Here is a 115,343-nt window from a genome sequence, read left to right as displayed (position 1 = left end):
CGCCCGTGCGCACAGCTGAGTAGACGAACTTCTTGTTCTCGCGGGCGAGCTGTCCGGGAGCCGAGTTCCACACGAGCCGTATTTTCTCGGCGAGGGCAGCGTCGGCGTATTTGGAAAAGTCGTGCTCGTAGTCGAAGAGCAGCCGATTCTGCTGCTTTCGCGTTTCGCTGAAGCTGCCCGTATCCAAAAACGTTTGAACCACTTCTGGCATGCCGCCGACGAAGTAGTAATTGCGCAGCTGCTCTATGTAACGCTCCGAAAGGGAATCGGCCAACGCGAGATCTCCTCGTCGCAGGGTATCCAGCATGAGATTGTTGCCGGTTGCGAGGAGAAATTCGTCAAAGGACAAGGGGTAGATGAGCAGGTGGTCGACTTTCCCGACAGGGAAGGAGACGCCCCGGTGAAGGGCGACGCCCAAAAGCGACCCGGCAGCGACGAGGGCGGTTTCAGGGCTGCGCTCGGCGAACGATTTGAGGGAGGTAAGGGCCCGAGGGCATTCTTGAATCTCGTCGAACACTACGAGAGTGTTCGGGTCTTTGGCGTTAACGCCGGTGTACAAGGTGACGGCGTCGAGCAGCCTCGCCGGAGCTAACTCGCCTTCGAACTGACGCGCCATGGCCTCATCTTCGAGGAAGTTCACGTAAGCCACTGCGGCGAAGTGGGTCTGCCCGAACTCCCTGATGAGCCACGTCTTGCCCACCTGTCGTGCTCCCTGCACGAGCAGCGGTCGTCGGCGAGGGGAGTTCTTCCAGGCAATGAGGTCTTTTATGGCGAATCGCTCCACGGCAAGCTCCTTTCTGCCAACGCCAGTCATCGGTTCGAATGCCATGATAATATGTTTCAGAGCAATATTCCATCTGAAAAGTGGCACGGATACCAATTATTCCGACGTAAAAGTGGCACGGATGCCAATTATTCCGACGTAAAAGTGGCATGCTGCGGCTTCGAACTCGCTTTGGCCCTGAGGGGACGACTCTGGTTTTGCCGCCTTCGTGGAACTGCTCTTTCGCTTTAGCGTGTTGGAGTACAATGGCCCTTGCTCGCGTTGCGCACGCGACGAGGGCTTTTCTAGTCTGAGAAAGGGATGGTTCCATTGTCCGACATCACCGAGGTCGATTACATCTGGAAGAACGGCGAGCTGGTGCCGTGGGCGGAGGCGACGACCCATGTGCTGTCGCATTCGCTGCACTACGGCTCCGGCGTGTTCGAGGGCATTCGCTGCTACAAGGTGCCCGACGAGGACAAATCCTACGTGTTCCGCCTGCGCGACCATATGGAACGGCTGCATCGCAGCTGCAAGATTGCCCAGATCGAGTTGCCCTACAGCGTCGACGAGCTGATGGACGCCACGTTGGAAGTCATCCGTGCCAACAGGCTTCCGGCCTGCTATATCCGCCCATTGGTATACCGCGGCTACGGCGTCATGGGGGTAGACCCGACCGGGGCGCCCGTGGACGTCGTCATCGCCGTGTGGCCCTGGGACGCCTACCTGGGCGCCGACGCGCTGGAAAACGGCGTGGCCGTGGGCATCTCCTCGTGGCGCCAGCGCTCGAACAACGCCATTCCGCCGGCGGTGAAGGCCACGGCCTCTTACATGAACTCCATCCTCGCGAAGATGGAGGCGAAGGCCCACGGCTATGCCGAGGCCATCATGTTGAACGAGGCGGGGCTTGTCTGCGAGGGCACGGGCGAGAACTTGTTCATCGTGCGCAACGGCGTGCTTTCCACGCCGCCGCTTTCCGACGGACTTCTCGAGGGCATCACCCGCGACACGGTGCTGTGTCTGGCCGACGACCTGGAGATCCCTGCTGTGGAGGAAAGCCTCACCCGCAGCGACCTGTACATCGCCGATGAGGTGTTCATGACCGGCTCGGCCGCCGAGCTGACGCCCGTGGGTTCCGTGGACGGTCGCGTCATCGGCAAGCCCGGCGAAATCACGCGCGCGCTGCAGGATCGGTTCTTCGATTTGGCCTACGGTCGCATCGGCGAGTACGCCGACTGGCTCACGGAGGTCTAATGGCTGAGATTCGCACCCCCGATGTGGACGACCTGCTGAGCGTTCTGGCCGCCCTCGACGATCCCGATGCTATTTTCGCGCTTCTGGAAGACCTGTTCACCGTGCGCGAGATTCGCGAGACGTCCCAGCGCCTGGGCGTGGCGCGTCTTTTGGCGGCGGGGAAGTCCTATGCGGCCATCGAGGCGGAAACGGGCGCCTCGGCCACGACTATCGCCCGGGTTTCCAAGTGCCTCAGCTACGGCGCCGGCGGCTACGAGCAAGCGCTCAAAATTCTGGATGCGCGCCCGTAGCGGCTGTGCGGAGACGGGCGCTCGGTAAGGGTGATCCGACGCGCGCCGTTCGGCGACGATAGCGAAAGGGGTGTCATCTGGGCACCCCTTTTCTCACGCGCATGAATTCGGGAGAGGCTTTGCGTGCCAAAAAGAAGAGGCGGCTTGGGGGAGCCGCCTCATTGCAGGGGTTCGAGAACGGGTCGGGGAAATCTCGTTCTCGGGAAGCAGGCTTGTTGAGGGGTACCCGCTTCCAAAAGAGAGAAGAAGGAAAGGAAAGGGGAAAGGAGAAGACTTATCAGCTCTTTTCCGTTTCGCTGGTTTGCAGTATAGGGGAGGGACGGCTTTTGGGGGAGCCCTTTGGTGCTGCAGTTACCATCGCGTAAATAAGCGTGCACGGTTCCGTTAAACAGGGGCGGGGCGACCGGGCTGCTTGATACCGACGAAGGCGCGGGCTGGGTGCGCGAGAGTTGTGGAGAAAGTGTAAACCCAGGTTAACTCCCTTGTGCGAACGAATCAGTTAACCTATTATAACTTTTGTCAGCAGGGCCGAGGGAACGAAGCCCTGCAACACCTCCTCTCTTCTTGTTTTACTGGGTGGCGAAGCTTCTCCTCGTCTCGCTATCGCCACAACACGAAGCCCGCGGATCCCCCCTCCCGCGGGCCTTCGTGTTTTTCGGGCCGGATCTCCTGTTTCGCCATGGAACTGACACGAGGCGTTTGAGGGGAGGATACTTTGGTTGACTGTGTGCGAACTATGACCTTCTTCCTTTTGATTTCCTGGCGTTGACATGGGGATTTCGACTGAAACAAAGCAGTGGCATAGGGGCTACGAAGGGCTGCTGCACCCCTAATTAGTGCATGCGAGGGGTCATCATTTACTTGCAGACTCAAGAGATGGCAAAGCCGGAGCGGACGCGTTCCGGCAGAGTATCTGAGGGTCATGCTGCGCGGGTCGCCCGGCTGTCTGCCTGAAAAGCGGCCGGTCTGAGGACTGCGGCACTGAAAGAATTTTCGCAAACAAGAGCCTTCAAGGGAATGGTGATGACAATGAAATTCAGGGCTATAGGTTGGGTGGCGCTCTCCGGTCTGTTCGCGGTAAGCCTTGTGGGGTGCGCGGCCCAAAGTAGTCAGACGGCACCGGCCGGATCGGAGCAGGCGGTGGTGCAGACTGAAGAGACCCAGGGCCCAGCAGCGGGTCAGGCTGCCGTCGATGAGCAGGCCGATGCCGCCACGGCCGAGCAGGAGGCCGCGAACCCCGCCGAGTTGCAAATCGTCGATTCCGGCTGGTTCGCTGCCGACAACGGCATGGTCGATTTTGCCGTGAAGGTGCAGAACCCCAACAAAACCGTAGAGGCTATCGATCCGGTCATCGAGGTCGTGGGCAAGGACGATAGCGGCAACGTCATCTTCGACGAGACGATTGAAACTCCGGGTGTGTTGCCCGATTCCACTTACTATTATTCCTACGTGGCGGGGTCGACCGCTGATTCCTCGGCAAACTCGACCGAGGTGGTGAAGCCGGCGACCGTTGAGTTCTCCATCACGACGCCCGAGGGTTCGTGGGAGGCCACGGACCAGAAGCTGGCTGATGTGTACGCTGTGCAGGACGGGGGCGCGACCGATACTCAGTTCGGCGCCAAGGAGTTCACAGGCACGGTGACGGCGTCCGAGTCGCTGGATGGCGCCACGCAGTCGCGCGTCGACGTGGTGCTGCTTGATCAAGACGGGAAGATTGAGGGCGGTTACTTCAAGATTGTCGACACCGAGCCTGGTCAGGCGGCCGACTACGACATCTACGCCGTGGGTGCTCCTCAGTACGCGAGCTATGCCGTGTACGCCAGCCCGTGGCCCGAGGAGGACGCGGCATAGAAGCTGAGTGGTTTACTTTGGATTAGACAGAGGGCAGAAAGAAAATAAACCGAGTTCGGACTTTTCAATTTCTCGAGTCACATTAGAGTGAGCGCCAAGGATGGCCCATTGTGCCAGGCTGTCCTTGGCGTTTCAGGTTGAATTCCCAAAAGAGGAGGAGAACGCTTATGCCATACGAAAAGGGCAACGGCAAGACCGTCGTCATCGCCCTGGGCGGCAACGCCCTCGGCAACACCCCGCAGGAGCAGCTTACGCTCGTGCGGAACACCGCCAAGCACATCGTGGACATGATCGAGGACGGCGCCAACGTCGTCGTCTCCCACGGCAACGGCCCCCAGGTCGGCATGATCAACAACGCGTTCGCCTACGCGGCGGCCAACGACGACAAGACCCCGGACATGCCCTTCCCCGAGGCCGGCGCCATGTCCCAGGGCTACATCGGCTACCAGCTGTCCCAGGCCATCCTGAACGAGCTGAAGCGCCGCGACATCATGCGCTCGACGGCCTGCATCGTCACCGAGACCGTCGTCGACGAGGACGACCTCGCGTTCCAGAACCCCACCAAGCCGGTGGGCGCGTTCATGGACGAGGAGACCGCCAAGGCCAAGGCGGCGGAGATGGGCATCACCGTGAAGGAGGACGCCGGCCGCGGCTGGCGCCAGGTGGTCGCCTCCCCGATCCCCAAGCGCATCGTGGAGTTCGACGCCGTGCGCGATCTGGTGGAGGACGGCTACATCGTCGTGTCCACCGGCGGCGGCGGGGTGCCGGTGTTCGAGACCGGGGACGGCTACGTGGGCACCCCCGCGGTCATCGACAAGGACCGCTCCAGCGCGCTCATGGCCGCCGAGCTCGGCGCCGACATGCTCGTGATCCTCACCGCCGTGGAGAAGGTGTGCGTCAACTTCAACACGCCCGAGCAGCAGACCATCGACGAGATGGACGTGGCCCAGGCCGAGGAGTACATCAAGGAGGGCCAGTTCGCCCCCGGCTCCATGCTCCCGAAGGTGGAGGCCTGCATCGAGTACGTCGAGGCCTACCCCGAGGGCCGCGCCCTCATCACCTCGCTCGAGTGCGCGGCCGCCGGCCTGCGCGGCGAGACCGGCACCGTCATCACCGCCAACTAGGCAACGATCTACAAGCCAAGGGGCGGCTCCGGGATAAGGAGCCGCCCCTTTTTATGCAAGAATTTCGACTTGTTAGAGTTATGGGAGGCAGGAAAGGACCCCTTGCCGCTTGATCCAGGGAAAGCGACGGCGAAATCCAAGGTCGCTGTACGATCCTCTGCAGCCGATTCTTTCGAGCGCTCGTCCCGAACTCTAACAACTCGAAAAAACCGCTCTGCAAATGGCCGCCGATTGTCGCGGGGGATCCGGCTTCCCCGCTAGCCCTCCGCGCGCAGGAAGGCTTCGTAGCCGCGGCGGGCTTCGTAGATGTCGGCTTTGCTGGTGACTTCCCAGGGGGAGTGCATCGAAAGCACGGGCACGCCGGAGTCGATGACGTCCATGCCGTACTTCGCGGGGATGTAAGCGATGGTTCCGCCGCCGCCGGCGTCCACGCGGCCCAGCTCGGCGGTCTGGAAGCTCACGCCCGCGTCGTCCATGATGCGGCGCACGAGCGCGACGTACTCGGCCGAGGCGTCGTTGGAGCCGCTCTTGCCGCGGGAGCCGGTGTACTTGTTGAACACGAGACCGCGGCCCAGATAGGCGGAGTTCTTAGCTTCGAAGACGCTCGCGTAGGCGGGGTCGAATCCGGCGGACACGTCCGAGGACAGCATGCGCGAGCGGGTGAGGGCGCGGCGCAGGCGCAGCGGGCTGCTCTCGCCGGCGAGCGCCATGATTTCGGCGATGGTGTTTTCAAAGAACATCGAGGCCATGCCGGAGGCGCCCACGCTGCCGATCTCCTCCTTGTCCACCAGCACGCAGACAGCGGTGCGGGCGGGGATGTCGTCGCCCAAGGCCAGCTGGGCCGCAAGGGAGGTGTAGGCGCACACGCGGTCGTCCTGGCCGTAGCCGATGACCATGGAACGATCGAAGCCGAGGTCGCGGGCGCGGCCGGCGGGCACTACCTCCAGCTCGGCTGAGAGGAAGTCCTCCTCGGCGATGCCGTACTTGTCGGACAGAAGCGCCAGCACGTAGGCTTTCACGGGATCTTTGGAGGCCTTGTCGCCTTCGGCTTTCCCGGCGCCGTCGTCCGCCTCGTCGGCGCCGGTCGCGGCGAGCGGCCGGTTGCCCACGAGCACGTCCAAGTCCTCGCCTTCCACGACCTTCGAGCCCTTCTTATCCATCTGCTGGGAACCCAAGTGGGGGAGCAGGTCGGTCACGCAGAACACCGGGTCAGCCGGGTCGTCGCCGATGTTCACCTCCACCACCGCGCCGTCGGTTTTGGCCACGACGCCGTGAAGCGCCAGCGGCAACGCCGTCCACTGGTAGTTTTTGATGCCGCCGTAGTAGTGCGTGTCCAGCAGCGCGAAGTCGTTCGTCTCGTACAGCGGATTCTGCTTGATGTCGAGGCGCGGCGAGTCGATGTGCGCCCCCAGGATGTTCATGCCCTCCGAGATCGGTGCGGCCCCCACATGTACGAGAATGACGGCCTTGCCCTGGGCGCAGGCCCACAGCTTGCTGCCCGGGCCCACCGGTGTGCCGGCGGCGATGCAATCAGCCAGCGAATCGTAGCCGGCGTCCTCAGCAGCGGCGATGGCGGCCGCCGCGCACTCGCGCTCGGTCTTGTTCTCGGAGATGAAATCGATGTAGTCGACGGCCAGCGCCTCAAGCTCGTCCAGCGACGCCTCGTCGTACTTCTTCCAAGCCACTTCGCGTTCCACGTAACATCCTTTCTCTTGTGCGATCGAACACAGTATGAACCAATCTGTGGGGAAAAGTTCGGAAATTGTTACATCCTGTTTTCTCGATGCGCGGGGCGGGAGCGCCGTACTATAATGGCCCAGACATTGAGACGATGTCGCCGATACTTAAGAAAGGAAGATTCCATGAATCTGCGTGACGTTATTCCTACCGCCGAGAACTCCAGCAACTTCAACGTCGTCCCCGAGTCCATCACCGAGGTGGGCACCACCCTCGAGAACCTGAAGGCTGCCGTGTGCGGCGAGACCGGCGCGTCCGCCAAGTACGCCGCCTGCGCCGCTGCCGCCAAGGAGCAGGGTTTCGACCAGATCGCCCGCCTGTTCGAGGCCACCAGCGCCGCCGAGCAGATCCACATCGGCCTTGAGGCCGGCGTGATCGCCGAGATCGAGCCGGGCTACGAGCGCCCCGCCGCTCCCGAGGCCGAGGGCATCGCTACCGACCTGAACCTCATCGCCGGCGCCCTGGGCGAGATCTACGAGACCTCCGACATGTACCCGAGCTTCATCAAGGTCGCTCAGGAGGAGGGCAACAAGAAGGCCGAGTTCGTGTTCACCCGCGCCAAGCTCGCCGAGGCCGTGCACGCCGAGCTGTACATGGACGCCTACAACAACATCGACGCTCCCACCGACGAGGCCTACTACCTGTGCCCCATCTGCGGCCACATCCACAAGGGCGACGATTTCGAGAAGTGCCCCATCTGCTTCACCCCGGCCGACAAGTTCCGCAAGTTCTAAGTCGTCCGCACGCATAGCGCGCACCTCATGCGACCGTCCTTCGGGGCGGTCGCTTTTTTCGTGCGCATGGGTGCTTCTCGCTGTTGCCGGACGCGAGCGACGGACACGGTTTGATCGGTTGCGTCTGTGCTGCGAAGGGGAAGGTGGCCTTTGTGGCCGAGCATTTTCGCAGGGGCGGCCCTCACGCTTCTTCTGCCGGCAATGTGCGATACTGGGTGTCGTTCGGCGGCGAAAGGAGAGCGAGAACATGCGGAAGGCGAGTTTCGATACGGGGCGGGGAAAGATCGTCTACTGGGTAAGCGATGTGCCCGATGCGACGCGGCCGTGGGTGGTGTTCCTGCCGGGGCTTACGGCGGATCGTCGCCTGTTCGCGCCGCAGATCGAGCACTTCGAGGGCCGTGCCAACTGCCTGGTGTGGGACGCGCCGGCCCATGGTGAGTCGCGCCCGTTCCCGCTGGATTTCTCGCTGCCCGACTTGGCCCGTTGGTTGGGGGAGATCATGAAGGCAGAAGGCGTCAGTGCGCCTGTGCTCGTAGGTCAGTCGATGGGAGGGTACGTGGCTCAGGTGTTCGACGTGCTGTTCCCAGGGCGCGCCCGCGGCATCGTGTCGGTGGACTCCGCGCCGCTCGGTCGCGACTACTACAAGCGATGGGAGTTGGCCTGTCTGCCTTTCGTGACGCGCATGTTCTACCTGTACCCGTGGGCCACGCTTAAGAAGACGAGCACCGAAGGCAATGCCGCAACTCCCGAGGGCCGCGCCATCATGGGCTCGATCCTGGCCGGCTACGAGAAGGGGGAGTACTGCCGGCTTTCCGCCCATGGGTTCGCCATGCTGGCCGAGGTGGTGAGAAGCGATGAGTACGCCGCGCCGACCGCCCCGCTCACGCTGATCGTCGGCGAGCTCGACCGCACGGGGTTCGTCCGCAAGTACAACGAGCTGTGGTCGGAGCGTACGGGCTTGCCCGTTCGCTGGGTAGAAGGCGCCGCCCATAACTCCAACGCCGATAATCCAGCTGCCGTGAACGCCATCATCGAAGAGGCGCTCGGCGGCAACTGAGATTGCACCCAGCGGATTGCGGCGGCTTCAGGCACTCGCGGCCGCCTCGCAGCTTGCAAATGATCGGGCGCAGATGTTCGGCGCTCGCCTTGCCAGCTTCCAAACGATCGTGTGAGAGACGGCTCTGGCTGGTTTAGTTCTGCTAGAATGCTTCCGCTGAGAAAGCCATAGCGTGAAGGAGGTGAGAGGAATGTCGAAGAAGCGCAAGAAGGCGCATCCTGTGCAGGCGGTAAAGCCGAAAAGCGATGTCGTGTGGCGGCAGTCGGCTGAGGAAGCGACGCTGGCGAGCAAGCCGCGCTACAACGGGTTCGCCTGTGGGCATGGCGCCCACGGTTCGGCGAAGTACAGCCGAGCGCGGGCCAAGCAGGTCTGGCAGCGACAGATGCGACAAGAAGGAGCCTCTCGGGGCTCCTTCCCTTTTATAGAGGCCCGACGACGGGATCCCGCAGCAGCGCGGTCTCAGAGGCGGTGCTGTTTGCGCCAGGCGGCGGGGGAGCAGCCGACCTCGCGGGAGAAGGCGGTGGCGAAGGTAGTCGGGCGCGGATAGCCCACGGCGCGGCCCACCTCGGACAAAGGGAGGTCCGTGCCGGCCAGAAGCTCGCGGGCGCGCTCCATCCGCAGGTCCCGCAGCTCCTCGGCCACGCCGCGCCCGCGCTCGGCCTTGTAGGTGGCCGCCAGACGCGAGCGGCTCACGCACAGTTCGCGGGCGATGGACTCCAGTGTGAGCGGCGCATCCAAGTGGCGCTCCAGCAGCGCGCGGGCGTCGCGGGCCAGACGGGCCGCTTCGCTGCTGCCCCGAGCGGCTTCGGCCTGTCCTTCGGCCTCGGCGGTATCCATGAGGCAGGCGACGGCCTCGGCGGCAAGCGCCGTCAGGTGCAGCTCGGTCGCCGCGGCGTCGGCCGTTCGGGCGTCGAGGCGCTGCAGCATGGCGCCCACGTGGGGCGCGTTCAGGACCTGGGGCGCCGTGGCAAAGCGCTCCAGCAGGGCATCGCCGTCGGAGCGGCGGTCGAAAGCGAGCTGTTCCCAGAAGCGCGGCGTGAAGCACAGCGAGCGGGACACATAGGGGGTGCGCGGCTTCAGCCGGTAGGCGTAGGAGCCGGCATCCTGGCAGTACATGACAAGACCTGCAGGGCCGGGGGCGCTGACGGGCCGCGGCATGGTTTCCAGGCAGCTCGGCGACATGATGCCCAGGCAGAAGTAGCCGGGTCCGCAGCTCGTGAGGTCCACGGCGCCTTCCACCTCGAGGTCGAGCACGGTCATCAGGCAATCGGGGCCGATGCCCGCCATCCAGGCGCTGCCGCGGCCGCGCTCCGGCGCGAGCTGCGACACGATGCCGCTGCGCCGGGCCACCGGCTCCATCCCCAGCGTCTCAATTTGGGAGAGGAACAGGTGGTGCAGTCCCTTGTCTATGTTCGCCAACGCGCTCGCGCCCATAATCGTGCCCGTCGTTTTCCGATCCGTCCAGAGTTCTTTCCGATTCGTCCATAAGTTAGCCTTACTTAACACAAAGGCCTTAACGCAAGGTAAATTAACCGACTGAAACTTTCAAGAAGAGAACGGCGACGCGACGGAAAAGGGACGGGAGCGCCGCCTTAAGCGGAAAGGTGCGCACAGGTGGAAGGCACGATGGACGGAATCGAGGGCGCCATGCCCGAGCCCAGGAAGGCGCCGCGGCCGGCATCGGTATCTCGGGCGCGCGAGGGCGCCTCGACTCGCGGGGCGTCGGGCGGCCTGATGATGGCGGCGGCCGAGCACGACCGTCGCCGCGTGGACCCGCGGGTGGCGCTGGCGGTGCTCGTGCTGCTCAACGTGGCCGTGTTCGCATCCGGCGCGAAGGCCATCGAGCTGGCGGCCGTGGCCGGCGATGCGGCGCTCATGCTGTGGTGCCGCCGCGGACGTTTGGCCTGCGCGTGGCTTGGCGCCTACGCCGCCTTATCGCTCATTGCGCTGGCCTGCATCCTGGGCGGTCCCTTCTTCATGCCCATGGGCTCGTGTCTGGTCATGCTCGCGCGGCTGTTCCCCACGGCCATGTTCGCGGCCGCGCTCATCTCCACGACCTATTTGGGCGAGCTGGCCTGCGCTCTGCAGTCTTTCGGGCTCTCGGGGCGCATGACCGTGGCGGTGTGCGTGGGCATGCGCTTCTTCCCGACCATCGCCCGGGAGGCGAGGGCCGTGCGCGAGGCCATGCTCACCCGGGGCCTTCGCCTGACGCCGGCGGCCATCCTGCGCCATCCGGCCGGGCTGCTGGAGAACTTCATGGTGCCCTACCTGCACCGCGTGTCCATCGTGGCCGACGAGCTGGGGGACGCCGTCATGGCCCGCGGCGTGGAAACGACGCGCCGACGCGGCTCCTACCACGAGCTGCGCATCGGGGCGCTGGACGTCGTGGTGCTGGTCGCGGCCGTGGCGCTGGTCGCGGCGGCGGTGGCGGGGAAGGTGCTCCCGTGAGCGCCGCGACCCCATCGGCCGCAACGGCCGCCATCGTCCTCGAGAATGTGTCCTACACCTACCCCGGCGCGGAGCGGCCGGTGCTGCGCGGGGTCTTCCTCGAGATTCCGCGGGGCCAGTGCGTGGTGGTCACCGGCGCCTCCGGTTGCGGTAAGACCACGCTCACGCGCCTCATCAACGGCCTGGTGCCCCATGTCTATGCCGGCGAGGTGAAGGGCCGCGTGATGGTGGAGGGAACGGAGGTGGCCGCCTGGACTCCCGACGAGCTGGGCGTGCGCGTGGGTTCGGTGTTCCAGAACCCCCGCAGCCAGTTCGTGAACCTGGACGTGGCCTCCGAGATCGCCTTCGGCTGCGAGAACCTGGGCCTTCCCCGCGGCGAGATTGTGGCGCGGGTGTCCAAGGCGGCCCGGGCCTTGGGGATCGCCGATTTGCTCGATCGCGGCATCGAGGAGCTTTCCGGCGGCCAGAAGCAGGCGGTGGCCATCGCCTCGGCCTTCGCCATGGAGCCGGCGGTGTTCGTGCTGGACGAGCCGACGGCCTCCCTGGACGTGCCCTCCATGAAGCGCCTCGCCGAGGTGGTGGCGGCGCTGAAAGCGGCGGGCAAGACCGTCGTCGTGTCCGAGCACCGCCTGTGGTGGCTGGCGGACGTGGCCGATCGGGTGGTGCTCATGGAAGATGGCGCCGTTGCCGGCGACTGGACGGCCGCCGACTTCGCGGCGCTGCCGGCCGCCCGTCGCGCCGCGGCCGGCGTGCGGGCCTGGACGGTGGCGGAGATGGAAGGGGAGGGCCGCCCCGCTGCGGCGGTCCCGGCCGGCGCGGTCTCAGCCGATGCCCCCGCGCCCGAAGCGCCCCGGCTGCAGGCCGCCGGCCTGACCGTGGCCTTCCGCCGCCGGCCGCCGGTACTGGACGGCCTCGACCTCTCCCTGGAGCCCGGGCGCGTGCTCGGCATCGTCGGCCGCAACGGCGCCGGCAAGACCACGCTCTTGCGCTGCCTGGCGGGGCTTACCCGCGAGCGCGCGGGCACCGTGGCCGTGGACGGGGCGCCCGTGGCCGCCCGACGGCGCCCGGGCCTCGTGCATCTGGTCATGCAGGAGCCGGGCTACCAGCTGTTCGCCGACAGCGCCCGCGCCGAGCTGCATCGGGAAAGCGACGAGGCCGCCGACGCGATGCTGGCCGCTTTCGGCCTCGCCGCCTGCGCCGAGCGCCATCCCTTGGCCCTTTCCGGCGGCGAGCGCCAGCGCCTGGCCGTGGCCGCCGGCCTCGCCCAGGGTGCCCGGGTGCTCGTGCTCGACGAGCCCACGAGCGGCCTGGACCGCGCCAACATGGAGCGCGTCGCCGCGGTTTTGCGCCGGGCCGCCGCCGACGGCGTCGCCGTGGTCCTCGTCACCCACGACTACGAGTTCCTCTGCGCGGTCTGCGACGAGGCGGCCGAGGTGGAAGGCGGCCGCATTCAGGCCCGCTACCCCCTCGACGACGCCGGCCTCGCCCGCGTGCGCGCCCGCTTCGGCCTCTGAACCCCCCCCCCTCAAATTCCGAGCCCTTCGGCTCTCTGAACCTCACGGTAACCCATCCCCAAAGGAAAGGATTGAATCTATGGCAACGACAACGGCAAAGACGACGAGCGCAGCACCCCTGGCAGCCTCGGGGCGCCTCACGGCGAAGGACATCGTGCTTCTGGCCGTGTTCGGCGTGGTCACCTTCTTCGTCATGATGGCGGTGGCCATGGTGTGCAGCTTCAGCACCGACATGGCCTGGTGGACCCACGCCATCGGCTCCATCCCGGCCGGCATCGTGTGGACCTACCTCATGGCGCGGGTGCCCAAGCGCGGGGCGGCCTTCATCGCCGGCGCCATCATGGCCCTGCTCGGCTTCGTCATGGGCATGGCCTGGACGGGCCCGGTGGGCATCCTTGCCGGCGCGGCCCTCTGCGAGCTTGTCATGATGGCCGGCCGCCGCGCGAAGTGGACGGTGGTCGTGGGCTGGGCGGTGCTCGTGCTGTGCTGGTGGTTCGGGCAGATCTCGCTCATCCTGTTCGCCGGCGAGTCCTATGTGCAGATGGTGGTGGACATGGGCATGACGGCCGAGTACGGCCAGGGGCTCGTGAACTGGGTGTACAGCCCTGCCTTCCCGATCTGCGGCTGCGTGACGGCGCTGTGCGCCGCGCTCGGCAGCTGGCTGGGACTGCGCATCTTCCAGAAGCACTTCGCGAAGATCGCGGCCTAAGGGGAAGCGATGGCGACGGAACAGGATAAGCGGCCCCAGGGCGGCAACGCCGTGATGCAGCTGCTGCAATTCGCCGGGTCGCGGCGCTGGCTCGCCTTCGCGGGCTCGGCGCTGGCGGCGGTCAACGGCATCCTTACGGTGGTGCCGCTCGTGCTCGTGTGGTTCGTGCTGCGCGACTTCGTGGCCGTAGCGCCCCATTTCGAGGAGGCCACCGACGCCACGCTGTGGGCGTGGCTCGCCTTCGGGGCGGCCGTGCTAGGGGCGCTGTGCTACTTCGCCGGCCTCATGCTCACCCACACGGCCGCCTTCCGCGTGGCCGCCAACATGCGCAAGGCGTGCCTGGCCCATGTGGCGAAGGTGCCGCTCGGCTATTTCGACGCGAACGCCTCGGGCCGTCTGCGCCGCATCATCGACGGCTGCGCCGGGCAGACCGAGGACGTCATCGCCCACAAGATGCCCGACTTCATCGCTTCCATTACGGCACCGGTGGCCTATCTGGTGGCCATGTTCCTGTTCGACTGGGTCATGGGACTCGTGTGCCTCATCCCCGTGGCGGTGTCGCTGTTCGCCATGTGGTGGATGATGGGCCGCGACGTGCCCGAGGGCGGCCGCTACTTCATGCAACGCTACCAGGAGGCCCTAAACCGCATGTCCACGGCGGCCACCGAGTACGTGCGCGGCATTCCCGTGGTGAAGGTGTTCCAGCAGACGGTGCACTCGTTTCGGGCCTTCCACGCGGCCATCGTCGACTACCGCGACATGGCCACCAACTACGTGAACTTCTGCCGCCTGCCCCAGGTGGTGCAGCTCACAGCCATCAACGGCACCTTCGTGGTGCTCGTGCCGGCGGCCATTTTGCTGGCGGCGGGCGCGGGCGACTTCGGCCGCTTCCTCACCGACTTTTTGTTCTACGTCATCTTCTCGGCCTTCACCACCACGGTGATGAGCAAGGTGATGTACTCCTCCGAGGCGCTCATGATGGCCGAGGACTCCATGCGCCGGGTGAACGAGATTCTGGCCGTGGCGCCCATGGAAGAGGTCGCCGAAGGGGCCGCGGCGCACCCGGCGGGCACTGAGGTGGCGCTTGAGAACGTGACCTTCGCCTACCCCGGCTCGGCGCGCCCGGCCCTGCGCGACGTGAGCCTCACGGTGCCGGCTGGCGCCACGGTGGCGCTCGTCGGGCCCTCCGGCGGCGGCAAGAGCACGCTGGCGAGCTTGGTGCCGCGCTTTTGGGATCCGCAGGAGGGCGTGGTCGCGGTGGGCGGCGCCGATGTGCGGCGCATTCCCGCTGCCGAGCTCATGGACACTGTGGCCTTCGTGTTCCAAAACGATCGCCTGTTCAAGGGCACCTTGGCCGATAACATCCGCATGGGGCGCCCCGATGCCAGCGACGAGGACGTGGCCGCGGCGGCCCGGGCGGCCCAGTGCGACGACATCATCGCGAAGTTCCCCGAGGGGCTTGCCACCCGCGTGGGCGCGGACGGCGTGTACCTGTCGGGCGGGGAGTGCCAGCGCATCGCGCTCGCCCGCGCCATTTTGAAGGACGCGCCCGTGGTGGTGCTCGACGAGGCCACGGCCTTCGCCGACCCCGAGAACGAGGCCCTCATCCAGCAGGCCCTGGGGCGCCTGGCCGCCGGCAAGACGGTGCTCATGATCGCGCACCGGCTGTCCACGGTGGTGGACGCCGACCTCATCGCCGTGGTGGACGACGGCGCCATCGTGGAGCGCGGCACCCACGACGAGCTGCTGGCCCGCGGCGGCACCTACGCGCGCCTGTGGAAGAACTACTGCCAGGCCGCCCAATGGAAGATCGCGGGAGGGAGCGCCCATGCTGCGTGATCGTCTGGCCCTGACCGAGGAAGGCGCCCGCTCGCTGCGGAAAGGCGCGCTCGTCTGCGCCTTGGCCAACCTCGTGCTCATGTTCCCCGTCGGGGTGTTCTACCTTGTGACCGGCGAGTTTCTGGCCCACTGGGAAGACGGGGCGGTGCCGCTGCCGACCCTTTGGCCCTACCTGGCGCTCATCGCGGTGGTGCTGGCGGCGGTGTTCGCCACCCAGTATTGGGAGTACCACGCCACCTACAGCGTGGTGTACCAGGAGAGCGCCCGCAAGCGTATCGGCCTGGCCGAGCGGCTGCGTGTGCTGCCGCTGTCGTTTTTCGGCAAGCGCGATCTGGCCGATCTCACCACGGTGATCATGAAGGACGCCGCCGACCAGGAGCGCCTGTTCAGCCACACCATGCCCCAGGCCTTCGGCACGGGCATCTCCACGGTGATCGTCGCCGTCATGCTGCTCGTCTTCGACTGGCGGCTCGCCTGCGCGTCGCTGTGGCCGGTGCCCGTGGCTCTGCTGATCCTGCTGGCGACGAGCCGCGCCCAAACGGCGAAGACCCGGGGCAAGAACGCCGCCGCCCTGGCGCTTGCCGACGACATCCAGGAGTACTTGGAATCGAACCGCGAGGTGCGCGCCTTGAACCGCGCCGACGACTTCTTGGGCCGCCTGAACGATGACGTGGACGCCTTCGAGCGGGCGAAGCTGGCCTCAGAGCTGGTGACGGGCACGGCGGTCGTCTGCACCCAGACGCTGCTGCGCCTGGGCATCGTGACCACCATCCTCGTCGGCACGGCGCTCGTGGCCGCCGGCCAGTGCAGCCTGCTCGTGTTCTTCTGCTTCATGCTGGTGGTCACGCGTCTGTACGACCCCATCGGCCTCATTCTGCAGTCGGTGGCCGAGCTCATCGACATGACCCAGTCGCTCGCCCGCATGAAGGCCATCGAGGGCGAGCCGGCGCAGACGGGGGAGCTTACCTTCAACCCCCAGGGTCACGACATCGTGTTCGACGACGTGACCTTCGCCTACGACGACGGGGGTCCCGTGCTCAGCTCCGTGAGCTTCACGGCCCGGGAAGGGGAGGTCACTGCCCTGGTGGGGCCGTCCGGTTCCGGCAAGTCCACGGCGGCCAAGCTGGCGGCGCGCTTCTGGGATGTGGGCGAGGGCGCGGTCACCGTGGGCGGCGTGGACGTCTCCGGCATCGACCCGGAGACGCTGCTCACCGATTACACCGAGGTGTTCCAAGACGTGGTGCTGTTCAACGGCACCGTGATGGAGAACATCCGCCTCGGGCGGCGCGACGCCACCGACGAGGAGGTGCTGGCGGCGGCCCGGGCGGCCAACTGCGACGAGTTCGTGCAGAAGATGCCCCAGGGCTACGCCACGCCCATCGGCGAGAACGGCGCTCTGCTCTCCGGCGGCGAGCGCCAACGCATCTCCATCGCCCGGGCCATTCTGAAAGACGCCCCCATCGTGCTTCTGGACGAGGCCACGGCCTCGCTGGACGTGGAGAACGAGTCGGCGGTGCAGCAGGCGCTCTCCCGGTTGCTCGTGGGCAAGACGGTGCTCGTCATCGCCCACCGCATGCGCACGGTCATGGGCGCCGACCACGTGGTGGTCCTCGCCGAGGGCCGCGTCGCCGAAGACGGCACTCCCGCCGAACTGCTCGCGGCCGGCGGCCTGTTCGCCCGCATGGCCTCCCTCCAAGGCCAAGCCGCCGATTGGAAGTTGTAAGACAGGGCGTATCTGCCTTTTCCGTTCACCCTCTGCGGCATATCTGCCTCTAACAGCAAGGGCCCGCGGCGGAAGCTGCGGGCCCTTGGGGGTGAAGGCGCCCGGCGATAAGTGGGAGGGAGGTTATCGCCGGGCAGGAGTAAGCGGGATGGCTAGGCGAGGGAGGCCACGTACTCGCCGGTGAACTTGCCCTGGGTGACGGCGAAGGCGATGGATACGCCGCACAGGGCCGTGGTGTACTGAATGCCGAAGCGGCTGCCCGCTGTGTTGCCAGCGGCGAACAGGCCCGGGATGGGGCGGAAGGTCTCGCGAGCGAGCACCTGGCCGTTCTCGTCGATGGCCACGCCCGAAGTGTTGCAGAGCATGCCGCCCAAGGTCTTCTCGCCGGCATAGGCGTAGTAGGGCGGCTGGTTCACCGCGAACATGAGCGACTTCTCCTTACCGAAGTCCTCGTCGAGGCCGGTGGCGCACAGCTCGTTGTAGCGCTCGATGGACGCCACGAAGTTGTCCAGGGCCTCGCCCTCGTAGCCCAAATATCCGCCCAGGGTCTCGTAGTCGTTGGCGGCGTACACGACGGGGTTGGAATCGGGGCCGGAGCCTTCCGGGCCGCCCGCGACGGCAGCCTCCAGGATGGCGGGCAGGCCGTCCATGCCGCCGTTGGGGTAGTCGATGCCCATGTGGCAGGCGGGCTGGGCCTTGATCAGCGCCTCGTAGTTGCTGTCGAAGACGTTGGCGATCTTGCCCGCAGGCTGCAGGGCGCCGGCGTAGGCCGCCCATTCCATGAACCCAAAGCCTTCGTTGCAGTAGCGCTTGCCGTCGGCGTTGATCCACAGCGACGCGGCGGAGCCGAGCGGGTCTGCGGGGCTGTCGCAGGGGTAGTAGTAGTCGCCGCCCATGGAGGACTGGTAGGGGTCGAGCTGGCCGCCGGCCCAGTAGCACAGCTTCAGGCCGTCGCCCTCATAGCCCGAGGTGACGATCTGGCCATCCTCGCCGATCATGTTGGTGATCTGGGAGAGCAACTCCTTGGCCATCTCGGGGTTGGCGGAGTAGTCGCCGGCGCAGACGATGACGCCCTTGGCGGCGTTCACCTGCACGTAGCTGCCGTCCTCCTTCTGACCGACGGCGCCGGTGACGCGGCCGTCGTCGGCGGTGAGAAACTGGCGCGCCGGGCAGCCCCAGTAGATTTGGGCGCCGGCATCAAGGCCCACCTGCAGCAAGTTGGCGAGGATCTTCTCCTGCACGGGCATCGTGGAGGCTGTGCCGATGTAGGTGCCCAGGCCGTTCTTGAAGGTGGTGTAGGCCTCATCGGTGGGGTAGAACTGGATCTCCAGGGCGTCGCGCTCCTCGTCGGTCAGGCAATCGATGTACCAATCGAAGGCCTCGCCGCAGGTGGTGGTGAACTTGCGGGCCAGCGAGACGTTAGAGCGGTTGGCGGCGCGCAGCTGCCAGTTGTTCAGAAATTCGATGGGATCCACGCCGTCAACGCCGCGCTCTTTGAGGAATTCGGAGTTGATGTGGCCGAAGTGCCCCATGCCCATGCAAGGGTGGTTGTCCTCGGGATGGGCCTCCATGGCGATGACCTTCGCCCCGCTCTCGGCGGCGGCGCGGAAGGCGGAGCAGCCGGAGAAGCTCAGCCCGATGACGAGTACGTCGCACTCGGCGGTCTCGGCGATGTCGCCCTCGGCGATGGGCTCGGGGGCCGTGCGCCAGCTCGTGGCGGCGGTGCTGGAAGCGGTACCCGACGATGCGGTGCCGGATGCGGACGAGCCCGCGCTCTGCGACGGGGAGCAGCCGGCGAGGCCGACGGCGGCGAGACCGGCCGCGCCGAGGCCGGCCCCCTTCAGGAAGTTGCGGCGCGTGAAGCCCTGGGTGTTTTCCATGTGATTCCCTCCTTGGGTGTGAGACGGTCGAGGTGTCGATGGTTCGGGCGCCTCTTGTGCTTTTCATCTTCGGGGAACAGACGCTCGCCGCCCATACTCGAAATCAGGTAAAGCTCTAACGAAAACGGGGTATTTCCTGGTAGAGGCCTTGGCGTTTTGGAGTAATCGGGTAGAGTGTGGGTGCTGGGACGACGCCGATGAAGAGGAGGGACTTCATGATCCGTCAAAGCGAGGCCGCCCGCACCGCGGCTCAGTTCCTATCGTTCGGGTCCTTTTTCCTATCATGCCCCTTGGGGCTGTGGGACTCATGCCTGTTCGCGCAAATATCGTTTGACCGTGTCCTTGAGGTCGCCGTCGTGGACGGCCTATGCGTCGCAGGGTTCATGGCGTCCTTGGCGTTGGGGCTCGGATCCATGGCCCGCGGGACGGCGCGCGTTCCCAAGCCGCTCGCTGTGGCCGGAGCCCTGGTCTATGGAATGGGTCTCTGCCTGTATGCGGTGATTCAAGGGGCCGACGTGCCTGTCAGCGCTTTCGGCGCGGCAGTGATGGGGGCTGCCATCGGTGCGGGTCTCGCCGTTGTCGTGGTGGGTTGGTGTCGCCTGCTGGCGCGCTTCGGCCTGAGGCGCTCGTTGGTGGGCCTCGGCATCGCCTGTGGGGCAGCGGCTTTGGCAGGGCTCGGCTTCGAGATGGACGTTCTGCCCCAGCCGCTCAGCGCTTTCATGGCCTTCGCCCTGGCAGGTGCGGTAGCGCCTGCGATCGACTCGCTTCGCAGCTCTGTCGAATCGGAAGAGTCGGTAGTTGGGGATAATGCGGTGGAACAGGATGCCCCGGTGGAGCATCTGTGGGACTCGATGCGCACTATGGTCTTCAACCCCTGTCTGGGGCTGTGCCTGTTCCTCTTCGTCATGAGCGCCCGTGGATTTGTGTTCATGGGCTACGAGCACATCGGAGCCTCCTCGGTGATTGTGGCGGCGGTACTGGCCGTCGTGCTAGCCCGGTTCTGGCCCGGCTTCTCCCTGGCGACAATCTATCGGGTGCTACTGCCGGTAGCAGCGGCGATCTTCATCGTGCTGAGCAGCTTTCCCGTCGGCACCATGTCCTTCAGCTTGGGGTTCCTCGTTTCTCACAGCGTCATGGCGACTGTGGCGCTTCTGGCCTTGGCGTCGCTCGCCGCCGTTGCGCGGGCCGGCGAGTTCTCCCCGGTGGTCGTGGGGGCGGCTCTGTGCGCCATGACGAGTGTGGCAGTGCTCGTAGGTTCCAATCTCGCCCAGCTGGTTCCCCAAGATGATACGATGGGGGCGGTGCTCCTGGTCTGCGCCATGGCCTATTTCGTGTATATACTCATCTCCCCGCTTGCAGACTACTATCGGATGTTCCGAGAAACGGATGGCGCTGAAGACCTCAGGGAGAGAGCCTCCCGCGATTCGGCTCAACCGCTCGACTACGATGGGGTGTGCGCCGCACTTGCCGACAAGCGCAATCTGTCGGCCCGCGAGCGCGAGATCCTGCCCTACATCGCCCGCGGCCATCGCCCCGCCTATGTGGCCGACCTTCTCTGCATCTCCGAGCACACCGTGCGCACCCATCTGCGCAACATGTACCGCAAGCTCGGCATCAACTCCCGCGAGGAACTCATCCAGCTTGTGGAGGAAACGGCCGGCGCCCATGAGGCGTAGTCTGGCCGCCGCGCCTTCGACCGCTGCCGAAAAAATGGGGCGGGTCTGCGGCGGGTCTGGCACCAGGTCCCGTCTCGGCCTATAATGAGTCAATTACTCATTGCGGGGAGCGTGGGTTGAAACACTTGGTCGTCGTGGCACCGACGGCCGCCCGTCCCCGTTAGGGCACCGAGTGGAAGAAGGAGCGCAGCCGTGGCCTACTATTTCGATGAACCGTCCCGCACATTCAACGAGTACCTGCTGGTTCCGGGCCATACGCCGGCCGATTGCATTCCGGCGCGCGTCAGCCTGAAGACCCCGCTGGTGAAGTACCGCAAGGGCGAGGAGGAGTGCCCGCTCTCGCTTTCCGTGCCGATGGTTTCCGCCATCATGGCCGCCGTGTCCGACGACAAGATGGCCGTGGCGCTCGCCACCGAGGGCGGTCTGTCGTTCATCTACGGCAACCAATCCATCGAGGACGAGGCCGCCATGGTGGCCCGCGTGAAGGACTACAAGGCCGGCTTCGTCACCTCCGACGCAAACCTTTCCCCCGACATGACGCTCGAGCAGGTAGTGGCTCTGAAGGAGCAGTACGGCCACTCCACCATGCCCGTCACCGACGACGGAAGCGCCCACGGCAAGCTGCTCGGCATCGTGACCGAGCGCGACTACCGCCTCTCCCGCATGTCCATGGACGAGAAGGTGGCCGACTTCATGACGCCGCGCGAGAAGCTCGTGGTGGCTCCGGATGGCACCTCTCTGAAGGCCGCCAACGACATCATCTGGGATCACAAGCTGAACTCGCTGCCCATCGTGGACGCCGAGGACCATCTGGTGGCGCTCGTGTTCCGCAAGGACTACGACTCCCACAAGTCCAATCCCGACGAGCTTTTGGACGCCCACAAGCGCTACATGGTGGGCGCGGGCATCAACTCCCGCGACTACGCCGAGCGTGTGCCGGCGCTTGTCGAGGCCGGCGCCGACGTGCTGTGCATCGATAGCTCCGAGGGCTATTCCGACTGGCAGAAGATGACCATCGAATGGGTGCGCGAGCACTACGGCAACGACGTGAAGATCGGCGCGGGCAACGTGGTTGACGCCGAGGGCTTCCGCTTCCTCGCCGACGCGGGCGCCGACTTTGTGAAGATCGGCATCGGCGGCGGTTCCATCTGCATCACCCGCGAGACCAAGGGCATCGGCCGCGGCCAGGCCACCGCGACCATTGAAGTGGCGAAGGCCCGCGACGAGTACTTCCGCGAGACCGGCATCTACGTGCCCATCTGCTCCGACGGCGGCATCGTGTACGATCATCACATCTCGCTCGCATTGGCCATGGGCGCCGACTTCGTCATGCTGGGCCGCTACTTCGCCCGCTTCGACGAGAGCCCTTCGGCCAAGGTCATGGTGAACGGCACCTACATGAAGGAGTACTGGGGCGAGGGGAGTGCCCGCGCCCGCAACTGGGGCCGCTACGATTTGGGCGGCAAGAAGTCGCTGTCCTTCGAAGAGGGCGTCGATTCGTACGTGCCCTACGCCGGCAGCCTGAAGGACAACATGGCCATCACCCTGCTGAAGCTGAAGAGCACCATGTGCAACTGCGGCGCGCTCACCATTCCCGAGTTCCAAGACAAGGCGAAGCTCACGCTGGTGTCCGCCACTTCCATCGTAGAGGGCGGCGCCCACGACGTGCTGCTGAAGGACAAGGCTCCCTACGCGAGCAACACCCGCTAAACCGGCCGGGATCTTGCGCCGCTGTATGCTGTCGCGAGGATGGCGGGGGCGGTGCCGAGGGTCGCGTAAAGAGGCCGTAGCTTCCGAGGCGAGCTTTTCGAGGTTTTCGACATAATCGACCCTATCGAGGGGCTGCGGTATATTGGCAGTCCCTCGATTTTGTTTGTAGGCGATAAAAGATCAACACTATTCGATATGCCAATTGCTGAGATAAAATGATAAGTGTCGAATTCCGAAGAAAACTTGCCAGATTGACGCGGCTTCGAATGATCGGCCTGCGAGCATCGCGCCCCGGCGCCCCTAGGCGCTCAAAGCGGCGAAGAGGTTTTCCATATCCTGCTCGTAGATGCTGTCGCGCAGGTAAATGAAGCTGATGTCGTGAAAGATGCCCGCATCGGAGAGGGGGATAACGCGCAGCGTGCCCTCTTGCACCTCCCGCTGCACGGCGGCCTCGTAGACGAAGGAAATCCCAAGATCGGCCTGGACGAATATCTTGATGATATCGAGGCTTTCCACGACGAAATGATCGGCGAAGGAGGCAGGCGAGAGATTGCGCTGAGCGAGCGCGTGGACAAGCACGTTGCGGCTGCCGCTGCCCTCCTCGCGCAGAATGAGTCGTTCGCCCAAGAGGTCTTCCAGGGTGCGTGGCGTACGCGGGAAGCGATGCTCGGCTGCGCAAATGGGCACCAAGCGCTCGGACGAGAAGGGGCGTGAGGCATAGCGGGCCTTGTCGAAGAGCCCTTCCACGAAGGCGCAATCGATGGTTCCCGCGTCGAGGAGCTCCATCAGGTGCTGGGTTCCGCCCGAGCGCACGGTGATTTGGATGTCGGGTCGGGCGCCCAGACAGCGGGCGAGGGGCCGGGCCACCACGTACTCGCCGGCGGTCAGCGTCATGCCGATGCGCAGCTTGACCGTGGCGCCATGGGCCACCTCCTCGATGCGCTCGTGCAGTAGCACGTCGTCGTGGGCCATGGTCGCTAGCCCGTCGCGCAGGACACGCCCCGCCGGTGTCAGCTCCAGCTTTTTGCGATGGTAGGTGAACAGCTTCGCGCCGTACTCGCGCTCCAGGTACGTGATGTGCTGGGAGACGGCCGGCTGGGTGAGCGCCAGCTCCTCAGCGGCTCGGGTGTAGTTCAGAGTGCGGCACACGGTGAGGAATGTCTTTACGCGAAAATCCTGCATTGCGTCTCCTTCGATGGGTGCGGTGGTTCCTGGGGGCTCGGGTAGCATATCAATAAACTTCTCTAATGGCTACATAATTATATATAAGTTTTCTTTTGGTAAGAAACCGCGCATAATAAAGCCATCCTACTCCTGCGGATCGTTGCGTTATATCCGGCGATTCGTGGTCGAGACATTTCCGGCTCCAAAGGCCCCGACGAAAGGTGCTCTATGCGCGACATTATCAAGAAAGTACCCATCCCCACAGCGGGCGTGGCCTTGGGCCTGGCCGCTTTGGGCAACTTGCTTCAACCCTATGCCGAGATCGCCCACATTGCTTGCGGGGCGTTGTCTCTCTTCTTGGTGGCTATGCTCGTCGCCAAGCTGATCATGTTCCCCTCCATGCTTCGCGAGGACATGAAGAACTCCGTTTTCGCAAGTGTTTCTGCCACGTTCTTCATGACGCTGATGCAGCTGGCCGGATACTTGGCTCCCGTGGCTATCGTGCCGGCTTTCGGGCTGTGGTGCTCGGCGGTGGCGGGGCATTTCGTGCTGATGACGTGGTTTACCCTGTACTATATCCGCCGCTTCAAGCTCACCGAGGTCTTTCCTACGTACTTCATTTGCTACGTGGGCATCATCGTGGCGGCTGTAACGTCTCCCGTCTTCGGCGCCGAAGCCTTCGGCCAGGGCATTTTCTGGTTCGGCTTTGCCTGCTACCTCGTGCTGCTCGCCGTGGTGACGATGCGCTACATCAAGCATGAGATCCCCGAAGGCGCTCGCCCGCTGTTCTGCATCTATGCTGCTCCTATGGGTCTGTCGCTGGTGGGATATCTGTCGGTTATGCCTGATCCGAACCTGGTGTTCGTGGCCGTGCTCATGGGCCTCGGCCAGCTGATGCTCATCGGCGTCGTCACCCGGGTGCCGAAGTTCCTCGCCCTGCAGTTCTATCCGAGCTACGCAGCCATGACCTTCCCCTTCGTCATCTCCGCGATGGCGCTCGGCAAGGGCGTGCAGGCTCTCTACGCTGCCGGCTACTCCATTCCGGCGCTCCCGGTGATCGAGGCCCTCATCGCCGTGGAGACGCTGTTCGCCGCCGTGATGGTCGCCTACGTCTTCGTGCACTTCATGAAGTTCTTCTTCGGTACGCCGAAGGCGGCCAAGGCCCCGAAGACGCGTCCCGAGGTTCCTGCGGCTCTCACTGTCGAGGTCACCGAATAACGCTTGAACATCTATCGCCTCGCCGGCCCGACGTTCTGCTCTGGCCAACGACGGCCCCTCCTCTCCTCAGCGCCCCGGTCCTCCACTGGGGCGCTCTCCTTTTTGGAGGGGAGTCTCGTTTGTGGCGGGATTTCCCGATTTCCAGCTTGTTGAGCATGCATGAGCGTGGAAATCGGGAAATCCCGCCATATTGTGCTCCATGGGGGATGAGCTTTCAGCTTGCGGTACGCCTCGGAGCTTGCGACGCGTCTCGGGGCGTGCGGCCCTTATCTCTCGATGGCGCGGTTGATGAGGGCGCGCAGCTCGTCGATGCCGTCGCCCTTCTCCGACGACGTCACCACCATGGGCACGCCCCCCGGCAGCTTGAGCGCCTTCTTGATGGCGGCGCGCTGCTTCATCTGCTGCTGCTTCGACAGCTTATCCGCTTTGGTCAGCGCGATGGCGAAGGGAAGCTCGGCGTCCATGAGAAACTGAACCATGTTGCGGTCGAGCGCCGAGGGTTCGTGGCGGATGTCGATGAGCGACACCACGAGTGCGAAGTCGCGATCTTGATTGTAGTAGCCCTCGATGAGCTCGCTCCACCGGCCCTTTTCTGCTTTGGACACTTTCGCGTATCCGTAGCCGGGCAGATCCACGAGATCGTGGCCGTCCACATCGTAGAAGTTGATGGTGGCCGTCTTGCCCGGCGTGGACGACACCTTCGCCAGGCCCTTGCGGTACATGAGCTTGTTGAGTAGCGACGATTTGCCCACGTTCGAGCGCCCCGCGAAGGAAACCTCGGGACCTGTGGATGCTGGCAGCTGCTCCGAGGTGCCGTAAGCGGCTTTAAACGATGCGTTGTGGAAGTTCATGGGTGCTCCTTCGCGGAGGGGATCGCGGTATTTCGCTATCATGGTACTTGAATTGGACGGTCGAAGGGCGAAGGGGCGCGGAAATGACGGCAAATCATAGGAAAGATGCGCTGGAAGTGGCGCACATCACGGGCGTGCAGGGCATCCGCGCCGCCATGGCGCGCTTGGCCGATGAGGAGGCCGACGTGCCGCTGCCTGGCGCAACGCCCGAGGAGGTGCCGCTGGGGCGCCGCATCTGTTCCGTGTGTGCTGCTGACAACGACGGTTCCCGAGAAACCTGCTGGAACTGCGGCGCCTCCCTGCGCCGTGTGCGCTAACTTTTGACATAGCGGTGTGGTTCCAGAAGATCTGCAGGTTGCCGTCGGGCGGATTTTCCGACTTGTTAGATGCCCGCTGCAATAGTCAGCGAGAGCGCCGGCGTGTTTTCGCCGCAAGTTATCGCGATTCGTTAGCGGTCGCCTTCGAAAGGATCGTAGTGCGCATCGGGCATGTCTAACAAGTCGAAAAAAACGCCCGAAATCGGGTGATAGGTTTTCTGGCTCGTCCGTCTATCCCGTGAGGGGCGCGGTCGGGCGCTGGTGCCCCTTTTCCAAGAGCGCATCATGGCTATAATGGGGAAATCAACTCGCGGCCGCGGGGAATGCGCGCGGTCGAAAGCCACGTTTTCGAGGGAGTGCCATGAAAGCCTACAATCCCCATGAGATCGAGCCCCGTTTGCAGTTGGCCTGGGAAGAGGCCGGGCTGTACACGGTGCCGGAGAATTCCGATGCGCCCAAGAAGTATGTCCTGGAGATGTTCCCGTATCCCTCCGGCGACATGCACATGGGGCATGCGAGCAACTACACCTATGGCGACGTGGTGGCCCGCTACTCCAAGATGCAGGGCTTCGACGTGCTGCACCCCATGGGCTGGGACGCCTTCGGTCTGCCGGCGGAGAACGCCGCCATCAAGCATCACAGCCATCCGGCCATCTGGACCTACGAGAACATCGAGACCCAGAAGAAGAGCTTCTCCCGCATGGGCTTTTCCTACGACTGGGATCGCAAGGTGGTGGCGTGCGATCCGGAGTACTACCGCTGGGGCCAGTGGATCTTCCTGAAGTTCTGGGAGCGTGGTCTCGTGGAGCGTCGCAACTCGCCGGTGAACTGGTGTCCGAGCTGCGGCACCGTGCTCGCCAACGAGCAGGTCATCGAGGGCCGCTGCTGGCGATGCGACTCCGAGGTGGAGAAGCGCGACCTCACCCAGTGGTACTACAAGATCACCGACTACGCCCAGGAGCTGCTGGACGACCTCGACCAGCTGGAAGGCTGGCCCGAGCGCGTGAAGCAGCAGCAGGCCAACTGGATCGGCCGCTCCGAGGGCGCCAACGTGGACTTCATCCTGTGCGACCGCGACGGCAACGCGCCGGAGAATCCCACGGAAGACGACATCATCACTGTGTTCACCACGCGCGCCGACACGCTGTTCGGCTGCAGCTTCTTCCTGCTGGCGCCGGAAAGCAAGCTGCTGCACGGCCTCGTGGAAGGCACCGAATATGAGGCGCCGGTCATGGAGTTGGTGGAAGCCGCCAAGAAGGTGACCGCCGTCCAGCGAGCCCAGGGTGACCACGAGAAGCACGGCGCGTTCACGGGCCGCTACGTGGTGAACCCCATCAACGGCGAGAAGGTGCCCGTGTGGGTGGGCGACTACATCGTGGCCGACTACGGCACCGGCGCCGTCATGGCCGTGCCCTGCGGCGACCAGCGCGATTTCGAGTTCGCCCGCAAGTACGATCTGCCCATCATCCCCATCATCCTGCCCGAGGACGATCCGCTGTACCCGCAGCTCAAAGACGAGCAGGGCCGTGAAGTGACCACAGTCGACTGGCCGGAGGCCTATGCCGCCGAGGGCATCCTCGTGCAATCCGGTCCCTACACGGGCATGCGCGGCGGCAAGCACTCCGAGGGCGAAGCGGCCATCGTGGCCGCGCTGGAAGAAATGGGCCGAGGCAAGCGCACCGTGGAGTTCCGCCTGCGCGACTGGCTCATCTCCCGCCAGCGCTATTGGGGCAACCCCATCCCCGCCATCCACTGCGAGAAGTGCGGCGTGGTGCCCGTGCCCGAGGAAGATCTGCCCGTGCGCCTGCCCGAGGACATCGATCTGGCCGCCGGCGAGACGCTGGCCACCCATGCCGGGTTCGTGAACACCACCTGCCCGGTTTGCGGCGGCCCGGCCAAGCGCGAGACCGACACCATGGACACCTTCACGTGCTCCAGCTGGTACTACATGCGCTACACCGACCCGCACAACGTGCACGCCCCCTTCAATCCGGAAAAGACCAACGCCTGGATGCCCGTCGATCAGTACATCGGCGGCATCGAGCACGCCATCCTGCACCTGCTCTACAGCCGTTTCTTCACGAAGGTGCTGCGCGACTGCGGCCTGCTCGACTTCGACGAGCCCTTCACGAACCTTTTGTGCCAGGGCATGGTGCTCGACGCCCACGGCGATGTGATGAGCAAGTCGAAGGGCAACGTGGTCTCGCCCGAGGAGATGATCGCCGAATATGGCGCCGACGCCGTGCGCGCCTACATCCTGTTTTTGGGGCCGCCCGAGAAGGAGAAGCTGTGGAACGAGGACGGCCTGCCGGGCATGTACAAGTTCCTGAACCGTCTGTGGCGCCAGGTGCACGACTTGTGCGGCAAGGCCGGCGACGAAACGCTGTTCGCTCAGAAGCCGGCCGACGAGGCCGCGGTCGCTGCGGCGAAGAAGCTCGTCCGCGAGCGCCATCGCGTGGTGGAGAAGGTGTCGGCCGACATCGAGCGCAACAACTTCAACACCGCCATCGCCGCCATCATGGAGCTGTCGAACGCCGCCGGCGAGTACCTGCGTGCGGCGAGCCCCGATGACCGCGCCGCTTGCGAGGACCACCGCGCGCTCGATGCGGAAGTGGCCGAGGTGCTCGTGAAGCTCGTGGCGCCGTTCACACCCCATTTGGCCGACGAGCTGTGGCGCGAGGCGCTGGGCCGCGAGGGCTTCGTCTACGACCAGCCGTGGCCGGAATACGACCCCGACCAGGCCCGCGCCGACGAGGTGGAGCTGGCCGTGCAGATTTGCGGCAAGATCAAGGGTCGTGTGACCGTGGCCGCCGACGCCCCGGAGCCCGAGGTGCTCGCCGCCGCCCGCGAGGCCGTGGCCGCCGCCCTTGAGGGCAAGACGGTGAAAAAGGAAGTCTACGTCCCCGGCCGTTTAGTGAACATCGTCGCGGTGTAACTGAGGTTCTTTCGCAAGCAGAATCCGTAGGGGGCGACCTTGGTCGCCCCTCTTTTTGTCGTGCGTCCATAATCCGCTCGCAAGGGCTGACCAAGGTCAGCCCTCGCGGAAGAGGATGCGCATCTCCGCAGGGCGCCCAGAGGTCTGCGAGTGGATCCGCCCTCCCGCAGCGGGCGCTGCTAACTGAGCACCTCGTCTAAAGCTTCGAAGAGCTTGTCGATTTCGACGGGCTTGGTGAGGTGGCCGTTCATGCCGCTGCGCAGGGCCTTCTGGCGATCCTCTTCAAAGGCGTCGGCGGTCATGGCGAGAATGGGCACCTGTGCCCGGGTGGGGTCGTTCAGGCGACGGATGGCCTTGGTGGCCTCGTAGCCGTTCATGACCGGCATCTGCACGTCCATGAGCACCAGCTGGTAGTGCCCCGACGGCGCGTCCATGATCTTCTCCACCGCCTCGCAGCCGTTGACGGCGTATTCCACGGTGAAGCCCTCGTCTTCCAGAAGGGTGATGGCGATCTCGCGGTTCAGGTCGTTGTCGTCCACGAGCAGGATGCGGCTGTGGCGCAGCCGGTGGCTCGGATCAACGTGCTGGGTCTTGGCCGCCTGGGCCGTCGCGGCGTCTCCCTCGCCGGCCAGCTGCGGGGTCAGCTCGACGGTGAAGGCGGTGCCCTTGTTCTTGGCGCTCTTCACGGAGATCGTGCCGTGCATCATGTCCACGAGGTTCTTCGTGATGGCCATGCCGAGCCCCGTGCCCTGGATGCCGCTGATGGTGGAGGTGCGCTCGCGCTCGAAGGGGTCGAAGATGTGCTCGACGAATTCGGGGCTCATGCCAATGCCCGTGTCCGACACGGTGAAGCGGTAGCGTCCGTAGCCGACCGGCGCGCCGGGCAGCTCGTCCAGCGTCACCTTGATGAAGCCGCCGGGATTCGTGAACTTCAGGGCGTTGCCCAGCAAGTTCAAGAGAATCTGGTTGATGCGCAGCTTGTCGCAGCGCACCTCGGTGTGGCGGACGCTCTCGGTGTTGATGGAGAAGTACAGTTGCCGCGCGCTCGTCTCGGCCTGAATGATGCTGTAGAGATCGTCCAGAAGATCGACGAGGTTGTAGGGCTGCTCGTCCAGCGAGACCTTGCCGCTCTCGATATGGCTCATGTCCAGAATGTCGTTGATGAGGCTCAAGAGATGCGTGCTGGAGGACTTGATCTTGTTCAGGTACTCCTCCACTTTCTCCGGCTGATCGAGGCGGCTGGCAGCCAGAGTGGTGAAGCCCACAATGGCGTTCATGGGCGTGCGGATGTCGTGGGACATGTTCGAGAGGAAGGCGCTCTTGGCGGCGTTGGCCTTGTTGGCCTGGGTCAGTGCCTCTTCCAACAGGGCCTTCTTCTTCATCTCCTCGCGGGTTTGCACGTCGACGCTGCGCAGGCCCAGCACCATGTTGTGAGCTTGGGGCCAATCGCCGCCGCGCACGACGGTGGCCTGGCAGTACTCCGTAACGTCGCCGTGGTTGATGCGATAGTTCACATGGATACGGCTCTCGTCGGTCAGGCGCGTGATGAGGCTTTCCGCCGAAAGCGCGTCGCGCAGCATGGCCTGGTCCTCTTCCACGACAGCTTCATTGATGTATCCGCCGAGGCAGCTGTCAAGATTGAGCTCGCCGGCGAACAGCTCGTCCAGCTTGCGAAGCCTGTCGCCGCTGACGCGCAGGGCCTCGCCCGCTTTGGTGTCCAGGCTGAAGGAGCACACGAGCAGGTAGTCCTCGGAAAGCGCCTGGATGAGATCGCGCTGGCGGCGCTCCTTGCGCACTTCTTCCTTTTTCTTGTCCGTGTAATCGAGCAGGTAACGCTGCAAGAGCAGCTCGCCATCGCTTTCGATGAGCTTCACGTTGCCCATGACATGCACGATGTCGCCGTTGTCGTGGCGCACGCGGTACTCGGTGCTCACCGAGTCGCCGACGTTCTTCAGGGTAGCGATTGATTCGCGCATCTTCCCGGCGTCCTCATCGACGACCGAGGGGGCCACCATGTCGAAGCCGGCGGCCATGAGGTCTTCCGCCGAATCGTAGCCCAAAATGTCCAGGGCCGCCTGGTTGATGCCGAGCAGGCGCGTGCCGTCGAGCGAATGGGTGATGACGCCGCAGTCCATGGTGGTGAAAATGGTTTCCATGGTGCGGTTCTTCTCGACGATCTCGTCCTCGTAGGCGCGTTCCTGGGTGACGTCGATGCCCACGCCAACGGTGCCCATGACCGAGCCGTCGATGTTGTAGAGGGGCGACTTGTAGGTGGTGAGCAGGCGCGTGCCATCGCTGGTCTGCACGGTCTCCTCCGAGACAATGGTGGACTTGGCGGCCATGACCCGGCGCTCCGATTCTATGCAGGCGGGATCGTCTGCCTCCACGTCCCAGATGTAGGCGTGGCCTCGGCCCTGAACCTGCTCTTTGGTCTTGTTCACCGTGGCGCAGAAGGCGTCGTTGACCTTGTGATGGATGCCGTCCTTGGACTTGTACCACACGAGCGACGGAATGGAATTGATGGTGGCTTCCAAATACTGGCTCGTCTCCCAGGAGTCGGCGTAGCGCTTGCAGGCGCGCTGCCAATGGTTGAAGCGCCAGGATGCCTCGGCGGCGCTCAAGGGCGCGATCCACAGGTCGGCGATGTCGTTGAAGTAGGGCTCGACGGCGGGCACTTGGTCGTGGGTGACGATGAGGGTGACCGTTGTGGTGGCCTGCCGGTGAGCGGCGAAGACGCGGGCCCAGGCGGCGGCATCGTGGCCCGTGGCATCGGCGAAAATGGCGCTGGCCTGGGCGGTGAGCGCCTCTTCGGGCTCGTCACTGCGCGTGAAATGGTGCGTGAAGCTTGGCTGCGGCTGCGCATCTTCGATAATGCGTGCGATCTCGTCGGGCAGGCCCACGAGGTAGAAAGTCACCGGGCAATGGTACATGGCGCGCGTCCTTTGGAGTTGCTCAACGTGTCGTTGCCGTAACAACGAGGAAACGGTTTCTCAACCTGTGTAGTATACCAACTTTATCAGGGATGACTTCCCGCACCGCTGGACAAGTTTGAATTTTTGCTATAGTGTACCCCGCTTTTCCGATGCTACGAAGGAGGTGGCCTGTGGCCCGCGACAACGCCCGACCCGTGCCCTGGTGGCGCTGGTGCGCTCGCGTGCTGCTGGCCGTCTGCGCGCTGGCGGTGCTTATCGTGGGCGTGGCCAACGTGGTCACCGTGGCCGCGACGCGCGATCGGGTGGTCACCGTGGAAGGGGCCGCATCGGCGCTGGCCAGCGACCCTGCCGATGCCGTGGTGGTGCTGGGGGCCAGCGTGTACGCCGACGGCACGCCGAGCGATATTTTGGCTGATCGCTTGGAAGTGGCCTGCGACTTGTACAAGAGCGGTGCGGCCCGGGCCATCATCGTCAGCGGCGACAACCGCACCTCCCACTACAACGAGTCCGACGCCATGAAGGCGTACTGCGTGGAGCTGGGCGTGCCGAGCGAGGACGTGTACGTAGACCATGCGGGCAACACCACCTACGAGTCGATGTGGCGGGCGCGGCACGTGTTCGGGGCGGACCGCATCATCGTGGCCACCCAGGCCTATCATCTGTATCGCGCCATGTTCGCTGCCGATTGCTTGGGCATGCAGGTGTGGGGCGTGCCCTGCGACAAGGGGGCCTACGACAACCAGCGGGCTTACAGCATCCGCGAGGTGCTCGCTCGCACGAAGGACTTCTACGCGGCGCTGCTGCAGGTGCCGGTGGACACGGCCGGCGAGGCGGTATCGCTGAACGGTTCCGGAGATCTGACGTGAGGGGGCGCTTGTGCAGACGCTAGGCACCGAACTGGACCGAACCATTGCCGGTTGGGGCCCTGAAGCCGCCGCAGCTCTCAAGCGCTCGCGGAACAAGGATCGCTTCCGCGCGGCCGTGGAGCGCACGTGGCGCTTGCGCCCGGACGTGGGACGGTTTGTCCTCATGCACACCAACGGCATCTACATCGCCAAGGACGAGCGCCCCCGCAAAGGGCCCGACCGCCACAAGGACTGGTGGGTCTTCGGCATGTACCTGGACGACGCCATGGCGCGCACCGAGGTGGACGCCTGGCAGTCGGTGCTGCTCATGAACCTGGAGCAAGAGGGTTTCGCCGTCAACGAGCTGCGCTTCTTCCCTGCGAAATGGGATATGCGCCAGCGGCGGCTGTTTCCGGAATTGTGGGAGGAAGGGGAGAACGCCCGCGTTCCCGGCAACCGTGACGGGCTCAAGTACCAGGACGAGGCGCGGGCCTTGGATATCGTGAAGCGGGCCGTGTTTCTCGTCTTCGAGGACACCGAGCTGGCCTGGGCTCTTCTCGAGAAAGTTCGCGGTGCCTCGGTGCGGGAGATGTTCGCCGCGGGATCAACCGGCGAGACGGCAGTTCGGGATGGCAAGCGACAGGGGGAGAAGCGCTACCGGCTGCTTCTTTACGTGGATGACGTGGCGCAGACAAAGCCGATCGTGGAGGCGTACTCGGAGGCCATTCGGTCGCGCGCCCGCCTGCTGGGCTTGCGTCTCGGCTCCATTTGGGTGCGGAAGGCTCCGCCTCTGCTGGCCGGCAAGCACGCGTTTAAGCGCACGGGAACGTCGGAGCCGCTGCGCGACGAGGCGCTGCGGGGCGGTTCAGCCGAATAGCTTCAAGGCGACGGTGTCGTCGAGGACGATTTTCAGTTCGCGGCCATTCGGCAGCGCGTAGGTATAGTAGAGCGGCTCCTCCGGACGGCTGAACACGCGGCTCAGCGGCACGTCGGCGGCGCAGTAGATGCGGCGGCAGCGGGCCGAGACGCGATCTTGGGTGGCGAACAGCAACGGATCCTCGTAGCGGTCGCAGCCCTGGCTGAAGAAGTAGTTGTGGGCGTCGTCCCACCCGAAGTGCTGGATGATGAGCCGATGCAGGTCGGCAAGGGTCTCGTCGGCGCTCATGAAGGCGCTGCACTGCGGGGAGGAGTCGTCCGCCGGCCCGATAACGAGGGTGAGCGCAGCATTCGAAAAGACCCCCTCGCACGGGGCCGCTTCGGGCGCGCGCCACCATTGGCCGGGAAATTCGATGATCTTGGCGGTCACGACTCGAGCCTTTCTCGTCCTCCTCATGACGGGGGCATTGTAACAGGAGTTTTCCCTAAGGGAAATCAAATGGTTGAAATTGGCCGAAAAAGTAGCTTCAAGCAGGGATAAGGTGTCTATTTACACTAAGTAAATAAGTCAGGAATTCAAGGGATTTGGTGAGTCTTTCGCCGGGGCGCCCGGTCTTGCGGGAGCCCGGTATTATCATCGCAGCAGCGTCTCTCCTCGTTGATGAGAGATTAATGGCCGCAGCTGCGCTGCGATGACCAAAATGAGTGGTTGCCCGACGGCGCGGAGCCGGTCGAGGCGTTTTGCACGCGGCATTGTCGGTTGCGCGGGCGGGAAGGTGGGGCATGGCCCAGCAGAAGGGGAGAACGAGCAAGGCGGACGCCACCCGGCGCCAATTGCTGGATGCGGCGATCGAGGTCATTTCCGAACGCGGCTACGCAGACACGACGGTGGAGCGCATCGTGGAGGTGGCGGGCGTTTCGAAGGGCGTGGCCTACTACCACTTCTCCAGCAAGGCCGATATCGCCACCTGCATCCTCGTGGAGGGCATTGGCGAGATCGTCGACGACTTTGTGGCTATCGCCGGTAAGGCCCCTTCGGCCGTGGAAGCCCTTACGGCCATGATGGATTCTTTCGCCGCGACTATTTTCCGCAACGCCGGATTCGGGCGCATCCTCGTGTCGGAGTTGTGGCGGCGCGGGCGCGAATGGTCCGAGCCGATGCGCGCTTTGGAGGAGCGCCTGCTGGCGGTGCTGCGCGGGCAGATCGAGCGCGGGCAGCGCGAGGGCAGCATTCGCGGCGATATCGATGCGGCGTTCGAGGCGGTGGCCGTGGTGGGCATGGTGCTCACGACGACGCTGCACTACATCCGCGAGGCCGAACAGCGCGTCGAGGAAGGCTGCGACTGCGCCGAGGCGTTTGCGGCGGCGGAGCGCTCGCTTACCGCGCGCATTTGCGACTACGTGCACCACGCCAACGCGTAGGGGGCCGGGGCTTCTGCCGCCCTTGCGCGCCGCCGACCCTCGCGCCGCCACCCGCATGCGCCGCCGCCCTTGCGCGCCGCCGCACGCATGCGCCACCACCCGCGTGCGCCGCCGCACGAAACCGCTTTTTCTCCGTCAGCGCAACTGTTGCTTTAGCGCGCTAAAGTTCGCGGTATGCTGGGGATGCCTACTGAAAGGAGCTTTTCGTGTACAAGATCTACTGCCTGAACAACATCTCTCCTGAGGGCCTGGCCCTGCTCACCGACAACTATGAGGTCACCGAGAACATCGACGAGGCCGACGCCATCCTCGTGCGCTCCGCCGACATGCACGAGATGGAAGTGCCCGCGAACCTGAAGGCCGTGGCCCGCGCCGGCGCTGGCGTGAACAACATCCCGCTGGACAAGTTCGCCGAGGCCGGCATCGCCGTCTTCAACACGCCGGGCGCCAATGCCAACGCCGTGAAGGAGCTTGTGCTGGCCGGCATGCTGCTGGCGAGCCGCGACATCATCGGCGGCGTGGCGTGGGTGCGCGACAACGCCGATGATGAGAACGTGGGCAAGGCCGCCGAGAAGGCCAAGAAGCAGTTCGCAGGCGGCGAGATTCTTGGCAAGACGTTGGGCGTCATTGGCCTGGGTGCCATCGGCAAGCTGGTGGCGCAGTCCGCCGAGGCGCTGGGCATGAAGGTCATCGGCTACGATCCGGCCATGGACGAGATCACCGTGCACGAGCAGATTTCCCCGACGGTGGAGTTCGCCGACCTGCCGAAGGTTCTCAAGGAGAGCGACTTCATCACCATCCACGTGCCGGCGCTGCCCGCCACCAAGGGTATGATCAACGCCGACGCCATCGCTCAGATGAAGGACGGCGTCGTGTTCCTGAACTTCTCCCGCGACGTGCTGGTCGATGATGCCGCCATGGCCGAGGCGCTTGAGTCCGGCAAGGTGGCCGCGTATGTGACCGACTTCGCCAACCCGGCCGTCGTGAAGATGGAGCGCGCTATCGTCATCCCGCATCTGGGCGCCTCCACCGCCGAGGCCGAGGACAACTGCGCCAAGATGGCCGTCGAGGAAGTCATGGCCTACCTCGAGCGCGGCGAGAAGATCCACTGCGTGAATATGTAGAAACTCGGTAATGCGGGTGGCGAAGGAGAACGCCCTCTCGTCGCCCGCTTATCGCTTGATCCTGCTGCGAATGCGGCAAAAGAAGCAGAGAAGATGACGCGCATGGGTCGGTACCATCCCGACATCGTTGCTGCTGAAGCAGAATCTGCTTCTTAACGGCCGCATTCTCCGCAGGGCGATAAGAGGTCGCCGAGAGGGCGTTCTCCTTCGCTGGCTGCGTGCGATTCGAATTAGCCAGTTGGTTCGCCTATAATAGGCGGAAAACTTCGTGGAAGGAGAGGGCGATGAGTGTGGAGCGGCCTTGCATATTGGTGGGAGTGACCGGGTGCATTGCGGCCTACAAGGCCGGGGAGATCGTGCGCGGGCTGCAGAAGGCGGGCGTGCGCGTGAAGGTGGTCATGACCGAGCACGGTACGCACTTCGTCGACCCGGTGACGTTCCGGGCGCTCACCCACGAGAAGGTGGCGGTGGGGCTGTTCGACGATCCGTCCGATCCCATTCGCCACATTTCGCTCGCCCAGGAATGCGACGTGTTCCTCATTGCGCCGTGCACGGCCAACGTGATGGCGAAGGTGGCCTGCGGCATTGCCGACGACTTGCTGTCCACCACGGCCCTGGCGACCACGGCGACGCTGGCCATCGCGCCGGCGGCCAACGTGCACATGTACGAGGCCGCGGCCACCCAGGAGAACATGGCCACGCTGCGCCGTCGCGGTGTGCGCTTCATCGAAGGGGATGCGGGCTATCTGGCCTGCGGCGACGTGGGTCGCGGGCGCCTGGCCGACCCGGCCGTCATCGTGCGCGAGACGCTGGGGCTTCTGGCCGAGCGCGTGGGCCTGGACGCCCTGCGCGAGGCCTGCGAGCAGCACGGCGAAGTGCCGTTCGCGACCGTGATGGAGCAGATCGATGCTGCGCGCGCGTCGGCTTCTGCGTCTTCCACTGAGGACGCTGCCGCAAGCGCTTCCGCCCCGTGCTATCCCGAGCAGAGCGCCGAAGGCTCGGAGTCGAAGGATCTCCCAACTGCTGCCGTTCCCGACACCCCGCTGCCGGCCGCCGTGGCCGATGGCGCGGCCACCATGCCCGCGGGCGCGCTCGCTGGCCGCACGGTGCTCGTGACGGCTGGCCCTACGGTGGAACCCATCGACTCGGTGCGCTACATTTCTAATTACTCCTCGGGCAAGATGGGCTATGCCATCGCCGAGGCCGCTGCGGCTGCCGGCGCGCGGGTGGTGCTCGTGTCGGGCCCGGTGGCCCTCGCCGCACCTGATGGCGTGGAAGTGGTGCCCGTGAAGACGGCCCGCGACATGCTGGCCGCCGCTTCTTCGGTGTTCCCGGCCGCCGATGCCGCCATCTTCGCCGCCGCTGTGGCCGACCTGTGCCCGGCGAACCCGGCCGACCGCAAGCTCAAGAAGGGCCGCGACGATGCGGCGCTCGCCAACGTGCCCCTCACGGAGAACCCCGACATCCTGGCCACTCTGGCCGCGGGTAAGCGTCCCGATCAGTACGTGGTGGGCTTCGCCGCCGAGACTGACGACGTGCTCATGAACGCCCATGCCAAGCTCAAGAAGAAGAATGCCGACATGATTGTGGCCAACCAGGTGGGCGACGGCCTCGCCTTCGGCACCGACAACAACGAGGTGTGGCTCGTCACGGAAGGCGACGACGTGCTTCTGCCCCTCATGAGCAAACGCGCCGTAGCCGAGCGCCTCGTGGAAGTGGTGGCCGCGCACTTGGACTAGAGGCAGCGCCGTTTTGGACGAAAATTTTGAGTTGTTAGAGTTTTGCGCGAAGCAGCGGTCGTGCGCTGCCGGTTTAGGCTTTTGACGACCTGGGGTTTTGCGTGATGGGGCAAAAACCGAGAGCAGCCAGGGGCGGAATGGTCTTGCTTTTAATGCTGACAACTCTAACAACTCGAAAAAATGGCATCCTTATCGGGTGTACCTTTTCTGAAGAGGGGAATAGCGAGCGTTCTGATGAGATGACGCAGGCTTCGATAGCGCAGGTGCTGAGGTCTCCATTGCAGCTGATTACGAATTCGTAAGGAGACTTGCTTTCTCGCCGTTCGGGCGCGGTTTCCCATAATAGGACGCTATCATGGTGCCAAGCGAGAAAGGCCGTCGGGCGCGGTGGCTTGGCGACCGCGCCCGACGGCTGCGGCGACGTGCGCGTGGAAAGGGGCATCATGCGGGTTCTGCTGGTTGAGGACGATCATGCCATCGTGCGGGCGCTGACCGACCTTTTGGAAGGGGAGGGCTTCGCCGTGCGCTCGTGCGCGACCCAGGACGGAGCGTGCGCGGCGCTGGCGGCTGACGACTTCGACATTGCGCTGCTTGATGTGACGCTGGCCCAGGGCAATGGGTTCGCCGTGTGCGCGGCGGCCCGCGAGGCGGCGCCGGATATGCCCGTCATCTTCCTCACCGCCTCCGACGACGAGTACTCCACGGTGGCGGGGCTCGATATGGGGGCCGTCGACTACATCGCCAAGCCCTTCCGCGCCCGCGAGCTCATCTCGCGCATCCGCGGGGCCCTGCGGCGCACAGCCCCGGCCTCCAACGTGCTCACCGTCGGCGACGTGCGGCTCGACGTGGCCTCGGCGGCCGTGACCAAGGACGGCCGCGAGGTGTTCCTCTCGGCGCTGGAGTACCGGCTGCTGCTGTACTTCTTGCAGCACAAGGGCAAGCTTGTCACCCGCGAGAACCTGCGCGACGCTATTTGGGACAGCGCCGGGGAGTACGTGTCGGACAACGCGCTGAACGTCTATGTGAAGCGCCTGCGCGAGAAGGTGGAGACCGATCCCGCTGAACCTGAGCTCATCGTCACCGTGCGCGGCCTCGGCTACAAAGTGGGGGAGTAGGGGCGATGGCGCGAGTTCGGTGGCCGAAGGCCGTGCGGTCGATGGGGTGCGTCGTGTGGCCGATGGAGTGCGCCGCCACGGCACGAGGGGGCGAGTAGCGTGGGCTCGGCATCGACGCTCTTGCGCCAGTGCGCGGTTATGGCGGCGCTCGTGGCTGTGCTCGCGTGGGCGGCGCCGAGCGAGGTGAAGCCGTGGGTCGCCGGCACGGGCGCGGTGCTGCTGGCGGTGTTCCTCGTGGTGTCGCTGTACCGCCATCGCCAGATTCGCCGACTTGCCGAGGAGATCGACGAGGTGCTGCATTCGGGCCGCACGGTGGACTTTTCGAACTGCCGCGAGGGTGATGTGGCCGTGCTCGCCAACGAGCTGTCGAAGATGGTGTCGCGCCTTTCGCGCACCCGCGATCAACTGGCCCGCGAGCGTAACGCCCTGGCCGATTCCCTGGCCGATGTGTCCCACCAGATTCGCACGCCGCTCACGGCCATCACGCTCATGCTGCCCGTGGTGGAACGCGCCGATGACGCGCGGGAGCGCAAGCGGGCCGTGCGCGAGCTGGAGTCGATGATCGAGCGCGTCTCGTGGCTCGTGACCACGCTGCTGAAGATCGCGAAGGTGGACGCCGGGGCCATGCGCGTGGAGCGGCGTGAAGTGAGCGCTGCCGAGGTGGCGCGCCGGGCCGTGGCGCCTCTGGCCACGGCCATGGATCTGCGCGACGTGAACCTCGTGATAGAGCTGGACGAGACCGCCACCTTCCAGGGCGATGCCCCCTGGACCGCTGAGGCCGTGGAGAACATCGCGAAGAACTGCATGGAGCACACCCCTCCCGGGGGCACGGTGACCGTGGTCGTGCGCGAGGATGCCCTGGCCACCACTATTGCCGTTTCCGACACCGGCCCCGGCATCGCCCCGGAGGATCTGCCCCACATTTTCGAGCGCTTCTACCGGGGAAGGGGGTTCGTCCCGGCATCTCCCGAGCTTGCGCCCGAGGGGCGACTAAAGTCGCCCCCTTCAGAAGGCTTCGATCTGGCTGAGGGAATTCGATCAAAACCGTTCCGTTCGGCAAATACCGATTCGACCGACAGGATGCAGGCCGATCCCGTAGGGGGCGACCTCGGTCGCCCCTGGGCCGGCGACAGCGGAAGCGACGTGCGCCAGCCCGCCGGGTTCGGTATCGGACTCTCCCTGGCCCAGGCCCTCGTCTCCGCCCAGGGCGGCACTTTGCGCGCCTTCAACAACCCCGACGGCGGCGCCCGTTTCGAAATCGCCTTCCCGAAGCTCGTGGTATAGGCGGCGCGTCTGTTAATGCTCGAAATTTGGGACATTAGGCCCGTTAGTGTTCCAAATTTCGAGCATTAAGCCTTTTAATTACATTACCGTAATGGGCGCGTTAGGGGGCGGCAATGAGGGGTCGCCATACTTGTTCCGTAGATTGGGAAACCAGGAGAAGAAAGGCATCTGGCATGGACATTTTGACGGTCAGCCACTTGACGAAGATCTACGGAGAGGGCGAGGCGGCCACCCGCGCCCTGGATGATGTGTCCTTCAGCGTGGAAGAGGGCGAGTTCGTGGCCATCGTGGGCTCGTCGGGCTCGGGCAAGTCGACGCTCTTGCACCTCATCGGCGGCGTGGACCGACCTACCTCGGGCCACGTGCTGCTGAACGGCGCCGACGTGTACGCGCGCTCCGACGAGGAGCTGGCGGTGTTCCGGCGCCGCGAAGTGGGGCTGGTGTACCAGTTCTACAACCTCGTGCCGGTGCTCAACGTGGTGGAGAACATGACGCTGCCCGTAGCCCTGGACGGTCGCGCAGTGAACGCGGGTCGTCTGCAGGGTCTCGTGCAGCGGCTGGGGCTCGCTGGCCGCGAGGGGCATCTGCCGAGCCAGCTTTCCGGCGGCCAGCAGCAGCGCGTGGCCATCGGCCGGGCCCTCATGAACGCGCCGGCGGTGGTGCTGGCCGATGAGCCCACGGGCAACCTGGACACCCGCAACAGCTGCGAGATCATGCAGCTTCTGCGCGATTCCAACCGCGAGTTCGGCCAGACCATGATCGTCATCACCCACGACGAGGAGATCGCGCTGGCCGCCGATCGCATCATCGCCGTGGAGGACGGTTGCATCGTGCGCGACGAGAGGATCCGCCGATGAACGCCACGACGAACTTCACCGTAAAGAGCCTGCGCGCCAACAAGGTACGCACGCTGGTGACCATCGCCGGCGTGGCCTTGGCCGCGGCTTTGCTTACGGCGGTGCTCACCACCTATGCATCGCTGAACGACTTCCTCTATCGCAATGAAGCAGCCCTGGCCGGCACGTGGATGGCCTGCGTGGAAGCCGACGGCAGCTCGGCGCTTGACGAGAAGATCGCCGACGCCCAAGCCGATTCGCAGGTTTCCGGCACGGCGATCATGCGCGATATCGGCTTTGCCGAGTTGACCGCCGACCAACAGGATACCCAGGGAACCTACCTGGCCATCCGCTCCATCGAGGGCGATGTGGGAGACGTCTGCGGCATCGAGCCCAGCGAGGGGCGCCTGCCCGAGAACGAGCACGAGATCATGCTCTTCGCCACTTGGAACGACTACGGCGGGGTGAGCCTCGGCGATACGGTCACCTTCAACGTGGGCCAGCGGGTGGCACGGCTCGCCCCGGGCGAGGAGGGCTCCATGTCCGCGGGCACCATGACCGCCTCGTGGGGTGTGCAAGGGGAGGCCCACGAGAGCGAGATCACCGACGGCGCGCCGCTCAACTCCTCCATGGGCGTGCTGGAGGCGGACATCGACGGTGGCATCTTCAACGAGGAGGTCACGAACACCGAGGAGCGCACCTACACCGTCGTGGGCTTCTACGACCGTCCGGGTTACGCCCTTTCCACCGCTGCGGGCATGGTGGGCGTGACCGCCGGGGCCGCTGCGCCCGACGCCTTTACCGACGTGTTCCTCACGCTGAACGACGTGACCAACACCCAGCAGGTGGAAGAGGCCGCAGAGGCGCTGTTCCCCGACGAGCACGTGGTGCTGCACACGGCCATGCTGCGCTACATGGGCGTTTCCAGCGACTCCTCCATTTGGACGACGTTCTACGGCCTGGTCGTGGTGCTGGCGGCGGTCATCGTGGTGGCCTGCGTGTCGCTCATCTTCAACGCCTTCAACATCTCGGTAGCCGAGCGCATCAAGCAGTTCGGGCTTCTGTCCTCGGTGGGCGCGTCGCGCCGGCAACTGCGCCGCGCCGTGGTGCTGGAAGGGGCCATCGTGGCCGTCATCGGCATCCCCTGCGGGCTTCTCATCGGTTTGGCCGGGTGCGCCGTCACCTTCGCCGCCTTGGGGCCGGCGCTCGCCCAGCTGGCCGGATCGGTGGAAGTTCCCTTCCGCGTGGCCGTGAACGGCTGGGTGCTGCTGGTGGCCTCGGTGCTCACCTTCGTCACCGTGCTCGTGTCCGTGTGGATTCCGGCGAAGCGGGCGAGTCGCACGAACATTATCGACTCGCTGCGGGCCGCCAGTGGCAGCCGAGTTTCCCGGCGCGGGGCGGCTCGGGCCGCGAAGTGCACGGCGCCCTCGTCGCTGTGGAAGGCGCGTGGGGCGGCCGGGCGCGTGCTCGGCGTCGGCGGCATGCTGGCGCGCATCAGCCGCAAGCGCGGCACGGGGAAGGGCCGGGCAGCCTCGGTGTCGCTGGCGCTCGCCATCGTGCTGCTTATGACTGCCGGCTCGCTGAGCGTGTTCCTCGGCACCCTGACCGACGTGGTGACCGGCGGCGGCGAGCTGGCCGGCGAGGTGGGCGTCATGGCCCAACTGGATGTGGAGACGCCGCAGGGCGAAGGGACGGCCGACGGGGACGTGCAAGCCGGCAACGATGGCGCGACGGGTGCCGACAGCGCTGCGACCCAGCCCGCCGCTCCCATGACGCCCGAGGCGGTAGCGGCCGCGAACAACGAGCTGTTCGCCCGCCAGGCCGAGGTGTTTGCCGGCGCCTTCCACGATCTCTCCCAGGTGGCCGACGCCGAGCCAGTGGGTTGGAAAATGGGGACGGGGCTGTACGCTATGCTGCCCGAGGCCATGGCAGGGGAGGCCCTCGTCGATCAGGAGAACGGCATGGGCGGCAAGATGGCCGACGGCCGCGTCGGCACCGTGGGGTCGGTAGCCTACCTCGACGACGCCGCCTTCGACGACTACGCGAAGAGCTTGGGGCTTGACCCCGCCGACTTCCGCGATCCGGCTCACCTGCGGGCCATCGCTTTGGCCCAAGGCTACGGCAACAACGGCAGCGTCTACCAGCTGCTCAACGTGCTGCGCGAGCCGGGCACGTTGGAGGCCCTTACGGCGGCGACCTATCACGGCGAGCCGGCGGCGGGCATCGGCGTCGGCGCAACGTCCGGAGAGGGCAATTCTGAGGCCTTCGCCTTCCAACCCTACCTTGAAGGCGATGACGACGGGGTCGAATGGTTCCCTCTCGAGGAGGCGGAGGTGCAGACAGTCTCCGTTGAGGTTGTCGCCCTGGCCGAGGAGGCGCCTGCTATCGCCAGCGCCCGCGGAGAGGGTCTGCAGCTCATCGTGCCCGAGTCTGTGGCGGCTTACCAGAGTTTCGGCAATGACGCCCCCATCTTCTACGGCTACTTCGACTCCGCCGATGGCGACCACGGCGCGCTCGCCGAGGAGCTGGCGACGGCCGGCAGCGCGTACTTCCACGACAAGAGTCCCTACGGGCTGGCGTTCTACTCCTTCAACGACTACATCGAACAGCGCGACTCCAACCAGATGATCGCCACGGTGGTGAACGTGTTCTGCCTGCTGTTCGCGGTGATTCTGGCGCTCATCGCCATGGCCAACGTGTTCAACACGGTGACCAACAGCCTCATCCTGCGCCGCCGCGAGTTCGCCGTCATGAAGTCGGTGGGACTCTCGAACCGGCAGTTCCGCGCCATGGTGGCCGAGGAATGCGTCGCCTGGTGCGTCCGCGGCCTCGTGCCCGGCGTGCTGCTGTCGCTTTTCGTGTCCTTCCTGCTGTGGCAGGTGATCTCCGGATCGATGACGGGGCTGCCCTTCACGCTGCCCTGGAGCTACGTGGCCCTGGCCGCCGCCATGACCGTGGTCGCCGTGGGTGCGTCGGTGGCCTACGGCATGCACCGCTGCCGCGCCGACAACGTGGTAGAGGCCCTGCGCGCCGACGCCGTGTAGGAGGTGCTGCGACATCAAGCAAGGCGGGTGAGGGTGCGCTGCGTCCCCCACCCGCCCGAGTAAACTTGGTTTCTGCATCAAGGGGTGCCGAAATGATGCAGATAAGTTGACTACGATGCAGAAAACGTGGCCTAGTCCCCGTTTTCTGCCTTCGCTTTCGCCTTCGGGCTCAGGCCGCCTTTGCAGTAGCCGTAACGGCCCGAAAGGGCGATCATGAACGTGGCGGCCACTACGCAGGTGAGCCCGTCGCCCACGGTGACCGAGAGCCAGATGCCGTCGATGCCGAACAGCATCGGCAGCACGATGACCGCCGCCACCTGGAACACCAGCGTGCGCAGAAACGAGATGAGCGCCGAGACGAGCCCATTGTTGAGCGCCGTGAAGAACGCCGAGGCGTACATGGCGAATCCCATGAATAGAAAGCACAGGGCGTACAGCTTGTAGGCGCTCACGGTGAGTTCCAGCAGGGCCGCGTCGTAGCTGACGAAGATGGCCGAAAGCGGGGCGGCGAGCCACTGGCCGAGCAGGAACATGACGATGCTCGCCACGCCGATGATCCCGAGGCTCTTCCACAGAAGCGAGCGCATTTCAGTATGGTTCTGGGCGCCGTACTGGAAGCTCATGAGTGGGGAAGTGCCCACGGAGTAGCCCATGAACACGGCCGAGAAGATCATCACGGTGTACATGATGACGCCGTAGGCCGCCACGCCGTCCTCGCCGATGAAGCGCAGAAGCTGCCAGTTGTATAGGATGCCCACGAGGCTCATGGCGATGTTGGTGACCATTTCCGACGAGCCGTTGGCGCAGGCCTTCCCGATGACGGGCCAGCGCAGATGCGGTCGCACGAAGTACAGGTGCGTCGAGCGCTTGCGGGCGAAGTAGACGAGTGGAATGCCGCCGCCGATGAGTTCACCGATGTTCGTGGCGAGCGCCGCACCGGGAAGCCCCCAGCCGAACACGCCGACGAACAGGAAGTCCAAAAGGATGTTCGCCACGCCGGCCGCCACGATGACCAGAAAGCCGTACTTGGGCTTGCCCGCCGTGACGAAGAAACTCTGGAAGGCATACTGCAAGATGAAGAACGGCAGCGAGATCATCATCATGCGGCCGTAAAGCGCGGCGTCATGGTGCATCTGGCTTCCCGGCGTGGCGCCGAGCATGGTGGCCGTGGGCTCCATGAAGAACCAGCCGCCAAGGGAAAGCACCGAGCCCACGGCGAAGGCGAAGATGACGAGCAGCGAGAAATGGCGCCGCGCCCGGGGCCGGTCGCCCTCGCCCAAGGTCTTGGCTACAAGGGCGCTGCCGCCGGTGCCGATCATCATGCCCACGGAGGCGAGGATCATGACGGCGGGGAAGATCAGGTTCACGGCGGCGAGCGCCGTTTTGCCGGCGTAGTTCGACACGAAGAACCCGTCCACGATGGTGTAGCACGAGGTGAAGATCATCATGGCGATGGTGGGCAGCGTGAACCGTATGAGGGCGCTGGTGGAGAAATGTTTGGACATATCGACTGACATGGGGAAACCTTTCGGAGAAAAGAGGGCAGAACAAGCAGGGAAAGCGGGCGTCTCTAGTGGAAGGTGAGAGCCGAGAGGTTTTCGTTCAGCGCGTTGATGTAGCGCTTCATGGCGCTGGTAAGTTGGCGCTGCTCTTCATCGGTGAAGATTGCGACGGCTTCATGCTCGGCGGCCAGTACGGCTTGAATGTGGGCTTCGTACTGCTTTCTCCCGTAACCAGTCAGATAAACGCGTTGAGTGCGGGGCGTGTCTCCTCGCAGCTCGACTACGCCTTTGTCGACCATGCGCTTGATAGACGAGTGCACCGTTTGCTTCGAAGAGAATCCGAGCTCGCACAACTGCTTCTGTGTGAGCCCATCTTCGTTGACGAGCGCGTACACGATATCGAAGGCGCAATCAGGGAGTCCCATGCGCCACGCGGTTTGGCGATACAACTCGTCAGCTTGGCGGTAGAAATCATCGATGGCGCGGATTGTCTCCGCGATTTGGCTTTTCTCGTCGAGCGCGGTGTTTTCGTTGAGTGCGATCTTGTCGGCGTTCATGGGCTTTCTGTACCTCAAAATGCGATTGGTCTGATTTCGGACTAACGAGTTTGCTAGTATAGTCCGAAATCAGACCAAAGCAAGGCCTTCACAAGGTTTCCAAGGCCTCTCGACGGCGATTGCCGAGTTAGTGCGCAAAAAAGTGCGATCGTGCGAGTTTCAAGCTCGCACGATCGCACTTTTCTCTGCACGACGCCTCGAAAAAGGGGGCTAGGACTCGCACAATCGCACTTTTTTGCGCACAGGAGGCGCCTTGGGCTTCTGAAGCTAGAACTCGCGCTTCTCGTAGAGCTTGGCGGCGACGAAGGCGCTGGCCACGTAGATGAGGGCGACAACGGCTACCAGGGCGGCGGCGAGGAAGAGGTAGTTGTTGCCGGTGTCGAGCCACTGCACGAGGTCGGCGAGGACGCCGGTGAGCTGGACGCCGTTGCCGAAGAAGGCGACAGCGAAGGCGACGATGAGAACCACGATAATAGGAACGATGCGGGCGGCCTTCGTCATTCCGAAGCGCGTGATGACGGGCATCGCCACTGCCATGGCGATGGCGACGACGGACACGCCGCCTACTGTGGATCCTACGATCATTTCAGGAGTGTTTTCAGACGGCGAGAGGCTCTCGGGCAGCCACTCCGCCGGCAGGAGCCCCGCCAGGGCCGCAATTCCCAGGCCCAGCACGAGAGCCAAGGCTAGGGATCCCACCGTGAGAAGGGCGATGGAGGCGTAGCGTCCGAACACCACTTGGCGGCGAGTGAGGGGCAAGGTGAGACGGAAGCGCTCCCAGTTGTTCTGCTCGTCGTAGGCGGCGAGGCTGAACAGACCCGTGAAGGGAACCATGGCGGCAATAGCGGCCGCAGTGCCCACCGCGCCCATGACGTATCCCATGAATAGGGCGATGACGAGGCAGATGCCGAGCAGCTGCAAAAGAACGCTCCGCAGGACGGCAAAGTCGGAAACGATCATGGCTTTCATCGGGATTCCCCTTTCAGAATGAGGGTCATGTAGTCTTCAATGGTGGCCTTGTCCACGGGGATATCGGGGAAGGCGCGGGCGAAGGCGAAGCGGTCGGGGGCGAGCACGTCGCAGCCGTAGTCGTGGCGCAGGATGCGGGCCTCGCCGGGGGCGAAGAAGCCGGCATCCAAGATGGCAGTCACGTCGGCGGCGCGGCAGCGGGCCACGCCGGCCTCGTCGGTGATGGCATCCTTGGGGGCCGTAAACACGATGCGGCCGGCGTCCACGCAGACGACCTCGTCGGCGATCTTTTCCAAGTCGGAGGTGATATGGGTGGACATGAGGATGCCGCGATCGCCCTCGGCCATGAAGTCGCGCAGAAGGTCGAGCACCTCGTCGCGGGCGATGGGGTCGAGTCCGGCTGTGGCCTCGTCCAGCACGAGCAGCTCCGGGTTGTGCGAGAGCGCGAAGGCCAGCGTCAGTTTCATGCCCATGCCGCGCGAGAGCTCGCCCACCTTCTTTTTCGGGGCCAGGTTGAAGCGGTCGCACAGCGCGGCGAACTGGACGGCGTCCCATTCGCGGTAGGCTGCCCGCCCGATAGCGCCCACATCGCCCACGCGGCAGGTGTCGGGGAAGGCGCAGGTGTCCAGCACGACGCCGATGCGCGATTTGATGGTGTCCAGCTCGGGGCTGCCGCAGGCGATGGGCTGGCCGAACAGGCGCACGGCACCCTCGTCGGCGGCGATGATCCCCAAGGCCGCCTTGATGGTGGTGGTCTTGCCAGCGCCGTTCGATCCGATGAAGCCGACGACGCAGCCCGGTTCCACGGCCAGGCTCACGCCGGAAAGCTCGAAGTCATCGTAGCGCTTGCCCAGGTTGTCTATTTCCATGAGGTAAGTCATGTCCGCTCCTCGTTCAGTTTTCTTCCAGCAGCACATCCAGCATGGCGTGCAGATCGGCGGCTTCTATGCCGGCGTTTTCCGCTTCGGCCACGGCGCGGGCGAGGTGTCCCTCCACCTGGCGCAGCCGCTCCTCGCGCAGAAGCTCCAGGTTGCCTCCGGCGACGAAGGAACCCTTGCCCTGCACGGTGTCGATGAAGCCGGCTTCTTCCAGTTCCGCGTAGGCCCGCTTGGTGGTGATGACGCTGATGCGCAAATCGTTCGCCAGGGCGCGGATGGAAGGAAGGGGATCGCCCTCGGCCAGCTCTCCGGCCATGATGGCCGCCTTGATCTGACGCGTGATCTGCTCGTAGATGGGCTCGCTGCTTCCGTTTGAAATGATGATGTCCAAGGTGCCTCTTTCGCAGACGGCGTATCGCGAGCTCCGGCAGCGCTCGTCTTCGCGACGAGCGCCCAAGGTGCGGCGATGTGCCGTCCTAGTTTCGGCCCTTGCCGCCCCAGCGTCCCGGGCGCGGCAAGGGCGTGAATAGTGTATATACCCTACATGCACAGTATATACACACCTATACACAGCCGTCAAGGCCGCCGGAAAAGATTTCCGTCGGTTGCGGTACAGATTTTTGAGTTGTTAGACACGAGAAGAGAGATGCAGAGCGCGACAGGAAGTTTAGTGTTTGGTTAGAATAATTGCGAACTGGTGTTTTACGACGAAGTGATTTTACGGCATGATGAATCCTGACGGTGTTTTGCAGGCGCATGCCTAACAACTCGAAAATCTTGTCTTCGTGCGCGAGCTTTCTTGTCTGAATGAGGGAATTGCAGGCTCGGGGTCGGCTCGGATCTGTCGGGAGATGGAAAGTGCGCTGCCTACGACCGCGACGCCGTGGCCCTTCGCCGTGATTTAGACGTGGAAGACGACTGGCCGTGGCGCCACGACACCTTGTCCTGTGGCCAGCAAAAGCGGCTGCAGGTAGCTTGCGCGCTCTGGCAGCGTCCCGATCTGCTTGTTATGGACGAGCCCACCAATCACGTCGATGTCCCCACCCGCGAGGCCGTCACGGCGGCTCTTGCGCGCTTCAAGGGCGTGGGCCTGCTGATCTCCCATGACCGCGCCCTGCTGGATGCGCTGTGCTCCCAGTGCTTGTTCATGGCGGCCGGTCAGGTGACGGCGCGGCCCGGCGGCTACAGCCAGGGGCGCGGGCAGGAGCAGCTCGAGCGGGAAACGGCCGTCCGCCGGCGCGATCAGGCGAAGCGCGAGAGAAAGCGCCTCGCGGGGGAGGCCCAGCGCCGTCGGGAGGAGGCCTCGCGGGCGGCCGGCATGCGCAGCTGCCGCAACCTCGACCCGAAGGACCATAGCGGGAAGGCGCGCGTCAAGCTGGCCGTCTACACGGGAAAGGACGGCGTGGCCGGCAAGCTGAGCTCCCGTATGGAGGGCCGCCTGTCTCGCGCTGAGGAGACGCTGGCGTCGGTTAAGGTGGAGAAGCGCTACGACGGTGACTTATGGATGCGCGCCGAGCCGAGCGCGCGCAAGGTTCTCCACCGGCAGCCGGAGCTGACGCTGGCCCTTGGGGAACGTCGGCTTCTCGTGCCCCCGTTTTCTGTCGGGAACGCCGATCACATCGCCCTGACCGGCCCCAACGGTGCCGGGAAGACCACGTTGGTGAGTGAGGTGGCACGGCGGATCGACCCGACCGTGCGGGTGCTCGTCATCCCGCCGGAGCCCACCGCCGAGCAGTGCCGTGACGCGCTTTCTCGATTGGCCTCCCTCGATTCGCGTAGTCGCGGGCGGGTGCTGGCGGTAGGATTTCTCCCCCTTCTTTTTCGTTGACAGAGCGGGGCGTTTTCGCCATACTGAGCAGTGGGTTTGGGGACGATGATTTGTGGAAGGAACCACCATGACCGCAACGATTCGGCCCTCTTTGATCTTTAACATGGATATCGAGGCGCCAGGCGGATCGGCTGTGCAAAGCCGGCCGTATTTTGTTGCGCCATGCAGCGGTTAGTGGGAGAGGATATCCATGGACAACATTCTGGGACTTTTCGAGAAGCTTGAGAGCCAGTCGCTGGCGGTGCAGCCGAGCCGGTGCGTGGTGGTGCGCAATCGCAACGCTTCCTGCCGTCGCTGCGCCGAGGCGTGTCCGACGGGTGCCATTCTCGTGGAAGGCAACGACTTGGCCGTGGCCCCCGAACGCTGCATCGGTTGCGGCACCTGCGCTACCGTGTGCCCGACGGCGGCGCTGGAATCGAAGAAGCCCGACGACAAGGGCTTGCTGAAGGCGGCTGTGGCGGCCATGCAGGCCAACGACGGGGTGGCCGTGGTCATGGACGAGGCCATGCAGGCGGCCGCCGAGGGCAAGTACGACCCGGCGAAAGTGGTGGCGGTGAAGAGCCTCGCCCGGGTGGACGAGAGCCTCATCGCCGTGCTGGCCGCCGGGGGCGCGAGCTCCGTGGTCCTCGTGGCGGGGCCGCGGGCCGCAACCGACGGAGAAGGGGCCGCCGCGGCCGATGCCGACCCCGCGGCCGCCGATTCGCTGGCCACGGAAGCCGCCGACGAGGCCGCCGAGGTGGACGCCGCTGTCGACCGCACGGCCCGGCTCGTGCGCGACACGGCCGCCCTGCTGCTGGAGACCTGGGGCAGCGACGTCACGGTGAAGCTTACCACCAAGCTGCCCCGTTCCGTGCGCCTTACCGCGCCGGCCGATTTCGACACGGGGCGCCGCGGCTTCTTCTCGTCGATGCGCGACGAGGCCCGGGCCGCCGCAGCCATCACCGCCGAGCACGTGGTGCGCGAGAAGCTGGGCGCCGAGGAAGAGGAAGAGCCGAAGTTCGCGAAAGTGGGCGAGGACGGCACGCTGCCCCACTTCCTGCCCGAGCGTCGCGGCCGGCTGCTGTTGGCCCTCAGCAACATGGGCGAGCCGGACGACGTCATGATCGACACGCGGCTGTTCGGCCACGTCATCATCGATCCCGAGAAGTGCACGTCCTGCCAGATGTGCGCCACGTTCTGCCCCACGGAGGCCATCCACAAGTTCGGCGACGCCGCTACGGCCGCGGAGACCGGCAAGCCCTTCGGCATCGACCACTACACGGGCCGCTGCGTGCAGTGCCGCTGCTGCGAGGACATCTGCCCCACGGGCGCGCTGACCCTGTCCACCGACGTGTTCGCCGCCGACGTCACCAAGCGCGGCCGCTCCGAGCGCATCCCCATGAAGCCCCGCGCCCGCAAGGTGAACGACCCCAAGTCCATCGTGAACGCCATGAGCGCCCTGCTGAACGTGCCGAACGTGTACGAGCGGTAGAGGCGGTTTGCGTCGTCCCGACTGGCCGGGGAATTCGGCTGGCGGCCACTGCGGCTCCTACTCCCCGTAAGGGTTAGCGGCCTGCACCAAATCCAGCAGTTCTTGCTGGGAGTGGATGCCGAGCTTCTTGTAGATGTGCTGGCGGTGGGTGCTCACGGTGCTCTTTGAGATGAACAACTCGTCTTGGATGTAGGCGAGGTTGCGGCCCTTCGCGAACATGATCATGATCTCGCCCTCGCGTTCCGACAGGCCGTAGCGCTCGATGATGAGGCGGCACTTGTCCTGGAAGCGTTCGCGGCGCTCCAGGGGCAGGATGTCCATGGTCTCCATGAGTACGCGCTCGTTGAACACGGCCCCCATGGCCACGAACACCGCCAGCACCGCCACGAGCATGCAGGCGTATACGGTCGCAGGCGTAAGGCCGCCCACCAGTAGGGCGAAGCGGCCGAGCAGAAGCCCCGCCAGGGGACCTAGGGCCCAGCCGGCGCGGATGAGCGCGAAGGTACGCACCCGAGTGGCGGAGAAACGCTGGCAGAGGGCAGCGGTCATGATCCACATGAACAGGCCGAAGCACGAGTTGGCCGCCTGGTTCACGGCATAGGGGACGATGCTCGTCAGGGACGCCCAAAGAAGCGGCGCCGGCCCCAGCAAGACGCCCACCATGAGAAACAGCGTGATGCCGCCGTAGCACAGCCGCGGCATGGAGAGGGTCTTCACGCTCATCATGGCCAGGGCGATGAGGATAGCGCCGATGACCACCGCCGCCCCAGCCAGCGCCTGCACGAGGGCGTAGGCAGCCCCTCCGGCGCTCGCGATGTCCATTTGTATGTAGAGGGTGCGCATGAGCTCGTGGGCGAAGCCGACGAGGGCCACGCAGAGCACGATGCGGAAGACGAGGCGCGAGACCTGGCGATGCTCGTCGGCGTCGGTGAGGGGGTGCTGGTCGGCCAGCTCGATGACGCTGATCTGCGCCGCCTCGCGGATACGGCGGATGGCAGCCCACAGGGCAACAGCCGCGCCGACGGGCAACAGGGCGGTGAAGGCCAAGGCCGGCGGAGGCGAGAGCACGAGCGAGAAGCTGAACAGAAGCGGCGAGGCGATCTGCCCGATGGCGACGGCCGCTGTGGCCTCGCGCAGCGATACGCGGGAGAGCGCCATGCCGAAGTACATGAGGAAAAGCGCCGAGGCCACCCCCGACAGCACCCCGGTGCCGGCAACGAAGAGCGAGCCCTCCGGGGATGGAAGACCGCCGAGGGGCATGGCCAACGTCGCGAGCACGGTGCACGCCGCCGAGACCCAGAAAGTGCCCCTGCGGGCGAGCAGGCGTCCTGCGCCGTGCTCGAAGTAGCCGACGAGCAACAGCGTGAGGGAAAGCACCGTGATGGAAACCAGGTACACCGCGTCTAAGACAGACTCGCCGTGATCCGCGAAGGCGAAGATGCCCACGCTTTGGAACGCCCCCATGACCCAGGTGCCATTGAGCGCGAGTGCGCATCCCAGAAGCGCGATGATGACGGGCGACGAAGCAGTGAAACGCGTTCCCATGGATTTCCCCCTAACCTCCCATCTATTGTAAACGCTCCGGCGCGTCTGCGGAGAAAATGACCCGCTGTCAATAAGGAAGCGAAGAAATCCCAGGTCAAACCTATCGTGCTACCAGCATGATTTTCTCATTTGTTGCATTTTCGCCAAAAACGCGCTCCCAGCCCGATGGTGCGGCCGGGGCGGGCGCGGTAGGGTCGTGCAGTGTCTGATGAAGGGTCAGACTCATTCGAGAGGAGGAGAACCATGGCTTCATTGACCATGACGCGCCGCACCTTCGCGAAAGTGGCGGCGGCCACGGCGGCGGCCGCGGGCCTGGGCGCCGGCGCGACCGGCACGGCCCTCGCCGAGACCGACGCCGGCCCCGAGAAGGGCAACGAGGTCAAGCGCATCCGTTCCGCCTGCCGCGGCTGCGGCAAGATGGAATGCGGTGTGTGGGTGACGGTGCAGGACGGTCGCGTCATCAAGAGCGAGGGCGACGAGAGCGCCTTCCAGTCGGCGGGCAACCACTGCGCCAAGGGCCAGGCGTCACTGCAGGCGGCCTACCACCCCGACCGGCTCCGCTATCCGCTGAAGCGCACCACCCCGAAGGGCGAAGACCCCCAGTGGCAGCGCATCAGCTGGGACGAGGCCTACAAGACCACGGTGGACGCCATCCATGCCAACCAGGACAAGTACGGCAAGGAAACCTGCATCTTTATGGGCGGCACGTCGCGTATTTGGTCCATGGCCCCCTACGGCGCCTTCAAGCAGCTGTTCGGCAGCCCCAACGGCATTCAGGCCAACGAGATTTGCAAGGGGCCGCGCTTCTACGCCACGGCCATCGACGCCTCCAACGCCTACAGCTGGATGGAAGTGGTGGGCCGCCCGCGCGTGTTCGTGCAGTGGGGCGGCGCTTCCGAGCTCTCCAACTACGACGACAGCTGCCGTACCACGGTGGACGTGGCCACCCGCGCCGACAAGCACATCATCGTGGACCCGCGCCAGACGAACCTCGGCAAGGAGGCGGACATCTGGGTGAACCTGCGACCCGGCACCGACGGCGCCGTGGCCAACTGCTGGGCCCAGGTCATCATCGAGAACGAGCTGTACGACGATCTGTACGTGCGCAAGTGGATGAACGCTCCCATGCTGGTGGTGCAGGAGGAGAGCTTCAAGCCCACGCCCACGAGCTCCGCCCAGCAGTCGGCGAACATCGTCACGCGCATTCTGAAGGAATCCGACCTGAAAGAGGGCGGCTCCGACGGCCGCTTCATGGTCATCAACGAGAAGAACGGCGAGCTGTCCTGGTACGACGCCACGGCTGCCAACCCCGGCTGGGAAGGGGAGGACTGGAAGCCGGCCACGGAAGGTCGCGAGGCGAATCAGCCCGGCCTGGACGCCACGGGTCAGACCCAGGGCTTCGTGCTGGACTACGTGCCCTTCCCTGACGGTCTCTGGCCGGCGCTGCACACGGAAGAGGGCGGCCGCGAGGTGACGCTCAAGGACGGCACCAAGGTGCACGTGCGCACGGTGTGGGAGCACTACATCGACTTCCTCGCCGACTACACCCCGGAGAAGGCCAGCGAGATCACCGGCGTTGACCCGGAGGTGCTGAAGGAAGCGGCCATCACCTATGCCACGCGCGTGGACCCCTCCACGGGCTACGGCAACGGCGGCATCCAGTACATGCTGGCCCCCGAGCATGCCTGCAACTCCGTGCAGAACCAGCGCGCCTGCGACCTCGTGTGCGGCATTACCGGCAACATGGATATTCCCGGCGGCATGCGCGGCTCCACCCCCGGCTGGCCCTTCTTCGACCTGGGCATGTGCAATCCCGATTCCCCGGAAATCCCGCCCTACGATTCCAGCAAGATCCTGGGCTCCATCGAGTTTCCCATGATCGGGTCGGATCGCGGCCCCGGTTGGGCCGACGCCACGAGCATCTACGACGCCATCGAGACCGGCACCCCCTACAACGTCACCTGCGGCATCGGCCAGACCGGCGACTTCATGAACCAGTCGAACTCCATCAACGCCGCCGAGCAGCTGAAGAAGCTCGATTTCTGGTGCTCCATCGATCTGTGGCACACCCCCTGCGTGGACATGATCGCCGACATCGCCATGCCCGCCGCCCACTGGATGGAGCTGGACTGCATCCGCAAGTCCCAGGGCTCTTCCGGCGCCTTCGGCGCCACGGTGAAGGCCATCGACCCGCCCGGCGAGGCCAAAAACGACTTGGAGATCGTCGTGGGCCTGTACCAGGCCGCCGGCGTGCCCTACTTCGACGAGGCCAAGCACGGCGCGAAGTGGTTCACCGGCGACGAGGCCGTGAAGCACTGCAACGAGGTGGGCCTGGCCGGCTTCCGCATTCCCGATTGGGACGATTACAAAGCGGAGTTCCAGAAGAACGGCTGGTTCGATTCCAAGGTCGAGAAGCCCGAGGCCTGGGGCACCTACCGTCGCTACCAGGTGGGCACCAACGCCGTGAACGGCGACTTCCCGCCGCTGCCCCCCGAGGCCCAGCACCAGGGCTGGAACACCACCACCCACAAGCAGGAGATCTGGTCGCTGCTTTTGGAGTCGTGGCTTGTGAACGGCGCCGGCAATGACGGCGTGCGCCCGAATTTGCCCTACTCCGACACCGAGCAGTTCTCCGACAAGGAGATGTTTCCCCTGTTCGTGGAGGCGCCTCACGGGCCGGTGGCCGACCCCGACCTGTTCGCCGACGAGAACTCCTTCCTCATGACCACGGGACGCCGCCAGGGCACCTACTTCCATTCCGAGCACCGGCAGCTGCCCTGGTGCCGCGAGCTGTGGCCCGTGCCGCGCCTGGAGATGAACCCGGTGGACGCCGAGCGCATCGGCGTGACCCAGGGCGACTGGGTGTGGATCGAGACCGACCAGCACAAGATCCGCGAAGTGGTGGACCTGTACTACGGCATCGAGCCCGGCGTGGTGAACGCCGAGCACCAGTGGTGGTACCCGGAGCTGAAGCAGCCCGACCATGGCTTCATGCTGTCCGGCGTGAACTGCCTCATCGACCGCCATGCCCAGGACCGCATCTGCGGCTCGTCCAACTTGCGCGCCTACGGCGTGAAGGTGTACAAGGCCACGCCCGAGAACTCGCCCTTCGGCAACCCCGTGCCCTGCGGCGACGACGGCACGGAGATCATCCATACCTGCGACGACCCGCGCCTGAAGGAGTGGCTGCCCGACTACGCTTCCGAAAGGGGTGAGGCATAATGACCCAGTACGCGATTCTCACGGATGTGAACAAGTGCGTGGGCTGTTTGGCCTGTTCCATCTCGTGCAAGGTAACCAACGACGTGCCGGTGGGCTCCTACTGGAACAAGGTGCTGCGCATCGGCCCGAACCCGCGCCAGGAAGGCGGCCAGTGGCCCGACGTGTACACGTACTTCCTCACCATGCAGTGCCAGCACTGCGAAGATCCGGAATGCGTGAAGGTGTGCCCCACGGGCGCCTCCCATAAGCTGGCCGACGGCACGGTGCAGGTGGACAAGGAGAAGTGCATCGGCTGCCAGTTCTGCGCCATGAGCTGCCCCTACGGTGTGCGCTACCTGAACGAGACCGAACGTGTGGTGGAGAAGTGCACCCTGTGCGAGCAGAAGATCGCCCAGGACGAGCTGCCCCAGTGCGTGGCCCAGTGCGGCGGCCGGGCGCGGTTCTTCGGCGATTTGGAGCAGGGGCTCGAGAGCTTCGTGGCCCCGGGGGCGCCGGTGAAAAGCGGCGACAAGTCCTACGATGGCTGCGCGGCGGCTCGGGTGACCCTGGGCGAGTGCACCGGCGAGGGCCCGGAATACCCGGTGAAGCCCTACACCGATGCCGAGATCCACCATCTGCCCGACGTGGGCAACAAGCCCAGCTTCGTGTACATCCTGCGCCGCGAGACCTGGCAGGGCGGCGAGTAGCATCGCTTCGGCAGGGCGTCTTGCCTCCCAGGGCGCCCTGCTCTTCTGCCGATTTTCCGGGGGAACCTAGGAGAGAGGATTTTGATTATGGAACTGCAATGGCCTTTGATTCTGTTCACTACCCTGGTGGCCTGGTCGGCCGGCGTGTTCGGCACCCAGGCAGTGCTGGCCCTGCGCGGTGAGGCCCCCAAGGCCCAGCTGTCCTGCTGGATCACCGCGGCCGTGCTGCTGGCGGCCGGCGGCATCGCGGTGTTCTTCCATCTGGAGCACTTCGAACGCATCTTCAACGGCTTCGGACATTTGACCAGCGGCATCACCCAGGAGCTCATCGCCATCGTGGTGCTGGCCGTGGCGGCCATCGTGTACCTGGTGTACCTGCGCCGCGACGAGGGGAAGGTGCCGGCGTGGCTGGCTGTGCTCTCCATCGCGCTGGCGGCCGTGCTCGTGGTGGTGATGGCCCACTCCTACATGATGAGCGCCCGTCCCGCGTGGGACTCGGTGCTGTGGATCTTCTACGTGCTCGGCAACGCCTGTGTGCTGGGGCCGGCCACGGTGGCCCTCGTGTGCGCCATCGTGAAGGAGCCGGTGCGGCTGGCGGCCACGGTGGCCCTGATCGGCGCGGCCGTGAACGCGGTGACCACCATCGTCTATGCCGTGACGCTCCAGTTTTTGGAGGGCTCGTTCACTACGGTGGGCTACTATTCCGACCCCACCATGCCCACCGCGCCTTTGGTGGACGTGACGGCCGTGGGCAATGTGTTCACCGGTGAGCTGGCGCCGCTCATGTGGATCGGCGTCATCCTGGTGGGCGCCGTGGTGCCCCTCATCGCGGCCCTGCTGGAGAAGCGCTCCGGTGCCACCCCGGCCGCCGACGGCACCGCCGTGGCCTCCCGGGCCGAGCTGTGGATGGCCGTGGCCGTGATCGCCGCCGTCATCGGCGCCATCTGCATGCGCGTCGTCTTCTACGAGCTGGGCGCCAGCGTGTTCATGCTGTACTAGGCTCGATTTTTCTCAGGGCCATCCTGAGACAACGAAAGCCCCCGATGAGGGCGGGTTCGCATCCCCAAACCCCTTGCAAACGCGAACCGCCCCCACCGGGGGCTTTCTGCCTCTTACGGATGCATGGAATAGCCGATGAAGATTGAGATGACACCTACAGATATGTGCGGATGATAATTTCCTTCACTTCTTCTGGGGCATAGGCAGCCAGGCCGATGTCCTTCATGAAATGCGGGGGACATTCGACGATCTCCACGAACTCCTTCACATCCGTTCGCAATGCCCCTGGTAACTCCACACGAATTGTCGGTGGCAAAAGCGAGCACAGGCGGAAGATATCGCGTCGGTGCTTTCCGATTTCCCCCGAACGTACGGGCTCTCCGTTGGCTCGGGCTTCTCGAAGATTGAGATACGCCTTCATTTTGAAGAGGGGCAAATACTCGTGGGAAAGGGTGGGGAAGCCGTAGCGGTGCGTGACGGCCTCCTTCGAGGCGAGAAGCCCGTAGTAGGCCTCATCCAGCAAAATGGCGGACAGACTGTAGGCGGCGTTTTCTACGGGAACCTTTCCGATACGGGCCTCGATGCCTTCCAGGTAGTCGGGTCGGCGACTGAGCAGTTCTATCTGATGGGGGTAAGCTGAACTCGCCGGACGGCAGAAGCGGAACATCTGCGCATCCCCGCTCTTGGTGACGTGGGTGTAGTGGGCTTCCCGAACGAACTGGATGAATTTCGCGACGAATGGGGCATCGAGCGCCTCCGCGATGAGCACCATATCGAAGTCCTTGGTGCCCGATTCTTCCCAGAGCCCCGCTTCGCGGTAGATCATCTCCCGCGCCACACCGCCGATAACAACGTAGCGCGTCGCATCTTCGGCGAACCAGCGCGTGAACTCTGCCAAGCCGGGAATGGCGTCTTCTAGATGGGCCATCCTTCGGCCTCCTTGATTTCGTCTACCGCCATGTCAATGCGTTCGTCGCGGCGGTCGATGGTCTTCAGCATGGTGAAGGGGTCAACGGCTTCGTCTTGGGCGAAGGGAGCTGGATCAAAGGCAAGGACTTGGATTATAACTGCTGGATCGCCCTCTTCGACGGCTAAGGGCGTGAGATTCGCGGCTTGTTTGGGGCCTATCGCAAAAACAGACGTCTGCGGTGCCATGAGAAGAGTGCGAGCGGCGAGGGCGGAAAGGCCGCTTCGGAACGCATCCTCTGGAACGGCGTCGCGGGGCAAAGACAGTGTCTTCTTGACAGTTCGGCCAAAGAGCCGCCAGCCTTTTTCAAAGTATGCGGCAGGGTCGGCGACGGTGTAGTAGGCGGTGCGGTTGGTGGGGCCTCCTGTCCTTCGCTGCAGCAGCCCGTGGCGGAGAAGTTCCTCGCAGGCCCGCTGGGCTCCCCCTCGCGATAGGCCGGTGCGAGCGCACACGTCCTTGATGGTCGAGGGGGTTCCCCCGTAGTAGAGAAAGTGCAGGAACGCGGTTTTCCCCATGGCGGTCAGCTCAGTGTCGAGGGGGCGCGGCTTTGTCGCGGGCGATGGTATCGTGCGAAGCAGTCCGGGAAGGTAGAACTCTCCCGCCTGCGTTAGGAACGGCGCACGAGCTGCAATGAGGCGTTTTCTCAGGTAGGGAGTTATGGTGTCGAGATGGCACACCACAGGTGCCTGAAGTGCCGACGATATAAGCTCGCTCTGAGAGAGGAGGATCTCAGGTTTGATGGAAGCGGTAGGGCGGACGAACAGCGTGCGATTTCCGAAGAGCAGAACCGAATCGAACGAGAAAAGCGCGCACGTGGCGAGAGGTAGCTTGTCGCGCAGGGCGGCATGGTCAAAATCCACGTCAGGGGCGATGGCCTCGTTTCCGACGATGTCTCTCAACTGATTGATGAGATCACTTTCTTCCATATGATACCCTTTTGTAGCAATTAAAAATTTTGAGTATCAGTTTATATGAGAGAAGATGGGAGCGCAAGCGCGGCACCACGCAAAAGCCCCCGGTGGGAGAGGCTCGCGTTCCCCAAATCCCTTGCAACGCGAATCTCTCCCAGCGGGGGCTTTCTGGCGGATGGGACACCCTACCGGGTAAGGTGTCCCACTGGCTTTGGAAAAGTGGGCTCCGCATCCGGCGAAGTGAGACGCGTTATCCGGTAGGGTGTCTCACTTCGCGGCGGGGGCGTCCCGGATGGTGCGGGTGCCGGTCCCGGCGGGCGAATGAGTGCCGGGACCGACGTGTGACGGCGAGGGCGGCCGCCCCAGGCCGCGTGGGAAAGACGCAGCGGGAGGGGGAAGGCGGGGCGGCCGCGTCGCTTACGCGGATTGGTCTTCGGTGGGCTCGATCTCCTTCAAGTAGATGCTCGGGCTCGTGGTGGCGATGCGCTCGCCGCGGCGCAGGCGCACGCGGCCGATCTCCAGCTTGAGCTGTTCGGCCCCCACCAGGTCGATGGAGGTGAACCAGCTGGCGACGAGGCGCTCGGTGGGCTTGCTCGCGGCGGCGTAGAGGCGGCGGATGTCGGTGGCCCGGGCGAGCTTCTGCTTGTCCGGGGTCATGACCGTGGCGTCGAAGTAGTCGCGGCTGGGGAAGAAGCCGTTCACGAAGCCGGCCAGCACGAGCACGGCCGGCGAGCGGCCGACGAGGTGCTCGGGGGCGCCCACGAGCACCCGGCCCGCGGTGTCGCCGAAGGCCGCGCCGCCCAGGGCCCGCCGCGCCCGGCGGCTCAGGGTCGCGGCATCGGTGCCGCCCTCCTCGCCGGGGGCCGGGGCCGTGAGGGCACCGACGAGGGCCCGCGCCCGCGCCGCCCCGTCGCCTTCCAGGCCGAGGCCGGCCGCGAGGGCGTCCAGCAGCCCGTCACCTTCCAGGCCCTGCACCGAGGCGACGAGCTCGCGCCCGGCGCGGTAGGCGTCCACGATGCGGCCGATGCCCGTGTTCGGGAAGCCCTCGGCGGGCGCGGCGGCCGACGCCTCCTCCAGCAGCGCCACGAGGCCCGCGCCCTCGGCGGCGGCCCCGGCCCGCATATCGGCGAAGGCGGCGCTGTTGGCCAGATAGTCGCCGAAGCCGCACCAGGAGCGCCAGGCCAGAGCGTTGGCGGGGTCGGCTGCCAGGTCCAGGGCCGCCAGCAGCCGCGCCGGGGCGCAGCGGTCAAGGTCGCGGTAGTCGCCCACGGAAAGCCGTCCCTCCACGGGCGCGGCGGCGGCAATGTCCCGCGCGGCCAGGGCCCGCAGGACCTGGCGCATCCAGGCGGGATGGAAGGTGAGCACGTACACGTCCTCGGGGGCGCAGCCCGCACCCAGGGCCGCTTCCACGGCCTCGGCCACGGCGGCCACCTCGGCGGCGGGGTCGGCGCTCTCCCGGGCAGTGAAGGAGTCCGTCGCCGGGGCGTCGCCGACCCCGGTGATCTCCGGGGCACCGGGGGCCGCGTCCTCGCGCAGGCGGCTCGCCGCGTGGGCGGCGGCCCCGCAGGCATGGCTCTCGGTCAGCACGATGCGCTCGCAATCGGCGTTGGCCTGGGTGAACTCGCCCACGCCCTCACCATAGGGGTAGGAATCGAAGACCTCCACCACGGCCGCGGGATCGGCGGCCACGGCGATGGAGTCGCGGGCCAGCAGGTTCGCCACATGTTGGGAGGCGCGGGAGAGCATCTGGTAGTCGTCCACGAGCACGTGGGCCCGCTGGGCGCCGGCCAGCGCCTCGCCGTCGGCCAGCAGGTAGCGCACGGCCAGGGCGGACAGCTCCGGTTCCAGAATGCCGCCGGTGAAATCGAGGATGCCCTTCAGCAGCCCGTGCACGTCGGCCTCCTCGCCGGCCAGCAGCCAGTCGGCGTTGCCGTCGGCGTCCTCCACCAGCTCGGTCCAGCTGCGGTAGAAGAACTTCAGCATCTCCTTGAGGCGGCGGTTCTTCAGGCCGCAGGTCTTCATGTCCTCCATGATGAAACCCATCTCCACCGGGGTGACGAGGCGCCCGGCCCGGTCGCTGAACGCGCGGCCTCCCTCGGTGGCAAGCAGCCCCAGGGCCACTTCGCGCACGCAGGTCGCTTCCACGGCCGCGCCGCAGGCCGCCTCCAGACGCGCCGCCAGCATGCGGGCCGCATCGGGCGTGGCCGCCAACACCAGCAGATCGCTCGGGGCCGCGCCGCCTTCCAGCAGCGCCGCCGCCCGTTCCACCAGGCGCGTGGTCTTCCCGCAACCGACGGCGCCCTCCACCAGCACGGCTTCGGGGGTCGGGGTCAGTTCGATAGCCATAGCCTTCCTCTCTTCCGTCGGCGCGGAGAAGCCCCCGCGCCCGTCGTGTCTTTCCCCGGCAAAGAGTACCGAATACTCCCTGCCGGGGAAAGACCGCTGAAACGGTCTTTCCCGTGGGTTGCCTTTGTCGGCGGCAAGGGCAGAGCCCTTTCCCTACGGCTCGGGGCAAGGGGGGCGGCGCCTTCCGCCTCCCTTGCCCGGGCGGCCCTGGGCCCTGCGGCCCGGGCGCGTTCCCGGTCGCAACGCCCGATCCGCGCGGGTTCTACGAAGCCGTCACCGCGTCCTCGTCCTCCACGACCACGGTGGATGCGCCCTGCACCTTCTGGGGCAGGAAGGGCATCTTGATGGCCTGGGTGGGGCAGGCCTCCACGCAGGCGCGGCACTTGGTGCACTCGCTGAAGCTCATACCGGCCTCGGGATGGCGCACGTTGATGCCCTGGGGGCACACGGCGGCGCACACCTCGCAGGAGGCGCCCTCCACGGTCTCGCGGCACTTCGCGTCGTTCACCTGTGGCACGAAAGTACGGTTCGCCTTGCCGATGAGGCTCATGAGGGCGCTGATGGGGCAGAAGGTGCTGCACCACTTGCGGAAGAACACCACCTCGACCAAAAGCAGCGCCGGCACGAGGATAACGCCCCAGGCCACGTCGCCGAAGGCGAACAGGCGCATGACCAGCACGATGGTGGCGAAGGTGAGGCCGATGGGGCAGATGAGGCAGAACACGGGGAACCCGAACACGGCCGCCGACAGCAGCGAGCCGCCGAGGATGACGTGGCGCGAGTCCAGCGCGGCCCGCTTCTCGGCGCAGGAGGAGCAACCGGCCTTCGAGCCGCAACCCTTCAAGGCCGCCTGCTCGTCGGCGGAAAGCGGCGCGGGCTCGGCCGCGGCTTCGGTCCCCGCCCCGGCGCCGTCGGCCACGGCGGCCTTCACCAGCGGGTTCTCGCTGGCGGGCAGCACGCCGGTGCCGGTCATGTCGGTGTTTGAGGTCTTCTTCGAGAAGATGCCGCGGATCTTCGACACCACGGGCACGGGGCACACCCAACCGCAGAAGGCCCGGGCGAACAGCAGGATGAGGGCGATGGCGATGACCACCGAAATGACCGCCCGGGGAATCATGGTCTTGGTGGCGATCATGGTCATAAGCGCCCCCAGGGGGCAGAGCAGCGAGATGTCCTGCCAGCCGATGGCCGACAGGGTGCCCACGCCCACGTGGGTGGCGAATCCCACGGCCACCACGGCGATGACCGCGAGGGGAATGATAGTGCGGAGTCGCTTGGTATTCACAGCGCTGGCCTCCTTTAGGCTTCGAGGGGACGGACGACGATGGCGCGCTCGGTGGCCCCGGCGGAAATGGAGCCGTTCTGCAACGAGACGCACACGCTCTCGCAGGCGCCGCAGCCGTTGCACGCGTCGTTCAGCACGTAGGGGCGGTTGTTCTCGTCCAGCGCCATGGCCTCGTACTCGCAGGCGTCGTAGCAGAAGCGGCAGCCGATGAGGCGGTAGGCCAGACACAGGTCCTGGTTCAGCTCGGCCAGGCCCAGCACGCCGGTCTCGGGGGTGCTTCCCGGTTTCAGCGCCTCGGTGGGGCACGACGCCACGCACAAGGGCTCGCCGCCGTTCTCCTCAGTGCACCAGTCGCACCAGTTCGCGCTGAAATCCATGACGGGGGTGCGCATGTTCAGCAGACCGTCCTCCAAGTGCGCCGGGGCGATGACGCCGCGGGGGCACACCTCGTAGCACTTCTCGCAGCGGATGCACGCCGACACGAGGGCGTCCTCGTCCTGGCCTCCGGGCGGGCGCACCAGCGGAGCGCTGCCGGCGTAGCGCACAGCCCCCAGCCCTACCAGCGCCGCCGTGCCGCCGAGCCCCACGCAGAGCGCCCGGCGCGTGATGACCGGCCGCCCGTCCTTCTTCGGGGCGGCCTCGGCGGCCTTCTCGTCGTTCTCAGCCATGGTCTTCTCTTCCTCTCTCATTCGCCCTTGGGTTGCAGTACGCAGTTGGCGGGAAGGACCCAGGGCCCTTCCCCGTGATGGGGCTTATTCGCCGTCCTCGTCCCCATCCTCGAAAATCTCGTCGAAGAACTCCTCTTCCACCTGCAGAAAGCCGTCGGTGAGACTCGCGAGGCCCTGGTAGAGGCCGCACTGCGCGAAGCGTCGCAGATCGGCGGTCATGAGCGGCACCCAGCTGGACAGGTGATCGGCCAGGAAGTTGCGCTGGGTGGCCAGCAGGCGCTCCACCTCGGCCTCGTCGTCGGCCTCGGCCGCCGCCACGATGCGGTCGCCGAGGGCCGCCATGAACTCCAGCTCCAAGGCGATGTGGTCCTCGGCCTCCTTCCAGGTGGGCAGCTTGTCGAGGCCCTCGCTGCGGTACACGGCCAGCACCTCATCGCGGGCCTCCTGCATCATGAGGCGCTTGGGGCTGGTGTACACCGACTCGAAGGGGTAGGCGGCGGAATAGGCGTCGATGCCGTGGCCGATGAAGGCCCGCACGTAATCGACGGCCAGGTCGGTAATGGCGTGGGCGTCGGCCCCGGACAGGTAGGTGGCGATGGTGCGGTAGCCGGTGTCCACGGCGGTGTTGCCCGTGGCGGCCGGGAAGCGCATGGTCTTCAACTCGGCCAGGAACTCCTCGTCCACTTCCACGCGGTAGAGGCGGGCGAGCAGGCGGTACACCGCGGAGCGCTGGGCGGTGAGCTCGGCCAGGGCGGCCAGGTCGGTGGCCTCCTCGGTCGCGGGGGTTGCTGCGGCGGCAGTGGCTATGGTGTCGGTTTCGGTCATGGGAATCTCCTCTGTTCTCGAAGGGGCGTACTCGACCGCCCTCTGGTTACCGGAAGGGAAGCGGTGGAAGGCGCCGCGCTACTGGGCGTCCGCGGTGGTCTCGCCGGTCTCGGCACCCTTATCGGCCTGCGCCTCGGGCTCGGGCGCGGCCTGGGCCGCTACGAGGTCGGCCACGATGCGCTGTCCCGCGCGGCCGACTTCGGTAATGCGCCAGCTCTTGTCGCGCCATTCCACGGCATCGCATTTCTCCAGCTTGTCGATGAAGTGGGGCGCGTACAGACGGGGGCTCTTCAGCAGCTCGTCGTTGTCCACGGCCTCGTTGATGGTCGGCATCGAAGCGCCGGCATCCTGGGCGGTAAGGCCGAGAATGCGCTCGTAGATCGTGGCGTACTTCGCGTCCTCGGCAAGCAGGTTGGTCAGGCGGTCGAGGGGCTTGTCGGCCTCGGCGTACGCCGCGCCGTCCTCAGTGGCAAGCCAGCAGACCTCCGGCGCCTCGCCGGCCTCGTAGTAGGACACGCCGTCGACTTCCACGAGCACCGGCTCCGGGTCGCCCTCGGGGTATGGCTCGCCGTCGGCGGTCACGCGGGCGAGGGCCCCGGCGCGCTCGAGCAAGTTCGCGAGCGAAGCGGGGGAGTACACGGAGAAGTTGTCTGTCTGCAGGCGATCCACCTCGGCATCCAGGGCGTCGGTGGTCTGCGGCGCGGCGCAGAACGTGATCATGCCGAGCAGCGTGCGACGGCGCGGCGCCATAGCGCTGAACAGGTCGGCGATGCGCTCGGGGGCCGGGCGCGTATCCACGACGGGCGCCGGGACGTCGGTGTGGGGGGTGCCCAGATAGCCCCCGGTTACCTCCTCAGCATCTTCTTCGACATCGTCGTCGAAGGCGCCGAGGGGGTCGAAACCCATGGAATCGTCTAATGCGAGATCGAGGAACGAGGAAGTGTCTTTCATGTCATCCGCCCTTTGAACAAATGCTTGCAGTCTTCCCTCTCGCACGCAGCGAGAGATGAACCTCGCCCCCGAGGTTCGACTTTTGCAAACATTGTCCGTCCGAGAATTCGGGCGGTATCCCCACAGCGCATAGTAGCCGAGGCCCATCGAATCCGTCAAGGGGGAAATTCCCCTGCGTCATCAGTCTGCCTGGCAAAAAGCCGTACTGGGCTGCGGGTTTTTGCTTCGAGTCCGCAGCCCGACACGGCTTTTTGCCAGAGTATCCGCAGCCCGACCAGGGAAAATGTCGGGAAGTCCATGGATGCCGGGAGAACCCCGACCGGATGCGGCCCTACTCCCTCGTGACGCCTTCGATGACGTCGAGCATTTCCTGTTTGGAATGGACGTCCATCTTCTGGTAGATGTGGCGCAAATGGGTGCTCACGGTCCCCTTCGAGATAAACAGCTCCTCTTGAATGCGGGCGGCCGAGCGGCCCTTGGCGAAGAGGATCATCACCTCGGTCTCCTTGGGCGACAGCTCGAAGGCGGCGGCCACTTCCAGGCAGCGGTCCTGGAAGCGCGGGCGCGGCGTTGCTAGCGGCGTTGACGATTTTGGTGCTTGTAGCTCGGCGGCAGCATTCTTTGAAGAAGCCCTGTCGACTTGCGTCACGGTTCCCGAAAAATTCTCGCTCGACGGATCCTCCGGCTCTTCGGTCAGTGCGATGAGGTCGCTCTCGCGGAACACGAACAAAAACGACAGCAGCACCGCCATGGTGGCGACAAGGGCGATGAAGCTCAGGAACTGCGGTGAGAAGGGGGCGAACCGATCCACAGCGTCCCCCGCGACGGCACCGAGCAGCACGCCGAGCGTGACCATGCCCCAACCGATGCCGAATACGCGGGTGGAGGACAATCGGTAGTTAGCAGATATTTCTGCTAGCAACATCCATATGAGCACATTAAAGGTGCCGTAACCCGTCAGAGCCAGCACGCTCTCGATGTCCTGGGCGCCGGTGAAGATGGGCAACAGCATGAAGAAGAAGGCCATGACGACGATGGCTGCCTTGTAGATAGTACGGGTGCTCTGCTCAGAGCCCAAAAGGGCGGCGCCGTAGACAATGAGCATGGTGATGAGACCAGCACCGGCTAGCGGCCATTGCAAGAGTAAATGGATGCTCAGATTGTTCGAGGAAAGGAACGCTGCGCGCACCATGCCGTCGGCAATGCCCACCAGGCAGGCGCACAAGCCGATGCGCCAGGCGAAGGACTTCAGATCGAACTCGATGGGGCGCACGGTTGGTTGGCGCTTGCGTGACCAGGCGTGCTGCTGCACGAAGAGAATCCATCCAGAGACCACGGGCAAAAGAGCGCAGAGCACGCAGCTGGTGACGGGCGGGAGCATAGCGGTGAGGGAATAGGCAACAGCGGCGAGAAAGAAGGCCAAGGGCACTTCGAAGGTGGTACGGCCTGGTGGTTCGTTGCGGTACAGCTCGCCATAGCCCAAATCGATGATCCCGGAGCCGAGGCCCGTGGTTATCGCCCCTATGATTCCGCAGACGTCGCCTATCATGCCCTCGGCACCCGAGGAGGCCAAAAGGACAGTGCCCACGCCGGTGAGCGTTGGTCCGGCGGCGCGGGCTGTCGGATGCAGCATGAGTTTCACGAAACGATCGCCGGTGAGAGCGCTTCCGAACAGCGCAATGCATAGAGCGCCCGCGGAAACGAGAAAGAACGCTGGTCGGATCGCCTCGCCGCTCCAAGTCATGAAGCTGGCGGCAGCGCCGACGAACATGAGGTACACCCAGGCCCGAATGAGCGCGAAGCCGAATACTCTATCGAGGCCTAGCGGGTGCCCTCCTGTTTCAGCACGATAGGCGAGCAGGTTCTCTTTGATATTGCAGAAATTCATGCGACCCCCCTCGGCGCGGCGGGTGACGCGGCCCTGACGAGACAGCGGATCGCGCCCTGGTCTCCTCGTCGGTCGATGAGGAGAACCCCTGTTGACGAAAGAAATTATACGGCGAAACAAGATTGCCCCATCTCACTTTTTAAATGATATGCAAGGCGATGAACTGGGAAAACTTAAAAATAATGGCAAATATATGATGTGGTACTAGCCTTCTTTTGACAAGATGTGGGCGCTGAGAGCCTCGATGCGGGGCTCCGAGGAGAATAGGAAAAGGAGGAGAGATGGGCAAGCTCAATCTGAGCCGGCGCACCTTCGCCAAGCTCACCGCAGCCACGGCTGCTACGGCCGTTGTCGGCTGCGCGGTGCCCGGTGCCGCCCTGGCCGAGGACGCCGAGGCGCCCAGCCGCGGAAGCGAGATCAAGCGCGTCCGCACCTGCTGTCGCGGTTGCGGCAAGATGGAGTGCGGCGTGTGGGTCACCGTGGAGAACGGTCGTGCGATCAAAAGCGAGGGCGACCAGTCGTCGTTCCAATCGTCGGGCAATCACTGCGGCAAGGGCCAGGCGTCCATTCAGGCGGCCTACCATCCCGATCGTATCTATCATCCGCTGAAGCGAACGAACCCCAAGGGCGAAGACCCCGGCTGGGTGCGCATCACGTGGGACGAGGCCATGGACACCATCGGTGAGAAGTTCACGGAGATCATCGATCAGTACGGCGGCCAGTCCATATTCAACATGTGCGGTACGTCTCGCCAGTGGGTTTACGGCCCCTACTGTTTCTACAAGTGGCTGTTCGATACTCCCAACGCCCATGTGGCTTCGGAAATCTGCAAGGGGCCGCGCCGCCTCATGGGCTCCATCACCTCGGTGGACGGCGCTCCGTGGATGGCGTTGCGTGACGGCCCGCGGGTCTATGTTCAGTGGGGTACCGCGCCGGAGAACTCGAACTACGACGACAGCTGCCGTAACTTGGTCGACCAGATGAACAATGCCGATGTGCACATCTGCATCGACCCGCGTCTGTCCGGCTCTGGCAAAGAGGCCGATTACTGGCTGAACCTGCGCCCCGGCACCGACGGTGCGCTGGCCCTGTGCTGGCAGCACATTATCCTGAAGCACGATCTTGTGGACTGGGAATTCGTCAAGCGCTGGTCGAATGCGTCCTTCCTCGTGGTGGAAGACATGGAACCCACGGGCGGCCGCTACTATGAGCTGTTCACCCCCATGGCGGGTTCGACGGCCGATTCGCCAGCACCCCCGGCCGATGTGGTGGGTACCAAGCTGAAGACGCGCCTTCTGAAGGAGAGCGATGTCGTCGAGGGAGGCAGCCCCCGCAAGTTCTATGCCTGGAACAAGAACGCCAATGGCGGTCAGGGCGGCCTGGTGCTGTGGGACGTGGACACGACCCAATGGGAGGGCTGCAACCACGTGGCTCCCACCCGCGATCAGATGGAGGTCATGTACGCCGGCACTTCCCAGGAGGGATACCTGCCTCCCATCTCCTATAACGAGCTGGTGGAAGCCGGTATCGATCTGGACATGCACGACTCCCATGAGGTGACCCTGGCCGACGGCAGCAAGCACACGGCTCGTCCCGTGTGGTCCTATCTCGAGGAATCCGTGGCCGACTGCACCCCCGAGTGGTGCGCGGAGATCACTGGCCTCGATCCGGCGCTCGTAGAGGAGGCTTGCGTGGTGTGGGCCACCCGTCCCGAGGGACAGACCTACGGCAACGGTGGCATCCACCTGCAGCTCGCCCCCGACCAGATCGGCAACTGCACGCAGTCGGTGCGCGCCATCCTGCACCTCATGTACATGACCGGGAACTTCGACGGGCCTGCCGGCAACCGCGGTCTTACACGCTCGCCCCTCGACGAGCAAGCCACGGGCGTTCCCGGCTCCAACATGCCCCAAGAGGTGAAGGCGCAGCTCATCTCGCTGGGCGTCATCCCCGTGGAGGGTGTCGAGCCGGATCCCATGAACGTGCCCGACCGCATCGAGACCTTGAGCAACATGGTCAGCGCCGACCGCTTCCCGCTTCTGGCCTACTACAACGAGTGGTCCGATGCCACCCGCATCTGGAACGCCTGCATCGAGGGAGACCCCTACCCGCTGAAGGGCGGCATCAACGAGTCCGGCTCGTTCATGAACATGTCCAACGCGAACCTGGCTTGGGAGGCTCTCTCTAAGCTGGATTTCTGGGTGGACATCAACATGTTCCATCACCCCGGCACCGAGATGGCCGACATCATCCTGCCCTGCCAGCATTGGCTCGAGCTGAACAACATCCGCGTGTCCCAGGGCGCCTCGGGCGGCATCGGACTCACCCAGCGCGCTATCGAGCCGCCGGCGGACACCAAGTTCGACTACGACATCAACCGTCTCCTTTTCGAAACCATGGAACGCCACGGCAGCCCGAACGGTACCTGGACCAACATCGCCGGCGACGGGCCGGGCGCCTATCATCATGATGATCGCCTGGAAGACTGGTTCCAGAACAATTCGAAGACCAACCCCAAGGTGAAGTGGGAGCACTGGGAGGACTTCCGTCAGGATTTCCAGGAGAACGGCTGGATCAACGCCAAGGAGATCGAGCCCGACCGCTGGGGCACCTACCGTCGCTTTGAAACCGGTTGGATGCGCATGGGCAAGGACGCTTGTACCGGCAAGCTTTTCACCTGCGATGAGAAGGGCGAGCCGGTCAACAACTTCGGTTGTCCCACGCCGACGGCCCTCGTCGAGTTTTGGCCGCTGCTCTTCGAGAACTACTGCGTTGACCGCGCTAACGAGATCGAGCCGGGTCGCTACGACCTGCTCCATGAGATGATGCCGCACTTCGACGAGCCGGCAAGCGGTCCGGGCGGCGGTCAGGTTGACCTGGAGGAGTACCCGATCATTCTCACTACCGGGCGTCGCATTCCCGTGTACTTCCATTCCGAGCATCGCCAGCTGCCCTGGTGCCGCGAGCTGTGGCCGGCGCCGCGCCTGGAGATGAACCCCGCCGACGCCGAGAAGCTGGGGCTCAAGCAGGGCGACTGGGCCTGGATCGAGACCGAGTGGGGCAAGGTACGCCAGTGCGTCGATCTGTACCACGGCATCGCGCCCGGCTGGGCCAACGCCGAACACGCCTGGTGGTTCCCGGAGCTGCCGGCACCGACCCATGGATTCACACTCTCGAACATCGAGTGCATTTGGGATCCCTATGGGCAAGATACCCATATCAGCTCGCACCACATGCGCGGCGTGCCGGTGAAGATCTACAAGGCCACGCCCGAGAACTGCCCCGACGGCAAGGTCATCCCCTGCGCGCCGGAGGACGGCACCCAGATCATCTGCGATGCCTCCGACCCGCGCCTGAAGGAATGGCTGCCCAACTACGACATTCGAGAGGAGGCGTAGGGCATTATGGCAACGAACGCTATCGTCACCGACCTGAACCGTTGCGTGGGCTGCCTCGCATGCATGGTCGCGTGCAAGGCCGTGAACAACGTGCCTATCGGCAGCTACTGGAACAAGGTGCTCCGCATCGGCCCGAGCCTGAAACCTGGCGCCACGAGCGCCCACGACGTGGAGATGTACTACCTGCCCGTGCAGTGCCAGCACTGCGAGAATCCGGAGTGCGTGAAGGTATGCCCGACTCAGGCATCGCACGTGACCGAGGATGGCACCGTGCAGATTGACAAATCGAAGTGCATCGGCTGCCAGTTCTGCGCCATGGCCTGCCCCTACGGCGTGCGCTATCTCAACGAAGAGGAGCGCGTCGTCGAGAAGTGCACGCTCTGCGAGCAGATCACCGCCCAGGGCGGCCTGCCTCAGTGCGTCATCCAGTGCGGCGGCCGCGCCCGCTTCTTCGGCGATCTTGAGCAGGGCATCGACACCTTCGAGGCGCCGGCGGTGGGCTACGACGTCGACCGCTCCTACGACAACCTGTATACCGGCAACCGCGTGACGCTGGGCGAGCTGGCTGTGGAGTACGGCGATGCCGACGTGCACCATCTGCCTGACGTGGGCAATGGCCCGCACTTCGCCTACATCCTGCGCGACCGCGAATGGAAAGGCGGCGAATAATGGAACTGCAATGGCCCCTTATCTTATTTACCACGCTTCTGGCCTGGGCAGCCGGCCTGTTTGCGGCTCAGTGCGTCTGGGCGCTTCGCGGGAAGGGCGCCCGCGCCCAGATGCCGGCGCTCATCACCTCGGCCGTGCTTCTGGTCGTCGGCGGTATCGCCGTGTTCTTCCACCTGGAGCACTGGGAGCGCATCTTCAACGGCTTCGGCCACATGACCAGCGGCATCACCCAGGAGCTCATCGCCATCGTGGTGCTCGCCGTGGTGATGGTGGTGTACTTCGTGTACCTGCGCCGGGGCGGCGATGAGGCCAAGGTGCCGACGTGGCTGTCCATCGTGGGCATCGTCGTGGCGGCGATTCTCGTCATCGTCATGGGCCACTCCTACATGATGGCCTCGCTGCCCGCCTGGAACTCGCTTCTGCAGATCGCCTCACTGCTCGGTGCGGCCTGCGGCTTCGGCCCGGCCACCATGGCGCTCATCTGCGCCGTGCGCGACGAGTCGTCCGACCTCGACGCGAAGGCGAACCTCATCGGTCAGGCCGTGAACGTGGTGCTCGTGGTGGCCTACCTCATCGCCATGCAGGCCACGGCCGGCTCCTACACGGCGGTGGAGTTCTGGTTCGACCCGACGAGCCCGACCATGGACATCACCCCCGACGGCTCGACGGCGCCCTTCTCCGGCGCATCGCTGGCCTGGGCGGTCGTGGCCATCGTGGCCGCTGTTGCCGGCTTGGGCTCCGCGCTGGCCGGGCGCGCCAAGGGCGACTGGAAGGTGTGGGGCGCCGTGGGCGCGGCCTGCGTGCTCGTGAGCGCGCTTGCCCTGCGCGCGGTGTTCTACATGACCGGCGTGTCCATCTACCCGTTCTTCTAGAGCACGGGGGAGGCCGGTCTCCCGGTCGGCACCCGTAGGGGGCGACCTCGGTCGCCCCTCCCGACTGGGAAACTTATGCTGGTCCTCCCCCGTAGGGGGCGACCTCGGTCGCCCCTCCCGACTGAGAAAGATTGTCTTTGTCGAGGAGGGCCGACCAAGGTCGGCCCCTACGGAAGAGCGGTCGCAGGTCTCCTACTTCGCCCCGATATCGAAAGCCCCCGATGGGCGCGGTTCGCATCCCCAAACCCCTTGCAAACGCGAATCGCCCCCACCGGGGGCTTTCTGCGTTTTCCTGTTTTGCGGAACTCCTTGCTATCGCATGAGAGCAGGGAGTTATAACTGACGAGGGCCTAGAGCCGGGTCCCTCTCTTAACGGCGATCCTGTAGCGGCTGTTTCACGAGCTGATTGCCCGCGGCGCGAGCAAAAGACGCCACCGATCCGCATGCTCCGGACGTTGTTGGTGGAGATGGGCGAAGCTGGGTGTCGGGGGCGCGATCTCTTGAGGGTCAATATTGCATAGAGACCGGTGAAGTAATGGCTTCATTTTCTCTCGTTCGAGCAGGCGGCTTCGTCGAGGCGGTCGAGCAGATCTTGCCGGCTCGAGATACCGATTTTTCTATAAGCATTGGACATATGGTAGTTGACCGTTCCTCGTGCAATGACAAGCGTCTCTTGGATGCGCTCATAGCTCCTACCTCGCGCGAAGAGGAGAAGCACCTCGCTTTCGCGAGGCGTAAGGTGATAGAGGGCCGCAAAGTCATCCCACCGTTCGAACGGGTCCGCTACGGCTTCGGCGTTTGCGCAAGCATCCCCTTCAGCTGAATGATCTGTTGCGGCTTCCTGCATGGTCTCACTTGGCTCTGACCATATGGCCGAGCGGTGGTTGAATACGAGTTGGTAGGCAGCGAAGGAGGCGAATGCCCCGATCAGGCAGAGGGTGTTGAGCTCTATGGGGGACGAGGTGATTCCGCTGAACGCATCTCGAGCAATGGCGCGGGCTATAACAATTTGCAATCCGAGGAACGAGCCTATTGCGCAACCATACACCATATTTGAGCTGAGCTGATAGGCCTGGCAGATCTGAGCAGAAAGAGTCCAGGTGAGTACCGACAATGCCGCGAAGCCAAGAAACAGGGCATAGAACGGTGCCGTATTTTGTATGCCAAGAATTGGAACCAAAAGAAAGGCGAGCAGTACGGTGGCGAATATGATTGTGTAGAGCTGGGTGTCCTTCACCCTTTGCCTACTAGCTACAACGAGAAGAAGTCCTAACAATGCTATCTCGATTAAGGCGGCTGGGGCCGATAGATCTTCAAAGTCGAGAGGTGCGCAATAGCGATAAATGTTGTAGAGCAGATTGATTGCGGCGCCCCAAAGGTTGATGGCGATAATGAACCGAACAAACGGCTGCCATTTTGTTGCCGATTGACTGTGGTCGTGCTGTCCGCTCAGGAGATGGGAGAGTTTGGTTGGTTGAGTGGCTTTCGCTGCGATCGCGAACATGAAAGCCGATCCGATAAGGTAGATCCCGCGCAGAACGGCTTCGAGATGCGGCGGCTGAAGGCATCCTGTCAGATGAATGGCTGACATGAGGAGTTGTGCTGCAATGGTTTCCAGAATGACCGTAGGCATACTTCGCTTGCTAAAGAGAGAACCCCAACCGAGAACAAGAAAAGCAAGACCGGGCGCGGTGAGCAAGGAGCAGATTATACTAATGATGGGGCTGTCGGCAGTGAAGGAAGGAACAATAGTTCCAACTGCAGCTACTGCGCTGAAAACTGGACAGAGTATTGTCGCCTGTCGCCTGATGTCGCGAGATCGACCGACGAAAGCTGCGATGAATAGCAGCGCGGTGAAAGCTACCAAGGTAAGAAAGTCCGCACTGTTTGCAGTGGCGGAGGAGACCAAAAAACCGCTTGCGCTGAACCATGCCAAGAGGAGCGCAAATCCCACGATCCGAGCGCCCTCTATAGCGATGGGCCCCTTTTTCCGAGGACGGGTAGTATTGTCTGCTGTCATGCTCATTCTGCCATTATATCTTTCTTGCTTTCTCCCTACACCCATACGTTTTTCTCGGGGGCGTTTTGGGATAAACAGAGAGTTCGATATGATCACGGCGCATGGCTCTCTTCATATTATTTTGCCAGCGTCGGCATGACGCCGGCGCGATACAGCTAAGGTACAGCTAAGGAAGGGAGATGCTATGGCGATTTGTCACAATGGCAAGGAGGGCGGACTCGTTAGTCGCCGCTCTTTCCTGAAAGGAGGCGTCGCGGTCGGCGGAGCAGCGCTCGTTGGAGGGGTGCTCGGTGGCTGCAGTCCCCAGCAGTCTGGAAGCGATGCCGCGCCTTTGAGTCCTGTTGGGCTTCCGGAGACGTGGGACGCGGAGTCGGATGTGGTAATTGCTGGTTTTGGCGGCGCGGGCGCAGCGGCGGCTTGGGAGGCGCTAAATGCAGGCGCTACGGTAACTATCTTGGAGAAGCAAGGTAAAGCTGGTGGATCTACCAACATCTGCGGAGGTCTAATTTACATGGGCGGGGGAACTCCCACTCAAGTAGCGGCTGGGTTCAACGAGACAACGGATAACTACTATCAATATCTTGTTGCGGCAACGGGACCTGGCGTGAGCGAAGACCATTGTCGTGTTATGGCTGACGAGTCTTTGGATTTGTACCATTGGCTTGTGGACACGCTTGGCGTCGTATTTAAGCCGGGATACAACCCTCCCTGGCCCGAGGAGGAGAATTACGACGCTGGATTATCATGCACGGGCGATGAGTTCAATCTGGATTACGTCGGGTACTGCGAGGCGGTGCCCCACAGTCACTGGGTCGAAGGCTTGACCGATAATTTGGAAGGTACGCTCACCGGGGCAAAAAACGGCTCGGGCTTCTTTGCCCCCCTTCAGAAGGCTGTGGAAGATTTGTCGCCCGAGATTCTCTATAAGACACCTGCCGAACGTCTTATCGTGCATCCTGAAACAGGTCGTGTGGTCGGAGTGCAGGCTAAGAAGGATGGAAAACCCTACAACATTAAGGCCAACAAGGGCGTCGTTCTTTGTACGGGTGGATTCGCTTGCAATGACGCCATGGTTGATCAGTATGTCCCGTATGCTGCCGGAAGCTTCATCATAGGCACTGAGGGGGATACCGGTGATGGCATCCGCATGGGTCAAGGGGCTGGCGCCGACACGCGTCATATGAACTTTGCTTACGGCCAGCTTTCCCACGGTGCTTGGATAGCGCGCGATAGCGTAGTTGGCGGTCCTCTCCTCTTTAGCGCGCTTGTGAATAAGCGCGGCGTACGGTTTATCGCCGAAGACCATTACGCGGGCTCTTACTATGCGCAAGTTGCTCGTAATCCTTACTATTTCCGTGATTATGAGACGTGCTACATGGTTTTCGATCAGCAAACTTATGATCAAATGGAAGAGATTTCCGAGGTGGGCGCCGATGTTATCGTGGCTCAGGCCGAAACCATCGGTGCTTTGGCCGAGGCTCTCCAAATGCCGGCAGGAACTCTCGAGAATACCATTGCATATTATAATGAGTATGCTCAAAAGGGAGAAGACCCCCTGTGGATGAAAAGGCCAGCGTATACGAGACCAATTTCTCAGCCACCTTTCTATGCGGTAGCTGCCACGACGCTTAATGGTCTCTTTACTTATGGCGGTCTCAAGATCAACACTGATGCGCAAGTGCTTTCAGCGATGGACGATTCCCCCATTTCTGGGTTGTATTCTGCGGGCCGTAACGCGAGCGATATTCTCGGAACTGGCTATTGCGGCAGTGGTGCGTCTGTGGCCAGTTGCTATACCTTTGGGCGTATAGCGGGTAGGAAAGTTGCGGGCGAAGAGGCCTGGGCCTAAATCTGCAATTTGTTGCCTCCCCTTGCGAAGGGGGTCGCTGCGGCGGCCCCCTTCGATTGTTGATGTATAAGTTGAAGTGTTGTCGGTTTACGTCCCGTAGCGCTCGGCGACCCATTCTCGGGTGACTTCGGCGAAGGCGCGGGTGGCGGCCGAGGCGGTGTCACGCGAGCGCACGGCGAGCGAGATGCTGCGGGAGCACTCGCGCTCGGCCGGCAGGACGGCGAGGGGGAACAGAGGCCGCGACAGAATGAGACTCGGTAGCACGGAGAAGCCCAGGCCGGCGCTGACCATGGACATGACGGCGTAGTCGGAGTCCACCGTGAAGCGCACGTTGGGGGTGACGCCGTTGGCCTCGAACAGCGCCTCCATCTCGGAGGGGCGCGCATTGCCCTGCAGCTGCACGTAGGGCTCGCGGGCTAAGGCTTCGGTGGGGAAGAAGGGGGCGCCCGCGAGGGGATGGTCCGGCGGCAGCACCACGAGGAGCGGGTCGGTATGCAGCGGCACCGCCTCCAGGTTGCGCCGCTCGGGCGCGATGGAGAAGGCGCAGTCGGCGCGGCCCTCCCACACGGCGTTCACGAGCTCCTCCTCGTCGTCGATGCACAGAAGCTTCAGGTCGATTTTCGGATACTGGTCGAGGAAGGCCCGCGCTATGGAGGGAAACCACTCGATGGCCACGCTCGTGAAGGCTCCCACGCGCACAAGGCCGCCCTCCCGATCGGCAAGTTCGCGCACGCGGGCGGCCAGCGCATGCTCGTCGGCGTTGATCGCCTGCACAAGACCGAGCACTTCGCGGCCTTCGGTAGTAAGATGCACGCCGCCGTATTCGCGCAAAAAGAGCGTCAGCCCCAGCTCTTTTTCCAAGGCGTTCACCAGGTAGCTGATGCCGGCCTGAGTGTAGCCCAGTTCCTCGGCGGCGGCCTTGAAGCTGCCGAGGCGCGCCACTGTGAGGAACGCGTCGTATTTCTGGTTGGCCATAAGGCGCCTCCTGGGGGTGCGGATAAGCCTGCTCTGTGTTGTGCGTCTGCACAATTATAAGACTTTCTTGAAATGTTTTACAAGAAGTCTCGTTTTACTTTTTCCTGCTCGGAGCTTAGTATAGCCATCGTTCCAAATTCAGAGAAAGAACGCCCCAGGTGGGGCTTGGATTTTTGCGCTTTGAAGGAGGTTGCGCGCCGCCATGTGCCGGATGCGGGCCGCGACGAAGCTGAGAGGAGGAGCCATGAGTCATTGGAAGCAGGCGCGTTGGCCGTTCGTGGTCTTCGTGCTCATTGAAGTGGTCATTTTCGGATCGGGCAGCGCTGTGACGAAGTTCGCCTACGACTCCATCACGCCTCTGTGGTGTCTGGCCGTCCGCTTCGGCTTGGCCACGGCGGTGTTCGCGCTCTTCTTCGGGCGCCGCATCATCGCGCGGCTTCGCAGCGTGAAGGTGCGGCTGTGGCTGCCCCAGGCGCTGTGCATGGGTATTTCGTATCTGTGCTGCAACGTGGCGCTCGACCTTACCACCGCCACCAACGTGGGGTTTCTCGTGGCGCTGCCGGTGGTGTTCGCGCCTCTGCTCTCAACGATGGTGGAGCGCTCCCGCTACCCGCGCGCTATCATTCCTTTTCAGGTGGGAGTAGCCGGCGGCCTGTACCTCCTGTGCAGCCAGGGCGGCAGCCTCGCCGTGGGGCCGGGCGAGCTTCTGGCTTTAGGGTCGTCGGTGGCGCTGGCCGGCGCGCTCGTGTTCGGCAAGCAGGCGCTGGCCGAGCTTGACGCTGTGACCGTGGCCGGTACCCAGATTGCCGTGGCCTTCGCGCTGTGCCTGGGGTGCGCTTTGGCGTGGGAGCCGATGCTGGACGTGGCCGCCGTGCGTCCGGTGGCCTGGGGCATCATCGTGTTCTTGGCGCTGTTCTCCACCTGCCTGGCGTTCTTCCTGCAGAGCCTGGCGCTGGATCGCTTGTCCTCCACGACGGTGTCGCTGCTGCTGACGGGCGAGCCGGTGTTCACGGCCCTGTTCGCCTATCTGTTCCTAGGGGAGACCCTCTCGGCCATGGGGCTTCTGGGCGCCGCGGTCATCGTGGGCACCGTGGTGGCCGCCACCTGGGCCGACGGACGCACGCCCACAGCGGCCCCCGAGAAGGCCCCGGCTCCTGCTCCTGCTGCGACGTCAGTTGTGCCGGCGGCGTCGGTTGCCATGGCGGCTTCGGCGGGGGCATCTTCGGCGCCGGCTCCCCTCGTCCCGTTGCGCCGCCGGGCCGTAGCTCCTCCGCGCTTGTTCGTGCGCAGCCGTCGAAAAAACCGGATGGCCGCGTAGCGTTTTCCGGCCTCGTTTTCCGAACTTCTCTTGCCCGCCCCGGTGCGCTTCGGCTGCGCCGGGGCTTTGCCCTACTCCGCCACGATGACGCCGAGGCGCCGGGCCAGGGCGGCGGCCTGATAGACGCTCATCTTCGTGCCGTAGATTTCCGCCATGGTGTCGGAGAGCGCCACGCCCTCCAGCTGACAGGTGGAGAAATCGAGCCCGAGCAGCGGCGTGCGGAAGAAGCTCGTGCCAATGAAGCGGTCGTCGTCCAAGGTCACGTAGCGCAGCTCCATCTCGGCCATGTCGGCGCCGGAGAAATTGCAGCGCGTGGCCGATACGGCCCAGAAACGGCAGCGGTTGAAGGCCCCAAAGTCCAGTGTGCAGTCCGTGAGCGTTACGTGCTCAAGGTTCGCTTCCATGAACGATGCGCCCGTGAGCTTGCAGTTCTTGAAGGTGCAGCGGGTGAAGCCGGCGTTGTCGAAGTAGCTGTTGGCGAAGTCGCATCCTTCGAACACCGTGTCGGTGAACAGCGAACCGGAGAAGTCGCAGCAGGAGAGGAAACAGTTCGCGAACCGGGCGTGGGCCGCCTGCAATTCCGAGAAGTTCTCGTCGGCGATGATCAGGCCGCTCGCGTCGATGGCCTCCAGGGGCTCGTCGGCGCCGCCGCGCAAGTCGTCGGCCTCCAGAGCGCGCAGCTCTTCCGGGATGGTCGGTAGCGACAAGGTGCGCTGGGCCGCCGCCGTCTCGTAGGCGGTTTGGACGGGATCGGGAATAGCGGCCACGGGGGTCCTTTCTTCGACATGGCGATGGTGGTGCGTGAGGGCCATGCTGCTGGTGCGAGCAGCGATCCCTTGACGCTCCGGCCATTGTACTACGTCTACGAAGAGGAGGGCGAGGCGTGGCCGCGGCGTTGCCCTCGGCGAGAGCCTTTGCGGTTCGAAAGCATGAGGCCGGCGATGGCGAGGGCGACGCCGGCGACGATGGGAGCGGTGACGGGCTCTCCGAGCACGAGGGCCGAGGCGGCGCCGGTGAGCGCCGGTACCAGGTAGATGTAGGTGCTCGTGACGACGGCGCCGAGATGCTTCACGGCGAAGTTCCAGGTGGCGAAGCAGGCGGCAGAGGCGAGAAGCCCCAAGAAGAGCAGGTTCGGGACGACGAGGGGGTTCCCGAGAGCTTCTGCGGGAAACGTTCCGGCGAAGGGGAGGGCCGGGGCCATGAACAGGAGGCCCCAAGCGAAGATGCGCTTGGTGGCGGTCAGGGTCTCGTAGCCGGCTTCGGCGATGCGGCTGACAAGGGTTGAGTAGACGGCCCACACGAGCGAGGCGATAAAGGCCAGCCCGCAGCCGATGAGGTTGTCCGCGGCGCTTCCCGTGAAGGCACTCCCACCGCTGGCGGTGCCGACGAGCAGGATGCCGCCCATGGCCAGGACGAACCCGATGGCGAAGCTCGCGGGGGAGGCGGGGCGCTGCCCGCGCGCAAGGGCGATGAGGGCGCAGAAGAGGGGAGAGGTGGCGCAGATGGCGCCGACGGCCGTGGCGCTCGTGAAGGTGAGCGCCACGTTCTCCAGCAGGAAGTAGCAGGCCACGCCGGTAAAGCCCGCCGCGGCAAACAAGCGGCCGTCACGCGGATTCGCCAGGCGCAGGCGGTGCGGCCGCAGGCAGCTGAGGGCGGCGAAACCCAAAGCGAACCGGATGACGAGGATCCAAAGCGGCGTGAGCCCAGCAGCGAGCAGCACCTTGGTGGCGACGAAGGTGGTGCTCCAAACGAGGATGGTGAACAGGGCGAGCGCGTGCGCTTTCATGAGAGCACCTGCCCTGGTGGTGAATCAACTGAGCCTTTCGGGGTTGAAGGGGCCAATGGGGCGCCCTTGACCCGGTCGGCGCCGGCGCTGGATCCGGTGACGGCCCGCTGATAGAAGCCCGGTGTCATCCCCAGGCGCTCCTTGAAGGCGCGGGTCATGTGAGCCTGATCGGCGAATCCCGCTTCGGTGGCCGCCTCGGCGCAGCTGGCACCGACGGCGAGCGCTTCGCGAGCCGACTCTACTCGCAGCGAGGCCAGGTAGCGCATGGGAGTCAGCCCGAAAGATGCAGTGAACGAGCGCAGCGCGCGGTACTTGTCCAGGCCGGCTGCGGCAGCGACCTCTTCCAGACGCACCGTTTCGGATGCGTGGCGGCGCAGGTAGGCGGCCATGGCGTGGGCGCCGTTGCCGGAGGGCGCTGGACGGTCTGCGGCTGCTAGCAGGTCGAGAAGCAGATAGAGCGTCTCCTCCAAATGCGCTTCGTCGACAAAGGGCACCTCAAGCAGCGCGATGATGTCTTCCATGAAAGCGACGGCTTCGGCGTCTTCCACGATGGGGCCGGCGAAGGGCGGGCAGTCGGGGAGATCGAGCAGGGCGAGGCTGTCGTAAACGAGCGGCGCGGCCCCTTCCTGAACGCAGCCGTGGGCGTCGCCCGGGTTTAGGGCGAGCAGCTGGCCGGGGCCCAGGTGATGCCGCGCGCGATTGCACTCCATGAGGCGGTGCCCCTCGCGCACAAGACCGATGACCGGGTAGTCGTGGGCGTGGGGCGCGAACAGCTGGTCGAAGCCGGCGAAGTGCCGGAACTCCACCGCGCCGTCCAGGACGCGGCGCACGGTCTCGCGGTGCCGGGGGTGCTGGGACTGCTGAATATGTGGGGCATGAGTCATCTCCATAACAAGGAGAGATGATAGCCATTTGTCCGCAGATTTCTTGCATGAAATTGCAGCGGCGCACTATGCGGCCTTGCGGATGTTGGAGGCGCCGGGGAACGTCGCGGGCGGTGGGGGCGGATGACGCTGCGACCTACCGCCACCAGGCGATGGCGATCTGGGTACGGTTTCTCAGCCCGCACTTCTGCAGGATGGCCGAGATGTGGTTGCGCACCGTGCCCTCGGACAGGAACAGCGTCTGCGCGATCTCGCGGTTGTCGAGCCCTTCGGCGATGAGCTCGGCGATATCGTGCTCGCGCTGCGTGAGGCCCTCGGCGAAGGCGGGAGTGGCCTGGCTGTTGCCATCGGGGTGCGACGGAGAGCTGTCAAGGGCGGTTCCGACGCCGCTCGCCAGCCGTTGCCCGATGAGCGCGCTCACGCGGTCGGTGACATCGGATCCCAGGACAATCTGGCCTTCCATGACGGAATGCAGCGCTTCGGCCAGACCACGCGCCTCCTGTTTGATGAGGTAGCCGCGGGCGCCGATCGCCAGCGCGCGCACGATGTAGTCGTCGTCGGCAAAGGTGGTGAGGAAGACGATGCGCGCCTTCGGGTGGGCGGCGAGGATGGCCTCACCGGCGGCCAGACCCGACAGATCTGGCATGCGGATGTCGAGGAGCATGATGTCGGGGTGGTGCTCGTTAAAAAGCGCCGCCGCCTCGGCCCCCTTCGTGCCGAGGGCCGCCACGCGCACATTGCCGCGCGCCTCCAGTATCGTGCGCAGCGATTGGGCCACGAGCTCGTCGTCGTCCGCGATGACGACGGAAAGGGGAAATGGGGCGCTCACGGGCGAACCTCCTGGGTTTTGGGGAAGGTGGCGAAAACGCGGGAGCCGGTGCGCGGCGAGGGCAAAGGGCCGAACGAGAAAGTGCCGCCCAAGGCTGCCGTGCGCTCTTCCATCGAGGCGAGCCCGAGGCCGCCCTCACCGACCAGGTTCGCCGCGCGTCCGTTGTCCTCGATGGCGAGCTGATAGAAGCCGGGGAACTCGAGGAGGGAGACGGCGATGCTCGTGGCGCACCCGTGCGTGCGGGCGTTCGCGAGCGCCTCGCGCACGATAGCCACGACGGCAAGGGCGACAGGGCGCGGAAGGCTTTCGGCCTCGAAGGCGAGCGTGCCGATGATCCCCGGGAATTCCCCGATGAGCTTAGCCAAGGTGGTCTGTGGATCGAAGGCCTCGTCGTGCAGGTCGTGCACGCTGGCCCGCACGGTGCCGAGGGCCTCGTGGAGGGTGGCGCCGACCGCCGCCAGTTCTTCGGCAAGCGCCGGATCGTCCTCGTGCGTGACGGCAAGAGCCTCCATTTGCAGCACCGAGCGGGTGAGCAGGTGGCCGACGTTGTCGTGGATCTCCCGCGCGATGCGGGCTCGCTCGGCCAGCACCGCGCAGCTCACTTCCAAATCTTGCCGCTCGGCGAGGTCGCGGGCTCGCTCGGCCAGCGCGAGGCGGTCTTCCTGCACGGCGTCGCGCCATTGGCGGAGCGAGGCGCGCTCGGTTTGAACTTTGGTCGCGCGCCGGGCGGCCAGGCAGGCGAGCGCTCCCAGCAGAAGGGCGGCTGCCGCCAGCGCGCCGCTTCCGGACACTGCGGCTCCCAGGAGGGCCGCGGGCCATAGAAAGCGCAGGGGGCCGAGGTTCTGCGCCACGGCGGCGTAGGCCAGAAGCGGCACGAAGGCGGCGAGGGCCGGCGCGGCAAGTGCGGCGATGAGGTAGGCGGCGGCGATGGCGGGACGTGCGACGCGGATGAAGCGCGCGGCGCGGACGGGGCTTGCGGCGCTGGCAGGGGCCTGGCGCTGCGCACCGCCTTCGCCGCGATCGAGCAGCTCGAGCGCGCCCGTGGCGATGAGGGCGAGAAGCGGCGCCGCTACGGCTGCGGGGGCAGCGGGAGCGAGCAGAAGGAGGGGAAGCCCCAGCCCGAAGAGAACGATCTCGTCGACGATTCTATCCATGGGGCCATTATAAGGCGCACGTTCGCGAAGCAAGGGGCACGTCGACATTCGTGACATTTGGCACTTCTGCGGCGCGGCGGTTCTTGGAATAATGGGGCCATGACCGATAGGGGAAGGAGCGCTCATGGACGGCGAGCTTACGAACGACAGCGCGCGGACCGGCGCGCTGAGGATCGATGGCACGCAGGATGGCGCGCAGGGCGACTGCGCGAGAGACGATAGCGCACGGGCCGGCGCTATGTCGGCGCCCATCGTCGAGGTGCGCAACTTGGTGAAGCGCTACGGAGACGTGGTGGCGCTCGACCACTTCGATTTGCGCATCGAGCCCGGCGAGATCTTCGGGCTTTTGGGCCCGAACGGTTCGGGCAAGACGACGGCCATCAATTGCATATTGCAGCTGCTCACCTTCGACAAGGGCGACATCTGCCTGTTCGGCGAGCCCATGACGCCCACGCGCTACGACCTGAAGCGCAAGATCGGCGTGGTGCCGCAGAACGTGGCGCTGTTCGAGGAGCTCACCGTGCGGGAGAACATCGACTTCTTCTGTGCCCTGTACGTGGACGATCGGCGCGAGCGGGCGCGGCTCGTGGACGAGGCCATCGCGTTCGTGGGCCTCGAGGACTACGTGAAGTTCCGCCCGCGCAAGCTCTCCGGCGGCCTTCTGCGGCGGCTCAACATCGCCTGCGGCATCGCCCACAGGCCCCGGCTCGCCTTCTTCGACGAGCCGACGGTGGCGGTGGATCCGCAGAGCCGCAACGCCATTCTGGAGGGCATCCGCCGCATGAACGCGCAGGGCTGCACCGTGGTGTACACGAGCCACTATATGGAAGAGGTGGAGGAGATCTGCTCGCGCATCATGATCATGGATCGCGGCCGGTCGGTGGCCGTGGGCACCAATGTCGAGCTGAAGGCCCTAGTGGGGGCCGGCGAGCGCATCATCGTGGAGGTGGCGGCGCTTGGTGATGCCGTGCGCGGGCGCCTGGCCTCGCTGCCCCATGTGCGGCGCGTGACCTACACCGAGCCGGAGCTGGTCGTGCAGTGCGAGCAGGGCGGCCACAACGTGGGCGACGTGCTGGGCGTGCTTGCGGACGCGGGGTGCGCCGTGGGCCGCGTCTATGCCGAGCCGCCCACCTTAAACGATGTGTTCCTCGAGATCACCGGTAAAGAGCTGAGGGATTAGGAGCGGGCTATGGGCACGTTGTTCGCAAGCACGTTGCGGGCGCTCGTTCGCGAGAAGAGCCTGTTCATCTGGTCTTTGGCCTTCCCCATCCTCATGGCGACCATCTTCATGTTCATGTTCGCGAACTTGGACGGCGCCATGGAGTTCGACCCCGTGCCCACCGGCGTGGTGGCCGATGAGGCGTGGGGCGCGTCGCCGTTTTCAGCGGTGGCGGAGGCGCTGGGGGAAAGGGGCGACGATCAGTTGCTGGACGTGCGCCGCTTCGCCGATGGGGAGGCGGCCGCATCGGCCCTCGTCGACGGCGAGGTGATGGGGGTGTTCTCCGTCGACGAGGACGGCGAGCCGGTGCTGTCCCTGGCGCCGGGGCTGCAGATCGGCCAGACGACGGATATGGACGCCATCGATCGCAGCATCCTGGAATCGGTGGTGGGCACCTACGTGCGCGACGCCGACCTGATGACATCCATCGCCCGCGAGAACCCCGGGGCCTTCGCCGATCCGGGCCGTCTGGAGGCGATGTTCTCGAGCGTCGATGCGACCGAGGAGGTCTCGCTCACCCACGCCGCGCCCAAGGAGTCGGTGCGCTTTTACTACGCGCTGTTCGCCATGGCGGCCCTGTTCGGCGCCCAGATCGCCGTGGTGGCCGTCTGCTGGACCCAGCCGAACCTCTCGCCGTTGGGCGCGCGGCGGGCGCTGGGGGCCATCGGGCGCACGCGCACGCTTCTGGCGACGCTTCTGGCCTGCTGGCTGCTGTCGTTCTGCTGCCTGCTCATCGCGTTTCTGTACACGCGTCTTGTCGTGGGGGTCGACTTCGCCGGCCGCGAGGGCCTGTGCGTGGCGGGACTGGGCGCCGCATCGCTGCTCGCCTGCGCCCTGGGCACGGCGCTCGGGTCACTCCCCAAGTTGGACGTGGGGTCGAAGACGGGCATTCTCACCGGGGTAGTGTGCCTGCTCTCGCTGTTCACGGGGCTCTACGGCGAGCCCTGCATGGAGCTGGCCGACATGGTCTCGCGGGAATTCCCCGTGCTGGCCTCGCTGAACCCGGCGAAGGCCATCTGCGACATGTTCTACAGCCTGTACTACTACGACGGGCTGGAGGTGTTCGCGGGGAACGTGGCGCTCATCGGCCTGTTCTCGGCTGCGCTGTTCGCCGTAGGGGCCCTGTTCGTGAGGAGGCAGCGCTATGCAAGCCTGTAGATATGCCTTGGAAGTGGCGGCGAAGCATCCCATCTATCTGCTGGTGTACGTGGGCTTTTTGAGCCTCATGGGCCTGTTTATCACCAGCGGCGTGTACCCGCCGGCGACAAGTGCGGGCTATGAGTCGGCCGAGGTGCCCTTCGCGGTGATCGATCGGGATCAAAGCGACTTGTCGCGCTCGGTGGCGGCGTTTCTCGAAGAGCGGGGAACGTCGGTTGAGGTGGCCGACGAGGCGCGGGCCTGCCAGGATGCCGTGGCCACGGGCTTGGTGGATTATCTGCTCATCGTGCCCGCCGGGTTCGAGGAGGGCTATCTGGCGGCGGCCCGCGACGGCGGCGACGGCCCGCGCCTTGAGACGGTGTTCAGCTTCCAATCGATGGCGGCCACGCTGGTCGATACCCAGGTGAACCAGTATCTGGGGCTGGTGCGGGCCGCGGCGGTGCTCGAGCCGGACGCATCGCCGGAGGCGCTGGTGGCCCAGGCCGAGGCCTCCGCGCAGAAGGAGCCGCGCATCGAGGAGGTTTCCGTCCCGGGTGCGGCGGTGGGGAGCGAGGCCTTCGTCTTCTATCTTATGTGGAGCGCCTACCCGCTCACGGTGGCCGTGGTGGTGTCGGTGGGCATTCTCATGGGGGCCTTCAACCGCACCGACGTGCGGCGGCGCGTTGCCGTCTCCTCCACCTCGGGCTTGGGTCTGGGGCTGCAGAAGGCGGCGGCGGGGCTCGTCGTGGCGCTTCTCGTGTGGGCCGTTATCATGGGCATCGGCCTTGTCGCATTCGGCTATTCCGCATTCACCCTCGCACCGGCCGATCTTGCCTGCGTGCTGGCGGTGGAGCTCGTGTTCGTGCTCATCCCGCTGGCCATCGCGTTTCTGCTGGGGCAGCTGGGCTGCGGCGAGAGTGTGTCGAACACCGTGGGCAACATCACCGGCATGGTGCTGACGTTTCTAGGCGGTACGTGGATCAGCCTGGATCTTATGCCCGAGGCGGTGCGCGTCGTGGCCACCTTCACGCCGGTGTACTGGCTCGGCGAGGGCCTGCGCGCGGCGGTGGGCGATGCGACGGGGTCGGCGGCGGAAGACGTCGCGCTTGCGGTCGGCGTGCTCTTGCTGTTCGCGGCGGCCATCTTCGTTACGGCGCTCGTGGCGGGCCGGATGCGCGCGACCAGCGACGACGCCGGCGGCAATGCCGCGGCCGCTGTGCCGAGGTAGCGCCGTGGGCGCCGTGCCGGGATCGCGCCGCACGCTGCGTCGTGGGCGCTGTGCCGCGAGGTGCGCGGGATGCGCTATCGTCTCGGCGCCCTGCTTTCCATTTGCTCCGGCGGGGAACTTGTGGCACAATACGGACTCGCGCATTTAGGCGCGTAATATGTTCGGTCGCGTGGCGCAGCGGGAGCGCAGGTGCCTTACAAGCACAAGGTCGGGGGTTCAAATCCCTCCGCGACCACCATGAATTGAAGCAGAAAGCCCCGGGTTGCCCGGGGCTTTCTTGTTTTTCTGTGCCGCTGCGGATTCGACGTAGCCGTTGTTGAGCGGCAGCAAGGGTAGCCGGGTCTCTGGAGCGAGCTTCGCTGCTCATCGCTGCCGACTGCTGAATGAAGGAGGAGGCTAGCTCGCAGTGCAATTATTAGGGCAGGATGTAGTACACGGAAGGCGATGTGTCATTTTCGGGCTTGTAGGGCTGCGCATTGTGTTCGGCAATGAGCTTCGAGACCTCGCTTTCCGGGTCAGAAATCAGGCCAACCTTGCGGATGCGAGTGGGACACGCCTGCACGCAGAAGGGATCCTTGCCCTGATCGAGGCGGCCAGCGCACAGGTTGCACTTCCCCATGACGCAGCGCTCCTCCTGCAAGACGGGCACCTCGTAGGGGCAGGTATTGCCGCAAGTGTTGCACCCGATGCAAATATCCTGATCCACTGATACAATGCCGGTTTCCTCGCTCTTGTGCATAGCTCCTGTGGGGCAGGCCGCGACGCACGCGGGGTTGGCGCAGTGGTTGCACAAAGTCGAGCGAAATTTCATGTCCACCTTCCCGTCGACCTCCGAGGCGATGTAGGTCTCGCCTTCGTAGTAGTCGATGACGTGGCTCCAGAATCCCTCTTCGGGCACTTCGTTGGCTGTTTTGCAGCTGATGACGCAGGTTTGGCATCCCGTGCAGCTGCGAAGGTCGATGACCATTCCATACTGGGCTGTGCTCATAGCTTCCCTCCTATGCCTTTTCGATCTCGGCGCGCACGTCGTAGAACGCAGCGTTGGTCATGCTGATGGCCTCTTCAACGGGATTCTTGACGTAATGGGTCAGGTACTGGTAATGGCCTTCGGCGAAGTCCTTGGGTTCCCAGCCCTGGGCGAGGGCAATGACGCCCTTGCGAATGCCGGGAGTTACCGCTGCCTTGCACTTGAAGAATCCACGGTCGTTGAAAACGCGAACCATGTCGTTGTGGGCAATACCGCGCGCGTCCGCATCTTCGGGGTTGATCTGAACATGAGGCTCGGCTTCCAGCGTTTCAAGAAGCTTCACTTCCGAATGTTGCGTGTGGACGCGAGCGCGATCGTGGTACTGAATGAACGTGAGAGGGTACTTGTCGGCAAACTGGTTCTCGGGATTGGTCTCGCCGCGCAGATAAGTGGGCACTTGGGCGCCGAACTCGTAGAGCATCTCGGTGTAGAACTCCAAACGACCAGTGGGGGTAGCGAAGACCTTGTCGCCCAATGGGTAAGTAGCGCGATCATAGATGCCATCTTTGCGAGCGAGGATTCCTTCGTTGATTGCCTCTTCGATATCGCATCCTTCGAAGGCGGGGTGATCGCTGTCGAGGAAGGTGCGCACCCATTCCTCGTCGGTTTTGCTCCAAGCGTCCTCTACGCCCATCTTCTTTGCCAGAAGGCTCATGATCTCCGTGTCCGACTTGCATTCGCCGACGCGCTCGATGACCGGTTTGTTGATGCGGATGTAGGGACCGGTGCCGCTGGTGGAGATGTCCCAGTTCTCGAGCCAGGTGGAGGTGGGCAGCACAAGGTCGGAGTATTGGGCTGTCCAGGTATTGAACGGATCGGCGGTCACGATGAAATCGATGGCGGGGAACACCTCGTCGATCACCTTGTGGGCATCGGGGCTCTGGTTGATGAAGTTCGCGGTGGCGATGTAGAGGAAGTCGATTGGCACGGGATCGCCCGTGATGGCCGCGTCGTAGATCTCCGAGCTCTTGAAGACGCGGGCGTTGCGGTACGCTTCGGGATCGGTACTGTACAGGGCTAGGGTGGCGCCCATGAAGGTGCCGAAGGACGCACCGTCGCCCACGGTATCCCACTCGGCCGAGTTCATGAGAGGCGTGTCGGCACCGGATGAGCCAGTGAAGCTGAGAGATGCACCGTCGATGCAGGCGCCGCCGTTGTTACGAGAGGAGCCGCCGCCGGCGCGACCGGTGTAACCGCAGAGGCCGGAAAGTGTCGCGGTCGCTCGGCAGATTTCGTAGCCATGGAAGTAGCGTGAGGAGCCGGTGCAGGTTTGGATGGCTGCAGGCTGAGCCTTGGCATAGTCCAAGGCTAGCTGTTCGATGACGGCGGCATCGACGCCGGTGATTTCGGCGGCGCGGTCGGGAGTCCACTTCTGCACTTCGGCCACCAGATCGTCCATGGTCGGGTGGCACGCAACGCCGTTCACCTCGAAATGCCCGGTGAGCGCCCAAGTGCTTTCGGGGCCCGAGGTGCCGTCGTCCTCGCCCTGGGAAGGTGCAGCTTCCACAACGGTATTGGTGGCGGTGTCCCAAGCGCAGTACGCGCCGCTGTCGGTGTGCAGGTACGTTCCGTCGGCGTCGGAGACGAGAAGAGGTGCGCAAGAATAGTTGGCGAGCCAGGTCTTGTCATGCAGGTCGTTAGCGATGATCACGTTCATCATGGCAAGAACGAGAGCCGTATCGGTTCCAGGGTTGATGGGGATCCATTGATCAGCAATGGCAGCTGTAGAGCTGAGACGCGGATCCAAGACGATGAGTTTCGCCCCGTTTTCTTTCGCTCGGGCAAGGTAGCGGGCAGAGGGAACGATGGTGTCCACCATGTTGGTGCCGAAAAACAAGAGCAGGTTGGAGTTCATGAAATCGAGGGCGTCATGACCGGGATCGGGGTTGCCCGTGACCATCGTGTAGCCGACAGAGGTCGCATGATCGCCCATGATGCCCTCCATGGCCCAGGTGCTTGCTCCCAAGCAATGAGCCATACGCGCTGGGGCAAACCAGTCAAAGGTGCACATGTTGCCTGTGAAGATGTAGAAGCTCGCAGAACGGGGATCCTTTGCGATCGCTGCGCTCAGCTTCTCGGCCATAAGGTCGATGGCCTCGTCCCAGGAAATGCGTTCGAACTCGCCGGAGCCCCGTTCGCCGGTGCGCTTCATGGGGTAGAGAAGCCGCCGATCCACGTCAGTGACGCTCTTGCACCACGACATGCAGCGCTGGCACGCGTGGTTGCGCTCGGGCATGTTCGGTAGCTCGCCCGGCTCGATGTAGACGATCTTGCCGTCACGCTTGTAGCCCTGGATGGTGCAGTAGCAGCAGTTGTAGCCGCTCGTCACCCGGAACAGCTCGAGCTCTTCCTGCTGGGCTGCCGCGATGCTGTCTTTGGTCTCGGGTGCGGCCGTTTCGCTCAGATCGCGCTTCTCTGAGGCGCATCCCGGCAGTGCGATGGCTGCCGCAGCCGCTCCCGCCAGGGTGGCGAAGGTTCTTCGATCCATGGTTGCACTGACACCCTTCTGGCTTTCGGGTGTGCGCGTTTGCGCGCGGCATCCCTTTCTTTCCTCCATGCTATCTCCTCTCTCTCGAAGACGGGGAAGCGCGATCCGTGCGGGTTCGTAGGTTGGGCGATCCCGAAAGAAATGGGCTGGATTCGGGCCGCCCCCGCGGCCTTTGCAGATGTGCTTCCCCTTGGAGCATCATGATAGGAAGCGCCGTTTAGGATTCGATTAAGGAAGTGATTAAGAATTCTTTCCTTTTATTACCGATTGTTTTCACGGTATTCTACACGATGCGGTAGCCGACGCCCCATTCGGTGATAATGTGAACCGGTTTGGAAGGATCCCCCTCGATCTTCTCGCGAAGCTTGCGTATGAAGACTGCGACGACCCCATTGCTGCCGTAGTAATCGTAACCCCAGACCGCATCGAGAATTTGCTGACGCGTGAACACGATGTTGGGGCGTTCGGCGAGCAAAAGGAGGATGTTGTACTCTTTTGCGGTTAGTTCGAGCCTTTCTCCGCGGGCTGTCACTTGCCGCGTTTGGGTATCGATGGATAAATCACCCAGGATGATCGTCGAGCCTCCGTCGCCATTGGCTCCTTCGCTCTTTTCGGCGAAGGCCTGGCTCCTCCTCAGGCACGAGTTGACGCGCATGACCAACTCGGCGGGCTCGAAGGGCTTGGTGATGTAGTCGTCTGCGCCCAGTTTGAACCCAAGGCTTTTATCGATGAGGTCGCGTTTGGCCGAAAGAAGAATGATGGGCACGGTTTGGTTTCGATCCCGAATGGCCGAGCATAGCTCGAACCCGTTGTAGCCTTCCATCATGATATCGAGGATCGCCAGATCGAAGTTTTCCGTTGCGATGACCTCCATGGCCGCCTGGCCGTCCTTGGCCTGCAGAACGTCGTAGCCCTCACGTCTCATGTAGAACGACACCGCATCACGGATACTGGCATCGTCATCGACCACGAGTATTGTCTGCGCCATGGGAACCCCCTCCTATTCGAGGCCGAAGTCGGGAGCCTCGAACGGTATGCGAACCGTAAATGTACTGCCTGTGCCCATTTCGCTTTGAAGCAGGATATCACCATTATGAAGTTCTGCATACTCTTTTGCCAAGGTAAGTCCGAGCCCGCTGCCGCTCACGGGGCGCGCTACCGACCCCTCTCCCTGGATGAACTTGTCGAAGATCAGGCGCTGATCTTCTTTGGAGATGCCAACGCCATCGTCGGCCACCTCGAAGCAGACCATCGTCTTCTCGGCATTCAGGAAGGCGCTCGCATTCACATGGCCGCCTGCAGGGGTGTACTTGATGGCGTTGGATCCCAAGTTCACGAGAATGTGCAGGAGTTTCTCCTCATCAGCGAGGAACAGTGGCACTTCTTTGCTGGAGGCGACGGTTAACGAGACGCCTTTGTCCAGCGCCAAGGAGTCCAAAGTCTTTGCCAGCTCGTTCATGATGTCGTTGGCGTCGACGACATCCATTTCGGCCTTGACCGCTCCGGCCTCGATGCGTGCTGAGTCGAGAATATTGTCGACGAGCTTCGTAAGGGCTTGGGTGTTCGATCGGATGGCGTTGACGGCATTGTGCCGGGCCGCATCGTCGATTTCGTCGACGTCGTCCAGGATGTCAACATAGGCGCGAATGGCCGTGATGGGGGTACGCAGCTCATGGCTCATCATGGTGAAGAAATGAGACTTGTACAGGTCGTTCTCACGTAGCCGATCATTCATGGCTTCAAGTTCGCGGGCTTGGTTTGTCAGTGTCGTGTTCGCGTCTGCCAACTGCTCTGTGCGCACACGTACCAGCCTCTCCAGATCTTCGTGGAGCGAGTGGAGCTCGCCGGCCATGTCGTTGATGCAGGTCGATAGGGAGCCGATTTCGTCCTCCGAGGCGGGAGGCTCCACCTCAATTCGGGTTTCCAGATTGCCGCCTCCGATGCTCTGCACGGCGCTTGCGATGGCTCCCAGCGGTTTGATAACGCGCCGTTTCGTTACGAGCCGGATAGTGAGCAGGCAGGCGGCAAGCACGGCGAAGGAAAGGAGGCTGCGCAAAAGGATCTGCTCGAGAAGATTGTCTTCGTAAGGCTTGGCAGGAATGGATATGCTGGCAATTCCCACTAGGTCGCCGGACTGAAGGCCCTCCTTGGGAAAGCCAGTTACGTCTATCTCGCCCACGGGATCGCCGTGGCATTCGGCACAAGCCGATTGCATCTTCAGGGGGACAGAGTAGCGGTAATAGCTCTCGTCGTTCATGGTTCCGAACGAGTAGTACTCGCCTAGGTTCGTGTTGCTTCTGAACTCCCCAATTGCTTCCGTTTCGAAGGCGTCGGGAGCGTTTTTGGGGTTTCGGGGGTTGTCGGACACGTAGCGGATGACGTAATCGGTTCGGTGAGAAAACAAAGCGCCCACCGAGGTTCCCACGATGGAGCAGTGCAGGCCTTTGAACGTGTACGTGCCGTCGCCGTCGGTATTTATCAGCTCTTGGTTGACTGAGATAAAGTCCCACATTGATTGCATTTCCTGAGAAAGGATGTAGGCCTGTTCGGTAAGTGTCTCTTCGGCTTGTCGTGCTTGTAGCCATGCGTCCGAGATGATGCTTATGACGAGAAGCAGGGAGATCGCGATGGTCGTTGGCACCGCCAAACGCAGCTCAAGATTTTTGCCCATGTTCGATCGAGACCCCCTTAGTTGATCGATGAAAGCGTCAGGCTAGCATGATTCAAGCCGTCGATCAAGAAGCCCTGTTTTCGGGAATGCGACGCCAGTGCGGTCGAGAGTGCGACTCCATGACGGTCGGCGCGAGGAACGAAACGGGACATTCCCGCGTCATTTTTACGGTCGTGATCTTGCATGATGTCATCGTTTCCGAAAGTCAGGAGAAGCGATGGCAATCAACAAGACGAAATGGGGTGCTCTGGCCTGCGGGCTGTGCTGCGCGTTGTGCGTGGCCCTCTACTTGGCCAGCGTGCGCGGGGAGGTGGACGCGGCTCGAGCCGAGGCGCTTGAGCGCTACGGGGGCGATCAGGTGGAAGTGTGCGTGGCCAAGCGCGACTTGGCGGCGGGCGAGGTGGTGGACGCCTCGGCCGTCGTCACGAAGATGTGGGTGGCCGACCTTCTGCCCGACACTGCCGTGACTGATTCCTCCCAAATCATCGGTAGACGTCTGGGTTCGAACGTCATCAAGGGGGAAGTCCTCTGCTTCCGGCGCACCGAGGTGTCCGACTCCGAACTGGCGGTGCCTGCGGGCATGGCCGCCATCAGCGTGCCGGCGCGGCCCGTGCAGGCCGTGGGTGGTTCGGTGGAGCCGGGTATGGAAGTGGACGTGTACGCCACGGGCCCTGTGTCCACGACCAAGCTGGTGGGCGGCGCTTTGGTGCTGGCCACGAGCGCTGCGTCCGAATCGGGGGCGACGGCGGAGTGGGTTACGTTGGCCGTCGAGCCCGAGCGGGTTCAGGAGGTCGTGGCGGCGGCGCAGAACTTGGAACTTTATTTCGCGCTGCCGGCCTTGGGTGGCAGCACGCCATCGGACGGTTCGACGGGAGGGGAGGTTCGCGAAGCGGCGCCTCAGGGGCAGGAGGCGGCAGAGCCGTCGGCTTCGGCGGAGACGCCTGTGGAGGGCCCCGCCGCCGAGGCGCCTTCCGCTTCTGGGCAACCGGCGGCGCCTGAGAATGGGGCGACGGGGGAAGGAGCGAACCTATGACGAAGCGCAAGCGTTACTTGCTCTGCGGCCACGGCGAGAGTCTGCCGATGGCGGAAGACGGCACAACCTCGCTTTCTTCGGTGTTGGAGGAGCTGGCTGTGGAAGTGTGCGCCGAGGCGGTTTCGGCTCGTCGGCGTGTCAACGAGGAGCATTTCGATACCGTGTGGGTGTCGTGCTGCGAAGGGGCGGAGCCCATCAATCTCGCGGCGGCCTGCAAGCGCGACAGTCCGCAGACGGCCGTCTATCTTGTGACGGCTGATCGCACGGGATCGGTGGCCTCCCGGGCTCGGGCCGCCGAGCTGGACGGCATTGTGTCTCCCGCGGAGCTGGGGGAACATTTGCTGAAGGAGGCCGCGCGCAACGTCGATGGCGACGGGGGCGATGGCGAATCCGTCGTGCTGGCACTACCCGATTCCGAAGGTGTCCGGCAGGCTCTCTCGGCGGCGAAGGCGCCGGAAGAGAATCGCGCGGGCTTTCTGCTGACGGTGGTGAGCGGGAGCGGCGGTGCGGGCAAGAGCACGGTGGCGACCCTTACGGCCCTTCTCGGGGCTCGGCGCGGTCTGCGCACGGCGCTGCTCGACGCTGATCTGCAGTTTGGGGATCTCGCGGCCCTGATGGGAGACGCTCCGTCGGTGCCGGTTGAAGAAGTTGTGAGAACGGGAGCAGTGCCCGATGGGCTGAGTGAGGCGCCGCTGGTGCTCGTCAGCGCTCCGCGCGCCCTGGAGCGCTCGGAGGTCGTAGCGGCCTCCATGGGATCGGTCGTCGACGTCCTCGTCGCCTCCTTCGATTTCGTGATCGCGAACACGGGAGGCGGCTGGGACGACGTGCATCTCCTTCTGCTGGAACGGGCTGCCGCCTCCCTGTTCCTCGTCGACCAGCGCGCTTCTTCGGTGCGTGCCTGCCGCCATGCCCTCGATTTGTGCCTGCGCTGCGGCATTGCAACGGGATCGTTTCTGCTCGCCGTGAACCGCTGCACGCGTCATGCGCCCTTCACGTCCATCGACGTGTCCAGTGCGTTGGATGGGGCCCATGTAGCGGAGCTGGCCGACGGCGGTCGCGAAGTGGAGGAGCTGCTCGGCGCGGGCATGGCGCAGAGCCTGGTAGAAGCTTCGAGCCCTTTGTGCATAAGCATTGAGGGTGTTCTCGACGAGCTGCTGCCCTTGGCTTCTCGTCCTGCAAGTGCGGGGGTGCAGGCTCCTCTCGCCCGCATCGGCTTGGCGCCCAAGGCAGACGCGGGGTTGCGGGGCAAGCAGCGCAAACGCAAGGGTCGCGCGAGCCGTCGCGAGGCCGCCTTGGCCAAGGACGCATCGTAAGGAGGTGAGGAAATGTCTCTTCTGGAATGGGTTCGCGTGGCGGAAGACGCCCGCGAACAGCAAGACGATGAGCGCGTGGCAACGGGGCTCGAGTCCTTGCGGATGGCCGTGGGCGAGCTGGTTCCCCTGGATAGGGTCGCGCTCATCGCCGTCGACAGCCCGGAGCGGGCGCGCAACGAGATCCGGGCCGCCTGCCGGAGGCTCTCGACGCGAGATCCGTGGAAGGCGCTTGCGCCCGCGGTGTTCCGCGACTTGGTGGAGGGCCTGATCAGCACGGTGTTCGGGCTCGGGCCGCTGGAGGATCTGATTGCCGACGAGACGGTGACCGAGATCATGGTCAACGGAACGGACAGCGTGTACATAGAACGCGACGGCCGCCTGTCCCGAGCGAGCGTGAGCTTCGAGAGCGACGAGCAGGTGCGGGCGCTCATCGATCGCATTTTAGGCCCTTTGGGCCGGCGGGTCGACGAATCGTCGCCCATGGCCAGCGCCCGCTTGCCCCAGGGCCATCGCGTCAACGCGGTGCTGCCGCCGCTCTCCCTCAATGGGCCGCTGCTCACCATTCGCGCCTTCACGCGGCGCGTCATGACGCTGGCCGAGCTGAAAGCGAGAGGTTCGTTCGACGAGACGGTAGAGCAGTTTCTCATTTGGGCTGTGGGGTCGCGCCGTTCCATTGCGGTTTCCGGTGGCACGGGCAGCGGCAAGACGACGCTCTTGAACGCCCTTTCCTGCCATATCTCCCACGAGGAGCGCATCATCACCATCGAGGATGCCGCCGAATTGAAGTTCGACGAGCACCCCCACGTGGTGCGCTTGGAAGCCCGGGCGCCCAACGCCGAGGGCACCGGCGAGGTGACCATACGGGAGTTGGTGGTGAACGCCCTGCGCATGAGGCCCGATCGCATCATCGTGGGCGAATGCCGCTCCGACGAGGCCATCGACATGCTGCAGGCCATGAACACGGGCCACGACGGATCGCTGACGACGCTGCATGCCAACGCCCCGCGCGAGGCGGTGGAGCGCCTGGTGACCATGGTGCGGTTCGCCGTGGAGCTGCCTCCCGATGCCATCGAGGCGCAGATCGGCAACGCTTTAGATCTGATCGTGCAGACGGCGCGCCGTCCTGGGGGCGCCCGCTGCATCTCCGAGATCGCCGAGGTGTCCTTCGACCACGGGCGCCGCCGCTGCGTCGTTCGCACGCTGTACCGGTGGGAAGTGGGCCAGGAAGCAGGCTTTTGGCTGGACTGTCCGCAGTGGGTCGACCGGCTGGCTCCCATGGGCCTGGCGGACAGACGGGAGGTGAAGGCATGGATGCGGTCGTTGGACTTGCGGCAGTCGGCGTAGCCTCGTCGGGGGCGGCGGGGTACCTGGTCGCGCGGCTTGCGACGATCCGGCACGAGCGCCTTCGCCGTACCTGGGCCCTTGCGGCCGAAGGTGGTCGGGGAGCCGCCCACCCCGGGCTTGCTTGGCGCTTGCGCCACGGGGTGTCGGGCTTGCGGCCGGTCGCCGAGGCGCTCCTGCGCCGCGAGCCGGTGCGGCGCTATGTCCTGTGGGCGCGGATGGCCTTGGAGCAGCGGGGCTATGCCTCGACGTCCGACGCCTTGCTCTCGCTGGTTCTGGGCGCTTGCCTTGCCTTGCTTGTCGCCGGCTGGGTGGTGGCCGCATCGCCGGTATTCGGGGCGGCGGTGGCGGGGTGCGCTCTGGTGGCGCTCTGCGCTGCGGTGAAGAGCGATGCAGAACGGCGCGAGGCCGCCTTGAGAGACGAGATTCCCGATGCGCTGCGCTCGTTGGGCGTGTGCTTTCGGGCGGGGCTCTCCCTCATGCAGACGCTGGAACAGACGGGCTCGGAGATGAAGGGTCCTTTGGGCGAGTTGTTCCTCTCGGCGGCCCTGGTGCTTCAGACGGGGGGCACGGCCTCGGAGGCACTGGCGCTGTTTCGTCAGCGGGCCGATGTGCCGGAACTCGCCTTCGTGGCCGTTGCCCTGGACGTGCAGCATCAGAGCGGCGGCAGTCTTGCGGCGGTGCTCGATGCGGCCCGGGAGTCGGTGGAAAGCGAGATCGACCTCGCTCGCTCTCTCAAGGTGCAGACGGCCCAGGCCCAGCTGTCAGCGCGCATCGTCACGGCGATGCCGTTCGTGCTTATCGCCCTGTTCTCGCTTATGAGCCCCGGTTTCCTCTCGCCGTTCTTCGAGAGCATGGCGGGTATGGCTCTTCTGGCGGCGGCTCTGGTCATGCAGGTGGCCGGCGTCGTCTTGGTGCATCGGATGCTGGACGCGGGCGGGAGGCGGTCGTGATGGATGTAAGTTGGGCGCAGGGAGCGGCGGCGATCGTTGCGGTCGGCTCGGCGGCGCTGCTCGGAGGTATGGCCTCGCGCATCGTCGGGGCATGGCGGCGTCGCATCCGTCATCGCGCGGCGGTGGTGGAAGGGTCGTCCGCGCTCCAGGCCGGCCGTGCCGCAGCGGTCGGGGAAGAAGGAGTGGATGCGCGGATAGTCGCCTATGCGGTGGAGCTGTCCCAGCGGGCCCGAAGTCCGCTGTTCCGCTTCCTGTCGCCGTCGTCTCTACGGGAGCGGCCCTTGCCCGACCGTCGCTTGGCCGCAGCCGGTCTTGGCGGCGCGCTGTCGCCTGCGGGCTATGGGGAGGCGCGAGTGCGCCTGATGCTCGGCGGCGCGGTTCTCGGCGGTGCAGTGGGGCTGACGGCGACGACCGAGCTGGCGGCTCTGCTCGCTGTCATCGGCGCCGCCGCCGGGTGGAGGGCGTTGCCCTGGGCGGTGAAGCGGCGAAGTTGCCGGCGAGCCGAGGCCATGGAATGCGACTTGTCCGAGATGCTCGACGTGGTGGCGCTCGGCATGCGCAGCGGAATGTCCTTCGACCGCAGCCTCGATTTGTACACCGGGTATTTCCGCACGCAGTTGGCCGATGCGTTCCGAAGCGCCCAGCGCCAATGGGCCTGCGGCCTGGCATCGCGGCCGGAGGCGCTGCGCGAGGTGGCCGACTCCTACGCTTCCCCGCTGCTCGCCCGGGTGATTGAGAACATTGTGCGCTCCCTGCGCTTCGGCGCGACTATGGCCGACAACTTGGAGGACGCGGCGCGGGAGGCTCGCAGCGGATACAAGGCGCGTCGCCAGGAGGCGGTGGCGAAGGCGCCGGTGAAGATGATGGTTCCCACTGGCGTGCTCATCCTGCCCGCCATGCTCATGCTCGTGCTGGGGCCGGTGCTCCTGGAATTGGCGGGGGGCTTTTGAAGATGAAACGAACGAGAAAGGAAGTGCGACATGAAGAGATTCGAATCCGTTGTGAGAAAAGTAGCGGGTGCGCGGGAGGCGGTCGATCGGCGCACACGCGCGTGGTGCGCCGCGGTGCGCTCGCGCTTGGCGGACACGCGCGGCCAGGGGACGACCGAGTACGCCATTCTCGTCGGGGTGCTCGTGGTCATTGCCATCATCGCCATCACCCTGTTCCGGCCAAAGCTGCAAGAGCTCTGGGACGCCATCGCCTCGGGAATAAACAGCCTTTAGGAAACGAGCGCGGTCAGGGCACGGTGGAGTACGCCATCGTCACGGCGGCTTTCCTATGCGTGATTGTTGCCGGGGCGGCGCTCTGGCGGGCCTTGTCCCAGGGGCTTTTCGTCGATCACGGGCTCGCCTCGGCGTCGCATCATCTCGCTGGGGCGGCCACGTGGATCGCCGATGTGCTCGTGTTTTAAGGAGGTGCGAGGCAATGAGGCGGATGGGTGCGAGGGCTCGCGATGCGCGCGGCCAGTCGACGGCGGAGGCCGCCGTGGCCCTGCCGGTGGTTTTCCTGCTCGTTCTTCTGCTCGTGCAGCCGGGCATCGTGCTGTACGACCGCATGGTCATGGCCGGTGCGGCGGCCGAGGGCTGCCGGCTTCTGGCGACGAGCGACGGCGATGCGGCGACTTGCGAGGAGTACGTGCGCCGCCGCTTGGGGGCGATCCCGCCCCTCGACGTCTTCCACGTGCATGACTCCGGCTGCACATGGGAGGTGCGCTGCGAGGGCGGTGGTGCGGCGGATGTCGCGCGGGTGACCGTGCGGACGGAGGTGAGACCGCTTCCCCTGCTGGACGGAGGGGCGACGCTGCTCGGGATGGTGAACGAGCGGGGCAACTTAGTGGTGGAGGTGACGGCGACGGCGCCGACGCGCGCCTCGTGGGCTCAGGAATCATTGAATGGCGCGAGCGTCAATGGAAAGGCAGGTGAATGGCGCCATGAAGGGTAGGTCGATATTCCGCGACGAGAAGGGCTCGACGACGGCCGGCATGGCCGTGGCGCTGCTCGTCACCTTGTCGCTGCTGTTCTCTGCCGCCCAGGTGTATCGCATCCATGCCGCTGGTTCCGAGGTGCAGGAGGTGGCCGATGCCGCCGCATGCGCGGCCTTAAACCCCGTGGCCGAGTTCATGGTGGCCGTGCGCGTGGCCGATGCCGCCGTGCTGTCACTCACGCTTCTGGGGGACATTGCGTACGGGGCCGGCGTCGTCGCCCTGTGCGTTCCGCCGGCGGCGGAGTTGGGTAGCCAGCTCGTTTCGGCCGGCCAGAAGGTGCTCAAGGCACGCGACGCGTTGTCCCAGAAGGCCTGCGAGGGGCTGGGGGCGCTGCAGCGGGCGCTGCCGTTTCTCGCGGCGGCCAACGGTGCGGCGGTGGCGGCGGCCAATGGTGAGGGGAGCGGCTATGCAGCCATGGCCCTGCTGCTGCCCGGCGAGGGGTCGTCTATTGCGTCAGGGGCGAGTGCGGTCGAGGAGTCCATGGAGGAGGCCGTGGAAGCGGGCAAGGGCGAGCTTGCCGAGGCGGCGTCCCGGGCCGAGGAGGCGGCGCGTGCCGCCGAGGAAGCCCGGGCTCGGGGTTTCGCCCGCGACTGCGGCGACAATCCGTCCTATTGCATGTACGAGCGCGCGGGGCGCCTCGCAGGGCTGAGCGGTGCCGATAACCCTCTGTTCGCCTCGGTGGACAGTTGGTCGTTCTCCGTGCCTCTCGAACGGGCGCGAGTCTATTACCGCGAGCGGCTGCTGAGCGAGCGTCCTGCCTCGGACTCTGCCGAGGAGCAGGCCCGCAGCGCCCTGCGCAAGCGATTCTACGCCTATGCCATAAGCGAGCTGCGCGAGGCCTTCGTCCACGAGACGGCCGACAGCTTCTCAGCGTCGTTCCCCCGCTTTCCGCGGAACACCGAGCAGATGCGGGCCACGCGGCTGTACACCGAGCCCGTCTACCCGGTGACCGTCGATGGAGAGCTGCCGGTGATGCATGCCTGGGACGGCTGCCCGGAGGCGGGGCTCGTGGACTATTACGGGTCGGCCGAGGAGTGGGAGTCCGGCTCCTTCGAAACCTGCCCTGCCTGCAAGTTCACAGCGAGCGCCTTAGGATCGGTGGCCTCGGCCTCCACCTCCATCGACAATGGGTTCGAGTACCACTACGACGCCGTCGCCCAGGCTGCTGCCGACTACCAGAAGGCGAGAGCGGATGCTGAGCCGCTGAGTCGCGCGGCGAAGGGCAACGCGGAGGGCCTTTTGGACGAGGTTCTGGCCGCGCTCGGCGATGCGGGCGCCTTCCGCATCAAAGCGGATCCTCCCGGAGCGGCGGGGTGCATCGCCTTCGTCGTCTCGACGGGAACGTCGGAGCCGACCGCCTTCGAGAGCGCTTTTGCGCCCTCGGGCACGCTGGGCGCTCGGGCCGCGGTGTCGGCGGCGACGCTCATCCGGGACGAGAGCGAGGAGGCGTCGGTGATAGGCGACTTGCTTGACGATCTGTCGGGGTCGGGCTCTGCGCTCTCCGGCGTCGGTGGTTTGGTGCTGGACGGATGGGCCGGCGCCCTGGAGGCCTATAGCAGCGGCACCGAAGGGTTGGAGAACGGCGTGGCGGCCGTGCTTTCGGGCATACCGCTCGCCGGCTCGACGGGATTGGGAGAGTGGGCCGCCAATGGCCTTCGCGAAGGGCTCGAGGCGGTGGGCCTCGAGCCGGCCGACACGGCTCCCCTCAAGCCAGTTCTTGCGGCCACGGAAGCCGTGGCGCGCGCTGGCGGCGGCGACTGGTCAGCCCGGTACCTCTCTCTGCGCGAGCAGGCATTGGCGCGCCCCGAGGCCTCCAGCGATGCCCTCGGTTTGCTAGCGGAGCGGGTGAGCGACGAGGCCTATCAGCGCTTGGCCTCCCTGGAGATCACCCTTGCGGTTGTCGAGATTCCTCTGACAGGGGTCTCGGTTCCGTTGACGGTGACCCTCCCCGCCACCTTGGCCGAAGGAGCGACCGGACTTGTCGATGGCGCTTTCGCAGCCCTGCGCAACATCGTCGGCGCTCCGACGTATCTCGAGAGATGGGAGTGAGCTATGGACGTTCTGCGAAAGGAGCGCGGGGATGCGGGTCAGGCTACCGTCGAGCTGGCTGTCGTCCTTCCCGTGGCCATTGTGCTCGCCGTCATCGTCGTGAACGCGCTGTCGTTTTTCGAGGCATGCGCGGCTTTTGACCAGCTGGCCCGTCAAGCCATCTGCGCCTATGCTCCGTCGCCCGATGCGGGCCAGGGGCCGGCCGAGGTGGCCGCTCTTGTGGAAAGCGAGCTGGAGGAGGCTTTGGGTACTTCCAACCTGGCAATCGAGGTAACGGTTCAGGGGCGGGCAGGCTCCTATCAGCGCTATTGCGGACGTCTCTCCTTTGCCCCTACGCTTTTCGGGCTGGGGCTTAAAGACGAGGTGTTCGGCGTCTCGCTTCCGAGGCTCGTCCACGAGGTCGATCTGACGGTGGACGCCTATCGGCCGGGGGTGCTGCTCTGATGGGCGCCGGGAAGATATGGCGCCGTCGGTTCGGGTGCGCCCTCGCGCTTGTCCTGGCCCCTCTGCTCGCTCTGGCTTTGGGGCAACCGATGGGGGAGGCCATGCTGCCTGGGGCGCCAGGGGAGCTTGAGCCCGACGTCGGTCTGCGCGCGGCGTGGGAGGCCCCCAACTGGTTCGCCGAGGAAGTGGTTGATGTGAACGGTCGCGAGGAGCTGCGGGCCAACGACGACTGGTCGGTGGTCTCCTTCGTTGAGGAGGGGGACGGCCTGCCCGATCGCCTCGTTGGCGAGCTGGAGGGACGCGGGTGGGCACTGGTGGCCAGCGGCCAAGAAGGAGTATGGACGGGAGTCAAGGAAGGAGGGCGGTGCTCATGGCTCGCACTCAGCTGCACGCGGGTGGGCGACGCGCTGTGCGCGGTTCTTCAAGTAAATGCGCCGATGGGATGAGGGGAGACGCAGGAACGGCGTTTGCGCGCCTTTGCACGGTAAGGGATGGCGATCGGGCCCCGTTCGAGGGCCGATGGGTGGTAGCTTCAAGCCCGCTTCTGCGGTTGCGCGGATTGGCGGGACGCAGGCCGGATTCTACGGTCATGGTGTTCCCGCGCTGTCGCGATGTGCACACGCTGACGATGCGACATCCCCTCGACGTTGCCTTTCTCGACAGGAGGGGCCGGGTGGTGGCGGTTCATCGTCTCGTGCTGCCGGGGGCGCGCCTGCGTTGCGGTCGAGCTTGGGCGGTAGTGGAGCGCTTTGCCCGGCCGGGGCCCTGGTTCGTCCGAGGCGATGTGTGTCTGCTCCCCGATGCTCCGCGACGCAGAAAGCCGAGGGCGTCCGCTCTCGCAAGAGCTCAGAGCGCTCCGGAAACGTCGGGCGGCAGGGGAGCGGTTAAGAACGAAACCAAGAGAAGGAGACATCGATGAAAATCTGCCCAGTTTGCGAGAGCACCCTGTTCGATGACATGGATACGTGCTTCGGGTGTCTGTACCGTTTCGGCAGCGATCCGGCTCTCGAGGCGGCCCGCTCTGCGAAGGCAGTGCCCTGGCCCGTAGATGGAGGGGAAGGGGAGTGTGCTGCCAGCAGAGGCGGCGAAGGCGGTTCTGCCGCCCCCACCGCCCAGGAGATGAGCGTTCCTGGCTGGCGTCTGCGCGTGCGCTCCGAGGGGCTTCAGCCCCGGGGGAGTTCGCTTACCGTAGAGATCGAGCCCGTCTAGCGGGTCATCTCCTTGAAGAGACGATCGGCCTCGGCTGAGAGGTGCTCCTCGATGGCCAGGTAGGCATCGAGGAGGCGGTTTCCGTCCTCGGTGAGCGTGGAGCCGTGAGCCCCGTCGCGCAGGAGGAGCTGCACGTCGAGTGTCTCCTCAGTGTCTTTGATGATGCGCCAGGCCTTGCTGTAGGCCATGCGCATGCCCTTGGCGGCCGCGTTGAGGGAGCCCATCTCGCGCACGCCCAGGCAGAGCTTGGCGATGCCCGGTCCGAAGGCGGACTTGTTCTCGGAAGAGAGGTTCGCCACGGTGAGGCGGACGGTGGTGGAGAGGTTCTTCAACTGGCCCATGATGGCATCGCTTCCGTTCCCGGGAGGCCTAGCGGGTGAGGAACGCCTCGGCGGCGTCCTCGATGGCCTCGACGTCGTTGTCGATAACTTCGGTGAATCGTAATTGCATTGTATCCAGGTTGGCAAGTCCGGCGGGGATGTGATGCTTGTCCGTTTCCTCGGCGATGAGCTTGTTCAGCTCGCAACCGGTGAGCGCGGCCACGTCCGCGGGCAACTCGCCAGAAGGCTCGATGCCGTGAATCGCCCGGTAGACGTTGTTGCCGAATTTTGCCCAGTGGGCCGTGGAGGCGATGAGGACGGGGTTCTCGCCGCGCAGGTTCTGAGCGGCGGCGTAGGCCACAGCGGTGTGGGGATCCAGCAGGTAGTCGTGGGCGTCGAGCACTTCGCGGATGGTGGCGAGACAGGTGGCGTTGTCCACGGAATCGGCGCTGAAGTTCTCCCGCACGCGGCGGAACGTCTCGGCGTCTACGCGGAAGCAACGGGCGTCGGCCAGATCGGCCATCCACTGGCGAATAGCCTCGCCATTGCGGCCCGTGAGCTCGAAGAGCTGGCGCTCGAGGTTGGAGGAGACGAGAATGTCCATCGAGGGAGAGGAGGTAAGAATGAACTCGCGGTCGGAGATGTCGTAGGTGCCGGTGTTGATGAAGTCGGTGAGCACGCGGTTGTCGTTGCTGGCGCACAGCAGACGCTCGATGGGCACCCCGACTTGCTTGGCGTACCAAGCGGCCAGGATGTTGCCGAAGTTGCCCGTGGGAACGCACACGTCGATGGGGCATCCGGCTTCGATCTTGCCCGCCGCCACGAGTTCGGCATAGCTGGAGATGTAATAGACCACCTGAGGCAGCAGCCGCCCCCAGTTGATGGAGTTGGCGCTGGAAAGGGCGATGCGGTACTCGTCCAGCAACTTCTCGGCGAACTTCTCGTCGGCAAAGGCGTGCTTGACGCCGGTCTGGCAGTCGTCGAAATTGCCGCGCACGGCCCACACCTGCACGTTGTCTCCGGTGGTGGTGACCATCTGCTTGCGCTGGATGTCGCTCACGCCGCCATCGGGGAACAGCACCCCGATGGAAACGCCGTCTACGCCCTTGAAACCCTCCAGGGCGGCCTTGCCGGTGTCGCCGGAGGTGGCCACGAGGATCATGAACTCGTGATCGAGCGTTCCCTCCTCGCGCAGCTTCTCGGCGCTGGCCGAGAAGAAGTGGGGCAGGCACTGCAGGGCCATGTCCTTGAAGGCACTCGTCGGCCCGTGCCACAGCTCCAGGATGTGGGTGCTCTCGTCCAGTGAGGTAATAGGGCAGATGGCCTCATCGTCGAAATTGTCGCCATAGGCGCGGCCCATGAGCTCGTCGATGGCCTCGTCGGGCAGGTCGACGTTGAACGCCTTGTAGATGGCGGCCGCCCGCTGGGCGTAGGGGAGACGCGCCAGAGCGCAGATCTCGTCAAGGCTCAGCGTCGGCAGCTCTTCGGGAACGTAGAGACCGCCGCCTTGGGCCAGGCCGTTGATGACGGCTTGGGTGAAAGGCACCGGCTCGCCGGCTGCTCCACGCGTGTCCACGTACAGGTTCTGGCCGAACGAGGCGGCCCGATCGATGCGTTGCGCCATGAATCATCCTTCTTCAAAGAGGTCAGATGGGATAAAGGATACCACGTCGCCCGCTCTTTGGAGGGGCGTTTCAGGCGGACTGTGCGAGTTTCGCGCTCACGGAACAAAGTATGAAAAAGCAAACTTTTAGGGTTTACATAGTCTAACTTTTGGCTACAATACAATGTTGCATGCAGCTAACATTGATTGGAGTCATCATGAGCAATGCGATGGTTATGGAGAGCGCCGTCTGCCGGGCCAGCAGCGCGGGCGCGTCGTGCCAGCCGATGCCGCTGACGTTCCTGCGTCGCGGCGATGCCGCTCAAGTTGTCCGCGTGCGGGGAAAGGGCGATGTGCACCATCATCTCGAGAACCTCGGGTTCGTCGAGGGAGCGAAGGTGTCCGTCGTTTCCGAGCAGGCAGGAAACTTCATCGTGGAGATCAAGGGCGCGAGTGTGGCGCTCGATAAATCGGTGGCCGCGAAGATCATCGTTTCATAAGAAGGCACGCCCGTCGCGCGCCCGCAAAGATGGGCGTCAAGAGGCGTTCGTGTCGTCGCGCGATCGCAATGACGGACGCCGCGGGGCGCCTGCGTTGTCGTGCCGACCCAATCAACCGGAATCGCCGAGAGGACAGAAAGGAAGAACATGGCTGAGGACAAGACCCTGCGCGATGTGCCCGTGGGGCAATCGGCGACGGTGCGCCGCCTGGTGGGCGAGGGCGCCATCAAGCGCCGCATCATGGATATGGGCATCACCAAGGGCACCGATATCTACGTGCGCAAGGTGGCGCCTTTGGGAGACCCCATCGAGGTGACTGTCCGCGGGTTCGAGTTGTCGCTTCGCAAGAACGAGGCGCAAAACGTGCTCGTATCCTAGGGGAGCCGCACCTCCCCTGCGCCCGAGGGCGCATTTTTTCTCCCCTCTAGTTAGTTTTATCTAACTTCTGTCTTCGCCGCGGCGCGCATTGGGAGGCGCGAGAAGGGCCCGGCGAACAACGGTTTTTTGGAGAAGGAAAGGCTGATCATGGCTATCAACATTGCCCTTGCAGGCAACCCCAATTGCGGCAAGACGACCATGTTCAACGATCTGACCGGCGCGAACCAGTACGTGGGAAACTGGCCCGGCGTGACCGTTGAGAAAAAAGAGGGCCGCTACCGCGCCGATAAGGGGGTGGTCGTCACCGACCTGCCCGGCGTGTACTCGCTCTCGCCCTACACCCCCGAGGAGATCGTCACCCGCGATTACCTCATGAGCGGCAAACCGGACGCGGTCATCAACCTGGTGGACGCGACGAACCTCGAGCGCAACCTCTACCTCACCACCCAGATCATCGATCTGGGCATCCCCACCGTCGTGGCCCTCAACATGATGGATCTCGTGGAGAAAAACGGCGATAAGATCGATGTCGATGCCCTTGCCAAGCGTTTGGGCTGTCCGGTGGTGCCGACCTCGGCGCTCAGGGGCCGCGGCATGGAGGAGGTCGTGAAGGCCGCCATCGAGGCGGGCAAGAAGGGCGCCGCCCCTGCGACCACCCTGCGTTTCACCAACGAGGTGGAAGAGGCCTTAGCCCGGGTCATCGACGTGGCCGGCGCGGCCATCAAGGGCCGCCATGCTCGCTGGTACGCCATCAAACTCCTGGAAGGCGAGCAGCTCACCATCGACGCGCTGAACCTGCCGGCCGCCGCGCTCTCGAAGATCGCCGCCATCCGCGAGCGTCTGGAAGATGCGGAGGACGACGACGCCGAGTCCATCATCACCAACGAGCGTTACGACAATATCACTGAGGTCTGTGACGCCTGCGTGAGGAAGTCCCCGAAGACCATGACCACCACCCAGAAGATCGACCGCGTGGTCACCAACCGCATCCTGGGCATCCCGATCTTCATCGTCATCATGTTCCTCGTGTACTACATCTCGGTGTCCACCGTGGGCACCATCGTGACCGACTGGGCCAACGACGGCCTGTTCGGCGACGGCTGGCTCTACACCGGCACCGAACAGTACGAGGCCGCCGTCGAGGAGTTCGAGGGCATCCTCGAGACCGACGAGGGCGTGGCTGCCTTCGAAGCTGGCGAGTTGGAGGAGCCCGATCCGGCCGACTACGGCTTCTACCACGTGGGCGTGCCCGTCGTGGTGGGCGGCTGGCTTGAATCCATCGGCGCCGCTCCCTGGGTGCAGTCGCTCGTGCTGGACGGCATCATCGCCGGCGTGGGCGCCGTCATCGGCTTCATCCCGCAGCTGATCGTGCTGTTCATCCTGCTCGGTTTCTTGGAGGGTTGCGGATACATGGCCCGCGTCGCCTTCATCATGGACCGCGTGTTCCGCCGCTTCGGTCTGTCCGGCAAATCCTTCATCCCAATGCTCATTGCCTCCGGTTGCGGTGTGCCCGCGGTCATGGCCACCAAGACCATCGAGAACGAGAAGGATCGCCGCATGACCATCATGACGACGACCATGATCCCCTGCGGCGCCAAGCTGCCCATCATCGCGCTCGTCTTCGGCGCCCTTGCCGGCGGCGACTACGAGGCAACCTGGTGGGTCGCGCCCGTCTTCTACTTCCTGGGGCTGTTCGCCATCATCCTGTCCTGCATCATCCTGAAGAAGTTCCGCGCCTTCTCCGGCGAGGTGGCCCCCTTCATCATGGAGCTTCCCCAATACCATCTGCCCACAGTGAAGAACGTACTGCTTTCCATGTGGGAGCGCGTGCGCAGCTACGTGGTGAAAGCCGGTACCATCATCTTCCTGTCCTCTATGGTCATCTGGTTCCTGCTGAACTTCGGCTTCTACGAGGGCTCCTTCGGCCTGCTCGACCCCGAGGTTGACGACTATATCCAGTACAGCCTCATGGCCGGCCTCGGCAACCTGCTCGCCTGGATCTTCGCGCCGCTCGGCTTCGGCAACTGGGAATCTACCGTCACCTCCATCACGGGCCTTGTGGCCAAGGAGAATGTCGTGGCCACCGTAGGCGTCATCACGAGCCTCGGCGAGGAAATCGGCGAGACCGACCCGTCGCTGTGGGCCTCGTTTGCCGCCATGCTCGGCGGCAGCTCGGCGGCCATCATGGCCTTCTGCGCCTTCAATCTTTTGTGTGCGCCGTGCTTCGCGGCCATCGGCACTATCCGTCGCCAGATGATGTCGGCGAAGTGGACCTGGGCCGCCATCGGCTACATGTGCGCCTTCGCCTGGTGCGTGGGCCTCATGATCTATCAGTTCGGCGGCCTTATCGCCGGCGAGATCGCCTTCGGCCCGTTCACGGCGCTGGCTGTCGTGGTGGCCGCGGGCATGCTGTACCTGCTGTTCCGCCCGGCCGCCAAGCCCAAGGGCGCGGGCAGGCTGGAAGCGGCGAGCAAGAACGCCTAAGTTGTAAGGAAGCACCATGCAAGAGCTCAGCCTCAATTTCCCCACCGTCGTCATCCTTCTGGTCATCCTGGCCCTGGCGGTGCTCGCCATCCGGCGCATGACGCGCCGCGGCCTGTGCGACTGCGGCGACCACTGCGGCGATGGGGAAGGCGGCTGCGCCGGCTGCTCCCACTGCGCTTCGGCCGTTCGACCGACCGTTTCAAGCCGCATCAACGGCACGGGTGCCGGTGACGAGATGCCGCCGTGCTGCCAGGCGGCCGAGGCTATGGCCCAAGCCGCCGCCAAGGCCGTGGGGGATCGGGCGCCGCGCCGTCCGTAACCGTTTGGCGAAGACAATGTGAAAGAGGCTCGGAAGTTTCGGCTCCGAGCCTCTTTTTTCTTCGCGCGCCGTGCTATGATGATCTGACTTGTTCGATAAGGAGATTGCTGTGGTGAAAACGTCCATGTCCCACGAGGATTACCTCGAGGCCATCGTCATGCTGGGCGGCACGACCGACGCGCCCGTGCGCTCGGTGGATGTGGCCAACAAGCTGGGCGTTTCCAAAGCGTCGGTGAACAAGGCCATCTCCGCTCTGAAGGAGCAGGAGCTGGTCGTGCAACCGCACTACGGCGACATCACGCTGACCGAGGCGGGCTACGCCTACGGTCGGTCGGTGCTCGACCGCCATCGCATGCTCTTCGACTTTCTGACCAAGGCCTTGGGGATCGAACCCGAGGTGGCGGAAGTCGAGGCCTGCCAGATGGAACACGCCATCAGCGATGCCTCCTTCGAGAAATGGGGCGCGTTCGTCCGCAGTCTCGACTTGTGAGCAAGGGGCGCCTCGGCGCCTGACCGATAATCTACCCGCTTTCGACTGACTACCCGCACCAGAAACGAACCCCGGCAGCGAAAGGACGAGCGAATCCCCGTGCCACGACAGGCGAATATCGTTTCCTTCGACACAGCGCGACGCGTTGCGTCGGATCGTCGTGCGCGCCAGACGCCGCCTGTGCGCGCCCATGCCGGCCGCTTCGCCGATGACCCGGATTTCGAGGTGCGCGTGACCGGTCGAGCCGCAAGCGCCGGGCGCTCTTCGGCCCGGTCGTTCGCCGCGCCGGCATCTGGCTCTCGCTACGCGCCCTTTTCCATGAGCGACGCCCACCGCGGGCCGGGCTCTTTGGAATCGCGCGGGGCCGCGCGCGCCGCAGATGTCGACGACGAGGAGCTGGAAGCCCCCTTGGGGCCCTTGGGCCGCCTGACCTCCCGGTTCGGCAAGAAGCGTCGCCAGCGCGCGAAAGAGCGGGCGGGTCGCGCCTACTATCGCCAGTACGAGGCCGGCAAGCCCTCGGACGCCTCCCAAGCCGGTCCGCGCGCCGCCGTGTACAAAGGCGAGATGGGCTCGTCGCACCGCCGTTCGTCTCGGATGCAGCAGAAGGAATCGGGCGCCTCTGGGCGCGTCAAGATGCCCGAGGCAAAAGCTCCTTTCTTTACTCGGGCGCCTTTCATCGTCACCTGCGCCACGGTTCTGTGCCTGGGGCTGGGGGCGGCTTTCCTCTACGGGCCGGCCCAGCAGCTCTACCAGGACATCCGCGAGCGAGACCGCCTCGCCGCCGAGTACGAGGCCGTCACGGAGCGCAACGCCGCCATCGAGGCGTCGGTGGATGCCCTCTCCACCGAGGCCGGCATCGAGGACGCGGCCCGCACGCAGCTCGGCTGGGTGCACGAGGGCGAGCACGCCGTGTCCGTGAGCGGGCTGGACGAGAAAGACGAGGCCTCCGAGTTCCGCGGCAACATCGTTTCCGAGGACATCACCGCCCCCGACACCTGGTACTCGGATCTCCTCGACCCCCTCTTCGGCGTGGAATAAGGTTTGAACATCGACAGGAGCACGATATGACGTACGCTGATGGGCGCTATGGGGCCTTGGATATCGGGACGGTGACCTGCCGTCTTCTTGTGGCGGACGTGGAGGACGGACGCATCATCGACGTGGACAAGGAGTACGCCATCACCGATCTAGGCGTGGGCGTGGACGCTACGGGGCGCCTGTCCGAGGCGGCTATCGAGCGGGTGCTCGCCTGCGTGGATCGCTACTTGGAGGTGCTCGCACGTTACGATACCCCCGAGCATCCCGTGCGACGGCTCATCGCCATGGCCACCTCAGCCTCCCGCGATGCGGCTAACGGCCCCGAGTTCGCGGCCCGCTTGGCAGAGCGCGGCGTCACGTTGGCGGTGATCCCCGGCTCCCGTGAGGCGCAGCTCACGTTCTTGGGCGCTTCCAGCGATTTCCCCGGCGAGAACCTGCTCGTCGTCGATATCGGCGGCGGCTCGACGGAAGTGGTGGCCGGCCGCTTCGGCGAGGATCCCATCGCTTCCCATTCCTTCAATATCGGGTGCCGTCGCGTGACGGAGCGGTTCTTCCGCGACGATCCGCCGACGCCAGACCAGATGGATGCGGCCCGTCAGTGGATTCGCGAGACCATGGCGCCGTATTTCGAAGGCTTGGCCACCGCCGGGTTCGCCATCGACCGCGTGGTGGCCGTGGCCGGCACGGCCACGAGCGTCGTGAGCATCCGCGAGGCCATGGAGGTCTACGATTCCTCCCGCGTGCACAAGGCCGTTGTCGCTGCTGGAGAGCTTGCGGCCATCGAGGAACGTCTGGCCGCCGAGCCGCTGGAAGAGCGCAAGGCTACGGTGGGCCTCGACCCAAAGCGCGCCGGCGTCATCGTGGCCGGATTCGTCATTTTGGAAGAGGTGCTGGCTCTGGCCGGCGCCGACGCCTACACGGCCAGCGAATCGGACATCCTCCACGGCATGATCTTCGAGGCCGCCCGGGAAGATTGATGGTAGGGGCGGTGGGACTCGAACCCACAATCCGAAGAGGCGGATTTTAAGTCCGCTGCGTATGCCAATTCCGCCACGCCCCCGCGTATCGTGTGCCGTCCGATAACGGCGAATGTACGCATGATACCACGACAAGAGAGCGCTTCGCGCGACGTTCGCGCCCGTCGCCCCTAGCGGGCCATGACGCAGCGCACCCGCTGGTTGTCTCCGGTGCAGGTCTGCAGGGTGATGGTCTCGCCGGTCGGCGCGATGCGGCCCTCGTAGACGAAGTAGTTCGACCCGTTGGGCAGAAAGAGCGTGTCGAAGACGTAGTAGGTACGCGAGGCGCCGTCGTCGTCGAACACGGTGATCTTGTCGCCGATTTCCAAATCCATGACGCGCTCGAAGACGCTGGGGTTGTGGCCGATAAAGTAGGTGTTCGCGTTGTCGGAGACGCACCCGGTGCCCACCCAGGTGCTGGCGTAGCCGTCGGGCGCGGTGATGTCGGCTGGCTCGCCCTGGCGATAGGGCACTTCCTCGCCGAGGAAGCAGATGAGGCTGCTTGCGGCATTGGGCGTTCTGTCGTCGTCGGCCGAAGGTGCGGGCTCGGCCCGGCGCGCCGCTTGCAGGGATTGCTCGGTGAGCACATCCTGGCGGGCCTCATCAAGGTGGTGGGCCCACACCCACAAGGTGTCGCACACGCCCTGGCCCATGCGCCCCGTGAAGCGGAAGGGCGGCACCTCGTCGGCATCGCTTTCGGGCGCGGCGGCTCCCAGCATGATGGACAGCCCCAGGCACACCGCGAGAACCAGGGCAAAGGCCCTGGCTGCCTTTCGCGATGCGAGGAGGGGGCGAAGGCTCACGAGGCTCTTCCTTTCCACGATGCTTTCTCGGTGCAGCCCAGATGCGCGCCGCCGACAGGGAACAAGGAGCGCGCCGAAGCTTTCGCCCTCACTTTATCGACTTCCCGTCAAGATTTCCACCCCTCATCCCTTAATATCCTGTTAATCGAAAGCTTAGGCAAAACTTAGGCTGCGGTGCATGGGCGTCGGGTTACCATGGGAACTTGGAGAATCTTGTCGGTGCGAGGGGGTGGCCATGAGGATACGCAATATCAGCTTGCGAGTGGTATCGCTGCTCGTGCTCACCTTCGTGTTCGTGGTGGCCACCGCGGTGTTCACGCTCTTCGACATCCGCATGCAAACCCAGAACATGGAGGACTCGCTCGCCGAGGAGGCGCGCACCTTCGCGCGCGAGATGGACGCCGTGTGGGAGTTCATGGACAACTCCCAGCACACCATCAACAACACAACGACGGGCGTCTACGAGTTCAAGGGGCTGCACTGCGCCATCGTCGGCAAGAGCGTCGGCGCCATCTTCTCGGCGGGCAACAACTACTCCATCCGCTACACGAACTTCGAGCCGCGCCGGGCTCAGGACAAGCCCGATGCCTTCGAAACCGAGGCGCTGGCCCTGTTCAACGAGCAAAAGGACACTCAGGAGTTCTTCCGCATTGTGAGCGACGACCCGGCCGAGGTCGACCGCGCCCAAACCTCGGCCGACAACGGCGCCGCGCAGTTCCGCTATGTGCAGGCGCTCAGGGTAAACGAGAGCTGCCTGGAGTGCCATGGAGAACCGGCCGGGGAAATCGACATCACCGGGTTTCCCAAGGAGGGCTGGACGCTGGATTCTATCGGCGGCGCCATCAGCATCGTCATTCCGCTGGAGCAGCAGTATCAGGCCCTGCGGGAAAACGTTGTCCGCGACGTGGGCTTCTTCCTGCTTCTGGCCACCTTCATCGGCATCGTGGTCTTCGGGCTCATGACCGTGTTCGTGCTGCGGCCGCTTGAGGCTATGAAGAGGGCGTTTGGGGAAGTGGGCGAAGGGCGTCTTCGGCAATCCATGGACGACGCGGGCACGGCGCGCGAGGTGGCGAGCCTTATCGACCGCTTTAATATCATGTCCCGCGAGCTGAGCGTTACCTACGAGGAACTCGAGGAGCAGGTGGAGGCGCGTACCCAGGACTTGCGTCGAGCCAACGAGGAATTGGCCGCCCAGCGCGACAACCTGGAGGCCTTAAGTGAGAAACTGGCGAAAGAATCCCAGGTGAAGAGCGATTTGCTCTCTATGGTGAACCATGAGCTGCGCACGCCGCTCACCTCCATCATCACGCTCGCCCAAATTGCGCTGGAGTCGGGTGGGGCCGACGAGGAGGAGCGTCGCAGCTGGGAAGAGGTGCGCAAGTCGAGCTCGGTGCTTTTGGGGATGATCAACGACATGCTGGATATCGCCCGGTCGGACGCGGGGGCGATGGCGGTGTCTATGGAGCTGATGGATCTGGGCGACATCGTGGCGTCGGCGCAGAGCACCATCGGCCCTCTGGCTGTGGGGGCGCGGGTAACGCTGGCGACGACGGTGGCTCCGGATGTCCCGCTCGTTTCCGGCGATTACGAGAAGATGATGCGCATTCTGGAGAACTTGGGCAGCAATGCGGTGAAGTTCACGCCGGCTGGGGGCACGGTGTCCCTTTCCGCGATGCGCGAGAAGGAAACCGGAGATGTGCTAGTGACGGTGTCCGATAACGGCATCGGCATCGCCAAGGAGAATCAGGAGCGCATTTTCGACCGGTTCTTCCAGGTGGATAGCTCTACCACGCGCATCTACGGCGGCAGCGGGCTGGGTCTGGCGCTCGTTCGCGAGTACGCCGCGGCCCAGGGCTACACCGTGGGGGTGGAAAGCGAACTGGGGTGTGGAAGTGCGTTTACCGTGCGCATTCCCGCCGCGGCCGTGGTAGAGTTGGACGAGGACGAGTAGGCGGCTCGGAGCCACCTGCGCCCGCAGGAAACGCGGGTCTAGGATCGGCGGTCGCGGGGTGTGTGGCGCCTCGAAGGCCGCGGAACGCGAGAGACGAGGAGGCGGCTGTGTACAAGGTCATGCTCATCGATGACGAGGAGAGCCTGCATATGGCCATCGAGAAGCTGCTCACGAAGAACGGCTACGAGTATTGCGGGGCCACTGACGCCGAGTCGGGGATGGAAATGCTTGCCGCCGAGAAACCGGACTTGCTGCTTTTAGACGTTATGCTGCCGGGTATGAACGGGTTCGACTTGTGCGCGCGTATCCGCGCCGAGGGGCGTCGCATTCCCATTATCTTCCTGTCGGCGAAAAACGACATTGTGGACAAGTCCATTGGGTTTAGGGCCGGGGGTGACGACTACGTGACGAAGCCCTTCGATGCCACCGAGCTTATTTTGCGTATCGAGGCCCACATCCGCCGTCACAAAGATACGATTGATTTCGCTCGCTGCACGACCCGCGACGGATCGGTGACTATCGGCGACTTGGAGGTGCGTTTCGACGAGTACCAGGTGCTTGTGCACGGTGTTCCTGCGAATTTGACCACCAAGGAGTTCGAGATCGTGGCCTTTTTGGCGACGCACCCGGGTAAGGTGTTCACGCGCGGTCAGATTCAGGAGTACATCTGGGGCGAAGGGGAGGTGGACGCGCACTCGAACTCCATCACCGTGTTCGTGCGCAAGATACGCGAGAAGATAGAGGAGAACCCCAGCGAGCCCAAATACCTGCTGACGGTGCAGCGCGTCGGTTACAAAATGGCCGACACCTTGGGGTAGGCGCAGGCTGTGGCGATCGTGCGGATCATGCGGGCCGCTCCGGGTCGCGCCGAGCGCCAAATCCTAAAATGAAACATCGCCAAATCCTAAAACGCCCTGTTCGGAATGCTTGTCGATTGGCCACTTAATCTCCTGTTAAGGTCAATTTAACCTAAAGCTTAGGCGGTACTGTCAATAATCTTGCGCAAATTCCAGCAGGCGACCGCCAGCCGTCGGCATGATCACTCGTCCAGCAGCGACACGTCCAGATACCTCCTCGACCC

At 64.6% G+C, this 115,343-nt stretch carries 97 protein-coding genes and 2 tRNA genes (1 of these 99 running past the window's edge); 61 read left to right on the top strand and 38 right to left on the bottom strand.

Features of this window, described 5'->3' with window-relative positions; translation table 11 throughout:
* Positions 1–784 carry the 5' portion of an ATP-binding protein gene (locus tag ACYVRU_RS02260; protein ID WP_173114464.1) on the bottom strand. Its footprint begins 542 nt before the window's first position, so the window shows 784 of its 1,326 coding nt (coding positions 1–784); its start codon is at positions 782–784; its stop codon lies off the left edge, out of view.
* A 300-nt stretch (positions 785–1,084) separates the two neighbouring features.
* Between ACYVRU_RS02260 and ACYVRU_RS02255 the strand changes: the two genes are divergently transcribed.
* The 4 genes from ACYVRU_RS02255 (at position 1,085) to arcC (ending at position 5,282) form a co-directional block, all read left to right on the top strand.
* Positions 1,085–2,017: a branched-chain amino acid transaminase gene (locus ACYVRU_RS02255; protein ID WP_256156214.1), complete on the top strand. Its 933-nt coding sequence runs from the start codon at positions 1,085–1,087 to the stop codon at positions 2,015–2,017.
* Positions 2,017–2,307: a YerC/YecD family TrpR-related protein gene (locus ACYVRU_RS02250; RefSeq protein WP_114540336.1), complete on the top strand. Its 291-nt coding sequence runs from the start codon at positions 2,017–2,019 to the stop codon at positions 2,305–2,307. The genes ACYVRU_RS02255 and ACYVRU_RS02250 overlap by 1 nt, the downstream gene beginning before the upstream one ends.
* A gap of 1,023 nt (positions 2,308–3,330) precedes the next feature.
* Positions 3,331–4,158 carry a hypothetical protein gene (locus ACYVRU_RS02245; protein WP_302011442.1) on the top strand — a complete coding sequence of 276 codons (828 nt, stop codon included), beginning with the start codon at positions 3,331–3,333 and terminating at the stop codon, positions 4,156–4,158.
* Positions 4,159–4,325: 167 nt separating this feature from the next.
* Positions 4,326–5,282, top strand: coding sequence for a carbamate kinase (gene arcC, locus ACYVRU_RS02240; RefSeq protein ID WP_417000438.1), 957 nt, complete (start codon positions 4,326–4,328; stop codon positions 5,280–5,282).
* 257 nt (positions 5,283–5,539) lie between these two features.
* Here arcC and ACYVRU_RS02235 read toward each other — a convergent pair whose 3' ends face one another.
* Entirely contained in the window at positions 5,540–6,979 is a 1,440-nt protein-coding gene (locus tag ACYVRU_RS02235; protein ID WP_302233424.1) for an aminopeptidase, read from the bottom strand.
* A gap of 165 nt (positions 6,980–7,144) precedes the next feature.
* Between ACYVRU_RS02235 and ngr the strand changes: the two genes are divergently transcribed.
* Positions 7,145–7,753, top strand: a complete 609-nt coding sequence (gene ngr, locus ACYVRU_RS02230; protein ID WP_461185679.1) for a nigerythrin — start codon at positions 7,145–7,147, stop codon at positions 7,751–7,753.
* A gap of 247 nt (positions 7,754–8,000) precedes the next feature.
* On the top strand, positions 8,001–8,810 hold the full coding sequence (locus ACYVRU_RS02225; RefSeq protein ID WP_223899869.1) for an alpha/beta fold hydrolase: 810 nt from the start codon (positions 8,001–8,003) through the stop codon (positions 8,808–8,810).
* 459 nt (positions 8,811–9,269) lie between these two features.
* Here ACYVRU_RS02225 and ACYVRU_RS02220 read toward each other — a convergent pair whose 3' ends face one another.
* On the bottom strand, positions 9,270–10,244 hold the full coding sequence (locus tag ACYVRU_RS02220; RefSeq protein ID WP_223899870.1) for a helix-turn-helix transcriptional regulator: 975 nt from the start codon (positions 10,242–10,244) through the stop codon (positions 9,270–9,272).
* 180 nt (positions 10,245–10,424) lie between these two features.
* Between ACYVRU_RS02220 and ACYVRU_RS02215 the strand changes: the two genes are divergently transcribed.
* From ACYVRU_RS02215 to ACYVRU_RS02195, 5 genes are all read left to right on the top strand, one after another.
* Entirely contained in the window at positions 10,425–11,258 is an 834-nt protein-coding gene (locus ACYVRU_RS02215) for an energy-coupling factor transporter transmembrane component T (protein ID WP_223899871.1), read from the top strand.
* Positions 11,255–12,772, top strand: a complete 1,518-nt coding sequence (locus ACYVRU_RS02210; RefSeq protein ID WP_223899872.1) for an ABC transporter ATP-binding protein — start codon at positions 11,255–11,257, stop codon at positions 12,770–12,772. The genes ACYVRU_RS02215 and ACYVRU_RS02210 overlap by 4 nt, the downstream gene beginning before the upstream one ends.
* Positions 12,773–12,851: 79 nt before the next feature.
* Positions 12,852–13,481 carry an MptD family putative ECF transporter S component gene (locus ACYVRU_RS02205; protein ID WP_223899873.1) on the top strand — a complete coding sequence of 210 codons (630 nt, stop codon included), beginning with the start codon at positions 12,852–12,854 and terminating at the stop codon, positions 13,479–13,481.
* Between the two features lie 9 nt (positions 13,482–13,490).
* Complete coding sequence (locus ACYVRU_RS02200) at positions 13,491–15,320, top strand: ABC transporter ATP-binding protein (RefSeq protein WP_223899874.1); 1,830 nt, start codon at positions 13,491–13,493, stop codon at positions 15,318–15,320.
* Positions 15,310–17,043, top strand: a complete 1,734-nt coding sequence (locus ACYVRU_RS02195) for an ABC transporter ATP-binding protein (RefSeq protein ID WP_223899875.1) — start codon at positions 15,310–15,312, stop codon at positions 17,041–17,043. Before ACYVRU_RS02200 ends, ACYVRU_RS02195 begins: the two co-directional genes overlap by 11 nt.
* Positions 17,044–17,195: 152 nt before the next feature.
* Here the strand turns inward: ACYVRU_RS02195 and ACYVRU_RS02190 are convergent, their stop codons facing one another.
* Positions 17,196–18,923, bottom strand: coding sequence for an FAD-binding protein (locus tag ACYVRU_RS02190; RefSeq protein ID WP_237974452.1), 1,728 nt, complete (start codon positions 18,921–18,923; stop codon positions 17,196–17,198).
* A gap of 215 nt (positions 18,924–19,138) precedes the next feature.
* Here ACYVRU_RS02190 and ACYVRU_RS02185 point away from each other — a divergent pair, with 215 nt between their 5' ends.
* Together ACYVRU_RS02185 and ACYVRU_RS02180 are read left to right on the top strand one after the other, a co-directional pair.
* Positions 19,139–20,599: a response regulator transcription factor gene (locus ACYVRU_RS02185; protein WP_223899877.1), complete on the top strand. Its 1,461-nt coding sequence runs from the start codon at positions 19,139–19,141 to the stop codon at positions 20,597–20,599.
* A gap of 192 nt (positions 20,600–20,791) precedes the next feature.
* Positions 20,792–22,309, top strand: coding sequence for an IMP dehydrogenase (locus ACYVRU_RS02180; protein WP_461185678.1), 1,518 nt, complete (start codon positions 20,792–20,794; stop codon positions 22,307–22,309).
* 300 nt (positions 22,310–22,609) lie between these two features.
* On the opposite strand, the gene ACYVRU_RS02175 is transcribed toward ACYVRU_RS02180, so the two are convergent.
* Positions 22,610–23,491: a LysR substrate-binding domain-containing protein gene (locus ACYVRU_RS02175; protein WP_117284264.1), complete on the bottom strand. Its 882-nt coding sequence runs from the start codon at positions 23,489–23,491 to the stop codon at positions 22,610–22,612.
* Positions 23,492–23,701: 210 nt separating this feature from the next.
* Between ACYVRU_RS02175 and ACYVRU_RS02170 the strand changes: the two genes are divergently transcribed.
* Entirely contained in the window at positions 23,702–24,691 is a 990-nt protein-coding gene (locus tag ACYVRU_RS02170; protein WP_117284265.1) for a TDT family transporter, read from the top strand.
* 266 nt (positions 24,692–24,957) lie between these two features.
* On the opposite strand, the gene yihA is transcribed toward ACYVRU_RS02170, so the two are convergent.
* Positions 24,958–25,542: a ribosome biogenesis GTP-binding protein YihA/YsxC gene (gene yihA / locus ACYVRU_RS02165; RefSeq protein WP_022740782.1), complete on the bottom strand. Its 585-nt coding sequence runs from the start codon at positions 25,540–25,542 to the stop codon at positions 24,958–24,960.
* 83 nt (positions 25,543–25,625) lie between these two features.
* Between yihA and ACYVRU_RS02160 the strand changes: the two genes are divergently transcribed.
* Together ACYVRU_RS02160 and leuS are read left to right on the top strand one after the other, a co-directional pair.
* Positions 25,626–25,859 carry a hypothetical protein gene (locus ACYVRU_RS02160; RefSeq protein ID WP_157012408.1) on the top strand — a complete coding sequence of 78 codons (234 nt, stop codon included), beginning with the start codon at positions 25,626–25,628 and terminating at the stop codon, positions 25,857–25,859.
* A 361-nt stretch (positions 25,860–26,220) separates the two neighbouring features.
* Positions 26,221–28,794 carry a leucine--tRNA ligase gene (gene leuS / locus ACYVRU_RS02155; protein WP_452039287.1) on the top strand — a complete coding sequence of 858 codons (2,574 nt, stop codon included), beginning with the start codon at positions 26,221–26,223 and terminating at the stop codon, positions 28,792–28,794.
* A 179-nt stretch (positions 28,795–28,973) separates the two neighbouring features.
* Here leuS and ACYVRU_RS02150 read toward each other — a convergent pair whose 3' ends face one another.
* The gene (locus ACYVRU_RS02150) at positions 28,974–31,724 is read right to left on the bottom strand and encodes a PAS domain-containing hybrid sensor histidine kinase/response regulator (RefSeq protein WP_452039286.1); all 2,751 of its coding nucleotides are present in this window, start codon (positions 31,722–31,724) and stop codon (positions 28,974–28,976) included.
* A 173-nt stretch (positions 31,725–31,897) separates the two neighbouring features.
* Here ACYVRU_RS02150 and ACYVRU_RS02145 point away from each other — a divergent pair, with 173 nt between their 5' ends.
* Positions 31,898–32,593: a SanA/YdcF family protein gene (locus tag ACYVRU_RS02145; RefSeq protein ID WP_227070438.1), complete on the top strand. Its 696-nt coding sequence runs from the start codon at positions 31,898–31,900 to the stop codon at positions 32,591–32,593.
* Between the two features lie 10 nt (positions 32,594–32,603).
* Positions 32,604–33,449, top strand: a complete 846-nt coding sequence (locus ACYVRU_RS02140) for a hypothetical protein (protein WP_461185677.1) — start codon at positions 32,604–32,606, stop codon at positions 33,447–33,449.
* On the opposite strand, the gene ACYVRU_RS02135 is transcribed toward ACYVRU_RS02140, so the two are convergent.
* Positions 33,438–33,878, bottom strand: coding sequence for an IS1096 element passenger TnpR family protein (locus ACYVRU_RS02135; protein WP_198161018.1), 441 nt, complete (start codon positions 33,876–33,878; stop codon positions 33,438–33,440). The two genes, ACYVRU_RS02140 and ACYVRU_RS02135, sit on opposite strands and share 12 nt — an antisense overlap.
* Before the next feature lie 353 nt (positions 33,879–34,231).
* Between ACYVRU_RS02135 and ACYVRU_RS02130 the strand changes: the two genes are divergently transcribed.
* The 7 genes from ACYVRU_RS02130 (at position 34,232) to ACYVRU_RS02100 (ending at position 44,012) form a co-directional block, all read left to right on the top strand.
* The gene (locus ACYVRU_RS02130; RefSeq protein ID WP_157012414.1) at positions 34,232–34,870 is read left to right on the top strand and encodes a TetR/AcrR family transcriptional regulator; all 639 of its coding nucleotides are present in this window, start codon (positions 34,232–34,234) and stop codon (positions 34,868–34,870) included.
* A gap of 206 nt (positions 34,871–35,076) precedes the next feature.
* Positions 35,077–35,994, top strand: a complete 918-nt coding sequence (locus ACYVRU_RS02125; RefSeq protein ID WP_227070437.1) for a 3-phosphoglycerate dehydrogenase — start codon at positions 35,077–35,079, stop codon at positions 35,992–35,994.
* 284 nt (positions 35,995–36,278) lie between these two features.
* Positions 36,279–37,733 (top strand): bifunctional phosphopantothenoylcysteine decarboxylase/phosphopantothenate synthase, encoded by a 1,455-nt coding sequence (locus ACYVRU_RS02120; protein WP_452039285.1) that lies wholly within the window; start codon positions 36,279–36,281, stop codon positions 37,731–37,733.
* A gap of 443 nt (positions 37,734–38,176) precedes the next feature.
* Positions 38,177–38,848, top strand: coding sequence for a response regulator transcription factor (locus tag ACYVRU_RS02115; RefSeq protein ID WP_114548870.1), 672 nt, complete (start codon positions 38,177–38,179; stop codon positions 38,846–38,848).
* A gap of 99 nt (positions 38,849–38,947) precedes the next feature.
* On the top strand, positions 38,948–40,132 hold the full coding sequence (locus ACYVRU_RS02110) for a sensor histidine kinase (RefSeq protein WP_114548863.1): 1,185 nt from the start codon (positions 38,948–38,950) through the stop codon (positions 40,130–40,132).
* Positions 40,133–40,305: 173 nt separating this feature from the next.
* Positions 40,306–40,989 carry an ABC transporter ATP-binding protein gene (locus ACYVRU_RS02105; RefSeq protein ID WP_114548862.1) on the top strand — a complete coding sequence of 228 codons (684 nt, stop codon included), beginning with the start codon at positions 40,306–40,308 and terminating at the stop codon, positions 40,987–40,989.
* The gene (locus ACYVRU_RS02100; RefSeq protein ID WP_461185676.1) at positions 40,986–44,012 is read left to right on the top strand and encodes an ABC transporter permease; all 3,027 of its coding nucleotides are present in this window, start codon (positions 40,986–40,988) and stop codon (positions 44,010–44,012) included. The genes ACYVRU_RS02105 and ACYVRU_RS02100 overlap by 4 nt, the downstream gene beginning before the upstream one ends.
* Before the next feature lie 131 nt (positions 44,013–44,143).
* On the opposite strand, the gene ACYVRU_RS02095 is transcribed toward ACYVRU_RS02100, so the two are convergent.
* From ACYVRU_RS02095 to ACYVRU_RS02075, 5 genes are all read right to left on the bottom strand, one after another.
* Entirely contained in the window at positions 44,144–45,529 is a 1,386-nt protein-coding gene (locus ACYVRU_RS02095; RefSeq protein WP_452039283.1) for an MATE family efflux transporter, read from the bottom strand.
* Positions 45,530–45,582: 53 nt separating this feature from the next.
* Positions 45,583–46,071: a MarR family winged helix-turn-helix transcriptional regulator gene (locus ACYVRU_RS02090; protein ID WP_227070432.1), complete on the bottom strand. Its 489-nt coding sequence runs from the start codon at positions 46,069–46,071 to the stop codon at positions 45,583–45,585.
* 267 nt (positions 46,072–46,338) lie between these two features.
* On the bottom strand, positions 46,339–47,040 hold the full coding sequence (locus ACYVRU_RS02085; protein WP_114548858.1) for an ABC-2 transporter permease: 702 nt from the start codon (positions 47,038–47,040) through the stop codon (positions 46,339–46,341).
* Positions 47,037–47,921: an ABC transporter ATP-binding protein gene (locus tag ACYVRU_RS02080; protein ID WP_157012421.1), complete on the bottom strand. Its 885-nt coding sequence runs from the start codon at positions 47,919–47,921 to the stop codon at positions 47,037–47,039. The genes ACYVRU_RS02085 and ACYVRU_RS02080 overlap by 4 nt, the downstream gene beginning before the upstream one ends.
* Positions 47,922–47,934: 13 nt before the next feature.
* A complete protein-coding gene (locus ACYVRU_RS02075) occupies positions 47,935–48,309 on the bottom strand; it encodes a GntR family transcriptional regulator (protein WP_114539498.1) in 375 nt (124 codons plus the stop codon).
* Positions 48,310–48,801: 492 nt separating this feature from the next.
* On the opposite strand from ACYVRU_RS02075, the gene ACYVRU_RS02070 reads away from it, so the two are divergent.
* A complete protein-coding gene (locus tag ACYVRU_RS02070) occupies positions 48,802–49,746 on the top strand; it encodes an ATP-binding cassette domain-containing protein (protein ID WP_227070429.1) in 945 nt (314 codons plus the stop codon).
* A 190-nt stretch (positions 49,747–49,936) separates the two neighbouring features.
* Entirely contained in the window at positions 49,937–51,217 is a 1,281-nt protein-coding gene (locus ACYVRU_RS02065) for a 4Fe-4S binding protein (RefSeq protein ID WP_114539496.1), read from the top strand.
* A 57-nt stretch (positions 51,218–51,274) separates the two neighbouring features.
* On the opposite strand, the gene ACYVRU_RS02060 is transcribed toward ACYVRU_RS02065, so the two are convergent.
* Entirely contained in the window at positions 51,275–52,762 is a 1,488-nt protein-coding gene (locus tag ACYVRU_RS02060) for a helix-turn-helix transcriptional regulator (protein WP_114548854.1), read from the bottom strand.
* Positions 52,763–53,005: 243 nt separating this feature from the next.
* On the opposite strand from ACYVRU_RS02060, the gene ACYVRU_RS02055 reads away from it, so the two are divergent.
* The 3 genes from ACYVRU_RS02055 (at position 53,006) to ACYVRU_RS02045 (ending at position 57,669) form a co-directional block, all read left to right on the top strand.
* On the top strand, positions 53,006–55,984 hold the full coding sequence (locus ACYVRU_RS02055; protein WP_114539494.1) for a molybdopterin-containing oxidoreductase family protein: 2,979 nt from the start codon (positions 53,006–53,008) through the stop codon (positions 55,982–55,984).
* Entirely contained in the window at positions 55,984–56,670 is a 687-nt protein-coding gene (locus ACYVRU_RS02050) for a 4Fe-4S dicluster domain-containing protein (RefSeq protein WP_114539493.1), read from the top strand. Before ACYVRU_RS02055 ends, ACYVRU_RS02050 begins: the two co-directional genes overlap by 1 nt.
* An 87-nt stretch (positions 56,671–56,757) precedes the next feature.
* Positions 56,758–57,669 (top strand): dimethyl sulfoxide reductase anchor subunit family protein, encoded by a 912-nt coding sequence (locus ACYVRU_RS02045; RefSeq protein WP_114539492.1) that lies wholly within the window; start codon positions 56,758–56,760, stop codon positions 57,667–57,669.
* Between the two features lie 154 nt (positions 57,670–57,823).
* On the opposite strand, the gene ACYVRU_RS02040 is transcribed toward ACYVRU_RS02045, so the two are convergent.
* From ACYVRU_RS02040 to ACYVRU_RS02005, 8 genes are all read right to left on the bottom strand, one after another.
* Complete coding sequence (locus ACYVRU_RS02040) at positions 57,824–58,597, bottom strand: hypothetical protein (RefSeq protein WP_114539491.1); 774 nt, start codon at positions 58,595–58,597, stop codon at positions 57,824–57,826.
* A complete protein-coding gene (locus ACYVRU_RS02035) occupies positions 58,585–59,562 on the bottom strand; it encodes a MarR family transcriptional regulator (RefSeq protein WP_114539490.1) in 978 nt (325 codons plus the stop codon). The genes ACYVRU_RS02040 and ACYVRU_RS02035 overlap by 13 nt, the downstream gene beginning before the upstream one ends.
* Before the next feature lie 402 nt (positions 59,563–59,964).
* Positions 59,965–61,893, bottom strand: coding sequence for a UvrD-helicase domain-containing protein (locus tag ACYVRU_RS02030; RefSeq protein ID WP_452039282.1), 1,929 nt, complete (start codon positions 61,891–61,893; stop codon positions 59,965–59,967).
* A gap of 262 nt (positions 61,894–62,155) precedes the next feature.
* Positions 62,156–63,178, bottom strand: coding sequence for a 4Fe-4S binding protein (locus ACYVRU_RS02025; RefSeq protein WP_461185675.1), 1,023 nt, complete (start codon positions 63,176–63,178; stop codon positions 62,156–62,158).
* 14 nt (positions 63,179–63,192) lie between these two features.
* Positions 63,193–63,846, bottom strand: coding sequence for a 4Fe-4S dicluster domain-containing protein (locus ACYVRU_RS02020; RefSeq protein ID WP_114539487.1), 654 nt, complete (start codon positions 63,844–63,846; stop codon positions 63,193–63,195).
* An 84-nt stretch (positions 63,847–63,930) separates the two neighbouring features.
* Complete coding sequence (locus ACYVRU_RS02015; protein WP_114539486.1) at positions 63,931–64,671, bottom strand: TorD/DmsD family molecular chaperone; 741 nt, start codon at positions 64,669–64,671, stop codon at positions 63,931–63,933.
* Between the two features lie 78 nt (positions 64,672–64,749).
* Entirely contained in the window at positions 64,750–65,622 is an 873-nt protein-coding gene (locus tag ACYVRU_RS02010) for a hypothetical protein (RefSeq protein WP_114539485.1), read from the bottom strand.
* 331 nt (positions 65,623–65,953) lie between these two features.
* Positions 65,954–67,510, bottom strand: a complete 1,557-nt coding sequence (locus tag ACYVRU_RS02005; protein ID WP_114539484.1) for a helix-turn-helix transcriptional regulator — start codon at positions 67,508–67,510, stop codon at positions 65,954–65,956.
* 281 nt (positions 67,511–67,791) lie between these two features.
* On the opposite strand from ACYVRU_RS02005, the gene ACYVRU_RS02000 reads away from it, so the two are divergent.
* Genes ACYVRU_RS02000 through ACYVRU_RS01990 form a run of 3 tightly spaced genes read left to right on the top strand, consistent with a single transcriptional unit; the run spans position 67,792 to position 72,449 of the window.
* Entirely contained in the window at positions 67,792–70,908 is a 3,117-nt protein-coding gene (locus tag ACYVRU_RS02000) for a molybdopterin-containing oxidoreductase family protein (RefSeq protein ID WP_114539483.1), read from the top strand.
* A 6-nt stretch (positions 70,909–70,914) separates the two neighbouring features.
* The gene (locus ACYVRU_RS01995) at positions 70,915–71,577 is read left to right on the top strand and encodes a 4Fe-4S dicluster domain-containing protein (RefSeq protein WP_114539482.1); all 663 of its coding nucleotides are present in this window, start codon (positions 70,915–70,917) and stop codon (positions 71,575–71,577) included.
* Entirely contained in the window at positions 71,577–72,449 is an 873-nt protein-coding gene (locus tag ACYVRU_RS01990; protein WP_114539481.1) for a dimethyl sulfoxide reductase anchor subunit family protein, read from the top strand. Before ACYVRU_RS01995 ends, ACYVRU_RS01990 begins: the two co-directional genes overlap by 1 nt.
* A gap of 541 nt (positions 72,450–72,990) precedes the next feature.
* Here the strand turns inward: ACYVRU_RS01990 and ACYVRU_RS01985 are convergent.
* Entirely contained in the window at positions 72,991–74,475 is a 1,485-nt protein-coding gene (locus ACYVRU_RS01985; protein WP_181815538.1) for a LuxR C-terminal-related transcriptional regulator, read from the bottom strand.
* 178 nt (positions 74,476–74,653) lie between these two features.
* Between ACYVRU_RS01985 and ACYVRU_RS01980 the strand changes: the two genes are divergently transcribed.
* Complete coding sequence (locus ACYVRU_RS01980; protein ID WP_114539479.1) at positions 74,654–76,318, top strand: FAD-dependent oxidoreductase; 1,665 nt, start codon at positions 74,654–74,656, stop codon at positions 76,316–76,318.
* An 87-nt stretch (positions 76,319–76,405) separates the two neighbouring features.
* Here the strand turns inward: ACYVRU_RS01980 and ACYVRU_RS01975 are convergent, their stop codons facing one another.
* Positions 76,406–77,293, bottom strand: coding sequence for a LysR family transcriptional regulator (locus tag ACYVRU_RS01975; protein ID WP_114548852.1), 888 nt, complete (start codon positions 77,291–77,293; stop codon positions 76,406–76,408).
* Between the two features lie 244 nt (positions 77,294–77,537).
* On the opposite strand from ACYVRU_RS01975, the gene ACYVRU_RS01970 reads away from it, so the two are divergent.
* The gene (locus ACYVRU_RS01970; protein ID WP_451917966.1) at positions 77,538–78,611 is read left to right on the top strand and encodes a DMT family transporter; all 1,074 of its coding nucleotides are present in this window, start codon (positions 77,538–77,540) and stop codon (positions 78,609–78,611) included.
* 71 nt (positions 78,612–78,682) lie between these two features.
* Here ACYVRU_RS01970 and ACYVRU_RS01965 read toward each other — a convergent pair whose 3' ends face one another.
* From ACYVRU_RS01965 to ACYVRU_RS01945, 5 genes are all read right to left on the bottom strand, one after another.
* On the bottom strand, positions 78,683–79,378 hold the full coding sequence (locus tag ACYVRU_RS01965) for a pentapeptide repeat-containing protein (RefSeq protein ID WP_461185674.1): 696 nt from the start codon (positions 79,376–79,378) through the stop codon (positions 78,683–78,685).
* A gap of 95 nt (positions 79,379–79,473) precedes the next feature.
* Positions 79,474–80,397, bottom strand: coding sequence for a DMT family transporter (locus tag ACYVRU_RS01960; protein ID WP_451917964.1), 924 nt, complete (start codon positions 80,395–80,397; stop codon positions 79,474–79,476).
* Positions 80,394–81,281: a helix-turn-helix domain-containing protein gene (locus tag ACYVRU_RS01955; protein ID WP_461185673.1), complete on the bottom strand. Its 888-nt coding sequence runs from the start codon at positions 81,279–81,281 to the stop codon at positions 80,394–80,396. The genes ACYVRU_RS01960 and ACYVRU_RS01955 overlap by 4 nt, the downstream gene beginning before the upstream one ends.
* A 136-nt stretch (positions 81,282–81,417) precedes the next feature.
* Positions 81,418–82,110 carry a response regulator gene (locus ACYVRU_RS01950; protein ID WP_461185672.1) on the bottom strand — a complete coding sequence of 231 codons (693 nt, stop codon included), beginning with the start codon at positions 82,108–82,110 and terminating at the stop codon, positions 81,418–81,420.
* Positions 82,107–83,264: a sensor histidine kinase gene (locus ACYVRU_RS01945; RefSeq protein ID WP_461185671.1), complete on the bottom strand. Its 1,158-nt coding sequence runs from the start codon at positions 83,262–83,264 to the stop codon at positions 82,107–82,109. The genes ACYVRU_RS01950 and ACYVRU_RS01945 overlap by 4 nt, the downstream gene beginning before the upstream one ends.
* A 124-nt stretch (positions 83,265–83,388) precedes the next feature.
* Between ACYVRU_RS01945 and ACYVRU_RS01940 the strand changes: the two genes are divergently transcribed.
* The 4 genes from ACYVRU_RS01940 (at position 83,389) to ACYVRU_RS01925 (ending at position 87,086) form a co-directional block, all read left to right on the top strand.
* The gene (locus ACYVRU_RS01940; RefSeq protein WP_418693996.1) at positions 83,389–84,444 is read left to right on the top strand and encodes an ABC transporter ATP-binding protein; all 1,056 of its coding nucleotides are present in this window, start codon (positions 83,389–83,391) and stop codon (positions 84,442–84,444) included.
* Positions 84,445–84,453: 9 nt separating this feature from the next.
* Positions 84,454–85,641 carry an ABC transporter permease gene (locus tag ACYVRU_RS01935; RefSeq protein ID WP_161127571.1) on the top strand — a complete coding sequence of 396 codons (1,188 nt, stop codon included), beginning with the start codon at positions 84,454–84,456 and terminating at the stop codon, positions 85,639–85,641.
* Positions 85,628–86,848, top strand: coding sequence for an ABC transporter permease (locus tag ACYVRU_RS01930; protein ID WP_417175195.1), 1,221 nt, complete (start codon positions 85,628–85,630; stop codon positions 86,846–86,848). The genes ACYVRU_RS01935 and ACYVRU_RS01930 overlap by 14 nt, the downstream gene beginning before the upstream one ends.
* 163 nt (positions 86,849–87,011) lie before the next feature.
* Positions 87,012–87,086 (top strand) — tRNA-Val (locus tag ACYVRU_RS01925).
* Positions 87,087–87,263: 177 nt separating this feature from the next.
* On the opposite strand, the gene ACYVRU_RS01920 is transcribed toward ACYVRU_RS01925, so the two are convergent.
* The 5 genes from ACYVRU_RS01920 to ACYVRU_RS01900 form a co-directional block, all read right to left on the bottom strand.
* On the bottom strand, positions 87,264–87,836 hold the full coding sequence (locus ACYVRU_RS01920; protein WP_227070423.1) for a 4Fe-4S dicluster domain-containing protein: 573 nt from the start codon (positions 87,834–87,836) through the stop codon (positions 87,264–87,266).
* Positions 87,837–87,846: 10 nt separating this feature from the next.
* Complete coding sequence (locus ACYVRU_RS01915) at positions 87,847–90,363, bottom strand: molybdopterin-containing oxidoreductase family protein (protein WP_417175196.1); 2,517 nt, start codon at positions 90,361–90,363, stop codon at positions 87,847–87,849.
* Positions 90,364–90,646: 283 nt separating this feature from the next.
* Positions 90,647–91,351, bottom strand: a complete 705-nt coding sequence (locus ACYVRU_RS01910) for a response regulator transcription factor (protein WP_227070421.1) — start codon at positions 91,349–91,351, stop codon at positions 90,647–90,649.
* Between the two features lie 12 nt (positions 91,352–91,363).
* On the bottom strand, positions 91,364–93,034 hold the full coding sequence (locus ACYVRU_RS01905; RefSeq protein WP_227070420.1) for an ATP-binding protein: 1,671 nt from the start codon (positions 93,032–93,034) through the stop codon (positions 91,364–91,366).
* 17 nt (positions 93,035–93,051) lie between these two features.
* On the bottom strand, positions 93,052–93,219 hold the full coding sequence (locus ACYVRU_RS01900; RefSeq protein WP_418134045.1) for a hypothetical protein: 168 nt from the start codon (positions 93,217–93,219) through the stop codon (positions 93,052–93,054).
* Positions 93,220–93,251: 32 nt separating this feature from the next.
* On the opposite strand from ACYVRU_RS01900, the gene cpaB reads away from it, so the two are divergent.
* From cpaB to ACYVRU_RS01835, 13 genes are read left to right on the top strand one after another with little or no spacing between them, the layout of a single operon-like run.
* Entirely contained in the window at positions 93,252–94,067 is an 816-nt protein-coding gene (gene cpaB / locus ACYVRU_RS01895) for a Flp pilus assembly protein CpaB (protein WP_161127573.1), read from the top strand.
* Positions 94,064–95,380: an AAA family ATPase gene (locus ACYVRU_RS01890; protein WP_417175198.1), complete on the top strand. Its 1,317-nt coding sequence runs from the start codon at positions 94,064–94,066 to the stop codon at positions 95,378–95,380. Before cpaB ends, ACYVRU_RS01890 begins: the two co-directional genes overlap by 4 nt.
* A gap of 12 nt (positions 95,381–95,392) precedes the next feature.
* Positions 95,393–96,724, top strand: coding sequence for a CpaF family protein (locus ACYVRU_RS01885; RefSeq protein WP_418385110.1), 1,332 nt, complete (start codon positions 95,393–95,395; stop codon positions 96,722–96,724).
* Positions 96,688–97,674, top strand: a complete 987-nt coding sequence (locus tag ACYVRU_RS01880) for a type II secretion system F family protein (protein ID WP_161127576.1) — start codon at positions 96,688–96,690, stop codon at positions 97,672–97,674. The genes ACYVRU_RS01885 and ACYVRU_RS01880 overlap by 37 nt, the downstream gene beginning before the upstream one ends.
* A complete protein-coding gene (locus ACYVRU_RS01875) occupies positions 97,674–98,624 on the top strand; it encodes a type II secretion system F family protein (protein ID WP_161127577.1) in 951 nt (316 codons plus the stop codon). Before ACYVRU_RS01880 ends, ACYVRU_RS01875 begins: the two co-directional genes overlap by 1 nt.
* A 30-nt stretch (positions 98,625–98,654) precedes the next feature.
* Positions 98,655–98,897 carry a class III signal peptide-containing protein gene (locus ACYVRU_RS01870; protein WP_227070417.1) on the top strand — a complete coding sequence of 81 codons (243 nt, stop codon included), beginning with the start codon at positions 98,655–98,657 and terminating at the stop codon, positions 98,895–98,897.
* A 23-nt stretch (positions 98,898–98,920) separates the two neighbouring features.
* On the top strand, positions 98,921–99,085 hold the full coding sequence (locus ACYVRU_RS01865; RefSeq protein WP_225885504.1) for a hypothetical protein: 165 nt from the start codon (positions 98,921–98,923) through the stop codon (positions 99,083–99,085).
* 23 nt (positions 99,086–99,108) lie between these two features.
* A complete protein-coding gene (locus tag ACYVRU_RS01860; RefSeq protein ID WP_418133480.1) occupies positions 99,109–99,615 on the top strand; it encodes a TadE/TadG family type IV pilus assembly protein in 507 nt (168 codons plus the stop codon).
* Positions 99,566–101,707 (top strand): molybdenum cofactor biosynthesis enzyme, encoded by a 2,142-nt coding sequence (locus ACYVRU_RS01855; protein WP_302234225.1) that lies wholly within the window; start codon positions 99,566–99,568, stop codon positions 101,705–101,707. Before ACYVRU_RS01860 ends, ACYVRU_RS01855 begins: the two co-directional genes overlap by 50 nt.
* Before the next feature lie 3 nt (positions 101,708–101,710).
* Positions 101,711–102,151 carry a hypothetical protein gene (locus ACYVRU_RS01850; RefSeq protein WP_161127579.1) on the top strand — a complete coding sequence of 147 codons (441 nt, stop codon included), beginning with the start codon at positions 101,711–101,713 and terminating at the stop codon, positions 102,149–102,151.
* Positions 102,151–102,597, top strand: coding sequence for a hypothetical protein (locus tag ACYVRU_RS01845; RefSeq protein ID WP_161127580.1), 447 nt, complete (start codon positions 102,151–102,153; stop codon positions 102,595–102,597). The genes ACYVRU_RS01850 and ACYVRU_RS01845 overlap by 1 nt, the downstream gene beginning before the upstream one ends.
* Positions 102,489–103,070 (top strand): DUF192 domain-containing protein, encoded by a 582-nt coding sequence (locus ACYVRU_RS01840; protein ID WP_331458056.1) that lies wholly within the window; start codon positions 102,489–102,491, stop codon positions 103,068–103,070. The genes ACYVRU_RS01845 and ACYVRU_RS01840 overlap by 109 nt, the downstream gene beginning before the upstream one ends.
* Positions 103,067–103,360 (top strand): hypothetical protein, encoded by a 294-nt coding sequence (locus tag ACYVRU_RS01835; RefSeq protein ID WP_117284308.1) that lies wholly within the window; start codon positions 103,067–103,069, stop codon positions 103,358–103,360. Before ACYVRU_RS01840 ends, ACYVRU_RS01835 begins: the two co-directional genes overlap by 4 nt.
* Here ACYVRU_RS01835 and ACYVRU_RS01830 read toward each other — a convergent pair.
* Positions 103,357–103,701: a winged helix-turn-helix domain-containing protein gene (locus tag ACYVRU_RS01830; RefSeq protein WP_161127582.1), complete on the bottom strand. Its 345-nt coding sequence runs from the start codon at positions 103,699–103,701 to the stop codon at positions 103,357–103,359. The two genes, ACYVRU_RS01835 and ACYVRU_RS01830, sit on opposite strands and share 4 nt — an antisense overlap.
* Positions 103,702–103,729: 28 nt before the next feature.
* Positions 103,730–105,304, bottom strand: a complete 1,575-nt coding sequence (thrC, locus tag ACYVRU_RS01825) for a threonine synthase (RefSeq protein WP_173114249.1) — start codon at positions 105,302–105,304, stop codon at positions 103,730–103,732.
* Between the two features lie 197 nt (positions 105,305–105,501).
* On the opposite strand from thrC, the gene ACYVRU_RS01820 reads away from it, so the two are divergent.
* The 7 genes from ACYVRU_RS01820 (at position 105,502) to ACYVRU_RS01790 (ending at position 111,469) form a co-directional block, all read left to right on the top strand.
* Positions 105,502–105,783 carry a FeoA family protein gene (locus tag ACYVRU_RS01820; RefSeq protein WP_225885503.1) on the top strand — a complete coding sequence of 94 codons (282 nt, stop codon included), beginning with the start codon at positions 105,502–105,504 and terminating at the stop codon, positions 105,781–105,783.
* Positions 105,784–105,930: 147 nt separating this feature from the next.
* A complete protein-coding gene (locus ACYVRU_RS01815) occupies positions 105,931–106,161 on the top strand; it encodes a FeoA family protein (protein WP_161127584.1) in 231 nt (76 codons plus the stop codon).
* 147 nt (positions 106,162–106,308) lie between these two features.
* Positions 106,309–108,645 (top strand): ferrous iron transporter B, encoded by a 2,337-nt coding sequence (gene feoB, locus ACYVRU_RS01810; protein WP_461185670.1) that lies wholly within the window; start codon positions 106,309–106,311, stop codon positions 108,643–108,645.
* Between the two features lie 16 nt (positions 108,646–108,661).
* A complete protein-coding gene (locus ACYVRU_RS01805; RefSeq protein ID WP_303150783.1) occupies positions 108,662–108,964 on the top strand; it encodes a hypothetical protein in 303 nt (100 codons plus the stop codon).
* A 109-nt stretch (positions 108,965–109,073) separates the two neighbouring features.
* Positions 109,074–109,454 carry a metal-dependent transcriptional regulator gene (locus ACYVRU_RS01800; protein WP_022740652.1) on the top strand — a complete coding sequence of 127 codons (381 nt, stop codon included), beginning with the start codon at positions 109,074–109,076 and terminating at the stop codon, positions 109,452–109,454.
* A gap of 99 nt (positions 109,455–109,553) precedes the next feature.
* Positions 109,554–110,492 (top strand): FtsB family cell division protein, encoded by a 939-nt coding sequence (locus ACYVRU_RS01795; RefSeq protein WP_418379509.1) that lies wholly within the window; start codon positions 109,554–109,556, stop codon positions 110,490–110,492.
* Positions 110,493–110,518: 26 nt separating this feature from the next.
* The gene (locus tag ACYVRU_RS01790) at positions 110,519–111,469 is read left to right on the top strand and encodes a Ppx/GppA phosphatase family protein (protein ID WP_303150330.1); all 951 of its coding nucleotides are present in this window, start codon (positions 110,519–110,521) and stop codon (positions 111,467–111,469) included.
* Here ACYVRU_RS01790 and ACYVRU_RS01785 read toward each other — a convergent pair.
* Positions 111,470–111,552: transfer RNA gene (locus ACYVRU_RS01785), tRNA-Leu, on the bottom strand.
* 87 nt (positions 111,553–111,639) lie between these two features.
* On the bottom strand, positions 111,640–112,311 hold the full coding sequence (locus ACYVRU_RS01780; protein ID WP_461185669.1) for a sortase: 672 nt from the start codon (positions 112,309–112,311) through the stop codon (positions 111,640–111,642).
* 235 nt (positions 112,312–112,546) lie between these two features.
* Here ACYVRU_RS01780 and ACYVRU_RS01775 point away from each other — a divergent pair, with 235 nt between their 5' ends.
* Both ACYVRU_RS01775 and ACYVRU_RS01770 read left to right on the top strand, forming a co-directional pair.
* Positions 112,547–114,262, top strand: a complete 1,716-nt coding sequence (locus tag ACYVRU_RS01775; protein WP_461185668.1) for an ATP-binding protein — start codon at positions 112,547–112,549, stop codon at positions 114,260–114,262.
* A 107-nt stretch (positions 114,263–114,369) separates the two neighbouring features.
* Positions 114,370–115,080, top strand: a complete 711-nt coding sequence (locus tag ACYVRU_RS01770; protein ID WP_117284317.1) for a response regulator transcription factor — start codon at positions 114,370–114,372, stop codon at positions 115,078–115,080.
* Positions 115,081–115,343: the final 263 nt, after the last annotated feature.

It is taken from the genome of Adlercreutzia sp. CNCM I-6216, from assembly GCF_977113345.1.
The sequence above is the reverse complement of the archived record's forward strand: the minus strand, read 5'-3'. Positions and strand labels throughout refer to the sequence as shown.

Coding starts and splice junctions, on each gene's coding strand:
- ACYVRU_RS02220 (WP_223899870.1), bottom strand. CDS start 10,244: ATGGGCGCGAGCGCGTTGGCGAACATAGACAAGGGACTGCACCACCTG.
- ACYVRU_RS01955 (WP_461185673.1), bottom strand. CDS start 81,281: ATGACTCATGCCCCACATATTCAGCAGTCCCAGCACCCCCGGCACCGC.
- ACYVRU_RS02035 (WP_114539490.1), bottom strand. CDS start 59,562: ATGGAAGAAAGTGATCTCATCAATCAGTTGAGAGACATCGTCGGAAAC.
- ACYVRU_RS01805 (WP_303150783.1), top strand. CDS start 108,662: ATGCAAGAGCTCAGCCTCAATTTCCCCACCGTCGTCATCCTTCTGGTC.
- ACYVRU_RS02245 (WP_302011442.1), top strand. CDS start 3,331: ATGACAATGAAATTCAGGGCTATAGGTTGGGTGGCGCTCTCCGGTCTG.
- ACYVRU_RS02195 (WP_223899875.1), top strand. CDS start 15,310: ATGCTGCGTGATCGTCTGGCCCTGACCGAGGAAGGCGCCCGCTCGCTG.
- ACYVRU_RS02090 (WP_227070432.1), bottom strand. CDS start 46,071: ATGAACGCCGACAAGATCGCACTCAACGAAAACACCGCGCTCGACGAG.
- ACYVRU_RS01960 (WP_451917964.1), bottom strand. CDS start 80,397: ATGAAAGCGCACGCGCTCGCCCTGTTCACCATCCTCGTTTGGAGCACC.
- ACYVRU_RS02050 (WP_114539493.1), top strand. CDS start 55,984: ATGACCCAGTACGCGATTCTCACGGATGTGAACAAGTGCGTGGGCTGT.
- ACYVRU_RS02130 (WP_157012414.1), top strand. CDS start 34,232: ATGGCCCAGCAGAAGGGGAGAACGAGCAAGGCGGACGCCACCCGGCGC.
- ACYVRU_RS01930 (WP_417175195.1), top strand. CDS start 85,628: ATGCAAGCCTGTAGATATGCCTTGGAAGTGGCGGCGAAGCATCCCATC.
- ACYVRU_RS01820 (WP_225885503.1), top strand. CDS start 105,502: ATGAGCAATGCGATGGTTATGGAGAGCGCCGTCTGCCGGGCCAGCAGC.
- ACYVRU_RS01940 (WP_418693996.1), top strand. CDS start 83,389: ATGGACGGCGAGCTTACGAACGACAGCGCGCGGACCGGCGCGCTGAGG.
- ACYVRU_RS02225 (WP_223899869.1), top strand. CDS start 8,001: ATGCGGAAGGCGAGTTTCGATACGGGGCGGGGAAAGATCGTCTACTGG.
- ACYVRU_RS02040 (WP_114539491.1), bottom strand. CDS start 58,597: ATGGCCCATCTAGAAGACGCCATTCCCGGCTTGGCAGAGTTCACGCGC.
- feoB (WP_461185670.1), top strand. CDS start 106,309: ATGGCTATCAACATTGCCCTTGCAGGCAACCCCAATTGCGGCAAGACG.
- ACYVRU_RS02010 (WP_114539485.1), bottom strand. CDS start 65,622: ATGAAAGACACTTCCTCGTTCCTCGATCTCGCATTAGACGATTCCATG.
- ACYVRU_RS02205 (WP_223899873.1), top strand. CDS start 12,852: ATGGCAACGACAACGGCAAAGACGACGAGCGCAGCACCCCTGGCAGCC.
- ACYVRU_RS02175 (WP_117284264.1), bottom strand. CDS start 23,491: ATGCAGGATTTTCGCGTAAAGACATTCCTCACCGTGTGCCGCACTCTG.
- ACYVRU_RS01890 (WP_417175198.1), top strand. CDS start 94,064: ATGACGAAGCGCAAGCGTTACTTGCTCTGCGGCCACGGCGAGAGTCTG.
- yihA (WP_022740782.1), bottom strand. CDS start 25,542: ATGAACTTCCACAACGCATCGTTTAAAGCCGCTTACGGCACCTCGGAG.
- ACYVRU_RS01975 (WP_114548852.1), bottom strand. CDS start 77,293: ATGGCCAACCAGAAATACGACGCGTTCCTCACAGTGGCGCGCCTCGGC.
- ACYVRU_RS01945 (WP_461185671.1), bottom strand. CDS start 83,264: ATGGATAGAATCGTCGACGAGATCGTTCTCTTCGGGCTGGGGCTTCCC.
- ACYVRU_RS01920 (WP_227070423.1), bottom strand. CDS start 87,836: ATGAGCACAGCCCAGTATGGAATGGTCATCGACCTTCGCAGCTGCACG.
- ACYVRU_RS01995 (WP_114539482.1), top strand. CDS start 70,915: ATGGCAACGAACGCTATCGTCACCGACCTGAACCGTTGCGTGGGCTGC.
- ACYVRU_RS01870 (WP_227070417.1), top strand. CDS start 98,655: ATGAAGAGATTCGAATCCGTTGTGAGAAAAGTAGCGGGTGCGCGGGAG.
- ACYVRU_RS01970 (WP_451917966.1), top strand. CDS start 77,538: ATGAGTCATTGGAAGCAGGCGCGTTGGCCGTTCGTGGTCTTCGTGCTC.
- ACYVRU_RS02030 (WP_452039282.1), bottom strand. CDS start 61,893: ATGGCTATCGAACTGACCCCGACCCCCGAAGCCGTGCTGGTGGAGGGC.
- ACYVRU_RS01900 (WP_418134045.1), bottom strand. CDS start 93,219: ATGCAAGATCACGACCGTAAAAATGACGCGGGAATGTCCCGTTTCGTT.
- ACYVRU_RS01875 (WP_161127577.1), top strand. CDS start 97,674: ATGGATGTAAGTTGGGCGCAGGGAGCGGCGGCGATCGTTGCGGTCGGC.
- arcC (WP_417000438.1), top strand. CDS start 4,326: ATGCCATACGAAAAGGGCAACGGCAAGACCGTCGTCATCGCCCTGGGC.
- ACYVRU_RS02095 (WP_452039283.1), bottom strand. CDS start 45,529: ATGTCAGTCGATATGTCCAAACATTTCTCCACCAGCGCCCTCATACGG.
- ACYVRU_RS02255 (WP_256156214.1), top strand. CDS start 1,085: ATGGTTCCATTGTCCGACATCACCGAGGTCGATTACATCTGGAAGAAC.
- ACYVRU_RS01935 (WP_161127571.1), top strand. CDS start 84,454: ATGGGCACGTTGTTCGCAAGCACGTTGCGGGCGCTCGTTCGCGAGAAG.
- ACYVRU_RS01815 (WP_161127584.1), top strand. CDS start 105,931: ATGGCTGAGGACAAGACCCTGCGCGATGTGCCCGTGGGGCAATCGGCG.
- ACYVRU_RS01855 (WP_302234225.1), top strand. CDS start 99,566: ATGGCGCGAGCGTCAATGGAAAGGCAGGTGAATGGCGCCATGAAGGGT.
- ACYVRU_RS01990 (WP_114539481.1), top strand. CDS start 71,577: ATGGAACTGCAATGGCCCCTTATCTTATTTACCACGCTTCTGGCCTGG.
- ACYVRU_RS02015 (WP_114539486.1), bottom strand. CDS start 64,671: ATGACCGAAACCGACACCATAGCCACTGCCGCCGCAGCAACCCCCGCG.
- ACYVRU_RS01790 (WP_303150330.1), top strand. CDS start 110,519: ATGACGTACGCTGATGGGCGCTATGGGGCCTTGGATATCGGGACGGTG.
- ACYVRU_RS01915 (WP_417175196.1), bottom strand. CDS start 90,363: ATGGATCGAAGAACCTTCGCCACCCTGGCGGGAGCGGCTGCGGCAGCC.
- ACYVRU_RS02085 (WP_114548858.1), bottom strand. CDS start 47,040: ATGAAAGCCATGATCGTTTCCGACTTTGCCGTCCTGCGGAGCGTTCTT.
- leuS (WP_452039287.1), top strand. CDS start 26,221: ATGAAAGCCTACAATCCCCATGAGATCGAGCCCCGTTTGCAGTTGGCC.
- cpaB (WP_161127573.1), top strand. CDS start 93,252: ATGGCAATCAACAAGACGAAATGGGGTGCTCTGGCCTGCGGGCTGTGC.
- ACYVRU_RS01850 (WP_161127579.1), top strand. CDS start 101,711: ATGGACGTTCTGCGAAAGGAGCGCGGGGATGCGGGTCAGGCTACCGTC.
- ACYVRU_RS01860 (WP_418133480.1), top strand. CDS start 99,109: ATGGGTGCGAGGGCTCGCGATGCGCGCGGCCAGTCGACGGCGGAGGCC.
- ACYVRU_RS02100 (WP_461185676.1), top strand. CDS start 40,986: ATGAACGCCACGACGAACTTCACCGTAAAGAGCCTGCGCGCCAACAAG.
- ACYVRU_RS02020 (WP_114539487.1), bottom strand. CDS start 63,846: ATGGCTGAGAACGACGAGAAGGCCGCCGAGGCCGCCCCGAAGAAGGAC.
- ACYVRU_RS01985 (WP_181815538.1), bottom strand. CDS start 74,475: ATGAGCATGACAGCAGACAATACTACCCGTCCTCGGAAAAAGGGGCCC.
- ACYVRU_RS02185 (WP_223899877.1), top strand. CDS start 19,139: ATGATCCGTCAAAGCGAGGCCGCCCGCACCGCGGCTCAGTTCCTATCG.
- ACYVRU_RS02005 (WP_114539484.1), bottom strand. CDS start 67,510: ATGAATTTCTGCAATATCAAAGAGAACCTGCTCGCCTATCGTGCTGAA.
- ACYVRU_RS02000 (WP_114539483.1), top strand. CDS start 67,792: ATGGGCAAGCTCAATCTGAGCCGGCGCACCTTCGCCAAGCTCACCGCA.
- ACYVRU_RS02080 (WP_157012421.1), bottom strand. CDS start 47,921: ATGACTTACCTCATGGAAATAGACAACCTGGGCAAGCGCTACGATGAC.
- ACYVRU_RS01905 (WP_227070420.1), bottom strand. CDS start 93,034: ATGGGCAAAAATCTTGAGCTGCGTTTGGCGGTGCCAACGACCATCGCG.
- ACYVRU_RS01840 (WP_331458056.1), top strand. CDS start 102,489: ATGGACGGGAGTCAAGGAAGGAGGGCGGTGCTCATGGCTCGCACTCAG.
- ACYVRU_RS02115 (WP_114548870.1), top strand. CDS start 38,177: ATGCGGGTTCTGCTGGTTGAGGACGATCATGCCATCGTGCGGGCGCTG.
- ACYVRU_RS02045 (WP_114539492.1), top strand. CDS start 56,758: ATGGAACTGCAATGGCCTTTGATTCTGTTCACTACCCTGGTGGCCTGG.
- ACYVRU_RS02055 (WP_114539494.1), top strand. CDS start 53,006: ATGGCTTCATTGACCATGACGCGCCGCACCTTCGCGAAAGTGGCGGCG.
- ACYVRU_RS02105 (WP_114548862.1), top strand. CDS start 40,306: ATGGACATTTTGACGGTCAGCCACTTGACGAAGATCTACGGAGAGGGC.
- ACYVRU_RS02170 (WP_117284265.1), top strand. CDS start 23,702: ATGCGCGACATTATCAAGAAAGTACCCATCCCCACAGCGGGCGTGGCC.
- ACYVRU_RS01910 (WP_227070421.1), bottom strand. CDS start 91,351: ATGGCGCAGACAATACTCGTGGTCGATGACGATGCCAGTATCCGTGAT.
- ACYVRU_RS01775 (WP_461185668.1), top strand. CDS start 112,547: ATGAGGATACGCAATATCAGCTTGCGAGTGGTATCGCTGCTCGTGCTC.
- ACYVRU_RS02060 (WP_114548854.1), bottom strand. CDS start 52,762: ATGGGAACGCGTTTCACTGCTTCGTCGCCCGTCATCATCGCGCTTCTG.
- ACYVRU_RS01980 (WP_114539479.1), top strand. CDS start 74,654: ATGGCGATTTGTCACAATGGCAAGGAGGGCGGACTCGTTAGTCGCCGC.
- thrC (WP_173114249.1), bottom strand. CDS start 105,304: ATGGCGCAACGCATCGATCGGGCCGCCTCGTTCGGCCAGAACCTGTAC.
- ACYVRU_RS02250 (WP_114540336.1), top strand. CDS start 2,017: ATGGCTGAGATTCGCACCCCCGATGTGGACGACCTGCTGAGCGTTCTG.
- ACYVRU_RS01880 (WP_161127576.1), top strand. CDS start 96,688: ATGGATGCGGTCGTTGGACTTGCGGCAGTCGGCGTAGCCTCGTCGGGG.
- ACYVRU_RS01885 (WP_418385110.1), top strand. CDS start 95,393: ATGTCTCTTCTGGAATGGGTTCGCGTGGCGGAAGACGCCCGCGAACAG.
- ngr (WP_461185679.1), top strand. CDS start 7,145: ATGAATCTGCGTGACGTTATTCCTACCGCCGAGAACTCCAGCAACTTC.
- ACYVRU_RS02150 (WP_452039286.1), bottom strand. CDS start 31,724: ATGTACCATTGCCCGGTGACTTTCTACCTCGTGGGCCTGCCCGACGAG.
- ACYVRU_RS02200 (WP_223899874.1), top strand. CDS start 13,491: ATGGCGACGGAACAGGATAAGCGGCCCCAGGGCGGCAACGCCGTGATG.
- ACYVRU_RS01835 (WP_117284308.1), top strand. CDS start 103,067: ATGAAAATCTGCCCAGTTTGCGAGAGCACCCTGTTCGATGACATGGAT.
- ACYVRU_RS02065 (WP_114539496.1), top strand. CDS start 49,937: ATGGACAACATTCTGGGACTTTTCGAGAAGCTTGAGAGCCAGTCGCTG.
- ACYVRU_RS01830 (WP_161127582.1), bottom strand. CDS start 103,701: ATGGGCCAGTTGAAGAACCTCTCCACCACCGTCCGCCTCACCGTGGCG.
- ACYVRU_RS02160 (WP_157012408.1), top strand. CDS start 25,626: ATGACGGCAAATCATAGGAAAGATGCGCTGGAAGTGGCGCACATCACG.
- ACYVRU_RS02120 (WP_452039285.1), top strand. CDS start 36,279: ATGAGTGTGGAGCGGCCTTGCATATTGGTGGGAGTGACCGGGTGCATT.
- ACYVRU_RS01845 (WP_161127580.1), top strand. CDS start 102,151: ATGGGCGCCGGGAAGATATGGCGCCGTCGGTTCGGGTGCGCCCTCGCG.
- ACYVRU_RS02190 (WP_237974452.1), bottom strand. CDS start 18,923: ATGGAAAACACCCAGGGCTTCACGCGCCGCAACTTCCTGAAGGGGGCC.